104 protein-coding genes and 3 tRNA genes (1 of these 107 running past the window's edge) are annotated in these 112,266 nt (G+C 65.8%); 25 read left to right on the top strand and 82 right to left on the bottom strand.

Annotated features, from left to right (window positions below):
• On the bottom strand, positions 1-1,759 hold the 5' portion of the coding sequence (locus BM031_RS05270; RefSeq protein ID WP_229408616.1) for an FdhF/YdeP family oxidoreductase. 545 nt of this gene lie to the left of the window's left edge; only the first 1,759 of its 2,304 coding nucleotides appear in the window; it begins with the start codon at positions 1,757-1,759; the stop codon falls past the left edge of the window.
• 269 nt (positions 1,760-2,028) lie between these two features.
• Here BM031_RS05270 and BM031_RS05275 point away from each other — a divergent pair, with 269 nt between their 5' ends.
• Positions 2,029-3,351 (top strand): SGNH/GDSL hydrolase family protein, encoded by a 1,323-nt coding sequence (locus BM031_RS05275; RefSeq protein ID WP_091872065.1) that lies wholly within the window; start codon positions 2,029-2,031, stop codon positions 3,349-3,351.
• A gap of 206 nt (positions 3,352-3,557) precedes the next feature.
• Here the strand turns inward: BM031_RS05275 and BM031_RS05280 are convergent, their stop codons facing one another.
• Positions 3,558-4,169 (bottom strand): tetratricopeptide repeat protein, encoded by a 612-nt coding sequence (locus tag BM031_RS05280; protein ID WP_091872068.1) that lies wholly within the window; start codon positions 4,167-4,169, stop codon positions 3,558-3,560.
• A 98-nt stretch (positions 4,170-4,267) separates the two neighbouring features.
• On the bottom strand, positions 4,268-5,053 hold the full coding sequence (locus tag BM031_RS05285; RefSeq protein WP_091872070.1) for a GIN domain-containing protein: 786 nt from the start codon (positions 5,051-5,053) through the stop codon (positions 4,268-4,270).
• 353 nt (positions 5,054-5,406) lie between these two features.
• Between BM031_RS05285 and BM031_RS05290 the strand changes: the two genes are divergently transcribed.
• Complete coding sequence (locus BM031_RS05290; protein WP_091872074.1) at positions 5,407-6,804, top strand: M16 family metallopeptidase; 1,398 nt, start codon at positions 5,407-5,409, stop codon at positions 6,802-6,804.
• A 10-nt stretch (positions 6,805-6,814) separates the two neighbouring features.
• The gene (locus BM031_RS05295; RefSeq protein ID WP_091872077.1) at positions 6,815-8,227 is read left to right on the top strand and encodes a M16 family metallopeptidase; all 1,413 of its coding nucleotides are present in this window, start codon (positions 6,815-6,817) and stop codon (positions 8,225-8,227) included.
• Between the two features lie 203 nt (positions 8,228-8,430).
• Here BM031_RS05295 and BM031_RS05300 read toward each other — a convergent pair whose 3' ends face one another.
• The 11 genes from BM031_RS05300 to BM031_RS05350 all read right to left on the bottom strand — a co-directional run bounded on the left by BM031_RS05300 (position 8,431) and on the right by BM031_RS05350 (position 20,948).
• On the bottom strand, positions 8,431-8,748 hold the full coding sequence (locus BM031_RS05300) for a DMT family transporter (protein WP_091872425.1): 318 nt from the start codon (positions 8,746-8,748) through the stop codon (positions 8,431-8,433).
• Positions 8,749-8,839: 91 nt separating this feature from the next.
• Positions 8,840-10,732: a hybrid sensor histidine kinase/response regulator gene (locus BM031_RS05305; protein ID WP_091872079.1), complete on the bottom strand. Its 1,893-nt coding sequence runs from the start codon at positions 10,730-10,732 to the stop codon at positions 8,840-8,842.
• Positions 10,729-12,108 (bottom strand): ATP-binding protein, encoded by a 1,380-nt coding sequence (locus BM031_RS05310; RefSeq protein ID WP_218147566.1) that lies wholly within the window; start codon positions 12,106-12,108, stop codon positions 10,729-10,731. Before BM031_RS05310 ends, BM031_RS05305 begins: the two co-directional genes overlap by 4 nt.
• The gene (locus tag BM031_RS25755) at positions 12,105-13,142 is read right to left on the bottom strand and encodes an ATP-binding SpoIIE family protein phosphatase (protein WP_091872085.1); all 1,038 of its coding nucleotides are present in this window, start codon (positions 13,140-13,142) and stop codon (positions 12,105-12,107) included. The genes BM031_RS05310 and BM031_RS25755 overlap by 4 nt, the downstream gene beginning before the upstream one ends.
• Positions 13,130-13,597, bottom strand: coding sequence for an ATP-binding protein (locus BM031_RS05320; protein WP_091872087.1), 468 nt, complete (start codon positions 13,595-13,597; stop codon positions 13,130-13,132). Before BM031_RS05320 ends, BM031_RS25755 begins: the two co-directional genes overlap by 13 nt.
• Positions 13,597-13,953, bottom strand: a complete 357-nt coding sequence (locus BM031_RS05325) for an STAS domain-containing protein (RefSeq protein WP_091872090.1) — start codon at positions 13,951-13,953, stop codon at positions 13,597-13,599. The genes BM031_RS05320 and BM031_RS05325 overlap by 1 nt, the downstream gene beginning before the upstream one ends.
• Positions 13,954-13,963: 10 nt before the next feature.
• Positions 13,964-14,827: an STAS domain-containing protein gene (locus BM031_RS05330; protein WP_091872428.1), complete on the bottom strand. Its 864-nt coding sequence runs from the start codon at positions 14,825-14,827 to the stop codon at positions 13,964-13,966.
• 206 nt (positions 14,828-15,033) lie between these two features.
• Positions 15,034-18,162, bottom strand: coding sequence for an efflux RND transporter permease subunit (locus tag BM031_RS05335; RefSeq protein WP_091872093.1), 3,129 nt, complete (start codon positions 18,160-18,162; stop codon positions 15,034-15,036).
• Positions 18,163-18,175: 13 nt separating this feature from the next.
• Positions 18,176-19,345 carry an efflux RND transporter periplasmic adaptor subunit gene (locus BM031_RS05340; RefSeq protein ID WP_091872096.1) on the bottom strand — a complete coding sequence of 390 codons (1,170 nt, stop codon included), beginning with the start codon at positions 19,343-19,345 and terminating at the stop codon, positions 18,176-18,178.
• The gene (locus tag BM031_RS05345) at positions 19,342-20,565 is read right to left on the bottom strand and encodes a TolC family protein (protein ID WP_091872098.1); all 1,224 of its coding nucleotides are present in this window, start codon (positions 20,563-20,565) and stop codon (positions 19,342-19,344) included. Before BM031_RS05345 ends, BM031_RS05340 begins: the two co-directional genes overlap by 4 nt.
• 50 nt (positions 20,566-20,615) lie before the next feature.
• Complete coding sequence (locus tag BM031_RS05350) at positions 20,616-20,948, bottom strand: hypothetical protein (RefSeq protein ID WP_091872101.1); 333 nt, start codon at positions 20,946-20,948, stop codon at positions 20,616-20,618.
• Between the two features lie 90 nt (positions 20,949-21,038).
• On the opposite strand from BM031_RS05350, the gene cadR reads away from it, so the two are divergent.
• A complete protein-coding gene (gene cadR / locus BM031_RS05355) occupies positions 21,039-21,446 on the top strand; it encodes a Cd(II)/Pb(II)-responsive transcriptional regulator (protein WP_091872104.1) in 408 nt (135 codons plus the stop codon).
• 170 nt (positions 21,447-21,616) lie between these two features.
• Here the strand turns inward: cadR and pnp are convergent, their stop codons facing one another.
• Positions 21,617-23,719 carry a polyribonucleotide nucleotidyltransferase gene (gene pnp / locus BM031_RS05360; RefSeq protein WP_091872106.1) on the bottom strand — a complete coding sequence of 701 codons (2,103 nt, stop codon included), beginning with the start codon at positions 23,717-23,719 and terminating at the stop codon, positions 21,617-21,619.
• Between the two features lie 174 nt (positions 23,720-23,893).
• Positions 23,894-24,163: a 30S ribosomal protein S15 gene (gene rpsO / locus BM031_RS05365; protein WP_091872430.1), complete on the bottom strand. Its 270-nt coding sequence runs from the start codon at positions 24,161-24,163 to the stop codon at positions 23,894-23,896.
• A 177-nt stretch (positions 24,164-24,340) separates the two neighbouring features.
• Between rpsO and BM031_RS05370 the strand changes: the two genes are divergently transcribed.
• Complete coding sequence (locus BM031_RS05370; RefSeq protein WP_091872109.1) at positions 24,341-24,841, top strand: hypothetical protein; 501 nt, start codon at positions 24,341-24,343, stop codon at positions 24,839-24,841.
• Here BM031_RS05370 and BM031_RS05375 read toward each other — a convergent pair.
• The 11 genes from BM031_RS05375 to BM031_RS05425 all read right to left on the bottom strand — a co-directional run bounded on the left by BM031_RS05375 (position 24,792) and on the right by BM031_RS05425 (position 36,707).
• Positions 24,792-25,691: an alpha/beta hydrolase gene (locus BM031_RS05375; RefSeq protein WP_091872112.1), complete on the bottom strand. Its 900-nt coding sequence runs from the start codon at positions 25,689-25,691 to the stop codon at positions 24,792-24,794. The two genes, BM031_RS05370 and BM031_RS05375, sit on opposite strands and share 50 nt — an antisense overlap.
• A gap of 132 nt (positions 25,692-25,823) precedes the next feature.
• Positions 25,824-27,383 carry a 2-isopropylmalate synthase gene (locus tag BM031_RS05380; protein ID WP_091872114.1) on the bottom strand — a complete coding sequence of 520 codons (1,560 nt, stop codon included), beginning with the start codon at positions 27,381-27,383 and terminating at the stop codon, positions 25,824-25,826.
• 58 nt (positions 27,384-27,441) lie between these two features.
• A complete protein-coding gene (pssA, locus tag BM031_RS05385; RefSeq protein ID WP_091872117.1) occupies positions 27,442-28,308 on the bottom strand; it encodes a CDP-diacylglycerol--serine O-phosphatidyltransferase in 867 nt (288 codons plus the stop codon).
• Between the two features lie 86 nt (positions 28,309-28,394).
• Positions 28,395-29,165: an SIMPL domain-containing protein gene (locus BM031_RS05390; protein WP_091872119.1), complete on the bottom strand. Its 771-nt coding sequence runs from the start codon at positions 29,163-29,165 to the stop codon at positions 28,395-28,397.
• 268 nt (positions 29,166-29,433) lie between these two features.
• Complete coding sequence (gene ilvC / locus BM031_RS05395; RefSeq protein ID WP_091872122.1) at positions 29,434-30,450, bottom strand: ketol-acid reductoisomerase; 1,017 nt, start codon at positions 30,448-30,450, stop codon at positions 29,434-29,436.
• 83 nt (positions 30,451-30,533) lie between these two features.
• The gene (ilvN, locus tag BM031_RS05400; protein WP_020652989.1) at positions 30,534-31,025 is read right to left on the bottom strand and encodes an acetolactate synthase small subunit; all 492 of its coding nucleotides are present in this window, start codon (positions 31,023-31,025) and stop codon (positions 30,534-30,536) included.
• Positions 31,025-32,752, bottom strand: a complete 1,728-nt coding sequence (locus BM031_RS05405; protein ID WP_091872125.1) for an acetolactate synthase 3 catalytic subunit — start codon at positions 32,750-32,752, stop codon at positions 31,025-31,027. The genes ilvN and BM031_RS05405 overlap by 1 nt, the downstream gene beginning before the upstream one ends.
• A gap of 382 nt (positions 32,753-33,134) precedes the next feature.
• Positions 33,135-33,992: an ABC transporter permease gene (locus BM031_RS05410; RefSeq protein WP_177207657.1), complete on the bottom strand. Its 858-nt coding sequence runs from the start codon at positions 33,990-33,992 to the stop codon at positions 33,135-33,137.
• Complete coding sequence (locus tag BM031_RS05415) at positions 33,985-34,815, bottom strand: ABC transporter ATP-binding protein (protein WP_091872131.1); 831 nt, start codon at positions 34,813-34,815, stop codon at positions 33,985-33,987. The genes BM031_RS05410 and BM031_RS05415 overlap by 8 nt, the downstream gene beginning before the upstream one ends.
• Positions 34,816-34,817: 2 nt before the next feature.
• The gene (locus BM031_RS05420; RefSeq protein WP_091872134.1) at positions 34,818-35,822 is read right to left on the bottom strand and encodes an ABC transporter substrate-binding protein; all 1,005 of its coding nucleotides are present in this window, start codon (positions 35,820-35,822) and stop codon (positions 34,818-34,820) included.
• A gap of 9 nt (positions 35,823-35,831) precedes the next feature.
• Positions 35,832-36,707 carry a TauD/TfdA dioxygenase family protein gene (locus BM031_RS05425; RefSeq protein ID WP_091872136.1) on the bottom strand — a complete coding sequence of 292 codons (876 nt, stop codon included), beginning with the start codon at positions 36,705-36,707 and terminating at the stop codon, positions 35,832-35,834.
• 222 nt (positions 36,708-36,929) lie between these two features.
• Between BM031_RS05425 and BM031_RS05430 the strand changes: the two genes are divergently transcribed.
• From BM031_RS05430 to BM031_RS05445, 4 genes are read left to right on the top strand one after another with little or no spacing between them, the layout of a single operon-like run.
• Positions 36,930-37,499, top strand: coding sequence for an RNA polymerase sigma factor (locus BM031_RS05430; RefSeq protein ID WP_091872139.1), 570 nt, complete (start codon positions 36,930-36,932; stop codon positions 37,497-37,499).
• The gene (locus tag BM031_RS05435; protein WP_091872141.1) at positions 37,496-37,912 is read left to right on the top strand and encodes a DUF3619 family protein; all 417 of its coding nucleotides are present in this window, start codon (positions 37,496-37,498) and stop codon (positions 37,910-37,912) included. Before BM031_RS05430 ends, BM031_RS05435 begins: the two co-directional genes overlap by 4 nt.
• On the top strand, positions 37,909-38,652 hold the full coding sequence (locus tag BM031_RS05440) for a DUF3106 domain-containing protein (protein ID WP_091872144.1): 744 nt from the start codon (positions 37,909-37,911) through the stop codon (positions 38,650-38,652). The genes BM031_RS05435 and BM031_RS05440 overlap by 4 nt, the downstream gene beginning before the upstream one ends.
• Complete coding sequence (locus tag BM031_RS05445; RefSeq protein WP_091872146.1) at positions 38,639-39,166, top strand: RDD family protein; 528 nt, start codon at positions 38,639-38,641, stop codon at positions 39,164-39,166. The genes BM031_RS05440 and BM031_RS05445 overlap by 14 nt, the downstream gene beginning before the upstream one ends.
• Before the next feature lie 153 nt (positions 39,167-39,319).
• Here the strand turns inward: BM031_RS05445 and BM031_RS05450 are convergent, their stop codons facing one another.
• From BM031_RS05450 to BM031_RS05505, 12 genes are all read right to left on the bottom strand, one after another.
• The gene (locus BM031_RS05450; protein WP_091872149.1) at positions 39,320-40,054 is read right to left on the bottom strand and encodes an rRNA pseudouridine synthase; all 735 of its coding nucleotides are present in this window, start codon (positions 40,052-40,054) and stop codon (positions 39,320-39,322) included.
• A complete protein-coding gene (gene ltaE, locus BM031_RS05455) occupies positions 40,054-41,082 on the bottom strand; it encodes a low-specificity L-threonine aldolase (protein WP_091872152.1) in 1,029 nt (342 codons plus the stop codon). The genes BM031_RS05450 and ltaE overlap by 1 nt, the downstream gene beginning before the upstream one ends.
• An 8-nt stretch (positions 41,083-41,090) precedes the next feature.
• On the bottom strand, positions 41,091-41,960 hold the full coding sequence (locus BM031_RS05460; RefSeq protein ID WP_091872155.1) for a class I SAM-dependent methyltransferase: 870 nt from the start codon (positions 41,958-41,960) through the stop codon (positions 41,091-41,093).
• On the bottom strand, positions 41,947-42,141 hold the full coding sequence (gene iscX, locus BM031_RS05465; RefSeq protein ID WP_091872158.1) for a Fe-S cluster assembly protein IscX: 195 nt from the start codon (positions 42,139-42,141) through the stop codon (positions 41,947-41,949). Before iscX ends, BM031_RS05460 begins: the two co-directional genes overlap by 14 nt.
• Positions 42,142-42,153: 12 nt before the next feature.
• The gene (gene fdx / locus BM031_RS05470) at positions 42,154-42,495 is read right to left on the bottom strand and encodes an ISC system 2Fe-2S type ferredoxin (protein WP_091872160.1); all 342 of its coding nucleotides are present in this window, start codon (positions 42,493-42,495) and stop codon (positions 42,154-42,156) included.
• A gap of 182 nt (positions 42,496-42,677) precedes the next feature.
• Positions 42,678-44,567 carry a Fe-S protein assembly chaperone HscA gene (gene hscA / locus BM031_RS05475; RefSeq protein ID WP_091872163.1) on the bottom strand — a complete coding sequence of 630 codons (1,890 nt, stop codon included), beginning with the start codon at positions 44,565-44,567 and terminating at the stop codon, positions 42,678-42,680.
• 122 nt (positions 44,568-44,689) lie between these two features.
• Complete coding sequence (gene hscB / locus BM031_RS05480) at positions 44,690-45,208, bottom strand: Fe-S protein assembly co-chaperone HscB (RefSeq protein WP_091872166.1); 519 nt, start codon at positions 45,206-45,208, stop codon at positions 44,690-44,692.
• 4 nt (positions 45,209-45,212) lie between these two features.
• Positions 45,213-45,536, bottom strand: coding sequence for an iron-sulfur cluster assembly protein IscA (iscA, locus tag BM031_RS05485; RefSeq protein WP_091872168.1), 324 nt, complete (start codon positions 45,534-45,536; stop codon positions 45,213-45,215).
• A 33-nt stretch (positions 45,537-45,569) separates the two neighbouring features.
• Positions 45,570-45,959 (bottom strand): Fe-S cluster assembly scaffold IscU, encoded by a 390-nt coding sequence (gene iscU, locus BM031_RS05490; protein WP_091872171.1) that lies wholly within the window; start codon positions 45,957-45,959, stop codon positions 45,570-45,572.
• 27 nt (positions 45,960-45,986) lie between these two features.
• Complete coding sequence (locus BM031_RS05495) at positions 45,987-47,243, bottom strand: IscS subfamily cysteine desulfurase (protein ID WP_091872173.1); 1,257 nt, start codon at positions 47,241-47,243, stop codon at positions 45,987-45,989.
• A complete protein-coding gene (iscR, locus tag BM031_RS05500) occupies positions 47,243-47,737 on the bottom strand; it encodes a Fe-S cluster assembly transcriptional regulator IscR (RefSeq protein ID WP_091872176.1) in 495 nt (164 codons plus the stop codon). The genes BM031_RS05495 and iscR overlap by 1 nt, the downstream gene beginning before the upstream one ends.
• Before the next feature lie 201 nt (positions 47,738-47,938).
• Entirely contained in the window at positions 47,939-48,709 is a 771-nt protein-coding gene (locus BM031_RS05505; protein ID WP_091872179.1) for a uracil-DNA glycosylase family protein, read from the bottom strand.
• Positions 48,710-48,855: 146 nt separating this feature from the next.
• On the opposite strand from BM031_RS05505, the gene BM031_RS05510 reads away from it, so the two are divergent.
• Positions 48,856-49,293, top strand: coding sequence for a CBS domain-containing protein (locus BM031_RS05510; RefSeq protein WP_177207658.1), 438 nt, complete (start codon positions 48,856-48,858; stop codon positions 49,291-49,293).
• Between the two features lie 43 nt (positions 49,294-49,336).
• On the opposite strand, the gene maiA is transcribed toward BM031_RS05510, so the two are convergent.
• Both maiA and BM031_RS05520 read right to left on the bottom strand, forming a co-directional pair.
• Positions 49,337-49,981, bottom strand: a complete 645-nt coding sequence (gene maiA / locus BM031_RS05515) for a maleylacetoacetate isomerase (protein ID WP_091872182.1) — start codon at positions 49,979-49,981, stop codon at positions 49,337-49,339.
• Positions 49,978-51,018, bottom strand: a complete 1,041-nt coding sequence (locus BM031_RS05520) for a fumarylacetoacetate hydrolase family protein (RefSeq protein ID WP_091872185.1) — start codon at positions 51,016-51,018, stop codon at positions 49,978-49,980. Before BM031_RS05520 ends, maiA begins: the two co-directional genes overlap by 4 nt.
• A 96-nt stretch (positions 51,019-51,114) precedes the next feature.
• On the opposite strand from BM031_RS05520, the gene BM031_RS05525 reads away from it, so the two are divergent.
• The 4 genes from BM031_RS05525 (at position 51,115) to BM031_RS05540 (ending at position 54,192) form a co-directional block, all read left to right on the top strand.
• On the top strand, positions 51,115-52,017 hold the full coding sequence (locus BM031_RS05525) for a LysR family transcriptional regulator (protein WP_091872187.1): 903 nt from the start codon (positions 51,115-51,117) through the stop codon (positions 52,015-52,017).
• A gap of 3 nt (positions 52,018-52,020) precedes the next feature.
• The gene (locus BM031_RS05530) at positions 52,021-52,821 is read left to right on the top strand and encodes a lipid II flippase Amj family protein (RefSeq protein WP_091872190.1); all 801 of its coding nucleotides are present in this window, start codon (positions 52,021-52,023) and stop codon (positions 52,819-52,821) included.
• Between the two features lie 194 nt (positions 52,822-53,015).
• Positions 53,016-53,627 carry a gamma-glutamylcyclotransferase gene (locus BM031_RS05535; protein WP_091872193.1) on the top strand — a complete coding sequence of 204 codons (612 nt, stop codon included), beginning with the start codon at positions 53,016-53,018 and terminating at the stop codon, positions 53,625-53,627.
• Positions 53,628-53,712: 85 nt separating this feature from the next.
• Positions 53,713-54,192, top strand: a complete 480-nt coding sequence (locus BM031_RS05540; RefSeq protein ID WP_218147567.1) for a YciI family protein — start codon at positions 53,713-53,715, stop codon at positions 54,190-54,192.
• Positions 54,193-54,343: 151 nt separating this feature from the next.
• Here BM031_RS05540 and BM031_RS05545 read toward each other — a convergent pair whose 3' ends face one another.
• The 5 genes from BM031_RS05545 to BM031_RS05565 all read right to left on the bottom strand — a co-directional run bounded on the left by BM031_RS05545 (position 54,344) and on the right by BM031_RS05565 (position 60,305).
• Positions 54,344-55,468 (bottom strand): PA0069 family radical SAM protein, encoded by a 1,125-nt coding sequence (locus BM031_RS05545; protein ID WP_091872438.1) that lies wholly within the window; start codon positions 55,466-55,468, stop codon positions 54,344-54,346.
• A gap of 95 nt (positions 55,469-55,563) precedes the next feature.
• The gene (locus tag BM031_RS05550; RefSeq protein WP_229408625.1) at positions 55,564-56,181 is read right to left on the bottom strand and encodes a tRNA-uridine aminocarboxypropyltransferase; all 618 of its coding nucleotides are present in this window, start codon (positions 56,179-56,181) and stop codon (positions 55,564-55,566) included.
• Positions 56,178-57,557, bottom strand: a complete 1,380-nt coding sequence (locus BM031_RS05555; RefSeq protein WP_091872195.1) for an efflux transporter outer membrane subunit — start codon at positions 57,555-57,557, stop codon at positions 56,178-56,180. The genes BM031_RS05550 and BM031_RS05555 overlap by 4 nt, the downstream gene beginning before the upstream one ends.
• The gene (locus BM031_RS05560; RefSeq protein ID WP_091872198.1) at positions 57,554-58,633 is read right to left on the bottom strand and encodes an HlyD family secretion protein; all 1,080 of its coding nucleotides are present in this window, start codon (positions 58,631-58,633) and stop codon (positions 57,554-57,556) included. Before BM031_RS05560 ends, BM031_RS05555 begins: the two co-directional genes overlap by 4 nt.
• A gap of 1 nt (position 58,634) precedes the next feature.
• Positions 58,635-60,305, bottom strand: coding sequence for an MFS transporter (locus BM031_RS05565; protein ID WP_091872200.1), 1,671 nt, complete (start codon positions 60,303-60,305; stop codon positions 58,635-58,637).
• A gap of 224 nt (positions 60,306-60,529) precedes the next feature.
• Between BM031_RS05565 and BM031_RS05570 the strand changes: the two genes are divergently transcribed.
• The gene (locus BM031_RS05570) at positions 60,530-61,783 is read left to right on the top strand and encodes a dienelactone hydrolase family protein (RefSeq protein WP_177207659.1); all 1,254 of its coding nucleotides are present in this window, start codon (positions 60,530-60,532) and stop codon (positions 61,781-61,783) included.
• A gap of 137 nt (positions 61,784-61,920) precedes the next feature.
• A complete protein-coding gene (locus BM031_RS05575) occupies positions 61,921-63,120 on the top strand; it encodes an esterase/lipase family protein (RefSeq protein WP_091872207.1) in 1,200 nt (399 codons plus the stop codon).
• Between the two features lie 22 nt (positions 63,121-63,142).
• On the opposite strand, the gene BM031_RS05580 is transcribed toward BM031_RS05575, so the two are convergent.
• Positions 63,143-65,050 (bottom strand): hybrid sensor histidine kinase/response regulator, encoded by a 1,908-nt coding sequence (locus BM031_RS05580; RefSeq protein ID WP_091872209.1) that lies wholly within the window; start codon positions 65,048-65,050, stop codon positions 63,143-63,145.
• Positions 65,051-65,226: 176 nt separating this feature from the next.
• Here BM031_RS05580 and BM031_RS05585 point away from each other — a divergent pair, with 176 nt between their 5' ends.
• On the top strand, positions 65,227-67,467 hold the full coding sequence (locus tag BM031_RS05585; RefSeq protein WP_091872212.1) for an ATP-binding protein: 2,241 nt from the start codon (positions 65,227-65,229) through the stop codon (positions 67,465-67,467).
• 7 nt (positions 67,468-67,474) lie between these two features.
• Positions 67,475-67,930 (top strand): response regulator, encoded by a 456-nt coding sequence (locus BM031_RS05590; RefSeq protein ID WP_091872215.1) that lies wholly within the window; start codon positions 67,475-67,477, stop codon positions 67,928-67,930.
• Here BM031_RS05590 and BM031_RS05595 read toward each other — a convergent pair.
• Positions 67,912-69,558: a response regulator gene (locus tag BM031_RS05595; protein ID WP_091872218.1), complete on the bottom strand. Its 1,647-nt coding sequence runs from the start codon at positions 69,556-69,558 to the stop codon at positions 67,912-67,914. The genes BM031_RS05590 and BM031_RS05595 overlap by 19 nt on opposite strands.
• A 160-nt stretch (positions 69,559-69,718) precedes the next feature.
• Here BM031_RS05595 and BM031_RS05600 point away from each other — a divergent pair, with 160 nt between their 5' ends.
• Genes BM031_RS05600 through BM031_RS26330 form a run of 3 tightly spaced genes read left to right on the top strand, consistent with a single transcriptional unit; the run spans position 69,719 to position 70,654 of the window.
• The gene (locus BM031_RS05600) at positions 69,719-70,048 is read left to right on the top strand and encodes a hypothetical protein (RefSeq protein WP_229408627.1); all 330 of its coding nucleotides are present in this window, start codon (positions 69,719-69,721) and stop codon (positions 70,046-70,048) included.
• A 25-nt stretch (positions 70,049-70,073) separates the two neighbouring features.
• Positions 70,074-70,334 (top strand): YeeE/YedE family protein, encoded by a 261-nt coding sequence (locus tag BM031_RS05605; RefSeq protein WP_370660037.1) that lies wholly within the window; start codon positions 70,074-70,076, stop codon positions 70,332-70,334.
• Complete coding sequence (locus tag BM031_RS26330; RefSeq protein WP_370660039.1) at positions 70,322-70,654, top strand: YeeE/YedE family protein; 333 nt, start codon at positions 70,322-70,324, stop codon at positions 70,652-70,654. The genes BM031_RS05605 and BM031_RS26330 overlap by 13 nt, the downstream gene beginning before the upstream one ends.
• Before the next feature lie 177 nt (positions 70,655-70,831).
• On the opposite strand, the gene BM031_RS05610 is transcribed toward BM031_RS26330, so the two are convergent.
• A tRNA-Asn gene (locus BM031_RS05610) sits at positions 70,832-70,907 on the bottom strand.
• A 126-nt stretch (positions 70,908-71,033) separates the two neighbouring features.
• Between BM031_RS05610 and purT the strand changes: the two genes are divergently transcribed.
• On the top strand, positions 71,034-72,242 hold the full coding sequence (purT, locus tag BM031_RS05615; RefSeq protein WP_091872220.1) for a formate-dependent phosphoribosylglycinamide formyltransferase: 1,209 nt from the start codon (positions 71,034-71,036) through the stop codon (positions 72,240-72,242).
• Positions 72,243-72,433: 191 nt separating this feature from the next.
• Here the strand turns inward: purT and BM031_RS05620 are convergent.
• From BM031_RS05620 to BM031_RS05635, 4 genes are all read right to left on the bottom strand, one after another.
• Positions 72,434-72,509: transfer RNA gene (locus BM031_RS05620), tRNA-Asn, on the bottom strand.
• A 67-nt stretch (positions 72,510-72,576) separates the two neighbouring features.
• Entirely contained in the window at positions 72,577-73,335 is a 759-nt protein-coding gene (locus BM031_RS05625; protein WP_229408629.1) for an alpha/beta fold hydrolase, read from the bottom strand.
• Between the two features lie 363 nt (positions 73,336-73,698).
• Positions 73,699-73,774: transfer RNA gene (locus BM031_RS05630), tRNA-Asn, on the bottom strand.
• A 114-nt stretch (positions 73,775-73,888) separates the two neighbouring features.
• Positions 73,889-75,100 (bottom strand): amino acid aminotransferase, encoded by a 1,212-nt coding sequence (locus tag BM031_RS05635; RefSeq protein WP_091872223.1) that lies wholly within the window; start codon positions 75,098-75,100, stop codon positions 73,889-73,891.
• 106 nt (positions 75,101-75,206) lie between these two features.
• Between BM031_RS05635 and uvrB the strand changes: the two genes are divergently transcribed.
• Positions 75,207-77,303 (top strand): excinuclease ABC subunit UvrB, encoded by a 2,097-nt coding sequence (gene uvrB, locus BM031_RS05640; RefSeq protein WP_091872225.1) that lies wholly within the window; start codon positions 75,207-75,209, stop codon positions 77,301-77,303.
• Positions 77,304-77,400: 97 nt separating this feature from the next.
• Here the strand turns inward: uvrB and BM031_RS05645 are convergent, their stop codons facing one another.
• From BM031_RS05645 to ndk, 20 genes are all read right to left on the bottom strand, one after another.
• Positions 77,401-78,270 carry a trypsin-like serine protease gene (locus BM031_RS05645; protein ID WP_091872448.1) on the bottom strand — a complete coding sequence of 290 codons (870 nt, stop codon included), beginning with the start codon at positions 78,268-78,270 and terminating at the stop codon, positions 77,401-77,403.
• A 415-nt stretch (positions 78,271-78,685) separates the two neighbouring features.
• Positions 78,686-79,126 (bottom strand): FKBP-type peptidyl-prolyl cis-trans isomerase, encoded by a 441-nt coding sequence (locus BM031_RS05650; RefSeq protein WP_091872228.1) that lies wholly within the window; start codon positions 79,124-79,126, stop codon positions 78,686-78,688.
• 117 nt (positions 79,127-79,243) lie between these two features.
• Entirely contained in the window at positions 79,244-81,259 is a 2,016-nt protein-coding gene (locus BM031_RS05655) for a hybrid sensor histidine kinase/response regulator (RefSeq protein ID WP_091872231.1), read from the bottom strand.
• A gap of 94 nt (positions 81,260-81,353) precedes the next feature.
• Positions 81,354-81,950: a MarC family protein gene (locus BM031_RS05660; RefSeq protein ID WP_091872233.1), complete on the bottom strand. Its 597-nt coding sequence runs from the start codon at positions 81,948-81,950 to the stop codon at positions 81,354-81,356.
• A gap of 390 nt (positions 81,951-82,340) precedes the next feature.
• Entirely contained in the window at positions 82,341-82,880 is a 540-nt protein-coding gene (locus BM031_RS05665; RefSeq protein WP_091872236.1) for a phosphoribosyltransferase, read from the bottom strand.
• A gap of 30 nt (positions 82,881-82,910) precedes the next feature.
• Positions 82,911-84,227, bottom strand: a complete 1,317-nt coding sequence (locus BM031_RS05670) for an adenylosuccinate synthase (protein WP_091872239.1) — start codon at positions 84,225-84,227, stop codon at positions 82,911-82,913.
• Positions 84,228-84,230: 3 nt separating this feature from the next.
• Positions 84,231-85,385, bottom strand: coding sequence for an ATP phosphoribosyltransferase regulatory subunit (locus BM031_RS05675; protein WP_091872242.1), 1,155 nt, complete (start codon positions 85,383-85,385; stop codon positions 84,231-84,233).
• A 351-nt stretch (positions 85,386-85,736) separates the two neighbouring features.
• Complete coding sequence (hflC, locus tag BM031_RS05680) at positions 85,737-86,609, bottom strand: protease modulator HflC (protein ID WP_091872245.1); 873 nt, start codon at positions 86,607-86,609, stop codon at positions 85,737-85,739.
• On the bottom strand, positions 86,609-87,895 hold the full coding sequence (hflK, locus tag BM031_RS05685) for an FtsH protease activity modulator HflK (protein WP_091872248.1): 1,287 nt from the start codon (positions 87,893-87,895) through the stop codon (positions 86,609-86,611). Before hflK ends, hflC begins: the two co-directional genes overlap by 1 nt.
• 3 nt (positions 87,896-87,898) lie before the next feature.
• Positions 87,899-89,101, bottom strand: a complete 1,203-nt coding sequence (hflX, locus tag BM031_RS05690; RefSeq protein WP_091872251.1) for a GTPase HflX — start codon at positions 89,099-89,101, stop codon at positions 87,899-87,901.
• Between the two features lie 32 nt (positions 89,102-89,133).
• The gene (gene hfq / locus BM031_RS05695) at positions 89,134-89,370 is read right to left on the bottom strand and encodes an RNA chaperone Hfq (protein ID WP_026354376.1); all 237 of its coding nucleotides are present in this window, start codon (positions 89,368-89,370) and stop codon (positions 89,134-89,136) included.
• A 141-nt stretch (positions 89,371-89,511) separates the two neighbouring features.
• Entirely contained in the window at positions 89,512-90,855 is a 1,344-nt protein-coding gene (gene der, locus BM031_RS05700; RefSeq protein WP_091872253.1) for a ribosome biogenesis GTPase Der, read from the bottom strand.
• 9 nt (positions 90,856-90,864) lie between these two features.
• A complete protein-coding gene (gene bamB, locus BM031_RS05705; protein WP_091872256.1) occupies positions 90,865-92,037 on the bottom strand; it encodes an outer membrane protein assembly factor BamB in 1,173 nt (390 codons plus the stop codon).
• An 85-nt stretch (positions 92,038-92,122) separates the two neighbouring features.
• Complete coding sequence (locus tag BM031_RS05710; protein ID WP_091872259.1) at positions 92,123-92,797, bottom strand: YfgM family protein; 675 nt, start codon at positions 92,795-92,797, stop codon at positions 92,123-92,125.
• Positions 92,798-92,857: 60 nt separating this feature from the next.
• Positions 92,858-94,213: a histidine--tRNA ligase gene (hisS, locus tag BM031_RS05715; RefSeq protein WP_091872261.1), complete on the bottom strand. Its 1,356-nt coding sequence runs from the start codon at positions 94,211-94,213 to the stop codon at positions 92,858-92,860.
• Between the two features lie 105 nt (positions 94,214-94,318).
• Positions 94,319-95,602 carry a flavodoxin-dependent (E)-4-hydroxy-3-methylbut-2-enyl-diphosphate synthase gene (gene ispG / locus BM031_RS05720; protein WP_229408631.1) on the bottom strand — a complete coding sequence of 428 codons (1,284 nt, stop codon included), beginning with the start codon at positions 95,600-95,602 and terminating at the stop codon, positions 94,319-94,321.
• Between the two features lie 28 nt (positions 95,603-95,630).
• Positions 95,631-96,602, bottom strand: coding sequence for a helix-turn-helix domain-containing protein (locus tag BM031_RS05725; protein WP_091872267.1), 972 nt, complete (start codon positions 96,600-96,602; stop codon positions 95,631-95,633).
• A gap of 24 nt (positions 96,603-96,626) precedes the next feature.
• Positions 96,627-97,430 carry a type IV pilus biogenesis/stability protein PilW gene (gene pilW, locus BM031_RS05730; RefSeq protein WP_091872271.1) on the bottom strand — a complete coding sequence of 268 codons (804 nt, stop codon included), beginning with the start codon at positions 97,428-97,430 and terminating at the stop codon, positions 96,627-96,629.
• Positions 97,430-98,599, bottom strand: coding sequence for a dual-specificity RNA methyltransferase RlmN (gene rlmN / locus BM031_RS05735; RefSeq protein WP_091872273.1), 1,170 nt, complete (start codon positions 98,597-98,599; stop codon positions 97,430-97,432). The genes pilW and rlmN overlap by 1 nt, the downstream gene beginning before the upstream one ends.
• A 104-nt stretch (positions 98,600-98,703) precedes the next feature.
• Positions 98,704-99,117, bottom strand: coding sequence for a nucleoside-diphosphate kinase (gene ndk / locus BM031_RS05740; RefSeq protein ID WP_091872275.1), 414 nt, complete (start codon positions 99,115-99,117; stop codon positions 98,704-98,706).
• A 241-nt stretch (positions 99,118-99,358) separates the two neighbouring features.
• Between ndk and BM031_RS05745 the strand changes: the two genes are divergently transcribed.
• The gene (locus BM031_RS05745; protein ID WP_229408633.1) at positions 99,359-100,060 is read left to right on the top strand and encodes a Bax inhibitor-1/YccA family protein; all 702 of its coding nucleotides are present in this window, start codon (positions 99,359-99,361) and stop codon (positions 100,058-100,060) included.
• 217 nt (positions 100,061-100,277) lie between these two features.
• On the opposite strand, the gene rlmD is transcribed toward BM031_RS05745, so the two are convergent.
• The 7 genes from rlmD to BM031_RS05780 form a co-directional block, all read right to left on the bottom strand.
• A complete protein-coding gene (gene rlmD, locus BM031_RS05750) occupies positions 100,278-101,657 on the bottom strand; it encodes a 23S rRNA (uracil(1939)-C(5))-methyltransferase RlmD (protein ID WP_091872455.1) in 1,380 nt (459 codons plus the stop codon).
• A 311-nt stretch (positions 101,658-101,968) separates the two neighbouring features.
• The gene (gene rpoS / locus BM031_RS05755) at positions 101,969-102,967 is read right to left on the bottom strand and encodes an RNA polymerase sigma factor RpoS (RefSeq protein ID WP_091872278.1); all 999 of its coding nucleotides are present in this window, start codon (positions 102,965-102,967) and stop codon (positions 101,969-101,971) included.
• Positions 102,968-102,973: 6 nt separating this feature from the next.
• Positions 102,974-103,906, bottom strand: a complete 933-nt coding sequence (locus BM031_RS05760; RefSeq protein WP_091872280.1) for a peptidoglycan DD-metalloendopeptidase family protein — start codon at positions 103,904-103,906, stop codon at positions 102,974-102,976.
• Positions 103,907-104,060: 154 nt separating this feature from the next.
• Complete coding sequence (locus BM031_RS05765) at positions 104,061-104,945, bottom strand: protein-L-isoaspartate(D-aspartate) O-methyltransferase (RefSeq protein ID WP_091872283.1); 885 nt, start codon at positions 104,943-104,945, stop codon at positions 104,061-104,063.
• Positions 104,942-105,676, bottom strand: a complete 735-nt coding sequence (gene surE, locus BM031_RS05770) for a 5'/3'-nucleotidase SurE (RefSeq protein WP_091872285.1) — start codon at positions 105,674-105,676, stop codon at positions 104,942-104,944. The genes BM031_RS05765 and surE overlap by 4 nt, the downstream gene beginning before the upstream one ends.
• Positions 105,677-105,760: 84 nt before the next feature.
• Positions 105,761-107,875 carry a tetratricopeptide repeat protein gene (locus BM031_RS05775; RefSeq protein WP_091872288.1) on the bottom strand — a complete coding sequence of 705 codons (2,115 nt, stop codon included), beginning with the start codon at positions 107,873-107,875 and terminating at the stop codon, positions 105,761-105,763.
• Positions 107,876-107,882: 7 nt separating this feature from the next.
• The gene (locus BM031_RS05780; RefSeq protein ID WP_091872290.1) at positions 107,883-108,491 is read right to left on the bottom strand and encodes a toll/interleukin-1 receptor domain-containing protein; all 609 of its coding nucleotides are present in this window, start codon (positions 108,489-108,491) and stop codon (positions 107,883-107,885) included.
• Positions 108,492-108,671: 180 nt separating this feature from the next.
• Here BM031_RS05780 and BM031_RS05785 point away from each other — a divergent pair, with 180 nt between their 5' ends.
• Positions 108,672-109,646 carry an NADPH:quinone oxidoreductase family protein gene (locus BM031_RS05785; RefSeq protein WP_091872293.1) on the top strand — a complete coding sequence of 325 codons (975 nt, stop codon included), beginning with the start codon at positions 108,672-108,674 and terminating at the stop codon, positions 109,644-109,646.
• Between the two features lie 134 nt (positions 109,647-109,780).
• Here the strand turns inward: BM031_RS05785 and yoaA are convergent, their stop codons facing one another.
• Both yoaA and BM031_RS05795 read right to left on the bottom strand, forming a co-directional pair.
• The gene (yoaA, locus tag BM031_RS05790; protein ID WP_370660038.1) at positions 109,781-111,868 is read right to left on the bottom strand and encodes a DNA repair helicase YoaA; all 2,088 of its coding nucleotides are present in this window, start codon (positions 111,866-111,868) and stop codon (positions 109,781-109,783) included.
• A 32-nt stretch (positions 111,869-111,900) separates the two neighbouring features.
• On the bottom strand, positions 111,901-112,101 hold the full coding sequence (locus BM031_RS05795; protein ID WP_091872299.1) for a YdcH family protein: 201 nt from the start codon (positions 112,099-112,101) through the stop codon (positions 111,901-111,903).
• Between the last annotated feature and the right edge of the window lie 165 nt (positions 112,102-112,266).

The following is a 112,266-nucleotide window of genomic DNA, read 5'->3' on the forward strand; positions in this document are numbered from 1 at the left end:
CGCGCACGGTGCCGTAGTCCCCCACCCAGCGGTCCCAGTCGACCCGCGGGTTGGGGTCGAGCGTGGCCTTGGCGATGCCGGCCACGATGGCCGGCTCCGACAACAGGGTCGGCGCCGCCGGTTCGGCCATCCCGCGCGAGCCGTGCATGCAGGCGGTGCTGTCCTCCACCGTGACGTCCTGCGCCCCGCCGGCCTGGCGGTCGATTTCGATGCGGCCCAGGCACGGCAGGATGTACGACGCCTTGCCGTGCACCAGGTGGTTGCGATTGAGCTTGGTGGAGATTTGCACCGTGAGCGGCAGCTCGCGCCAGGCCGCTTCCATCAGGCCGCGCTCCGGCACCGCGCGCACGAAGTTCCCGCCCAGGCCAATGAAGGCTTGCACCTTGCGCGCCAGGATGCCTTCGCAGGCTTCCACGGTGTTCATGCCCTGCTTGCGCGGAGGCTCGAAGCCGTACAGCTCCTTGAGCTTGTCGAGCGGGGCGAGTTCCGGCTTTTCGGTAATGCCCACCGTGCGCTGGCCCTGCACGTTGGAGTGGCCGCGCACCGGGCACACGCCGGCGCCCGCCTTGCCGATGTTCCCGCGCAGGAGCAGCAGGTTGACCACCATCGCCACGTTCTGCACGCCGTTGCGGTGCTGGGTCAGGCCCATGCCGTAGACGGCCATCACGGCGGAAGACTTGCAATAGACGCCGGCCGCGCTTTCCAGGTCGGGCCGCCACAGGCCGGATTCGCGCTCGATATCGGCCCATTCGCAGGCGCGCACCGCCGCTTCGAAATCAGCGAAGCCCTCGGTGTGTTCCTGGATGAAGGCGGTGTCGAGCACCCGCTGCCTGCCGCTGGCCAGGGCCGCATCGTCGAGGTCGAAGATCGCCTTGCACAGCCCCATGATGGCGGCCGTATCGCCGCCCGGCTTGACCTGGTGGTACTGGGTGCTGATGGCCGTCTCGTGCCCGGTCAGCATCTCGGCCGGCGACTGCGGATTGGTGAAGCTCACCAGCCCGCGCTCGCGCAGCGGATTGAAGGTGATGATCGGCACATCGCGCTTGCGCACCGCCTGCAGCTGGTGCAGCATGCGCGGGCTGTTCACGCCCACGTTCTGGCCGAAGAAGAAGATGCAGTCGGTCTGCTCGAAGTCTTCCAGCACCACGGTGCCGACCGCGACCCCGATGGTCTTCTGCAGGCCGACCGAGGTGCTTTCGTGGCACATGTTCGAGCTGTCGGGCAGGTTGTTATTGCCGTACATGCGCGCCAGCAGCGCGTACATGTAGGAGGTTTCGAGCGAGGCGCGCCCGGAACTGTAGAACACCACCTGCTCGCGGTCCATGCCGCGCAGCGCCGCGCCGATTTCGGCAAATGCGGCGTCCCAGGAAAGTTCGCGGTAGGTGTCGGTGCCGGGGTCGTAGCGCATCGGCACCGTGAGGCGGCCCTGGTCTTCCAGGCGGTGGTCGTCCCAGGTCGCCAGTTCGGTCACCGTGTGCCGCGCGAAGAAATCGGCGCCGATGGCCTTGCTGGTGGTCTCCCAGGCCGTGGCCTTGGCCCCGCTTTCGCAGAATTCGAAAGGGTGCGGATTGGCCGGCTTGGCCCAGGCGCAGCTGACGCAGGCGTAGCCGTCCGGCTTGTTCTGCTTGAGCAGCAGAGCGCTGTCCTTCAGCGCCACCCGCTGGTCGAACAGGATGTGCGTGACCTCGCCCACTGAACCCCAGCCGCCGGCCGGCATGGTCGGGTCTTCGATGCGGACATCGCCTGAATGCTTGCTCATTGCAACTCCTCGCGCTTGGATGAGCCACGCTAGCCCGGTTTGCCTCCTGGCTCGGTGCGCCTGCGAACAGTGGGACGGAAAGTCCGGGGACAAATCCCGGACGGTCGACCCTTGAACCCTGAAAAATTCTTGCGGGAATGACAATCATGGCTTGTTTCGATCCGGCGCAAGGGAGCGGCCTGTTGCCATCTTGTTCATGCCGGCGGCCATTGATAAATTGATCACACGAGTCCATGCGTCGCATGGGCACTTGCCCCCCGGAGCGCACGATGAACCGACTCCTGACCGTCCTGCCCGCCTTGTTCGCGGTCGCGCGCCGTTTCGCGGCCGGCGTCGCCCACTCCGCGCGCCGGCTGAACCCGCCACGGCGGCGCCTGCTGCTGGGCAGCGCCATGCTGGCCGCGGCGATCGCCCTCACCAGCCAGCCGGTGGGCGCGCAGCCGTGGCTGGGCGAACCGTGGACCGGCACCTGGGGCGCGGCGCCCGCCGGTCCGGCGCCGGACGCCGGGCTGCCGGCCTTCAACAACCACACGCTGCGCCTGATCGTCCACACCAGCATCGGCGGCAACCGGGTGCGCATCCGCGTGTCCAACGAAATGGGGGTGCTGGCGCTGCGCGTCGGCGCGGCCCACATCGGCCTGCGCGCCGGCGGCTCCGACATCGCCGCCGGCAGCGGCCGCGTGCTCACCTTCGGCGGTCGCCCATCGGTCACCATCCCGCCCGGCGCCCCGGTGCTGTCCGACCCGGTGGAACTGAACATCCCGCCGCTGTCCGACCTCGCCGTGAGCCTCTACCTGCCCGGCACCGTGCAGGCGAGCACGCTGCACGCCAACGCTTCCCAGACCAGCTACGTGTCGCTGCCGGGCGACTTCAGCGCCGCGCCGACCTTGCCGGTGCAGCGCACGCTGTCGGCCTGGCCCTTCCTGACGGCGGTGGAAGTGGACGCGCAGGGCCCGGCCATCGTCGCGCTGGGCGACTCGATCACCGACGGCACGCGCAGCACGCCGGACGCCAACAAGCGCTGGCCCGACTGGCTGGCGCGCCGCCTGCAGGCGCTGCGCGGACCGGCCGCGCGCCTGGCCGTGGTCAACCGCAGCATCAACGGCAGTCGCCTGCTGTCCACCGCCCCCGGCAACCTGTTCGGCCGCAGCGCGCTGGAGCGCTTCGACCGCGACGTCCTGTCGACCGCCGGCGTGCGCTACCTGACCGTACTCATCGGTATCAACGACATCGGCAACAGCTCGGCTACCAGCCCGGTGACTCTGCAAGATCTGGTGGCCGGCTACCGCCAGCTGATCGCCCGCGCCCGCGCCAAGCGCATCGCAGTCATCGGCGGCACCCTGCTCCCCTTCGAGGGCGCGGGCGCGTATACGCCCGAAAACGACAGCCTGCGCCAGGCCGTCAACGAATGGATCCGCAACCACGACGAATTCGACGCCATCATCGACTTCGACCGCGCCACCCGCGACCCGTCCCGCCCCGCGCGCCTCCTGCCCGCCTACGACAGCGGCGACCACCTGCACCCCAACGACCTCGGCTACCAGGCCATGGCCGACGCCATCCCCCTCGAACAATTCCGCCGCTCCCCCTAACTTCCACTTCGGCACTTCGGGGTCAGGTCTGACATTTGGACACGGCCTCGACAGTACAGGAGGGGAACCAAGCAAAAACAGGCGAAATAAGGCAGAGCTCGTGTCTGAATGTCAGACCTGACCCCGAAGGTACGAAGGTAGAATAATTGGGCGCAAAGCCGGCGGTGACAGCGCTAAAAAAACCGCCGGGGGGGCCGGCGGTGTCGTCAGGAGTTGCTGCCCGTGCGGGAGGCGGTCGGGAGGGGGCGGCCGGGACGCCACAGGCGCGACAGCGATTGCGCTTCCTCGATCTGCTCCTGGGTCATCTGGCGCGAGATGGCGGCGCGCTGCTCGACGGCGTTGTGGTTGCCGCTGGCGGCGGCGAGGTTCCACAGCATGTAGGCCAGCACCATGTCCTGCGGCATGCCGGCCTGGTGGTAGCGGTACATGAGGCCGAGCGCGTGCTGGGCCTCGGCGTGGCCCTGCTCGGCGGCGCGGCGGAACCAGGTGACCGCGTGGCGCTGGTCTTGCGGGACCGCGTTGCCCGTGTAGTACATGGCGCCGACGACGTACTGCGCGTCGGCCTTGCCCTGCTGGGCAGCCTTCTGGTGCCAGGTGAAGGCCTGCTTGTAGTCGCGCGTGACGCCGCGGCCCATGTAATACATCAGGCCCAGCAAATGCTGGGCGTCCGCGTGGCCGGACTTGGCGAGCGGGAGGATCTCTTTCAGTGCTGCCGCGTAGTTGCGCGCGTTGTAAGCGCTGGCGCCCTCCGCGAAGCCCGCCTGCGCGCCGCCTTGCAGGCCGAGCGCGAGTGCGATCGCTATCAATAGTTTTTTCATGTCTCGTGCATGGAGTCAGGATCTCTGCGGTCCCTTGGTCCCCGCGGGGACTCATTTTGTTCTTGTAATGTGCGTCGTTTGTGTCGTTCCGGCCCTGCTTACTTCCAGCTCACCTTGCCCAGGCCGTCGACGCTGGCCTTGCGGTTGAGCGGCTTGCCGTGCACCGTCACCGAGCCCAGGCCCGACAGCGTCAGGTTGGCGCTCTCCTTGGCGGTCACGGTGGCGTTGCCCAGGCCGGACAGTTCGAGTGTGACGTTCTCGGCCGTGAAGCCCTGCGCGTCCAGCCCGCCCAGGCCGCCCAGCTCCGCCTTGAGCAGGCGGCTGCGGCCGGACAGGGTCACGTAGCCGGCGCCGCTCAGGTTCAGCTCGACGCTGTCGCTGTTGATGCCATGGATCTTCATGCTGCCGACCCCGCCCAGGTTCGCGGTCAGCACCTTGTAATTACATGATACATTCATTGAGCCGGCCCCATCGAGCCTGAGCTCGAGTTCGTCGCCCGAGAAACCGCTGATGACCGTGCCGCCCACGCTCTCGGAGCTCACTTCGCGCAGGTTCGGCAGGGTCAGTTCGGCGTGCAGGCCCATGCTGCGGCCGAGGTTGATGCTCACGCCACGGGTCTCGGTGCCGATGTTCAGGGTGTCGCCGCTTTGCAAGGTGGTGGTCTTGCCGAGCAGGCGCGGGTCGCCGGTGAGCACCAGCAGCGGTGTGGCGCCCTGGCGCAGCTTGAGGTTCACCACCCCGTCCAGCTTCACACGCACCACGCGCGCGTCGACCGGGCGCGTTTCGGTGACGGTTTCCTGGCCTGCGGCGGCGCTTTCCATGCAGGCCAGCAGCGAGGCGCACAGGGCCACGAAGGCCACGCCATGCTTGATAAGATGATTCATTCAATTCTCCAGATACATGTTCTTGATCGAGTGCTGCCGGGCTCGATCGCACCGGGTAGGTGCGCCTGGCCCGCAACATGACCGGCAATCTGCTGGTCTTAGCATGGTGCAACTATATCCACTTCCCGTCCGCTGTCCTATTGCGCTGCGATGAACTGCATAAAACGCACGCCAGAGCGGCATATGGCGGGATGGATGCACTGTCGCCACGGAGTGACATAGCGCAAACTTTCGCCTAAAAAAAGATTACTTGCTGACATGTCATTGCGCTAATATGCAGCGCATGACGGCCGTGGCTGTCAGTAAAAACAACGAGTAAAGCACCCTTCCCGAGTTCATTGTCGAGGTCACCCATGCGCATGCGCCACTACCCAGTTTTGCTGGCCGGGCTCACTTTTTCGCTGTCGGCGTTTGCCGCCACCGCGGACCAGTGGACCCTGCCCGTCAACGTCAAGAAGCTTGACAACGGCCTGACGGTCATCGTCACCGAAGACCACAGTTCGCCCACCGTCGGCGTGTCGGTCGTCTACCACGTGGGCATGCGCCTGGAACCGAAGAACCGCACCGGCTTCGCCCACCTGTTCGAGCACCTGATGTTCCAGGGCACGCCGAATGCCAAGAAGGGGGTGTTCGACACCACCATCACCGGTGGCGGCGGCCGCAACAACGGGTCGACCCGTCCCGACTTCACCAACTACATCGAGACCGCCCCTAGGTCGGCGCTGGAACCGATCCTGTGGCTGGAAGCGGACCGCATGAAGACCCTCGACTTCAGCCCTGCCACGCTGAAGAACCAGCAGGACGTGGTCAAGGAAGAGATCCGCGTGAACGTGAAAAACCAGCCTTACGGCGGCTTCATGTGGATCGACATCAGCCAGCAGGCCTTCCAGAAATGGGAGAACAACCACGACGGCTACGGCAGCTTCGAAGACCTCGAGAACGCCAGCCTGGACGACGTGCGCGCCTTCCACCGCGACTACTACGGCCCGAACAACGCCGTGATCGCGATCGCCGGCGACATCACCCCGGCCCAGGGCTTCGCGCTGGCGCAAAAATACTTCGGCGGCATCCCGGCCCGCCCGACCCCGAAGCCGACCGATTTCAGCGAAGGCCTGAACACGGTCGAGAAGCGCATCGTGCAGAGCGACGCGCTGGCCCAGGTGCCGGCCGTGGCGGCAGCGTGGAAGATCCCGCCGCGCGGCCACAAGGACCAGGCGGCCGTGGCCGTGCTGGCCGAAGTGCTGGCCGGCGGCGACGCCTCGCTGTTCTACCAGGGCCTGGTCAAGGGCCGCGAGATCGCGCTCAACGTCGATACCCTGTTCGGCCTGACCGGCCCGTTCGAATACGACGGCCCGACCCTGCTGACCGTATTCGCCCTGTACAAGCCCAATAGCAGCGCCGACGCCCTGCTCAAGGCGATGGACGAGGAAATCGCCAAGGTCGCCAAGGACGGCGTCAGTCCCGCCACCCTCAAGCGCGTGAAAACCCGCATGCTGGCCGACTGGAACAACCAGATGGAAAGCTTCATCAACCGCGCCGACATGATGGCCAAGATGCAGGTGCTGTGGGGCGACGCCAACGTGGTCAACAAGATCCCGGGCTGGATCGAAGGCGTGACTTCCGAAGACATCCAGCGCGCGGTGCGCACCTACCTGGTGCCGACCAACCGTACCGTCATCGACCGCAAGCCGGCCGCCATGATCGCGGCATCCAGCAACGCTAGCCCGGCCCCTGCCGGCACGACCAAATAAGGAGCGCATCGTGAAAAAACTGATGCTTGCAATGGCTGTCACCCTGGCGTTCGCGCCCGCAGCCTACGCCGCGCCTGCGGCGGCCAAAGAACTGGCCATGCCGGCCTACGGCAAGGACAAGCCGATCCCGGTGCCGAAGATCGCCAAGAAGACGCTGCCGAACGGGCTCACGGTGTGGGTCGTGCCGCGCAAGGGATTGCCGCGCGTGGACTTCGTGCTGGCCGTACGCGGCGCCGGTTTCGCGGCCGACTCGCCGCAGACCCCGGCCTTTGCCAACATGATGGCCGGCCTGCTGGCCGAAGGCACGGCCAAGCGCGACTCGCGCGCGGTCGCCGAAGCCGCGCAGGGCATGGGCGGCGAGATCGGCGCCAGCGCCACCTCGGACGGCATCATCGTCTCGGGTAACGCATTGAGTTCGCAGGCCGGCCAGATGGCCCAGCTGCTGGCCGAAGTCGCCCGTACCCCGGCCTTCCCGGAAAACGAGGTGACCCTGGCCAAGACCAATGCGCTGCAGGCCCTGCGCGTGTCCGAGACCCAGCCGACCTTCCGCGCCGAACGTGCGATCAGCAAGGCGGTCTACGGCGATCACCCGTACAGCCGCACCACCCCGACCGTGGAAGCGATCAACGCGGTGACCCAGGACATGCTGCGCGCGGAGCACGCCAAGCGCGTACGCCCGGACCGGGCCCTGCTGGTGATCACCGGCCGCATCACCGAAGCCGAGGGCATGAAGCTGGCCCAGCAAGCCTTCGGCGACTGGAAGGCCAGCGGCCCGGCCCCGGTCGATACGGCGGCGGCGCCGGCGTCGGCCAAGCCGGCGCGCATCCTGCTGCAGCGCGACAAGAGCGTGCAGTCGACCCTGCGCCTGGGCGCGCCCGGCATCGCCGCCAGCGCCGACGACCAGATCCCGCTGCGCCTGGCCAGCACCATCCTCGGCGGCGGCTTCTCGAGCCGCGTGAACATCAAGCTGCGCGAGGAAAAGGGCTACACCTACGGCGCCTCGGCCGGCGCCCGCATGAACCGCGCGGGCGGCGCCATCGTCGGCGGCGCCGACGTGCGCAACGAGGTCACCGGCGCGGCGCTGGACGAATACTTCAGCGAGTACAAGCGCATCGGCGCCGACCTGGTGCAGCCGAAGGAAATGGAGATGAACAAGCGCTACGTGGCCGGCGGCTACATGATCAGCAACCAGCTCCAGCGCGCCGTCGCCGGCACCCTGGCGCAAAACTGGCTGGTCGGCCTGCCGCCCGAGTTCCTGGGCGAGTACGTGCCGCGCATCCAGAAGGTCACGCCCGAACAGGTGCGCGAGGTGTCGAAGAAGTACTTCGCGCCGGAGAACCAGTCGATCGTGGTGGTGGGCGATCCGAAGGCGGTGGGGGAGCAGCTGAAGGCGTTTGGGGAGTTTACGGTGGTGGAGAAGTAAACCGGCGTTGGATTAGCTGAAACGGAAAGCCCCGCGGTGCGGGGCTTTTTTACGTTCGCGGTGTGCTGGCAAAATTGGGTTCCGGCCTGCGCCGGAACGACGTGCCAAGGGCGCGGGCCGCAGATGCATTCGTAGCTATTGGCCGCAAAACCGTCGTCCCGGCGCAGGCCGGGACCCAATTTTGCACGAACAAAGTTAGCGCCCTAATTAGCCGACAACTTCATCATCACCAACCCACAAACAATCAGCACCGCCGCCACCACGCGCATCGCATTGAGCTGCTCGCCCAGCACGACCACGCCGACGACAAACGCCCCGACCGCCCCGATCCCGGTCCAGATCGTGTACGCCGTCCCAAGCGGGATGGTGCGCATTGCAGCGGCCAGCAGCACGAAGCTGACCACCATCCCGACGAGCGTCACCAGCGAGGGCACGAGCCGCGTGAAGCCTGCCGACTGCTTCATCGCTACCGCCCATACCACTTCGAACACACCAGCTACCAGCAACATGATCCAGGCCATGACGGCTCTCCTTGCGAAAAGCCGGGCCGTCCCGGTCATTGAGTCCCATCGTGGGGGAGGCCGTTCCTCCTGAACCCGTATTGTAGCCGCGCTAGCCTTTGAGTGCCCGCTCCAGGTCCGGCAGCTCGGCCGGCTTCACGAGGTGGGCGTCGAAGCCGGCGTCCATGGCGCGCTTGCGGTCCTCCGGCGAGCCGTAGCCGGTATGGGCCACCAGCCGGATGCCGGCCAGCGCCGGGTTCTTCTTGATGCGGCGCGCCACTTGGTAGCCGTCCATGCCGGGCAGGCCGATGTCGAGCACGATCACCTGCGGCCGGTGGTGCAGCGCCAGCGTTTCGATCTGCGCGGCGTCGGCCGTGGTCCAGGTCTCGTAGCCCATTTCGGCCAGCAGGAAGCCCATCATTTCCATGGCGTCGATATTGTCGTCCACCAGCAGCACGCGCATGCCGCTGCCGCCGGCGTCCGCGGCAGGGATGCATTCCAGCGCCGCCTCGGCCGGCGCCACGCGCAGCAGCGGCAGCTCCACGGTGAAGGTGCTGCCCAGGCCGATGCCTGGGCTCTCGGCCATCAGGCGCCCGCCGTGCAGCTCGAGCAGGTGCGACACCAGCGACAGGCCGATGCCCAGCCCTTCCGGCGCGCGGTCCGGCGGCACGTCGACCTGGGCGAACATGGCGAACACGCGCGGCAGGTTTTCCTCGGCGATGCCGATGCCGTTGTCGTGCACCGAGATGCGCACGTGCTGCTCGTCGGCCAGGCTGGCGCTGACGGTGATGTCGCCGCCCTTGGGCGTGAACTTGGCCGCATTGTGCAGCAGGTTGCCGATCGACTGGGCCAGACGCACCGGGTCGCCGGCGACCCATACCTGCTGCTCCGGCAGGCGCACGTCGAGCCGGTGGCCGCGCGCGGTAATCAGGGGGCCGGCGGTCTCGATGGCCTGGGCGATCACGGCGCCCAGGTCCACGTCCTCGGTGCGCAGCACGATCTTGCCTTCCGAGATGCGGGCCACGTCGAGCAGGTCGTCCACCAGGTGGGCCAGGTGGTCGACCTGGCGCGTGATGACTTCGCGCGCGCGGGCCTGGCGCTCGCCGCCGCCGTCGTCGGTGGCGCCGAGCAGCGCGGCCGCGTTGCGGATCGGGCTGAGCGGGTTGCGCAGCTCATGCGCCAGGGTGGCGAGGAACTGGTTCTTGTTGCGGTCGGCCGCGCGCAGCAGCGCTTCCATTTCCTTGCGCGCGGTGATGTCGCTGGTCACGCGCGCCACGCGGTAGACGTCGCCGCGCTGGCCGCGCACCGGGAACAGGCGGTCGCGCACCCAGCGCGTCTTGCCATCCGGGCCGGCGAAGCGGAATTCCTCGTCGTAGTGCGGCTCGGCGGCCAGCTGTTCCCAGCACTGCGCCATGCGCGCGCGGTCGTCCGGGTGCACCGCGTCGAGCCAGGCGTTCGGCTGCGCGCGCAGCGCCTCGACGCTGCGGCCCCACAGTGCCGGGTAGGCCGGGCTGACGTAGACCAGCGCCCCATCGGGCACGCTGAACATCCAGAACACGTCGTCGATGTTGTCGGTGATCTGGCGGAAGCGCTCTTCGCTGTCGCGCAGCTCGGCCTGGGTAAGGCGCATGCGCACCAGCGCGTTGACGTTGGCAATGAGTTCATCGGCCTCGATCGGCGCGGCCAGGTAGTTGTCGGCGCCGCCTTCCAGGCCGCGGATCTTGTCGGCGCGCCCGGTCAGCGCGGCCGAGGTCTGGAGCACCAGCACCATGCTGCTGTCCGGATTGGACTTGATGCGCCGGCACACCTCGATGCCGTTAATGTCGGGCAGCTTCACGTCGAGCAGCACCAGCGCCGGATGGTGCTCGGCCACCAGTTCCAGGGCATCGGTGCCGTTGGCCGCTTCGATGACGTCGAAGCCCGCGCTTTGCAGGATGCGGGTCTTGGCGTAGCGCGCGCCGTCGTTGTCGTCGACGTTGAGGATCTTGGTCGTGTGTAGATTCATTCGTTCATTCCATCTGCGCCATCCTGGAATGGATGACGGCGCGGCAGTTCCAGGGAAAAGGTCGAGCCGACGCCCTCGGTGCTGGCGACCAGGACCCGCCCGCCGAGCAGTTCGGCGAGCTTACGGCACAGCGGCAAGCCCAGGCCGGTCCCCTTGCTGCGCCGCTGCAGCGGGTGCTCGATCTGGCTGAACTCTTCGAAAATCAGTTGCTGGTTGTCGGCGCTGATGCCGATCCCGGTGTCGACCACGTCGAAGCGGATCGTGTCGGCGACGTGGTCGAGCGTAGCCGAAACCCGCACCGAGCCCGACTCGGTAAACTTGAGCGCATTCGAGATGAAATTGCGCAGTACCTGGGAGATCATGCCCTCGTCCGAGTCGAAGGGCTCGGCAATGTCGTCGGGCTCGAACACCAGTTCCACCCGCGCTTCGTCGACCAGCGGGCGCAGCATGCCCTTCAGGGCGCGGAACAGGTTGTCCACCACCACCGGGGCCGGATGCACCTCGACCTTGCCGGCCTCGATCTTGGCCAGGTCGAGCAGGTCGTTGACCAGCTCCGACAGGTCGCTGGCGGCGCTGGCGATGAATTGCACCTGGCGTTCCTGTTCGATGGTCAGGTCGCCGTCCATGCGGTTGAGCAGCAGCTGGGCCAGCGCGCGGATCGACGACAGCGGCGTGCGCAGCTCGTGGCTGGTATTGGACAGGAAGCGCGACTTCATTTCGTCCGCCTTGCGCAGGCGCTCGGCCTTGTCCTCGATCTCGGCATACAGCGCCACGATGCCGCGGTTGGTGTCTTCCAGCTCGCGCGTGAGCGAGAGCAGGTCTTCCTGGCGCTCGCGCAGTTCGGACAAGGTGGCCACCAGCTCCTGGTTCTGCAGCTGCAGTTCCTGCACCGGGTTCGATATCGGGGTGTCGGCCAGGCGCGCGCTGATCTGGGCCAGGCTGGCCCGGTTGGCCGCCACGCCGCGCGGCAGGTACTTGCGCATCGTGACCCGGCCAATGGCGCCGCCACCGGCGGGGGCTTCGGCCTCGCACTCGTCCATCAGGCGGTGCGCCGTCACCAGCGCAGCCTCCGGCCCGGCCAGCTGGCCGGCCTCGGGCGGCAGCAGCTGGAGCGCCGCTTCGCGCACGCCGGCGCCGGCGACGATGGTCACTTCCAGGTGCTCGCGCCGGTCGGCATCGTCGAATGCGAAGATGGCGCGCCCGCCGGAGCCCTGGTGGCAGGCGCTGCGCGCCACTTCGGACACCGCGGTGCCGATGCGCACCTGGTCCTGCTGCGAAAAACCCAGCAGGGCCGAGAGCTGGCGCGCGCGCTGGCGCACCTGCACCACGTCCTCGTCATTGTCGAGGGCGACGTTGAGGATGCGCTGCAGGCTCACGCCGGCGTCCCCGGGAAGCCCGCGGTGCGGCGCACCACCAGCACCATCGCGTCGTCGCGGCGGCGGATGAAGTCGCGCATCAGCACCGCCGCTACCAGCGCCGGGCTGTGGCCGAGCAGGCCCGGATACTTGTCCAGGTCCCACTGGGTCTGGATGCCGTCCGAATGCAGGATGCAGGTCGCGCCCGGCCCGAAGGGGACGCTGAATTCCTGCACCTTGCGCATATTGTGGCCGACGATGCCGTTGTGCGACACCAGCGCGCGCCGGCTGTCGTCGAACACATAGCCGGCGATGTTGCCGATGCCGGCGAACCGCAGTTCGTCGCCGGCGTAATCGATGCGGGCCACGGCCAGCGCCGCGCCGCGGGTGCCGCGCAGCGCGTCGTGCGCCGCCTGCACCACATCGCTGGCGCTGGCGGCCGGCTTGGCCAGCACGCCGATGGCCGCCGCCGAGGCGCGCGCTGCATGCGGCCCGTGGCCAAGGCCGTCGGCCGCCAGCAAAGTGGCGCCGCCGGCTTCGGAGCGCACGCCCCAGCCGTCGCCGCATTCGTCTTCGCCCGCCAGGGGCGTGAGCAGTGCGCCGACCTCCAGGCCGCAAGGGTCGGGCGGAGGCAGGTCGCGCCACAGGCGCATGAAGAAGGCCGTGCCCTTGCCGGGCTGCGAATACACATCGAATTCGTCGGCCTGGCGCCGCATCGCGCCCAGGCCGGTGCCGGCGGTGCCGGCGGTGGACATGCCGTCGACCAGGCTGGCCGACAGGTCGGTAATGCCGGGGCCCTCATCCAGCACCAGCACATCGATGCCGACGCCGGCGCCGGACTGTACCGGCCCGATGTGAATCACGCCGCGGTCCGCATGCTTGAGGACGTTGGTGGCCGCCTCGGTAACGACCAGGGCCAGCATGCCGGCCCGGGTTTCACTGAAACCCAGGCTGTCGGCCAGCTTCTGCCCTTCCCTGCGCGCCGCCGCCACGTCGCTGGCGTGTTCGATCGAACACACCAGCTGGGTGGCCAGCGAGCTGATTATCGTTTCCATTTGACTACCAATACCGCTGTTCCTTCGCCTGGGCGGCTGTCTACTTCGAACTCGTCGACCAGGCGCCTGGAGCCGCCAAAGCCCAGTCCCAGTCCGCCACCGGTGGTAAAGCCGTCGCGCAGCGCGCACTCGATGTCGGGGATGCCGGGACCGGCGTCGACGAAGATCAGGCAGATCCCGTTGCGCACCCCGTCATTGAGCGAATCGACGTGGGCTTCGCCACCGCCTCCGTATTTGATGGTATTGCGCGCCAGTTCGCTGGCAGCGGTCACCAGCTTGGTTTGGTCCACCAGCGACAAGGCAATGGCCACCGCGCGTTCGCGCACCTGTTTGCGCAGTCCCACCACATCCTCGTCCGATCGCAGGCGCAGGGTCAAGCGCGCACTGCGCTGCTGGCGGTGGAGCTCCAGCAGGTCGGTGTCGAACGGGACTGCATTGGTTTGCGCGTCGCCCATTAGCTGAAGCTCTTTCCTAGCAGCGCCATGCCCTTTTCGACGTTCAGCGCAGTCTTGACGCCGTGCAGCGTCAGGCCCAGTTCGACCAGGGTGATGGCCACCGCCGGCTGCATGCCGACCACCACGGTCCGGGCATCGAGCACACGCGCCATCGCCGCGGTGTTGCTGATCATGCGGCCGATGAAGGAATCGACCAGGTCGAGCGCCGAAATGTCGATCAGCACGCCCTTGGCGGCATCGCGCACGATCCGCTCGGTCAGGTCGTCCTGCAGAGTCATGGCGAGGCGGTCATGCATGTCGACCTGAATCGTTACCAGCAACAGGTCGCCCATGCGGAGGATAGGAATCCGTTCCATGTCGTTCCGCTCACGCCTTGTTGGTGAGGATGGTGGCGCCGGTGCGCTCCAGCGCGACCATGAAGGCATCGGCCAGGGTCGCCTTGGTGACCACGTCTTCCAGGTTCACGCCCAGGTGCACGATGGTTTGCGCGATCTGCGGGCGGATGCCGCTGATGATGCAGTCGGCGCCCATCAGGCGCGCGGCCGCGATGGTTTTCATCAAATGCTGCGCCACCAGGGTGTCGACGGTCGGCACGCCGGTGATGTCGATGATGGCGATCACGGCGCCGGTGTCGACGATCTTCTGCAGGATGTTTTCCATCACCACCTGGGTGCGGGCGGAATCGAGGGTGCCGATCAGCGGCAGCGCCAGGATGCCGTTCCACAGCTTCACGACCGGGGTCGACAGCTCCAGCAATTCCTGCTGCTGGCGCACGATGATCTGGTCCTTGGTTTTCTGGAATACTTCGATGGTGAACAGGCCCAGCTGGTCGAGCAGGGTGCTGATCAGCCACGAGGCGCGCGCCAGGCCCTGCTGGTCGTCGGCGAAGCCGTCGCGCAGGCGTGCGAACACCGGCTGCTTGAACGAGAACACGAAGGTGGCGGTGTCGCTCGGGGTCGAGCCCGACTTGGCGCGCGACGAAGAAATATCGGACAGCAGGTCACGGACTTCATCCCACGAGCGGTGCTCGATGTTTTCCAGCTCGCCGCCACGGGTGGCGGCGATGAACGCGGCCAGGAATTGCTGAGTGTGGCTGCGCAGCTGCTCGCGCGACGCGGTCGTGCCGCGCACCGTCAGCGCTTCGAGTTGCGCCAGCCATTCGGCGCCAATGGCGGCCTGGTCCTGCTGGAGCTGTTGGCTGATCTGGTTCGCGAGATCCGTGGTCGTCATCTTCATTATCCTTAGTCGATTATGGATTTGTTGACGCTCGGCCGGGAGACGGCGCGGCGTCATTGGAATTCTGTCAAACGGCCAACTATACCATTTGGACTGTTGGGTAGAGGGCACTATTGAATTGATTACAGGACAAATTTGCTTCCAATAAATAAGTTGCATCATTGTCAATCAATAACGCACCAAATCGGTGCATCTGCGGTTCAGTGCCGGATGCGGCGGTGCGCCATTTCATAGAGCAACGGTAACAAAAGCAAGGTCAGGATGGTCGACGACACCACGCCGCCGATCACCACGGTCGCCAGCGGCCGCTGTACTTCCGCACCCGTGCCGGTCGCCAGCGCCATCGGCAGGAAGCCGAGCGAGGCCACCAGCGCCGTCATCAGGACCGGACGCAAGCGCGCCAGCGCGCCTTCGTGGATGGCCTCCAGCAGCGCCATGCCGTCCTCGCGCAGGCCGCGGATGAAGGACACCAGCACCAGGCCGTTGAGCACCGCGACACCCGACAGCGCAATGAAGCCGACCGCCGCCGAGATCGACATCGGGATCCCACGCAGCCACAGCGCCGCGATGCCGCCTGTCAAGGCAAACGGCACGCCGGAAAACACCAGCAAGCCATCGCGCAAATTAGTGAACACCAGGTAGAGCAGCACCAGCACCAGCGCCAGCGCGGCCGGCACCACCACCTGCAGGCGCGCCGCGGCCGACTGCAGGTGCTCGAACTGCCCGCCCCAGGCGGTCCAGTAGCCGGTCGGGATGGCCACTTCCGCCCTCACCCGCCGGCTGGCCTCGGCCACGAAGGAGCCGATGTCGCGCCCGCTCACGCTGGCGCTCACGACCACGCGGCGCTTGCCCTGCTCGCGGCTGAGCTGGTTGGGACCGGGCGCCAGGTCGAAATCGGCGATCTCGCCCAGGGTCACGAAGCGGCGCGCCGCCCCTTGCGCCGCCGGCAGCGGCACCGGCAGCCGCCGCAGCGCGTCGATGTCGGCCCGCGCCGCTTCCGGCAGGCGCACCACGATGTCGAAGCGGCGGTCGCCATCGAACAGGGTGCCGGCTTCGCGCCCGGCGGTGGCGGTGGCCACCAGCGCCTGCACCTCGCTGATGTTCAGCCCCATGCGCGCGGCCCGCTCGCGGTCCACCCGCACCTGCAGCATCGGCAGGCCGGTGAGCTGCTCGACATTGACGTCGCCGGCGCCCGGCACGCTGCGCAGCACGGCGGCGATGCGCGCGGCAGTGGCGCCCAACAGCGCCAGGTCGTCGCCGAATACCTTCACCGCGACGTCGCTGCGCACGCCGGAAATGAGCTCGTTCACGCGCAGCTGGATCGGCTGGCTGAATTCGTAGCTGTTGCCGGGCAGCCCGGCCAGGGACTGCTGGATGGCTGCCAGCAGCTGTTCCCGGCTTTTCTTCGGCGCCGGCCAGGCGCGCTCCGGCTTGAGCATGATGATGCCGTCCGCCACGTTGGGCGGCATCGGGTCGGACGCGATGTCGGCCGTGCCGATGCGGGCGAACACCCGCTCGATCTCGGGAAAGCTGCGCATCAGGGTCGTTTCGATCTGCTGCTGCATTTTCACTGATTGCGTGAGGCTGGTGCCGGGCAGGCGCACCGTCAGCACCGCCAGGTCGCCCTCGTCGAGTTCCGGCACGAACTCCGTGCCCAGGCGCGTGGCCAGCAGCACCGACAGCCCCAGCACGATGGCGGCGAAGGCCAGCGCCACCGGGCGGTTGGCCATCGCATAGCGCAGGCAGGGTTCATAGGCGCGGCGCGCCGCGTGCATTACGCGGCTTTCCTTTTCGGTGACCGAGTCGCCGATGAACAGGGCCAGCGCCGCCGGCACGAAGCTGATCGACAGCAGCATGGCGCCGAGCAGCGCGATGACCACCGTCGTGGCCATCGGATGGAACATCTTGCCCTCGATCCCGGTGAGCGCGAAAATCGGCAGGTAGACCACCATGATGATCAGCTGGCCGTAGATGAGCGGGCGGCGGGCTTCGCGCGCGGCCAGGAACACTTCCTCGAAGCGCTCCTTGCGGGTGAGCACCCGCCCGAGCCGCGTTTGCGCGCCGGCCAGGCGGCGCACGCAGTTCTCGACGATGACCACCGCGCCATCGACGATGATGCCGAAATCGAGGGCGCCAAGGCTCAGCAGGTTGGCGCTCACGCTAGTAGCCACCATGCCGGAAAACGTGAACAGCATGGCCAGCGGGATCACCAGCGCCGTCAGCAGGGCCGCACGCAAATTCCCAAGGAAGAAGAACAGCACCGCCACCACCAGCACCGCACCCTCCAGCAAGTTGTTGCGCACCGTGACGATGGCGCGCTCGACCAGGGCCGAGCGGTCGTACACCGTCACCGCCTTCACGCCCTTGGGCAGGCTGCGGTTGATCTCGTCCATCTTGCGGTCGACCGCGTTCGACACCGCGCGGCTGTTCTCGCCGATCAGCATGAACACGGTGCCCAGCACCACCTCCTGCCCGTTCTCGGTGGCGGCCCCGGTGCGCAGCTCGCGCCCGATCGAGACCTCGGCCACGTCGCGCACCCGCACCGGCGAGCCGCGGATGGTGGACACCACGATGTAGCCGATGTCGGCGATCGAGCCCACCTGCCCCGGCGCGCGCACCAGGTATTGTTCGCCCTCGCGCTCGATGTAGCCGGCGCCGACGTTGGCGTTGTTCTTTTCCAGCGCCTCTACCACGTCGGCCAAGGTGAGTCCGTAGGACGACAGCAGCGCCATGTCCGGCGCCACCAGGTATTCCTTGTTGAAGCCGCCGATGGAGTTGATCTCGGTGACGCCGGGCACGTTGCGCAGCTGCGGCTTGATGATCCAGTCCTGGATCTCGCGCAGGTCGGTCGGCGTGTAGGGCGTGCCGTCCGGCTTGGTCGCCCCCGGCACCGACTCCACCGTCCACAGGTAGATTTCGCTCAGGCCGGTGGCGATCGGTCCCATCGCCGGCACCACGCCGGCCGGCAGCTGCTCGCGCGCGTCCTGGATGCGCTGGCTCACCAGCTGGCGCGCGAAGTGCAGGTCGGTGCCCTCCTTGAACACCACCGTGATCTGCGACAGGCCGTAGCGCGACAGCGAGCGGTAGCCCTCCAGCTGCGGCAGGCCGGCCAGCAGCGACTCGATCGGGTAGGTAATGCGCTGCTCGGTCTCGAGCGGCGAGTAGCCCGGCGCCGCCGTGTTGACCTGCACCTGCACGTTGGTCACGTCGGGCACGGCGTCGATCGGCAGGCGCCCGTAATTGTAGATGCCGGCCAGCGCCATCGCGAGCACGGCCGCCATGACGAGCCAGCGCTGCGCGATCGCGCCCTGGATGATTCGGTTGAACATGGTGTCGTTTCTCTCAGTCGTGGTGGGCGGCGGCGCCCTTGCCCTGCTCGGCCTTGACGGCGAAGCTGCCGGCCGCGGCGTAGCGCTCGCCCGCGGCCAGGCCCGAAACAATGTCGACATGGCGCCCGTCCGAGCGCCCCGCTTCAACCGGCTGCGCGACGAAGCCCTGCGCCACGCGCTTGTACACCACCTGTTGCCCGTCCACCGTCTGCAGCGCCGAGCGCGCCACCGCCACCTTCGCCTGCGCCGTGCCGGTCACGATGTCGACGTTCACCGCCAGGCCGGGCCGCCATGCTCCCTGCGGGTTGGCCAGCACCACGCGCGCACGCGCCGAGCGCGACTCTTCGCCGATCAGGCTGCTCACGAAGCTGACCTTGCCGGGTGCGGTTGTGGAAGAAGCGATGGAGCGGATGACCGCATCCGTGCCGACCCGCACGATGTCGAGATCCTTGCTCGGCACCACCACGTCGGCCCACACGGTGGACAGGTCGGTGATGGTGAAGATGCGGGTGTCGGCGTTGACGATTTCGCCCATGGCGATGTGCTTTTCCACCACCACGCCGTCAAAGGGTGCGCGCACCTGCAGGCGGTTCGAGCTTGCGCCTGATCCGGCGCCGAGCGCGGCGAGTTTCTGGCCGCTTGCGCGCACGGCGATTTCCGCTTCGCGCAGTTCCTGCGTGGCTTTCAGGTAGTCCTGCCTGGCCGAGATCTTCTCTTCCCACAAGCTCTTCTCGGCGGCGTGCTGGGTGCCGGCCCAGGCGAGCCGCTGCTGCGCCGCGGCCAGCGCCGCGCGTTCCTGCGCCACGTCGGCGCTGGCGACGACGGCCAGCACCTCGCCCCTGCGCACCAGCTGCCCCAGGTTGGCCGGCACCGCTTCCACGGCGCCGGACGCGCGCGGCGTCACGTGGGCGGTGCGGTCTTCGTTGAGCGCGATCTGGCCCGGCATGCGGATGAAGGTGTCGAGCCGCAGCGGGCCGGCGGTCTCCAGCGTGATGCCGGCGCTAGCTACCTGCGCGTCGCTGAAGCGGATCACGCCGTCATCGAGGTGGGAGGCTTGCTCTCCGTGGGCTTCGGTTTCTACCTGGCCGGCAGGTTCCGCGCGATCCTTCAGCAGCACGAAGGCGCCGAAGGCGATGGCCAGCGCCAGCATGATGGCGACGATCCTGGTTTGCTGCTTGTTCATGGGTTCTCCTGGGGTGCGGGGCCGAGCAGCCGCTCGATATCGGCGGCGGCGCGGTGGGCGTCGGCGACCGCTTTATTGTGTTGGTGCCTGGCCTGGGCATAGGCGCGCTGGGCGTCGAGCACGTCCAGCAAGCCGAACCTGCCCAGCTCGTAGCCGCGGCTGGCCAGCTGGAAGGCTTCGCGCGCGCCGGGGACGATGTCGGAGCCGATCATCGCGGCTTCCTGCACTGCCGCCGCCAGGCGCGCATGCGCCTGGGCCAGTTCGGCCTGCAGGCGCACGCGTTCCGCTTCGAGCTCGTCGTGCGCCTTGTCGACCCGCCGCAGCGATGCCAGCAGTGCGCCTCCGTTGCGGTCGAACAGCGGCAATGGCAGCGACACGCCAAGCACAGCCTGGCGTTGCTGCTCCGGGGTTTCGCGGCGGGTGCCGAGGATGAGGGTCACGTCCGGGGTGCGCCGGGCTTGCTCGACACGCACCAGAGACTGCCGGTGCGCCAGTTCGGCTTGAGCGCGCCGGGAGGTGGGCGACAGCACGATCCGGGCCACCAGCTGGTCGAGCGGCGCGGCGGCCGGAATTTCGGGCGTGGCAGGCGCCGAGACCTCGATGTCGGCGGAATTCCCGCCCCACAACGCGGCCAGCCGGATGCGCGCGCTCTCCAGCTCGCGCGCGGCCTGCAGCGCCTCGATGCGGGCATTGGCCTGCGCGACCCTGGCGCGGGTGGCTTCCAATGGCGGCGCCTTGCCGGCATCGACCCGGCGCGCGGCGGCGTCGGCCGCCTGCCCCGCCAGCGCCGCCAGTTCCTGCGCCAGCCGCCCCTGCTCGCTGGTGGCGACGGCGTCATGGAAGGCGGCGATCGTGTCGGCACGCACGCGCGCCCGCAAAGCGTCGCGCTCGGCCACGGCGAGGTCCTGCTCGCGCCGCGCCGCATCGACGCGCGCGCCGCGCTTGCCGCCCAGTTCGATGGGAATGCCCAGCTGGGCGGTGGTGGTGCGATTGGCGCGGTCCTGCCCTTCGCGCACGAATTCCAGCGTGGGATTGGGCAGCGCCCGCGCCTGCGCGATGCTGCCTTCTTGCGCTGCCACTTCATGGCCCGCCGCGCGCAAGGCGGGGTTGGCCTGCAGCGCGCGCGCCACGGCGGCGTCGAGCGTGAGCGGTGCTGCGGCGCACGCGGGCGCGCAGGCGAATCCCGCCGCCAGGGCAAGGACAATACAAAGGTTTTTCATGGTCCGGTTCCGAGTGAGCGATGTCATCGGCGGGACGCGTGTCCCGCCGCCTAGCTGCGCACGGGCCGGTCGGGCGGAGGAACGAGGTCGGGGATGTGGGAGAGGTAGTGCGGGGGGATGAAGCGCAGTTGCGGCAAGCGCGCCGGGGTCGAGACGGCCGGCGCCATCGCCATCAGGGGACTGCCCGAAAAGTGGTGGCAGCAATCGCAGCCCCCGTCGTCGTCGGCCGCGCCACTGTCGTCGTCATCGCATTGCTGCTGCCACTGGTGGCACACGTGCTGCACAGTGCTACCCTCGTCCGGACTGCAGCAGGCGCCCGTGGCCGCCCACACCAGCTGGAGCGGCATCAGGACCAGCAGTAGCAGGATGAACAAACGCTTCATGGAGCGGCGGCGCAATGGTTGATATATGATCGACATTAGAAACCCTGTAGCGGCTACAGAGTCAAGCACGATCAAACGAAGCAAGGACATATGCTGAAAATAGGCGAACTGGCGGCGCGCACCGGCTGCCCGGTGGAGACGATCCGCTACTACGAGCGCATCGGCATCTTGAATCCGCCCCAGCGCCACGCCAACAATTATCGCAGCTACGGCGAACGCCACGTGGAACGCCTGCAGTTCGTGCGCCACTGCCGCGCGCTCGACATGGGGCTGGATGAAATCCGGGTGCTGCTGGAGGTGCGCGACCGGCCGGAGCAGGAATGTACGGACGTGAACGAACTGCTTGACCGGCACATCTCGCGCGTGGCCGCCAAGATCGCCGAGCTCGCCTCGCTCGAACGCCAGCTGACCCAGCTGCGCGGCTGTTGTGTGGCGACCCGGGCATCGCATGCCTGCGGCATCCTGCATGCGCTGTCGGAGCACGACAAGGTGCACTAAGCGAGACCGTCGTACCGGCGAAGGCCGGTACGCAGTCTTGCCCGTATATCGATTGCTCATATAACTTGGGCACCGGCCTTCGCCGGTGCGACGGCAATAAAAAAACCGCCAGGCTCACGCACTGGCGGTTTTTTCATGAAGCGGCGAACCGCTTCGGGCTTAACGCAAGATTACTGCGCCGCGCCTTCGACCGGATCGGCAGCCTTCATCGACAGCTTCAGGCGCCCGCGCTCGTCGGTCTCGAGGACCTTCACGCGCACTTGCTGGCCTTCTTTCAGGTAGTCGGCGACGGCGTTCACACGCTCGTTGGCGATCTGCGAGATGTGCAGCAGGCCGTCCTTGCCAGGCATGACTTGCACGATGGCGCCGAAGTCCAGGAGTTTCAGCACGGTGCCGTCGTAGGTCTTGCCCACTTCGACCGATGCGGTCAGCTCTTCGATGCGGCGCTTGGCTTCCTGGCCGGCGGCGGCGTCGACCGATGCGATGGTCACGATGCCTTCGTCGGTGATGTCGATCTGGGTGCCGGTTTCTTCGGTCAGCGCGCGGATGACGGCGCCGCCCTTGCCGATCACGTCACGGATCTTTTCCGGGTTGATGCGGATGGTGATCAGGCGCGGTGCGAAGTCCGACAGCTCGGTCTTCACGGTCGGCATGGCCTTCTGCATTTCACCCAGGATGTGGTGACGGGCTTCCTTGGCTTGCGCCAGTGCCACCTGCATGATTTCCTTGGTGATGCCCTGGATCTTGATGTCCATCTGCAGCGCGGTGATACCGGCCGGGGTACCAGCGACCTTGAAGTCCATGTCGCCCAGGTGGTCTTCGTCGCCCAGGATGTCGGTCAGGACGGCGAACTTGCCGCCTTCCTTGATCAGGCCCATGGCGATGCCGGCGACGTGCGCCTTCATCGGCACGCCGGCGTCCATCAGTGCCAGGCAGCCGCCGCAGACCGAGGCCATCGACGAGGAGCCGTTGGACTCGGTGATTTCCGAAACCAAGCGCACCGAGTAGCTGAAATCTTCCGGGTTAGGCAGCGCTGCGACCAGCGCGCGCTTGGCCAGGCGGCCGTGGCCGACTTCGCGGCGCTTCGGGGTGCCCACGCGGCCGGTTTCGCCGGTGGCGAACGGAGGCATGTTGTAGTGCATCATGAACGAGTCGGTGTACTCGCCCATCAGCGCGTCGATCTTCTGGCTGTCGCGGGCGGTGCCCAGCGTGGCCACGACCAGCGCCTGGGTTTCGCCGCGGGTGAACAGGGCCGAACCGTGGGTACGCGGCAGCACGCTGCTGCGGATCGCGATTGGACGCACGGTGCGGGTGTCGCGGCCGTCGATGCGTGGCTCGCCGTCCAGGATCTGCGAACGCACGACCTTGGCTTCCATGTCGAACAGGATGTTGCCGACTTCGCCTGCATCGGCGCTGACGCCCTGGGTTGCCAGGGCCGCCATGACTTCGGACGAGAGCGACTTCAGCTTCTGCTGGCGCGCCGATTTTTCGCGGGTCTGGTAAGCGTCGCGGACCCTCTCTGCCGCCAGGTCGGAGACGCGGGCGATCAGTTCTTCGTTCTTCGGCGCCGGCGACCATTCGACTTCCGGCTTGCCGCCTTCGGCCACCAGGTCGTGGATCGCGTCGATGACGGCGCGCATCTGCTCGTGGCCGAACACGACCGCGCCGAGCATGACTTCTTCCGACAGTTGCTGGGCTTCCGATTCCACCATCAGGACGGCGGTTTCGGTGCCTGCCACGACCAGGTCCATCAGCGAGGTCTTCAGCTCGGTGGTGGTCGGGTTCAGGATGTACTGGCCGTTCGCGTAGCCGACGCGCGCTGCGCCGATCGGGCCGCTGAACGGGATGCCGGCGATGCACAGGGCAGCCGAGGCGCCGATCATCGCAGGGATGTCCGGATCGATTTCAGGATTGACCGACAGGACGTGGATGATGACCTGGACTTCGTTCAGGTAGCCTTCCGGGAACAGCGGACGGATCGGACGGTCGATCAGGCGCGAGGTCAGGGTTTCTTTTTCCGAAGGACGGCCTTCGCGCTTGAAGAAGCCGCCCGGGATCTTACCGGCTGCGTACGTTTTCTCCATGTAGTCGACGGTCAGCGGGAAGAAGTCCTGGCCCGGCTTGGCGTCCTTGCGGGCAACCACGGTTGCCAGGATGACGGTATCTTCGACCGACACGACAACGGCGCCGCTTGCCTGGCGCGCGATTTCACCCGTCTCCAGGGTGACCGTGTGTTGACCGTACTGGAAGGTTTTCGTAACTTTATTAAACATTGGGAAGTCCCTTTCTATTTGCCGACAGATTTTCAGGTGCTGTCGTTCACCTCACCACGGGGCGGAATGGTTGTTCCGCCATTACTGCAAAAACGACAAACATCAAAAACAAAAAATGCCCGCGTCAGGTAACTGGCGCAGGCATTTCGTGACTAAACGTCAAGACTCAAGCGATTACTTACGCAGGCCGAGTTTGGCGATCAGGTCGCGGTAACGGGTTGCGTCCTTGTTTTTCAGGTAGGACAGCAGGCTCTTACGGCGGTTAACCATCATGATCAGGCCACGACGCGAGTGGTGATCCTTCTTGTGTTCCTTGAAGTGACCATTGAGCTCGTTGATGCGTGCGGTCAGCAGTGCGACCTGGACTTCCGGCGAGCCGGTGTCGTTCTGGCCACGTGCGTTGTCCGCGATGATCGCGGCTTTGTTGATGTGTTCTACGGACATGATGTTACCTTTCACATGCGGTGCAAGAGTCGAAACCCCGGCGCACCGTGATTAACAAAATACCTGCCCAAAACGGACAGACCCGCCAGTATAGGGGAAAACCGAACGTGCGGCCAGTGTTTGCGTCGACCGATTGGTGCATCATGGGGTTTTCGGGGCAAATCGATGGGGGCAGCCATGAAAAATTTAGTCATCTTTACAACAGCTGCCGGGCTGCTCGCCCTGGGCGGCTGCGGCACCGTGTTCCGCCAGGCGCCCAGTCCCGGCGACCCGCTGGCGGTGGTCCAGCACAAGATGGGGATGCCCACGGCCGTGTACCGCGACGGCGCCGACGAGCTGCTGGAATACGCCACCGGGCCGATGGGCCAGCAGACCTTCATGGCGCACATCGGGACCGACGGGCGGCTGACCCGCTACGAGCAGGTGCTCACCAGCGAGAAGTTCGCCACCGTCAAGATCGATACGGCGACCAAGGACGAGGTGCTGCGCACCTTCGGCCGCCCGGCCGAGATGTCGCGCGTGGCGATGCGCGACTACGAGGTCTGGTCCTACCGCTACAAGGAAGCCGGCGTGTGGAATTCGATGATGCACGTGCACTTCGACCAGCAGGGCATCGTGCGGCAGATGCTCAACGGGCCCGATCCACTGTTCGACCCGAAGGACCGCCAGGGCCCTTAGCGCCGCCGCTACTGCGCACGAAGGCCTCCACCGCGTCGAGCGTCGGCGCCAGCCTGCGCAGGGAGGTCGAGAGCGAGGCCACCAGCGAGGTGTGGCTGACGCCGTCGTAGTACAGCTCCTGCACCGGCACGTCCGCGGCCCGCAGCTTCGCCGCCAGGGCGCCGGTGTTGCGCGCCGGGTCGACCACCTTGTCGGACCTGGCGGCGATCAGGAGTGCGGGCGGCGAGGAAGCGCTCACGTGGCTGGCGGGCTGCGAATCGGCAGGCGTGTCCGGATAGTTGAACACCGGGCGGGTCGTGGGGTTCTGCACCGGCAGGAAATCGTAGGGACCGGCCAGGCCGATGAGGCCGCGCACCGCGCTGGTTTCCAGCCCCTGCTGGCCAAGCCAGCGCGCATCCAGCGCCAGCATGGCCGCGTTGTAGGCGCCGGCACTATGCCCCATCAGGTAGATCCGTCCCGGGTCGCCGCCATGCCGTGCGATCTCGCGCCGGGTCCAGGCCACGGCCTGGGCGGCATCGACGAGGAAGTCGGGGTAGCGGACCTGCGGATACAGCCGGTAATCGGGGATCACCACCACGAAGCCGCGCGCCGCGAGAGCTTGGCCGACGAAGGCGTAGTCGGTTCGGCTGCCGCTGACCCAGTTGCCGCCGTAGAAGAAGACGATGACGGGGGCGTTGTTGGCGCCGCTTGCGGGGCGGTAGATGTCGAGCTGGTGGCGCTCGCCGGGGGCGTAGGGCTGGTCTTTCGTGGCGCGGGTTTCGCCGGCGGGGGAGACGGCGTTGAGGATGGAGAGGGGGGTGCAGGCTGTGAGAAGTAAGGCAGCGGCGATCAGGAGGGCGGATTTTTTCATCGGGCGGCCAGGTGGTGGGGTCGCCTTGAGTATAGGGGGGACGTTCCTGCAGTTGCGCACGGTTGGGGTTGTGCGACGAACTTGGGGGGGCACAATGCCAGTGGCATTGTGCCCCCCAATTTTGCGTGAAACCTACACCCCCTGCGGATTCACCCTCTCCACCTTCGAATGCAGCTTGTTCAACCCCGACAAATATGCCTTGGCCGACGCCACGATAATGTCCGGATCCGCCCCAACGCCGTTGACGATCCGCCCCGAGTGCGACAGGCGGATGGTCACCTCTCCCTGCGACTGCGGCCCATTGCTGATCGCGTTAATCGAAAACAGCACCTGCTCCGCCCCGCTCTTGACCACGCTCTCGATCGCCCCCACCACCGCATCCACCGGCCCGTCGCCCGAGGCTTCGGCCGACACTTCCCTGCCTTCGACCGAGAACACGATGCGCGCATGCGGCAGTTCGCCGGTTTCGGAGCGCTGCGACAGCGACACCAGCTTGTAGGTCTCGCCACCCTGCGCGTGGTCTTCGGCCGACACCAGCGCCATGATGTCTTCGTCAAAAATCTCGGCCTTGCGGTCGGCCAGCTCCTTGAAACGCGCAAACGCAGCATTCACCTCAAGCTCCGAGGCCAGCTCGATCCCCAGTTCCTGCAGGCGCGATTTAAAAGCGTTGCGGCCGGAGAGCTTGCCCAGCACGATCTTGTTGGCGGTCCAGCCCACGTCTTCGGCGCGCATGATCTCGTAGGTCTCGCGCGCCTTCAAAATGCCGTCCTGGTGGATGCCCGAGGCATGGGCGAACGCGTTCGCGCCCACCACCGCCTTGTTCGGCTGCACCGCGAAGCCGGTGATCTGCGAGACCATTTTCGAGGCCGGCACGATCTGGGTGGTGTCGATGCCCACCGTCAGGTTGAAGTAATCTGCGCGGGTGCGCAGCGCCATCACCACTTCTTCCAGCGAGGTGTTCCCTGCCCGCTCGCCCAGGCCGTTGATCGTGCATTCGATCTGGCGCGCGCCGCCGATGGTCACGCCGGCCAGCGAGTTCGCCACGGCGAGACCCAGGTCGTTATGGCAGTGCACCGACCACACGGCCTTGTCGGAATTGGGCACGCGCTCGCGCAGGCGGCGGATGCGCGCGCCGAATTCTTCGGGCACCGCGTAGCCCACGGTATCGGGGAAATTGATGGTGGTGGCGCCTTCCGCGATGACGGCTTCCAGCACGCGGCACAGGAAGTCTTCTTCCGAGCGGCTGCCGTCTTCGGGCGAGAACTCGATGTCGTCGGTATGCTGGCGCGCGTAACGGATGGCGAGCTTGGCCTGCTCCAGTACCTGTTCGGGCTCCATGCGCAGCTTCATCTGCATGTGCAGCGGTGACGTGGCGATGAAGGTGTGGATGCGCTTGCGCGCGGCGGGCGCCAGCGCTTCGGCGGCGCGGGCGATGTCGCGCTCGTTGGCGCGCGACAGCGAGCAGATGGTGGAGTCGCGCACCGCAGCCGAGATGGCGCGGATGGCCTCGAAGTCGCCCGGGGAGGCGGCGGCGAAGCCGGCTTCGATGACGTCCACCCGCAGGCGCTCGAGCTGGCGCGCGATGCGCACCTTCTCGTCCTTCGTCATCGAGGCGCCGGGCGATTGCTCGCCGTCGCGCAGGGTGGTGTCGAAAATGATGAGGCGTGAGGTATCAGGGATCAGGTCGGGCATGCTGGGCTCCATGGCTAAACAGGTTTAGCGGGCGCCCCCTGCCCGGCCCAAAGGCCCGCTAGCGGCGCACGCTGTCGTCCGGCTCGTCGTCGCTCGGGATGATGCTCACCTTCTTGCCCTTGGCAAGGCGCCAGGCAAACACGGCATACCCCGACAAGCCGTAAATCACAAAAATCGGCCACAGGACTTTCGGTGGGTCGATCGCCACCAGCGCGAACGCGAGGGCAATCAGGAACACCACGATGAACGGCACCGACTTGCGGAAGTTCACGTCCTTGAAGCTGTAAAACGGTACGTTCGACACCATCGTCAGGCCCGCGAACACCGCGATGCCCCAGCTCACCCAGTCCACCTGGCGCGAGCTCACGTTGATGTCCGGGTCGGTCATCATCATGATGAAGCCGACCACCAGTGCTGCAGCCGCGGGGCTGGGCAAGCCCTGGAAGAAGCGCTTGTCCACCACCTCGATGTTGGTGTTGAAGCGCGCCAGGCGCAGGGCGGCGCCGGCGCAGTAGATGAACGCCGCGATCCAGCCCAGCTTGCCCAGGCCGCGCAGCGACCATTCGTAGATCACCAGCGCCGGCGCGGCGCCGAAGGACACCATGTCGCTCAGCGAGTCGTACTGCGCGCCGAACTCGGACTGGGTATTGGTCAGGCGCGCGATGCGCCCGTCCAGCCCGTCCAGGATCATCGCGATGAACACCGCCCAGCAGGCGTGCTCGAAGCGCTGGTTCATCGCCATGACGATGGCGTAGAAACCGCAGAACAGCGCGCCGGTGGTGAACGCATTGGGCAGCAGATAGATGCCGCGGCCGCGTTCGCCCTGGGCGCGGTCTTCCGCGCGCCGCCCGAAGCGTTTCAATCGGGAAAATCGTGGCGCCTTGGGCCCTGCCCCAGGTGGTCGACGTCGTGGAAAGCTTGGCATATGGATCCGTATTCAAGTGATGCTGTTCCCAGCATTATAGAGGCGGGAACAGCATGTTAGCGAACGGCTATTATTGCCCGTATCGCTTACTTGAAACGCACCTTACCAACGAGACGCATCTGGAGGGTCGTTTCTCCGGGTTCAAAACTTGGTTCCGGCATCTCATCGGCCATTTCCCGCTTGGCGCTCATGCGCATCATGGCCGGCGCCGCCTGCCCTTGGGCGTCCCCGGCGTAATTGCCCGAGCCTTCGAAATCGACTGTGTCCAGCACCGCTTCCGACGGCTGGCGGCCCATGGCGCTGGCGATCGACGCAATGCGCTCGTTCAGGTTGCGGTAGGTGGCGGCAATGCGCTGGTCGTCCAGGCGCTTGGTCAGTTCCGGGCTCAGCCCGAAGTTCACGCCATTGATTTGCAGAACTTTCTGCGCAGCGGCGGCGGTCTTCGGCAGGTCTTGCAGGTTCTTCGTCGTCACTTCCAGGTACTGGCCGACGCGCCAGGCGACCGGCACCGGTTTGACCGGCGTACGCGACACCGGTTGAGGCATCGGCGGCACTTCCGGGTAAACCGGGTAAGTGTAGTAGCCCATCGTCTTGAGCTCGGCCTTCGGATCGGCGCGGCGGACGATGTCGGTGCCCTCCTTCATCTTGCGGTTCACGCGCGCGGCGGCGGCGTTCTTGTCCTTGTCGTGCTCCTCGACGGCGAAGGTCATGACGGCCTGGTCGTTGGCGTGCTTGACTTCGCCGTAGGCCGGCACCACGACCAGCGTGCCGCTGGTGGCCGGGGCGGCGATGGTCTGCGCCTGCGCCTGGAACGCCAGCACGAGGGCGGCGGCGACGATGGATTTGGAAATCTTCATTGATTGTTCTCCATAAAGTTGCGACGGATGTCCGCGTCACTTATACGATACCGTCACTGTCGCACTCGTCGTGATTTTGTAATGGATCGTTGCAACTCTGTAGATGGAGTAACAGCTGTCTTTAATTGTAGGGTGGTCGGCTTGCCGACCGCGCGTTCACATCACGGATGCCCGACACGCACCGGCGTTTCATCTTACGTTTGAACGCGCGGGCGGGAAACCCGCCCACCCTGCGGTAGTACATTACCGCCGATTTTTCGATGCCAGCTTAGTTCTTCGACTGGTCCACCAGCTTGTTCTTCGCGATCCACGGCATCATCGCGCGCAGCTTGGCGCCGACTTCTTCGATCGGGTGCTCGGCGGTCAAGCGGCGGCGCGAGATCAGGGTCGGGGCGCCGGCCTTGTTCTCGAGGATGAAGCTCTTCGCGTATTCGCCGGTCTGGATGTCCTTCAGGCACTGCTTCATCGCTTCCTTGGTCGCCGAGGTGACGACTTTCGGGCCGGTGACGTACTCGCCGTATTCCGCGTTGTTCGAGATCGAGTAGTTCATGTTGGCGATGCCGCCTTCGTAGATCAGGTCGACGATCAGCTTGAGTTCGTGCAGGCACTCGAAGTAGGCCATTTCCGGCGCGTAGCCCGCTTCGGTCAGGGTTTCGAAGCCGGCCTTGATCAGCTCGACCGCGCCGCCGCACAGGACAGCCTGTTCGCCGAACAGGTCGGTCTCGGTCTCTTCGCGGAAGTTGGTCTCGATGATGCCGGCGCGGCCGCCGCCATTGGCCATCGAGTAGGACAGCGCGATGTCGCGGGCCGAGCCCGATTTGTCCTGGTAGACGGCGATCAGGTGCGGCACGCCGCCGCCCTGGGTGTAGGTGCCGCGCACGGTGTGACCCGGCGCCTTTGGCGCGACCATGATCACATCGAGGTCGGCGCGTGGCACGACCTGGCCGTAGTGCACGTTGAAGCCGTGGGCGAAGGCCAGCACGGCGCCCTGCTTGGCGTTCGGCTCGACGTTTTCCTTGTAGACCTGGGCGATGTTTTCATCCGGCAGCAGGATCATGATGACGTCGGCGGCCTTGACCGCTTCATCGACCTCGGCGACCTTCAGGCCGGCCGCTTCGACCTTGTTCCACGACGCGCCGCCGCGGCGCAGGCCGACGGTGACGTTGACGCCCGATTCGCTCAGGTTCTGTGCGTGGGCGTGGCCCTGCGAGCCGTAGCCGATGATGGCGACGTTCTTGCCCTTGATGAGGGAGAGGTCGCAGTCTTTGTCGTAGAAAACTTTCATGGTCATTCCTTAAATTTTAGATAGTTGGAGCAGGCATGCGTTGGTTGGACGCGCGGTCGGCGGAGCCGACCACCCTACGGTTTTTATACTTTGAGGATGCGTTCGCCGCGGCCGATGCCGGAGCCGCCGGTGCGTACCGTCTCCAGGATGGAGGTGCGGTCGATGGCGTCGATGAAGGCATCGAGCTTGCTCTTGGCGCCGGTCAGCTCGATCGTGTAGGTCTTCTCGGTCACGTCGATGACGCGGCCGCGGAAGATGTCGGCGGTGCGCTTCATTTCTTCGCGCTCCTTGCCGACCGCCCGCACCTTGATGAGCATGAGTTCGCGCTCGATGTGCTGGCCTTCGGTCAGGTCGACCACCTTCACCACCTCGATCAGGCGGTTCAGGTGCTTGGTGATCTGCTCGATGATGTCGTCCGAGCCGCTGGTGACGATGGTCATGCGCGACAGGGTCGCGTCTTCGGTCGGCGCCACGGTCAGGGTTTCGATGTTGTAGCCGCGGGCCGAGAACAACCCGACCACGCGCGACAGCGCGCCGGCTTCGTTCTCCAGCAGGACAGAAATAATATGGCGCATTACAGGTCCTCCGAGCCGAGCAGCATTTCGTTCAGGCCGGCGCCCGCCTTGACCATCGGCCAGACGTTTTCGCTCTGGTCGGTGATGAAGTTCATGAACACCAGGCGGTCCTTCATGGCGAAGGCTTCACGCAGCGAGCCCTCCACGTCGCCCGGCTTCTCGATGCGCATGCCCACGTGGCCGTAGGCCTCGGCCAGCTTTTCGAAGTCCGGCAGCGAATCCATATACGACTCGGAATAGCGCGAACCGTAGTCGATCTGCTGCCACTGGCGGACCATGCCCAGGAAACGGTTGTTCAGCAAAATGATCTTCGGAGTCAGGTGGTACTGCTTGCAGGTCGCGAGCTCCTGGATGCACATCTGGATCGAGCCTTCGCCGGTCACGCAGGCAACCGTCGCGCCAGGATTCGCCATCTGCACGCCCATCGCGTACGGCAGGCCGACGCCCATGGTGCCCAGGCCACCGGAATTGATCCAGCGGCGCGGCTTGTCGAAGCCGTAGTACTGCGCGGCCCACATCTGGTGCTGGCCGACGTCCGAGGTGATGAAGGCGTCGCCATCGGTCACGCGGTGCAGCTGCTCGATCACCGACTGCGGCTTGATCAGCGTATCGGACGACGCATAGGCCAGGCAGTCCTTGCCGCGCCATTCGGCGATCTGCTTCCACCACGACTGCAGCGCGTTCGTGTTCGGCTGCGCGCTGCTGGCGTCGAGCTGCGACAGCAGTTCCACCAGCACGTCCTTGACGTTGCCGACGATCGGGATGTCCACCTTCACGCGCTTGGAGATCGACGACGGGTCGATGTCGATGTGGATGATCTTGCGCGGATTCGAGGCGAAGTGCTTCGGGTTGCCGATGACGCGGTCGTCGAAACGGGCGCCGATGGCGATCAGGACGTCGCAGTTCTGCATCGCCATGTTCGCTTCGTAGGTGCCGTGCATGCCCGGCATGCCGACGTAGTGCGGGCTGGTCGAGCGCGAAGCGCCCAGGCCCATCAGCGTGTTCGTCACCGGGAAGCCGAGCTTGTCGACCATGCGGTTCAGCTCATTCGAGGCGTTAGCCAGGATGACGCCGCCGCCCGCATAGATCATCGGGCGTTCGGCCTGCTGCAGCAGCTGCACGGCCTTGCGGATCTGGCCCGCGTGGCCCTTGTCCACCGGCTTGTACGAACGCATCTCGATCTCGCGAGGGTAGTCGTATACCGCCTTGTGCATGCTGATGTCCTTCGGGATATCGACCAGCACGGGACCGGGACGGCCGGTGCGGGCAATATAGAAGGCTTTCTTGATGGTGTTCGCCAGGTCCTTGACGTCCTTGACCAGGAAGTTGTGCTTGACCACCGGGCGGGTGATGCCGACCGTGTCGCATTCCTGGAAGGCGTCCTGGCCGATCGCATGGCTCGGCACCTGGCCGGTAATGACGACCATCGGGATCGAGTCCATGTAGGCGGTGGACAGGCCGGTGACGGCATTGGTCACGCCCGGACCGGAGGTCACGAGGGCGACGCCGACGGTATTGGAGCTGCGCGAATAGGCGTCTGCGGCGTGGACCGCGGCCTGTTCGTGGCGGACGAGGACGTGCTGGAATTTGTCCTGCTTGAAGATGGCGTCGTAGATGTAGAGGACTGCCCCGCCCGGATAACCGAAGACGTGCTTGACGCCCTCTTCCGCGAGACAACGCACCACAATCTCAGCGCCCGTGATGGGGACACTTGAATCGTTACTCATGACCATTCCTTTCAATACCCAATGGGAGTTTGATCGGATGCCCGTTCCTAACGAGGTGCAAAATGCGCGACAACCCTCATGCGTCCCTTCTCTCTGCGGTCACGTCTGTGCTTCGGGATGCCGTAGGATCCTTACGCACGGGCGCTGGGCGCAACTCGTTCGGCTTGAGTGTTTGTGGCGTTTTTGTGCATCTCTCGCGCTTTTGGCGCGGGTCGGAGCAAACTGCCTACAAATGAAAGCGAGTCATTCCGGAAAGGGCTGGTAGGCCTAGACCGGGTGACCAGAGAGCTTCGGGGGTGCAAAGCGTTTAGCCACATTACTGCGTTGCACCATTTTGGTCAAGACTTCAAGAAAAATATTTGTCGTGGTCCAAAACGGTGCATCAGCGCTGCATGCCCCAGCGGCGGATCGTGAGTCGTTCAAGGGTCTGGAACACGATGTGTTCGACAGCCAGCCCGATGAGGATGACGGCGGCCAGGCCGGCGAAGACCTTGTCCGTAAACAGTTCGTTGCGGCTCTGGAAGATGTACCAGCCCAGGCCGCCCTGCCCCGAGGTGCTGCCAAAAACCAACTCAGCCGCGATCAGCGTGCGCCAGGCGAAGGCCCAGCCGATCTTCAGGCCCGACAGGATGGACGGTAGCGCCGCCGGGATCAGGATCTGCAACACCATGCGCAGGCCGCCCAGGCCATAGTTGCGGCCCGCCATGCGCAGCGTGTCCGGCACCGAGCGAAAGCCCGCGGTGGCGTTGAGCGTCAGCGGCCAGATCACCGAATGCACCAGCACCATCAGCAGGCTGCCCTTGCCCAGCCCGAACCACAGCAACGCCAGCGGCAGCAGGGCGATGGCCGGGAGCGGGTTGAACATCGAGGCCAGCGTATCGATCAGTTCGCGCCCCACCTTGCCCGAGACCGCCAGCCAGGTCAGCAGGAAGGCTCCCGCCACGCCCAGCGAAAAGCCCTGCACCAGCACGCCCAGCGAGACGCTGATGTAACCCCACAGTTCACCTGAGGCGACGCCGGCGCCGAAGGCCTTGGCGGTCTGGATCGCACCGGGCAGCAGCAGGTCGTTGTCGAACCAGTGGGCCAGCCCTTCCCACACCACCGAGATGGCAATCAGCAGGCCCAGTTTGCGCAGCCAGGCGAGGTCCGGCAGCGTGTATGCAGCCGGCGTGCTGGCCTGCACTGGCGCCGCCAGCCTCGGTTCCAGAATATATTCAGCGCGAATCGGCGGATTATTCATTGATGGCTTTCGTAGGGTGGCCGGCTCCGCCGGCCGCGCGTTCAAGCTCCCCAAACAACAGCCCATGAATCCGCTGCGTCGCCGCCTGGAACTCGCTGCTGCCCGCACTTGCCAAACTGAACTGGTGACTATTCAACTCCGCCCTCACCCGCCCCGGATGCGGCGACAACAACAAAATCCGGTTCCCCACCACCAGCGCCTCTTCGATCGAATGCGTCACGAACAGCATGGTGAACCCGATCTCTTCCCACAGCACCTGCAGCTCCTCCTGCATGGTGCGGCGCGTGAGCGCATCGAGCGCCGCGAACGGCTCGTCCATCAGCAGCACCGCCGGCTGCATCGCCAGCGCCCGTGCAATCGCCACCCTGGCCTTCATCCCGCCCGACAGCGTGTGCGGATAGGCGTCGGCAAAGCGCGCCAGCCCGACCTTGCCCAGCCAGTGGCGCGCCCGCTGGTCCGCCTCCTTGCGCCTGACGCCCCCGGCCAGCATCGGGAACATCACGTTCTCCCGCACCGTCTTCCAGGGCGGCAGCTGGTCGAATTCCTGGAACACGACGATGCGGTCCGGCCCGGGGCGGGTGATTGCCTTGCCCGCCAGCGTGAGGCTGCCGGCCTGCGGCGCAATGAAGCCGCCCACGGCCTTCAAAAGGGTCGACTTGCCGCAACCCGAAGGCCCCAGCAGCACGAAGCGGTCGCGCTCGTACACGTCGAAACTCACATCCTCGGTGGCGCGCACGATGCCGCGCTCGCCCCGGTATTCCAACGTGACGTGCGCGGCCCGCAGCAGCGGTTCAGGTGGCGGCACCAGGTTCAGCGGGCTCATGCTCAGCTCCCGGCGTCGAGCGCCGGATGGGCGAAGAAGTAATCGCGCCAGCTCACCGGCTTGGTTTTAATGGCGCCGACTTCGTGCAGGAACTGCGCCAGGCCCAGCGTATTTTGCGGCGCCACCTTGAACTGCACCTGCGGGTTCTTGATCACCTTGATCAAGAGCGCGCGGTCGATATTGCCCTTGTTGACGCGCAGGTAAGCGTCGGCCGCCGCTTCCGGATTGTTCGTGGCCAGCTGGGCCGCCTCACTCAGGGCATCGATGAAGGCGCGGTAGGTCTTGGGGTTCTCCTTCACATACTTCTCGGTGGCGTACAGTACGGTGGCCGAGCTTGGGCCGCCCAGCACGTCATAGGAATTGAGCACGATCTTCGCGTTCGGATTGCCGGCCAGTTCCTGTTCCTGGAAAGGCGGGTTGCCGAAGTGGCCGTTCAGTTCGGTCTTGCCGGCGATGATGGCGGCCGCCGCGTCCGGGTGCGGCACGGTCTGGGTGATCGGGTCGAGTTTCTTGAATTCCGCCTTGCCCCACTGCTTGGCCGCGGCCATTTGCAAGATGCGCGCCTGCACCGACACGGTGACGGCCGGCAGCGCGATGCGGTCTTTCTGGCTGAAGTCGGCGATGGTTTTTACGGCCGGGTTGGTGCTGACCAGGTAATACGGGAAGTTGCCGAGCGAGGCGACGGCGCGCACGTTCTGGCGGCCGTTGGTGCGGTCCCAAATCGTAAACAGCGGGCCCAGGCCGGCGCCGGCCACGTCGATCGAATTCGACAGCAGCGCATCGTTGACGGCCGCGCCGCCCGACAGCTTGACCCAGTCGACGTCGAGCTCGACGCCCTGCTTCTTGCCGTGCTTTTCAATCAGCTTCTGGTCCTGCGCCACATTGAGCAGCAGGTAGACGATGCCGAACTGCTCGGCGATGCGGAGCTTGCCTTCGGCCTGGGCGGTGGAGGACAGGCCGAGCGCCAGCGCGGCGGCTGCGGCCACGCACTTCATTTTCGTATTCATCATTTTCTTTCAGAACGGGACGTCGCCCTCGATGGTGGTGCGGTACAGCTTGCGGCGCTGCTCTTGCGGGAAGGCGGTGGCCAGGTGCATCAGCGAGCGGTTATCCCAGAACACCATGTCGTTCGGCTGCCACTGGTGGCGGTAGACGAATTCAGGGCGGGTACTGTGCGCGAACAACTGGTCCAGGAGCTCGCGGCTGCGCGCTTCCGGCACGCCCAGCAGGCGGGTGGTGAAATGCTCGCTGACGAACAGCGCTCGGCGCCCGGTTTCCGGATGGGTGCGCACCACCGGGTGCACGGCCGGCACCACCTCGTCGATCTGCTCCTGGGTGAGCTTGGGGCGCCACGGGTTGCGGGCGCGCAGTTCCTCGTACTTGGCCAGGTAGCTGTGCTCGGCGCGCAGCCCGGCGATCTCGCGCTTGAGCTTGCCCGGCAGCGCGTCGTAGGCTGCGTGCTGGTTGGCAAACAGCGTGTCGCCGCCCTCGCTCGGCAGTTCCTGCGCGTGCAGCATCGAGCCCAGGCTCGGCACCGCCTTGTACGACAGGTCGGAATGCCAGAAGTGGCCGGCGTCGCCCAGGCCGATCGGCTGCTCGTTTTCGCGGATGTTGGAAATCACCAGCACTTCCGGGTGACCGGCCAACTGGAACTGGCGCAGCACGTGGATCTGCAGGCGGCCGAAGCGGCGGCTGAAGTCCACCTGCTGCCGGGGCGTGAAGGTCTGGTCGCGGAACACCAGCACGTGGTGCTCGAGGTGGGCGCGGTGAAGGCGGTCGACATCGTCGTCGCTCAGCGGCAGGGCAAGGTCGAGGCCGAGGATCTCGGCGCCGAGCGGCTGCTTGAGCAGGGGGCGGATATCGAAATCCTGGCGGGAAGAATCGAGCGGCATGATGGCAAGGATGAGTGAACTTCAGTCCAGAATAGCGACGCACTCCAGGCGCGACAACGAAGCATTTCGACTAACTTCATGCACTTTTTGACAGCACCAGGGGCGCCCGCCGGGCGTGTTTCGGTGCGCGCTGTGCGATTTCGATGCAGCGGCCTTGGTTTTTTGCTAGGATTCGTGGGTTTTCCTCACGGCATCCGCTTTACCCGCCCCTCACCACAACGCATGGCCACAGACAAAGAACTCAACGACTTCCTCGAGAATGTCGAACGGCGCGCGTTCAAGCAGGCGGTGTATGCGGTTCGCAAGGACGAGTCGGCGCTCGACATCGTGCAGGATGCGATGATCAAGCTCGCCGAGAAATACGGCGACAAGCCGGCGGCCGAGCTGCCGATGCTGTTCCAGCGCATCCTGCAGACGACCATCCTCGACTACTTCCGCCGCGAGAAGGTCCGCAATACCTGGATCAGCCTGTTTGGAGGCTTCAGCCGGCCGGATGGGGAGGATGAGGAATTTGATATACTTTCCTCGTATGAAGCAGAAGCAGGGACGGCTGCCGCAGAGTCCAGCGCCGATCAATACGAGCGCGCACAAACCTTGCGCATCATCGAACAGGAAGTAGAAAAGCTCCCGACGCGTCAACGGGAAGCCTTCCTCATGCGTTACTGGCAGGATATGGACGTGGCCGAGACGGCCGAAGCGATGGGTTGCTCCGAGGGAAGCGTCAAGACGCACTGCTCCCGCGCCACCCACGCCCTCGCCGCCGCCCTCAAGGCCAAGGGAATCAAGCTATGAACACCGATGACATCAACCTGGCGTACAAGGTACGCCAGGCCCTGAACGAGAACCTCGACGCGCTGCCGGCCTCCACGACCGACCGCCTCGCCGCCGCACGCGCCCGCGCGCTGGCGCGCAAGAAGGCCGATGCGCCGGGCCTCGCTACGCCGCGCCAGGCAACCCGCGCGAAGCGCCCGCTGTTCGACCTCCAGGCCCTGTTCAGCGCCCCGGCGCTGGCGCGCTTTGCCGTCGTGGCGCCGATGCTGGCGCTGGTGATCGGCATGGGCGGCGTGTACCAGGTCGAACAACAGCAGCGCATCGCGGCGATGGCCGAGATCGACGCGGCCGTGCTGGCCGATGAACTGCCGCTGACCGCGTACCTCGACCATGGCTTCAATGCCTACGTGGAGTCGCAACAGCGCCAGCAATGACGAAATCCGCGCCGAAGCCCCGCATTGCCGTCGTGGCAGCCGCGGCGGCGGTCTTGATCGCCGGGGCCGCGACCTGGGCGGTGGTCAACCGTTCCGAATCCACCGCGCCGGCCGCCCGTGGCGCCGGCAACCCCGCCACTACCGCCGCCGGCGCCAAGCCGCCCGCCAAGACCCTCGACAAGCCGCTCTGGCGCGACCTCACCCGCGCCCAGCAGGCCGCCTTGACCCCGCTGCAGCCCGAATGGGACCAGATGGACGGCATGCGCAAGCGCCGCTGGCTGGAACTGTCGCACCGCTTCGCCTCGATGAACCCGGCCGAGCAGCAGCGCGTGCACGAGCGCATGCGCCAGTGGATGCGGCTGACGCCGGCCCAGCGCAACCTGGCCCGCGAAAACTACTCCAAGACCCGCAAGCTGGCCCCCGGCGAGAAGGCCGCCACCTGGGAAAGCTACAAGCAGCTGTCCGAGGAAGAAAAGCGCAAGCTGGCACGCTCGGGCGCCGCCCGTCCAGCGGGCCCGCCGGCGATGCCGCATTCGCCCATCATCGACACGCCCACCAGTTGCCCGCCAGGCGCCATGCGCCGCGGCACCTCGTGCATCCTGCCGACCGCCCCGGCGCCCGGCGTCGTGCCGGCGCCCGCCACCGTACCGACCACGATCACCTCCACGCCGCCGGCCGCCGCACCGGCGCCTCCAGCACCTCCTCCCGCCGCCCAGGCCGCACCGAATGCAAGCAACTAACACCGTTCCTGTCGCCACCCCGACCGTCCGCCGCCGTTTGATGGCGATGCTGTATGAAGTGTTCCTGCTGTTCGCAGTGGAGATGCTGGCCATCGCCCTCTACATGCTGGTCACGCTGAACAGCCAGCACCCGCTGGCGAAGATGGGAATGAACGTATGGCTGGTGCTGGCGGCCGGCGCGTATTTTGTTTTCTGCTGGGTCGACAGCGGCCACACCCTGGCCATGAAGACCTGGCGCATCAAGGTCGTCAAGCTGGGCTACAGGCAGGTGCCGTTCAAGGCCGCTGTCGCGCGCTTCTTGCTGTCGTGGGGCTGGATCCTGCCTGCGCTGCTGGTGCGCGAGATGCTAGGGATGCATGGCAAAGGGGAGACGGCGGTGCTGGTGACGGTCGGGATCGTGGCGTGGACCTTGACGGCGTTTTTGGACAAGGACCGGCAGTTCCTGCATGACCGGGTGGCGGGGACGCGGTTGGTGGAGCTGCCGAAGCGGGTGAAGGGTCAAAAATTAGCGTGACGCGGCGAACTTGGGTTCCGGCCTTCGCCGGAACGACGGGCAACTGCTAGCGCTTGTAGCACCGCCTACCTATGATCCGTCATACGCGCCACTGGCGCCTACGACTCCCGGCGAAGGCCGGGATCCAATTTTGCATGCACCCCGCGAGCGTTTTTAGAACCGCTCGAAGTCCAACAAATACCTCCACTGCCCCACCCCCAACCCCGCCATCGACACGCGCCCGATCCTGATCCGGCGCATCTCGACAATCTCCAGCCCCACCTCGCCACACATGTGGTTGATGAGCCCCGGCCGTACATCCTTTAATGCGAAGCGCAGCCGGTGTTCGTTCTGCCAGCTCACCTTCATCGGTGCGATCGGCTTGCCGTTGAACGTCAAACCGTGGTTGAGCCGCTTGAGCCCATGCTCGGCGATGGTGCCCGCCACCTCCACAATGTATTCCTGCTCCACCCGCGACGCCTCGTCGACCAGCTTGCGCGCCACGCGGAAGTCTTGTGTGAACACCACCAGCCCGCTTGCATCGGTCTCCAGCGGCGAGGTCAAGGCCAGCTTGGTCAAATGGCGCTTGAGGAAGCGCTGCTGGCCGTGGCCCTGGGCATCGTGCGCCTGCGGCGTCACGCAGCCCAGCGCCGGCTCGCCGCGCACGCCCACGCCCGAATTGAAGCCGGCAGGTTTGTGCAGCAGGATGGTGACTGGCGTGGGCTCCTCGGCCGTCGCACCCGGCAGCAGGCGCACGTCCTGTCCCGGCGCCACGCGCGAGGCCGGGTCGTCCGTCACGTTGCCGTCGACGCTGACCCAGCCGCCGGCGATATAGCGTTCGGCATCAGCGCGCGAACAAGCCAGTTGTGCGGCGACCCGTTTGGCCAGCCTGATTCCATCGTCGGTCATTATTCGCGCCAATCAGCAAAGAAGTTCGTAAAGACGTCGACCGTGCGCGCCACGTCGGCGCGGGAGACGTCCAGGTGGGTCACCAGGCGCATGCGCGGGCCAACGGTAGCGCGGATGCGCTCGCGCGCCAGCGCGCGGCGCAGCGGCTCGCAGGCCGCCGCCGGCACGTCCAGCCAGAAGATGTTGGTCTGCGGCGCGCTCACCGTGAGCTGCGCCACCTGCGCCAGGCCATGGGCCAGCGCCGCGGCGTTATCGTGGTCTTCAAGCAGGCGCTGCACGTTGTGCTCCAGCGCGTATTGGCCCGCTGCGGCGATCACGCCGGCCTGGCGCATGCCGCCGCCCAGCATCTTGCGCCAGCGCTTGCCCTGCTCGATGAAAGCCTTTGGTCCCAGCAGCACCGAACCGACCGGTGCGCCCAAACCCTTGGACAGGCACACCGACACGGTATCGAAACCGGCCACGGCGTCGGCCAGGCTGATGCCCTGCTTGACGGCCGCGTTGCAGATGCGCGCGCCGTCGAGGTGGGTGGCCAGGCCCTTGGCGTGCGCCAGCTGCGTGGCAGCGGCCAGGTAGTCGCGCGGCAGCACACGCCCGCCGATGGTGTTTTCCAGCGCCAGCAGGCGGGTGCGCGCAAAATGCATGTCGTCGGGCTTGATGTAGGCCTCGATGTCGCCCAGGGCGATGCTGCCGTCCGGCTGGTTGGCGATCGGCTGCGGCTGGATACTGCCCAGCACCGCGGCGCCGCCGCCTTCGTACTTGTAGGTGTGCGCTTCCTGGCCGACCAGGTACTCGTCGCCGCGGCCGCAGTGGGTCATCAGGGCGATCAGGTTGGTCTGGGTGCCGGAGGGCGCGAACATGCCGGCCTCATAGCCGAACAGCTCGGCGGCATAGTCCTGCAGGCGGTTCACCGCGGGGTCGTCGCCGTACACGTCGTCGCCGACTTCCGCCGCCGCCATCGCGGCGAGCATCTCGCTGGAAGGATGGGTCACGGTGTCGCTGCGCAGGTCGATCCAGTCGTTCTTGCTCATGTTCGTTCTCAGTCCGTGCTCAAGGGTGAATAGAAACGCTGCTTCATTTCATCGAGGCCCAGTTCGGCCATCACTTCCTGCAGGCGTTCGGTCGGGCGGCGGCGCGGCAGGTTCTTGTAGGTAGCCACGATCAGTTCGTTCTTCATCGAGTGCTCCCAGCCCACCAGTTCCGTCACCGTGACCTGGTAGCCGTGGCTTTCCAACTGCAGGCAGCGCAGCACGTTGGTGATCTGGCTGCCGAACTCGCGGGTGTGGATCGGGTGGCGCCAGATCTCGGTCAGCGCGCTGCGGCCAAGATCCTTGCCCTTGTTCTTGCGCAGCAGGGTCGCGACTTCGGCCTGGCAGCACGGCACCAGCACCATGTGCTTCGCCTTCTTCTTGAGCGCGAAATCGATGGCGTCGTCGGTGGCCGTGTTACAGGCGTGCAGCGCGGTGACGATGTCGATGGTGTCGGGCAGCTGGCTTGAGGTGGTGGATTCGGCCACCGACAGCGGCAGGAAGGACATGCCGCCGCCAAAGCCCAGGCGCGCGGCCAGCTCGGTCGATTTCTGCACCAGCTCTTCGCGGGTCTCGATGCCGTACACGTGGGCGCCCTCGCCATGGCCCTTGAAGAACAGGTCGTAGAGGATGAAGCCGAGATAGGACTTGCCGGCGCCGTGGTCCACCAGCGAGACGCCCGGCTTGGTCGCCTGCACGTCCTTGAGCAGCGGCTCGATGAAGTTGTACAGGTGGTAGACCTGTTTGAGCTTGCGGCGGCTGTCCTGGTTCAGCTTGCCGTCGCGCGTGAGGATGTGCAGCTCCTTCAGCAGCTCGATCGACTGGCCGGGGCGCACTTCCGGTGGAAGCTCGGGGGTGTTCGTGTGTTTAGCGTGCTTCATCGATCCATGCTGCCTGAATGGCTTCCAGTACCCGCTCGCCGCCGCGCGTGCGGTCATCGTTAAAGCCGTCGAGCGCGACGACCCAGTTGTGGAGGTCGACGAAACGCACGGTGGCGGGGTCGACATCCGGATAGTGTTCGTACAAGGCCTCGGCGATGGCCGCGACATCCGTCCACTTCATGGCAAGCTCCGGTCAGTGATTCTTCTCGGCTGCGTGGTTGATGGTGTATTTCGGGATCTCGACCACCAGGTCTTCCGTGGACACGATGGCCTGGCACGACAGGCGCGAATTCGGCTCCAGGCCCCAGGCCTTGTCGAGCATGTCTTCTTCTTTTTCTTCCAGCTCACCCAGCGACTCGAAACCTTCGCGCACGATCACGTGGCAGGTGGTGCAGGCGCAGACGCGGTCGCAGGCGTGTTCGAGCTCGATGTCGTTTTCCAGCAGGACGTCGCAGACGGATTTACCGGGCGGCGCGTCGAGCACGGCGCCTTCAGGGCACAGGACTGGGTGGGGAAGGATGACGATTTGTGGCACTTGGGTTACCTCGTTAATGTATTGATATTGCTGCCCTTGCCCATCGCGTCAGCCTCAAGACCGTCGTTCCGGCGAAGGCCGGAACCCAAGTTTTCATGCACTGCGTGGACGCGGGCAGAAATTGGGTCCCGGCCTGCGCCGGGACGACGTGCCCAGGGTGCGGGGCGGGTATTACCTGACTATCAGATCTCGTCCAGCGACTTGCCCGCCAGCGCCTTGCGCACGCTCTTGTCCATGCGCCTTGCGGCGAAATCTTCGGTGCCCTTGGCCAGCGCCTGCACGGCTGCGTGCAGCGCGTCCTGGCGTGCGCCTGCTTCAAGCGACGTGTCGTTGGAGCGGTGAATCGCATCGCGCACGCCGATCACCAGCTTCGCCAGCGCGTCCTGTTCGGCGTCATCCAGCAAATCGGCATCGGTATCCAGCGCCGATTGTGTCGCCAGCAAGATGCGCTCCGCCTCGACCTGCTCTTCACGCAGCGCGCGCATCTGCATGTCGCCCTGGGCCGACGAGTAGGAATCCTGCAGCATGCGCGCCACCTCGTCGTCGCCCAGCCCGTACGAAGGCTTGACGGTGATCGAGGCTTCCACGCCCGAACGCGTTTCGCGCGCCGACACGGCCAGCAGCCCGTCCGCGTCGACCTGGTAGGTGACGCGGATGCGCGCCGCACCGGCCGCCATCGGCGGGATGCCGCGCAGTTCGAAACGGGCCAGCGAGCGGCAGTCGGACACCAGCTCGCGCTCGCCCTGCACCACGTGCACGGCAAGGGCGGTCTGGCCGTCCTTGAAGGTGGTGAATTCCTGCGCGCGTGCGCAGGGAATGGTCGAATTGCGCGGGATGATCTTTTCCACCAGGCCGCCCATGGTCTCGATGCCGAGCGACAGTGGCGTCACGTCCAGCAGCAGCCAGTCGTCGCCCTCGGCGCGGTTACCGGCCAGCAGGTTGGCCTGGATCGCGGCGCCCAGCGCCACCACTTTATCCGGGTCGATGTTCGCGTGCGGGATGGTGTGGAAGAACTCCGACACCGCGCGCCGCACGTGCGGCATGCGGGTGGCGCCGCCGACCATCACGACGCCGTCCACGTCTTCGACGCTGACATCGGCGTCGCGCATCGCTTTACGAATGGCGTTCATGGTCTTGCCGACCAGGTGCCTGGTGATCTCGGCAAACGTGTGCGCGGTGATGGTCACCTGGACGATTTCGCCGGATTTCAGGATGGCGTCGATCGTGGTCTCGTCGTTGGTCGACAGCAGTTCCTTGGCCTGGCGCGCCTTGACCATCAGGGTGGCGGTGTCGTGCTCGGACAGCGGCGCCAGCCTGGCCTGCTCGTTGATCCAGCAGAACAGGCGGTGGTCGAAGTCGTCGCCGCCCAGGGCCGAATCGCCGCCGGTGGACAGTACTTCGAACACGCCCTTGGACAGCTTGAGGATCGAGATATCGAAGGTGCCGCCGCCCAGGTCATACACGGCATAGACGCCTTCCTTGGCGTGGTCGAGGCCATACGCGATGGCGGCGGCGGTCGGCTCCGACAGCAGGCGCAGCACGTTGATGCCGGCCAGCTGGGCGGCGTCCTTGGTGGCCTGGCGCTGGGCGTCGTCGAAATAGGCCGGCACCGTGATGACGGCGCCCACCAGGTCGTCGCCGAGCGAATCTTCGGCGCGCTGGCGCAAGGTGGCCAGGATCTGGGCCGAGGTCTCGACCGGGCTTTTTACGCCGGCGACGGTATTGATCTGCACCATGCCGGGAGCATCGACGAAATCATACGGCAGGTTCTCGGCGTGGGCGATGTCCTTGAGGCCGCGGCCCATGAAGCGCTTGACCGAGACGATCGTGTTCTTGGGGTCGGTGGTCTGGTGGGCTTGCGCCTTGTGGCCGATGTTGGCGTTGCCGTTGGCCAGGTAGCGCACGACCGATGGCAGCAGCTGGCGGCCGTCCTCGTCGCTCAGCACTTCCGGGATGCCGCTGCGGATGGTGGCAACGAGCGAATTGGTGGTGCCCAGGTCGATGCCGACCGCCAGGCGGTGCTGGTGCGGGGCGGTGGACATGCCGGGTTCGGCGATTTGGAGTAGTGCCATGTGTGTCGTAATACCTGTTATTTTTGTAGGGTGGTCGGCTTCGCCGACCGCGCGTTCAAGCGTGGCATGTAGCGCGATGAGGCCGATGATGGTCGGACGCGCGGCCGGCAAAGCCGGCCACCCTACGAGTCCAGTGCCTCGAACGCGTACTGTACCTCGTCCCCGAATTTATCGAGGAACATCATCGAGCGCACGCCCTGCGCCGCGGCCGGGTAGTCGCCGGCGTCGAGCTGCCGGCCGACCTGCTCGAGCATGCCCTTGCGCTCGCGCCGCACCTGCGCGTCGAGTTCGTCCAGGGCCGAAGCGTCGTTCGATGCACGCGCATCGTCCAGCGCCTCGCGCCATTCCATCTGCTGCATCAGGAAGGCGGCCGGCATCGCCGTGTTCGATTCGACCTGCAAATCGACGCCGTTGATCTCGCAGAGGTATTGGGCGCGCTTTTGCGGGTTGCGCAGCGTTGCATAGGCTTCGTTGGCGCGGGTCGCCCACTGCATCGCCACGCGCTTCTCGGCGTCGGTGGCGCCCACGAAGCGGTCCGGGTGCACGCGGCCCTGGATTTCGCGGTAGGCCGCGTCGAGCGCGTCCTGGTCGACGGTGAATTGGGCCGGCAGCTGGAACAGCTCGAAGTGGTTCTGCTTCATCCCGTTAAATGCGGAAGCTTTCGCCGCAGCCGCAGTTGTCCTTGACGTTCGGATTGTTGAAGCGGAAGCCTTCGTTCAGGCCTTCGCGGGCGAAATCGAGCTCGGTGCCGTCGATGTAGGCCAGGCTTTTCGGGTCGACGAAGACCTTGACGCCATGCGACTCGAAGACTTGGTCTTCCGCCGTCATTTCGTCGACGTATTCGAGCTTGTAGGCCAGGCCGGAGCAGCCGGTGGTGCGCACACCAAAGCGCAAGCCGATGCCCTTGCCCCGGCGTTCGAGGTAACGGTTGACGTGCTTCGCGGCTTTTTCGGTCAGGGTGATTGCCATAACGGTGTGCTCCAGTTACTGGTTACTTACTGCTTACGCCTTGACGGCGTGCTTGCTCTTGTAGTCGGCCACGGCGGCCTTGATCGCGTCTTCCGCCAGGATCGAGCAGTGGATCTTCACCGGCGGCAGCGCCAGTTCTTCGGCGATCTGGGTGTTCTTGATGGCCAGCGCTTCATCCAGCGACTTGCCCTTGACCCATTCGGTCACGAGCGAGCTCGATGCGATGGCCGAACCGCAGCCATAGGTCTTGAACTTCGCGTCTTCGATCAGGCCCTGGTCGTTGACCTTGATCTGCAGCTTCATCACGTCGCCGCAGGCCGGCGCGCCGACCATGCCGGTGCCGATCGCATCGTCGCCCTTGTCGAAGGCGCCGACGTTGCGTGGATTCTCGTAGTGGTCCAGTACTTTGTCCGAATATGCCATGGTAGTGCTCCTAGAATTCCGTAGTAATTAGTGGGCTGCCCATTGGATCGAGTTCAGGTCGATCCCTTCCTTGAACATGTCCCACAGCGGCGACAGTTCGCGCAGTTTGCCGACCTTCGACTTCAGCAGGTTGATGGTGAAGTCGATGTCTTCTTCGGTCGTGAAGCGGCCGATGGTGAAACGGATCGAGCTGTGCGCCAGCTCGTCGCTGCGGCCCAGGGCGCGCAGCACGTAGGACGGTTCCAGCGAGGCCGAGGTGCAGGCCGAACCGGACGACACGGCGATGTCCTTGATCGCCATGATCAGGGATTCGCCTTCGACGTAGTTGAACGAGACGTTCAGGTTGTGCGGCACGCGGTGCGCCATGTCGCCGTTGATGTAGGCTTCCTCGATCTCCATCAGGCCCTTGGCCAGGCGGTCGCGCAGGGCCGTGACGCGCACGATTTCCGTGTCCATCTCTTCCTTGGCGATGCGGAAGGCTTCGCCCATGCCGGCGATCTGGTGGGTCGGCAGCGTGCCCGAACGCAGGCCGCGCTCGTGGCCGCCGCCGTGCATCTGCGCTTCGAGGCGCACGCGCGGCTTGCGGCGCACGTACAGGGCGCCGATGCCCTTCGGACCGTAGGTCTTGTGCGCGGTGAAGGTCATCAGGTCGCACTTGGTCTTGCTCAGGTCGATGGCGAGCTTGCCGGTGGCTTGCGCGGCGTCGCAGTGGAAGATGATGCCCTTGCTGCGGCACAGCTCGCCGATCTCGTCGATCGGCTGGATCACGCCGATCTCGTTATTGACCAGCATGACCGAGACCAGGATGGTGTCCGGGCGAATCGCCGCAGCCAGCTGCTCGATGGTGATCAGGCCGTTGTCCTGCGGCTCGAGGTAGGTCGCTTCGAAGCCGACGCGTTCCAGCTCGCGCACGGTGTCCAGCACGGCCTTGTGCTCGGTTTTCACCGTGATGATGTGCTTGCCCTTGGTCTTGTAGAACTGGGCCGCACCCTTGATCGCCAGGTTGTTCGATTCGGTCGCGCCGGAGGTCCAGATGATCTCGCGCGGATCGGCGCCCACCAGGGCCGCCACGTGGCCGCGCGCTTCCTCGACCGCCGCTTCCGCGCTCCAGCCGTACATGTGGCTGCGCGATGCCGGATTGCCGAACTGCTCGCGCAGGAAGGGAATCATCTTGTCGGCTACGCGCGGATCGACCGGCGTGGTGGCCGAGTAGTCCATGTAGATCGGGAAATGCGGCGCAGTCACGAAGCTCTGCTCGGTTTTTTTGTCCAAAGGCGCGTTCATCAGTTCACTCCGGTTTCAATTTTCGAATTTTGTACTGCTGCGGGGCGGTGCATCACCACGACGTTCTGCTCTTTCTGCTTCTGCTGGTCGACCAGGTCTTGCAGCGAGACCGAATCGAGGTAATCGACCATCTTGGCGTTGAGCGTGGTCCACAGTTCGTGGGTCATGCAGCGGGTGCCGGAAGCAGCATCGGCGCCGTGACAGTTTTCCTTGCCGCCACACTGGGTGGCGTCGAGCGGTTCGTCGACCGCGATGATGATGTCGGCCACCGTCACCTTGTCGGCGGTACGGGCCAGGCTGTAGCCGCCGCCGGGACCGCGGATGGATTCGACGATCTCGTGGCGGCGCAGCTTGCCAAACAGTTGTTCCAGGTACGACAGCGAAATGGCCTGGCGCTGGCTGATGCCCGACAGCGTGACTGGACCATTACCCTGGCGCAGGGCGAGATCGATCATCGCGGTAACAGCAAAACGGCCTTTGGTGGTCAGACGCATCCACAACCCCGGTTAATGTTAAAATATTGCTCTTTTCCAACTAATCGGTGCGGCGCAACAATTCATTCTGTTGTTGGCCCTTTCCACATCACCCGATTAGTTGAATGATTTAGTCAAGTATAGCAAATCTGGACCTGCTTGTCTTGGGACCCCTCCAAATCGCAGGGTGGCCGGCTCGGCCGGCCGCGCGTCCTGGCACAGTTAGCGCAAGCGCAACAATTCCATCGGCCCGAACAGTTCCTGCATGCCCCTGTGCTGGATGAAGGACAGGTTGTAGGGATGCTCTGCCACGACCTGCGGCAAATGTTGAGTTTCCGGCAGTTTCTGCAGCTGCTCCGCGATTTTTCCCCACAACACCAGCGTCGGCGGCTGCGCCTGGCTTGCCAATGCAGCCAGCACCGTCTGCAGGAACGGCAGCCATGCGCGCGCATCGATCGCCGGCGCCACATGCTTGCGAAACACCAGCGCCGCGTTCAGCAGCAGGAAGCCGTGGCCGCTCAAGTTGTCCTGCAACTGGGCCAGGGTCTGGATCGAACCGTCGGTGCGCGCGCTGGCCGCGACCGGGGCCATGGCACTGCCGCCGGTGTCGTCCGCCTGCAGCCGGCCGCCGGCGACCAGCAGCATCTTCATGAAGTTGCGCAGCGAGGTGGCGCGGTTGACCGGCTTGGACAGGCCGGCGTCCGACCACAGCTCTCCTACCGCCCCATCCATGAAACAGACGCCGGTGGCGCTCTCGGCGCGCGGGTACGGGCCTTCTCCCACCAGCACGTGGCGCACTTTGTCGAGAGGCTGGGCGAAGGCGGCGAAGATGCGGCCCTGGGTTGGCAGGTAGTCGTCGACGGCCAGCGCCGGCAGGTAGCCGGGATTGGCGGCGGCCACCGCCTGCAGGCCGGCTTCGAGGATCGGGCGCCAGGAGGCATCGGCAAGGGCGAACGCGTCGAGGAGCGGCTGGGGAATAGCGTGGGTGGGCATGGTGCAAGCGGCAAGTCGCGGGGAGGCGCGATTGTAGCGTAGCCAGGTTCCATTCGCAGCGGGCAATCTTGCGTCGGCCTTCCAGGAATCCGGGCATGATGTTGTCAAGACTTCAATTGGGGTCAACACACAACAAGGAGAACGATATGCAAACCATTCGCGAAGTGATGACCACCGACGTCAAGACGGTGGCGCCGGCCGAGACTGTGCAGCGCGCGGCCCAGATGATGAAGGAGTTGAACGTTGGCGCGATCCCGGTCTGCGAAGGCGATCAGCTGCTGGGCATGGTGACTGACCGCGACATCGCGGTGCGCTCGGTCGCCGCCGGACAGGCGCCCGGCCAGGCCACCGTGGGCGAGATCATGAGCAAGGATGTGCGCACCTGCTCCAGCGAGCAGACCGTGGCCGACGTGCTGAGCCAGATGGGCGACGCGCAGATCCGGCGCGTGCCGGTGGTCGACGGGCAGTCGGGGAAGCTGGTGGGCATCGTGTCGCTCGGCGACCTCGCGACCAAGGCCAGCGCGCCCGCGGAACAGGCGCTGGACCGGATTTCCTCGCCGTCGGCCCCAGGGCACGCCGGCTGACACCCGCAGGCCCGCCCACCCTGGGCGGGCCTGACGCCGGCGCCTATTCGGCGTCGGCCTGATGCGCCGGATGCGCCGCCTTGAACGCCGGCAGCTCCACACACAAATCATTAATGCGCGCAATGGTCGGATACGCCTCCACCGCGATATCGAAGCGCTTCGCATTGAACACTTGCGGCACCAGGTAGCAGTCGGCGATGGTCGGCGTATCGCCATGGCAGAACGTGCCCGTACCAGGATTGCGCGCCAGGTGCGCTTCGAGCGAGCGGAAGCCCTCGATGATCCAGTGCCGGTACCAGTCGGTCTTGGCCTGCTCGTCGTGCCCCAGCTGCTTGACCAGGTACTTCAGCACGCGCAGGTTGTTGATGGGATGGATGTCGCAGCCGATGATCTGCGCCAGCTCGCGCACGCGGGCGCGGCCGATGGCGTCCCTCGGCAGCAGCGGCACCATGGGGTGCACCTCATCGAGGTACTCGATGATGGCCATCGACTGCGTGAGCGTGATGCCGTCGTCTTCCAGCGCCGGCACCAGCCCGCTGGGGTTGACCGCGAGGTAGGCGTCCGACAGGTGCTGGCCGCCGTCGCGCACCAGGTGCACCGGCACCGCATCGTAGGCCAGGCCTTTCAGGTTGAGCGCGATGCGGACCCGGTACGCGGCCGAGCTGCGGAAATAGGTGTAGAGCTTCATGCCTGCCTCCTGTGCATGTCCTTGCGGTGATAAGGCGTGACTTCCTGGTCGATGGCGCCAAAGATGCTGGCGCCGCTGTCATCCATCATTTCGATGCGCACGGTGTCACCATACGCCAGGTAGGGCGTCTGCGGCTTGCCCCCTTCGATCGTCTCGTACATGCGCACCTCGGCCAGGCAGCAGTAGCCGACGCCGCCGTTGCCGATGCTCGAGCCGTGCAGGCCGCCCTGCTTGTTCGACACCGTGCCCGAGCCGATGATGGTGCCGGCGCCAAGTTCGCGCGTCCTGGCGGCGTGCGCGACCAGCTGGGCGAAGCTGAAGGTCATGTCTTCGCCGGCGTTCGGGCGGCCGAAGGGGCTGTCGTTGAGGGTGACCAGCAGTGGCAGGCGCAGCTTGGAGTCGACCCAGGCATCGCCCAGCTCGTCCGGCGTGACGGCCACCGGCGAAAACGCGCTGGCCGGCTTGGACTGGTAGAAACCGAAGCCCTTGGCCAGTTCGTGCGGGATCAGGTTGCGCAGCGACACGTCGTTGACCAGCATCACCAGGCGGATCGCGCCGGCCGCTTCTTCCGCGGAAGCACCCATCGGCACGTCGCCCGTCACCACCGCCACCTCGGCTTCCAGGTCGACACCCCACTCTTCCGACAGCACGGCGATCGGGTCGCACGGGCCGACGAAGGAATCGGAGCCGCCCTGGTACATCAGCGGGTCGCTGTAGAAGGATTCCGGCACCTCGGCATTGCGCGCCTTGCGCACCAGCTCGACGTGATTGATGTAGGCCGAGCCGTCGCACCACTGGTAGGCGCGCGGCAGCGGCGAGTGGCATGCTTCTTCGATGAAGGACTCGGCCTTGTCGGCGGTGCCGGCATTGAGGCGCTCGTAGACTCTTTGCAGCTCGGGCGCGGCGCGTTCCCAGTCGTCCAGCGCGGCCTGCAGCGTGCGGGCGATCTTCGGGACGGCCTGGCAGGTGACCAGGTCGCGGCTGACGACGACCAGCGTACCGTCGCGGCCGCCATTCTTGAGGGAGGCGAGTTTCATGGCGTTTCCTTTGGAGAGTGTTTGCTTTTCGCCATTAGAGAGCAAAACGTACTATCATTCAAACAGTATTTTTCACTCGATTTATTAGATTATCTTATGAATCCAAGCCTGCGCCAGATGCGCGCGTTCGTGGCCCTGGCCAAGACAGGTAACTTTACGCTCGCTGCGCAGGCATTGCACGTCACGCAATCGGCGCTATCGGGTTTGATCAAGGAACTCGAACAAACCCTGGGCGCCAAGGTGGTCGACCGCAGTACGCGCAAGGCCCTGCTGACCGACATCGGCAAGGAACTGTACCCGCTGTTCAGCCAGATGATCGACGACCTCGACGGCGCCCTGGCCAACGTGGCCGACCACACGCGCCTGAAGAAAGGCATCGTGCGCATCGCCGCGCCGCAACTGCTCGCGTGCACCCTGATGCCGGAAGCCATCGCCGCCTACCGCGCGCAGTATCCCGACATCGACGTGCGCCTTGGCGACACGGGAGTGGAAAGCGTGATCACGCGGGTGCTGTCGGGCGAAGCCGATTTCGGCATCGGACCGCAGCGCGAACCCGCGCCGCCGCTGGACGCGCGCCTGCTGTTCGAGATGCCCTTCGCGCTCGTCTTCCCCAAGGGGCACGCGCTGGAAACGCAGCCGCAGGTGGGCTGGAAAGATCTCACGCGTTACCCGTTCATTTCGCTGCAAGGCCAGTTCACCGAGCGCCTGCTCGACGACGTGCATGCCGCGCTGCGCGAGATCCCGGTCAAGCCCGCCAACGAAGTGACCTTCATGACGACCGCCCTCGCGATGGTGAGCGCCGGGCTCGGCGTGACCGTCTGCCTGCCATACGCGGCGCCGCTGGCGACGCTCTACGGCCTGGTGCTGCGTCCCTTGGTGGACCCGGTGCTCAGCCGCCGCTTCTTCATCTACACGCGGCCGGGCCGCTCGCTGTCGCCGGCGGCGGAACGCTTTATTGCCTTCCTCGATGGCTACGTGCGCCAGGTCGGGGCGAGCTGACCTGTGGACATTCAACTGCTCCTGATCTGCTTCCTCACCTTCGTCATCCACATCATCGGCACGCTGGCCTATTCGGTCCGCATTGCCGGCGTGCGCACGCGCCGGATCGCGGTGTCGTTCGCGCTGTTCAGCATCCTGGTGCTGGTCTCGCGCACCTCGAATTCCTTCCTCGGCCCTTTCCTGGCCAAGCGGGTGGAGACCAATCTCGATAGCGTGGGCGATGCGCTGCTGGGCGATTTCCGCTGGCTGCTGGTTTCCGCGAGCATCGCGACGGTGGCGGGCGCCTTCCTGATCCCGACCTTCCAGCGCGTGTTCTGCCGCGCGGTCGTACATTTCCAGGTGCACCGGTCGGTGCCCAAGCTGATCCTGCACGGCTTCTTCAAGGGCGGCATTTCCTACGTCAAGGATGTGGCCAGCATCCCGGCCGCGAAGAACATGACCGATATCCGTTCGGGCCACGGCGTATCGATGCGCATCACCCTGCTCAACGTGTTCGCCACGGCGCTGTGGACCGTGGGCGTGTTCGCCTCGCTGTATGCAGGCGTGCTGGACCCGTCGGTGCGGGTGACCTCCAGCACCCTGTCCTCGATCATCAACGGCGGCGCCACGATCATGATGGCGATCTTCATCGACCCCCATATGTCCGGCATGACGGACGACGTGGTCGAAGGCAAGGTCAGCGAATCCCAGTTCCGCAAGGCCATCGTGTGGCTGGTCGGCAGCCGCCTCGCTGGTACGCTGCTGGCGCAGGCATTGCTGGTGCCGTCCGCCATGCTGATCGCCTGGGTCGCCCGCGCCATCTAAAAAAATCACTTCGGGGTCAGGTCTGACATTTGGACACGAGCTCAGCCTTATTGCCTGATTTTGATGTCGGTGAGAAAACGAAAGCGGCGGCGCCATGCGTGTAACGATGAGCCCGTGTCCGATTGTCAGACCTGACCCCGAAGGTGCGAAGGTGCAGCTACAATCGAGGGAGTCCCTATTCCCGCTCTCAACCGATGTCCCTCAATACCGTTGCCATCAACCAGCAGATGAAGCACTTCGACAGCCACGACAGCGTCTGGCTGTTCGGTTATGGCTCGCTGATCTTCAAGGCGGATTTTCCCTACATCGAGCGGCGGGCGGCCAGCATCCAGGGCTGGAGCCGGCGTTTCTGGCAGGGCTCGCACGATCACCGCGGTACCGAGGCTGCGCCGGGGCGCGTCGTGACGCTGGTGCCGGAAGATGGGGCGACCTGCCATGGGATGGCTTACCTGGTCACGCCAGAAGAATTCGCCCACTTGGATCATCGCGAGAAGAATGGCTACCTGCGCCTGGCGACGGAGATCGCTTTCGAAGATGGGGGTGTGGCCGAAGGCATTGTCTACATTGCGACGCACGAGAATGCGGCCTTCCTCGGGCCGGCCAGCGAACGCGATATCGCGCGGCAGATTGCGGCGGCACGTGGGCCGAGTGGGCCCAATAGCGAGTACCTGCTGGAGCTGGCGCGGGCGCTGCGTGGATTGGGCAAGCACGATGCGCATGTGCATGCGATCGAGCGCCACTTGGTGGAGATGGGCGCCGACGGCGTACCGGGTCACGCGCAGCCCCGCAGCCCTGAACTCCGTTAGAATCGCCGGACGATGCAGGCTGCGTCGCGCGGGCTGCCGATAACAAGCGCGTCCATGTGACGCCGCCATGACAGGAGAGACGGGAATGTCGATGAAGATGAAGATGATGATGGTGCTGGGGACTTCGCTGCTGCTGGCGATGGGGCCGGCCCTGGCCCAGACGAAGGCCGCGCAACCGGCGCCGCAGTACGATGCCGAACTGGCCAAGTCGCTGGGCGGCGACGAGCGCGGCATGCGCAGCTATGTGCTGGTGATCCTCAAGACCGGACCGAAGAAGGTCGAGGACAAGGCCGAGCGCGAGAAGATTTTTGCAGGCCACTTCGCCAACATGGAGCGCCTCGCTGGCGAGAAGAAGCTGGCCGTGGCCGGGCCGCTGGACGGCAAGGAAGGCCGCCGCGGCATCTTCGTGATCGCGACGCCGGACATCGAGCAGGCGAAAACCTATGTGGAGACGGACCCGGTGATCATCAGCGGCGTGATGGTGGCGGAGTACCACAAGTTCTATGGCTCAGCCGCGCTGATGATGGTGAACGACGTGCACAACAAGATCCAGAAGAAGCAGTAGGCGCCTGGCGGTATCAAGCATCGTAGGGTGTTCGGCTTCGCCGAACGCGCGTCCAGCTGAGGCAAGCGCCTTGACAACGCTAACCGAAGTTGAACGCGCGGTCGGCGGAGCCGACCACCCTACCCCAGCCGCCATTGCGTCATGGCGCGCGCTAGAACAAATCCAGCTGCCCCGCCCCACTCCCACCCTGCTTGACCACCCGCGGCGGCACCACCACCGGCTTGCGGAATTGCGAGCCATCCAGCCGGCCGAACCGCCCGCGAAACTCCCCCATCCCCAGCCGGTCGACCGCCTTCGAAAACCGCTGGCGGATCAGGTCTGCCCACACGCCTTCTCCATGCATGCGCTTGGAAAAATCGCTGTCGTAATCCTTGCCGCCGCGCAGGTCGCGCACGCGGTTCATCACGCGTTGCGCCCGGTCGGGGAAATGGGCTTGCAGCCATTCCTGGAACAGCGGGTTGACTTCCCACGGCAGCCGCAGCACAACGTAATGCGCCCCGCAGGCGCCGGCGTCGCGCGCCGCTTCCAGGATTTTTTCGATCTCCGGCTCGGTGACGAAGGGAATGATGGGCGCCACGCTCACGCTGACCGGAATACCGGCTTGCGCCAGCGTGCGGATGGTGCGCAGGCGGCGCGCCGGCGCCGCCGCGCGTGGTTCCAGCGTGCGCGCGATGTCCGGGTCGAGCGTGGTGAGCGTGATGGCGGCGCAGGCCTGCCCTTTGTGCGCCATGGCGGCGATGAGGTCGATGTCGCGCTCGATGAGCGAGGACTTGGTGATGAGGCCGACCGGGTGCTGGCATTCGTGCAGCACCTCGAGCACCTGGCGCGTGAGGCGCAGCTCGCGCTCGCAGGGCTGGTAGGCGTCGGTGTTGACGCCCAGGGCGATATGCTCGGGCACGTAGCCCGGCTTGGCCAGCTCGCGCCGCAGCACCTCGGCCGCGTTGACCTTGGCGAACAGGCGGCTTTCGAAGTCGAGCCCCGGCGACAGGCCGAGGTAGCTGTGGGTGGGCCGCGCAAAACAATAGATGCAACCGTGCTCGCAGCCCCGGTAGGGATTCAGTGAGACATTGAACGGGATATCCGGCGACGCATTGCGCGACAGGATGGTTTTTGCGAACTCGTCGGTGACCACGGTCTTGACCACCGGTGCGTCGCCATCCTCATCGCGCTCCCAGCCGTCGTCGAATTCTTCCCGGCCATTGACCTCATACCGGCCCTGCAGGTTCGACACCGCTCCTCGTCCCTTGCGCGCAGCCAGCGGGCGCGGGCCGAGCATTGGCTGCTCGTGCACGGGTTCGCGGTGCTGCGTGTCAACGGGATTGGCCACGTCGGGCTCCATACTGTATGTTTATACAGTATCTTACGCCTCGCTCAGCCGGAATTCAAGTGCGGCGTGTACGCGGCCTGTTGCTCCACAAAGCCGTCGAAAGCGTCCAGCAGCGGCTGGATAAGTACGCCATCCCCCTCCAGCTGCGCCAGTGCCAGCGCCGCCGCCTCCAGCGACGACAGCTGGTGCGGCGCGTGCGCCTTGCGGATCCGGTAGTTCGACGGCGCCACGTCGCGCAGCGCCAGCCGCGCCAAAGCTTGCAGGGCCGGGTTCAGGTACAGCATCTTGCGGCTTTTACGCCACGTCGCATCCAGCACCACCAGCCGCACCTGCTCCGGCGCAGGAGATAAAAACGGCGGCGGCGCCGGCAGCAGGCTGTCGCCCGCCGTGTCGGGATACAGCAGCACCGGCACCCGGCCATCGGCGTGCAGCAAGGCGTCCAGTTCATCCACATCGAAGCGTTCGCCCACCGCCAGCACGCTGCCCGCCACGCTCAGGTGCAGCAGGCGCGCGCTGTTCTTGGCGTTCGCCACTTCCAGCGGATGCTGCAGCACCAGCAGCGCCGCGCGTGGCGCTACCTGCGTGATCCAGCGGCAGATGCAGGCCGACTGCGCGCGCAGGCAGGTCGCGCAGCGCGCGCGTTTCGCAACGCCCTCGTTCACGGCGCCGGCGTCCAGCCGCCACCCAGCGCGCGGTACAGGTCCACGTGCGCGCCCAGCAGGCTGGCGCGCAGCTGCAGCACCGTGTTGTCGGCGCTGAAGGCGTTGCGCTGGGCGTCCAGCTCTTCGAGGTAGGACGCGTAGCCGTTGGCGTAGCGGTTGTGCGCCACGCGCAGCACTTCCTTGGCCGCCGTGCGGCGCGCCTCGGCCTCCAGCAGCTGGCGCCGCAACCCGTCGATGCCGGCCAGTGCGTTCTCGGTTTCCGCAAAGGCGCCGCGCACCACGTTCTCGTAAGTGTAGATTGCGCGGTCGCGCACGGTGCCCGCGATCTCGGCCTGCGCGCGCAGGCGGCCGGCGTCGAACAGCGGCGCCAGCACGCTGCCGCCGACGCTCCACAATTGCACCGGTGAGCGCAGCAGGCGCGCCACGCTGGCGCCTTCCAGGCCAAGGGACGCGGTCAAGCGGATCGACGGCAGCAGCTGGTCGCGCGCCGCGGCCAGGCTGGCGTCCGACGCCGCCACCGCGCGCTCGGCCTGCGCAATATCTGGACGGCGGCGCAGCAGTGCGGACGGCAGCCCGGGCGCCGGCGCGGGCACGCGCAGCGCCAGCAGGGCCGCGCCACGCGCCACCGGTCCGGGCGAAGCGCCTACCAGCACATTGAGTGCCTGCTCCTGCTGCGCAATCGCGCGTTCCAGCTGCGGTACCACGCCGGCGGTGGCGTGCAGTTCGGCCTCGGCCTGCGACATCTCCAGGCGCGAGCTGTAGCCCACCTCGAACTGGTGCCGCGCCAGCGCCAGCGAACGCTCGCGCGAGGCCAGCGTGGCGCGCGCCAGCGCCAGTTGCGCATCCAGCCCGAGCAGGTTCAGGTAGCCCGATGCCGTATTCGCCGCCACCGACAGCGCCGCCGCATCGAGCGCGGCTTCCTGCGACAGCGCCTCGAAGCGCGCCGCGTCGACCGTGCTGGCCACGCGCCCGGACAGGTCGACTTCATAGGCCGCCTGCACCGCGCCGACGATGGAAGTGACCTCCACCGGCTGGCCCAATGGGCCGATGGCGCGCGCCCGCGCCGGCGCGAACGACAGGTTCAGCGCAGGCTGCTGCGCGCTGGCGGCAATGCGCTGGCGCGCCCCGTATTCCTGCAGGCGCGCGCGGGCGATGCGCAGCTCGCCGTTGTTGTCGAGCGCGCGCCGCACCAGTGCGTCCAGCTGCGGGTCGCCGAAGGTTTTCCACCAGTCGCGCTCCACCACGCTGCTGCCTGGCGCCGCGCTGCGCCACGCGCCTGGCACCTGCAGCGTCGATTCGGGCGCCGGCTGCGGCGCCATCGCACAGGCGGCCAGCAGCACCGGCAGCAGCAGGATGCAGGAACGCCCCGCCCTCATCGCGCTTCCTTGCGCGCCGGGGCGGTATCGATTGTCGCCACCACCGACATGCCCGGCCGCAGGCGCTGGGCAAGCGGCTGGTTGGGGTCGATGCTGATCCGCACCGGGATGCGCTGGGCGATCTTGACGAAGTTGCCGGTGGCGTTATCCGGCGTGATGACCGAGAACTCCGAGCCGGTGGCCGGTGCGATGCGTTCCACGTGGCCGCGCAGGCTGGCCTGGTCGAGCGCATCCACCGTGAAGCGGACCGGCTGGCCAAGGCGCACGCCAGCCATTTGCGTTTCCTTCAGGTTGGCGATGATCCAGAACTGGTTCGGCACCAGCGCGGTGAGCTGGGCGCCGGCATTGACGAACGCGCCCTGGCGTACCGTCACCTGGCCCAGCTGGCCGTCGCGCGGCGCGTGGACCTGCGTGTTCGACAGGTCGATCCCGGCCAGCTTCACTGCCGCTTCCGCGTTGGCCACCGCGGCCTCGAGCGAGGCGCGGCTCACGCCCACCGAGCGCAGGTTCTGGCGCGCGATTTCCAGCGCGGCCCTGGCCCCCTCGCGCGTGGCCACTGCCTGTGCCTGCGCCGCCCGCGCGGCGTCGCGTTCGCGCGCCGACAGCGAACCGTCGGCCGCCAGTTCTTCCACCCGCTTCAGGTCGGCCTGGGCGCGGCGCGCCTGCGCTTCGCCGGAGGCCAGCACGGCCTGGTTCTGCGCGATGCTGGCCTGGGCGCTGCGATCGCTCTGCGCGTAGTTCTGGAGCGCCGCGCGCCTGGTCGCCAGTTCGGCCCTGGCCTGTTCCAGGCGCTGGGTCGGGATGCGGTCGTCGATGCGCACCAGGAGCTGGCCCTGCTTCACCTCCTGGAAGTCCTGCACGAGCACCTCGACCACGTAACCGCTCAGCTGCGGGCTGATGATGGTCACCTGCCCCGCCACCTTGGCGTTCTCGGTGGCCTGCAGGCTGCTCTGGAATGGCGGCAGGCGCCAGGCGTAGAGCACCAGCAGCACGCCGGCCAGGGCGATGGCGCCAAAGGCGAGTGCGCTGAGCAGGATGCGGCGCGAGCGGGTGGGAGCGGTGGATGGTTCTGGCATATCAGTCGGTGACGGGTTCGGGTGGAGGCGGCGCCCCGGGCGGCGGCGGCGCCGGCACGGCCTTCGGGGCGGGGAAGACATGCAGCCACACGGCGTGCACGAAGATCCATGCGGCGCTGGTTGCGGCAAGTATGGCAAGGACCAGGAAGACGTCGTTGTAGGCGAGGATGTTGGCTTCGCGCGTGGCGCTGGCGGCCAGCGAGGCCACGCCCTGGCGGGTGCGCGCGGCGGGGTCGGCCACCAGCTGGCCCACCGCGGCGGCGCCGGCCTGGATGCGGCTGGCCACCAGCGGGTCCAGGCTGCTCAGGTGTTCGGCGATGATCGACGAATGGAACTTCTCGCGCACGACCTGGAAGCTGCCCACCAGCGCGGAGCCGAGCAGGCTGCCCAGGTTCTGGGTGAGGCCGAACAGCACCGAAAAGCTGATCAGGTTGGCCGGGTTGGCGATCACGGTGCCGATCAGCGAAATCACCAGCGGGCCGAGGAACAGCGTGCCGCCGAAGGCCAGCAGGCTCTGGCTCAGGTACATCTGCTCGGGACGGATCTGGTTGGTGGCATGCGCATCGATCCAGGCGCCCAGCGCCATGATCAGCAGCGAGATCACCTGCGGCGCCATCAGGTGGTTGACGTTGACCGTGAGCGCCGAGACGACGATGCCGGCCACGGTGGCGCACAGCACGATCAGGTACAGGGTCTGCAGCTGGTCGTTGTCCAGGCCGACCGCACGCAGGAAGCCAACCGCGCCCACGCTTTGCTCGGACAGCACGATGCGCACCAGCAGCATCGACAGCGCCAGGCGCAGGATGTTACTGCTGGCGAACCAGCGCACGTTCAGCAGCGGGTTGGCGCGATTGTGCTCGACGCAGAATGCCGCCGCCAGCAGGAAGATCGCGCCGGCCAGCGCCACCCCGATCCAGGGCTGCTCGAACCACCACAGCACGCGCCCGAAGCTGATGGCCGCGCACAGCAGCGCCATGCCCGGCGCAAACAGGGCGAAGGTGACGAAATCCATCGGCCGGAAGGCCTGGAAGCGGTCGCCCGGCGGCAGCTTGAGCAGCAGCACGGCGCCGAGCGAGACCAGCGCCAGTCCCAGCTCGAAGATATACAGGCCGCGCCACTCGGCGATCTGCAGCAGGTCGTTGGAAAAGATGTAGGCCAGCGGCAGCGCCAGCTGCGCGCAGCCCAGCGCCAGCGCCACGCCGCGCAGTCGCCACTCCTTCTTGAAGGCCTGCAGCACGTAGTACAGGCCGAGCGGCGACACGGCCGCCGCCAGCATGCCGTGCGCGGCGCGTACCGCAATCGCCGACCCGAGGTCGTTGACGAACAGGTGGGCGAAGGTCACCAGTGCATACAGCACCAGGAAGATTTCGGTGAACAGGCGCAGCCCGAACTGCTGGCGGAACTTCACCAGCAGCAGGTTCATCGAGGCGTTCGCCATCACGTAGGCGGCCGGCAGCCACGCGGTTTCGGTGGAATACGCGCCGAGCACGCCCTGCAGGTTGATGAGGTTGACGGACACCAGCGCGTTGCCGAGGCCGCCCGTAATCGTGATCAGGATGCCGACGAACAGATAGGCGAAACGCAGCGGGGTGGGATGGGCGGGGGTCGACGGCGAGCCCGGGAGCATCGGCTTCTCGTCCGGCGCCCACTCGCGCGGCGCGTACTTGCTCATCCGATCATTCCTCTCTGCCGTTGCCACCTTCACATGATAACCGTTCACAAAAAACCACGTCGGACACCGAAGCGGCGCGTGGGCCGTTGTCATTCGTCTACGCCTCGTAAATTTACCAGCTGGAATTGACTAAACGGATATTGCTCTGGCTTTTCTGCGTACCTAGAATCAACTTATGCCATCGGGAAATTGTTCCGGATCGCAAGCAGTCGAGACAGAGTCACATGTATCCACGCCTCACGCTTCGCAACCTGTGCGCCGCCTTTCTTGCGGCCTGCGCCATGCTCCCTGGCATCGCCGTGCAACAGGAGTTGCAACTTGATCACCGCATGAACGAACACATCGAGCAGGTGCCCGCCGGCCCGCAAGGCCGCGCCATGCTCGAGACCACCGTGTTCCAGCCAAACGGCCCCGGCCCCTTCCCGCTGATCATCATCAACCACGGCAAGGATCCGGGCCGTCCCAGCATGCAGCCGCGCGACCGCTTCTATTTCATGGCCGCGGCCTTCGTCAAGCGCGGCTACGCCGTGATGGTGCCGATGCGCCAGGGCTTCGCCAATTCCACCGGCCACTATCGGGAGTACGGCTGCAACATGACGGCCAACGGCTATGCCCAGGCCGAAGACATCGCCGCCACCCTCGCCTATGCGCGCCAGCAGAAGTGGGTCGACACGGACCGCATCGTCGTCGCCGGCCAGTCCTACGGCGGCCTGGCGACCATCGCGCTGGGCACCCGCGACCTGCCGGGCGTGCGCGGCCTGATCAACTTCGCCGGCGGCCTGCGCGACGACAGCGACCGCTGCGCCTGGCGCTCGGCGCTGGTGTCGGCATTCTCGGAGTACGGCGCGAAATCGAAGCTCCCTTCGCTGTGGATGTACGGCCAGAACGATTCGCTGTTCGGCCCCGAGCTGGCCGGCCGCATGCACGCGGCCTACGAGGGCGCCGGCGGGCGCGGCCGCCTGGTCGAATTCGCCGCGTTCAAGCGCGATTCGCACGGCATGCTGGCCAGCCGCGATGGCGAAAAGGTGTGGGCGGACGACACCATGCGCTTCCTGGCGCAGATCGGCATGCCGACCAAGGTACTCCACGAGATCCCCGCGCCCCCGAGCCCGGCGCGTACCGACTTCGCCGAGGTGGACAACGTCGACGCGGTGCCCTTCCTGTCCGAAAACGGCCGCCGCGCCTACCAGGAATACCTGACCAAGATGACGCCGCGCGCCTTCGCCGTCTCGCCAAGCGGCGCCTGGACCTGGGCCGAAGAAGGCGAAGACCCGGACGGCCGCGCGCTGGCAACCTGCACCGCCAAGAGCACCGAGCCGTGCCGCCTGTACTCGGTGGACGACTACGTCGTGTGGAATGGCGACATCGACCAGGCCGAGGAAGCCGCCGTGACCGCATCGGTCACCCCGGCGCCGAAACTGGACGCGGCTAGCTCCGCCCCGTCGACCTCCATCGGCAGCAATAAAGCCACCAACTGAACTTCGGGGTCAGGTCTGACATTTGGACACGAGCTCGGCCATAGCTCGCCAGCATCGGCGCCAGGCTTGCGATTTCGCAGATGATTCGGTCATCGCCTAAGGCCATAATCTGCTTCTATCGTTGAGTCCGTGTCCAAATGTCAGACCTGACCCCGAAGTGCATCGTTCACGCGTTGCTCGCAGTTTGCGCGCTGGGCGCGAGCGTGCCGGCGGCTTCGGCCAACAATGACCCGGTGATCCTGGTGCACGGTTTTCTCGGCTTCGGGCCGGAGACTTTCGAGCACAGCGGCTTCAATTACTGGGGCGGCTATGGCGACATCGCTTCGCACATGCAGGTCTACCGTGGGCCGCGCACCGTGTTCGCGGCGGTGGTGGGGCCGGTCAGTTCCAACTGGGACCGGGCGGCAGACCTGTATGCCCAGATCAAGGGCGGCTGCGTGGATTATGGCGCGGCCCACGTGCGCAAATATGGCCTGCCGGGCCAGCAGCAGAAGCCTTCCGGCAAATGCTGGGCCGCCGATCCCGGGAACAACCCGAACAACTATCCGCTCGCCCTATACCCGGCCTGGGACGCGCAGCACCCGCTCCACTTCATTGGCCACAGCCAGGGCGGCACCACCATCCGCGCGCTGGTGCGGCTGCTGGAACAGGGATCAAGCGACGACGAAGGCGGCCACGAGCTCTACCTGGGCGGCAAGGTGGGCTGGGTGCGCAGCGTGACGACCATCTCGGCCCCGCACAACGGCACCACCTTCGCCGACGCCGTGCTGAACGTCACGCCGCCCTTCCAGACTCCGCTCGGCGAGGTGTTGAAGCATCGCTGGGCCCAGTGGGAACTGTCGCCGGACGGCGCGCGCGAATTCAACGCCTGGGCGCGCACTTCTCCCCATATCTATTACTACTCGGTGGGAACGGTGGCGACCGAGGCCGGCAGCTGGTGCTGCAACGGCACCGACCGCATCCTCGCCCCGATCCAGACCACCTTCCACCAGTACCCGCGGCTCGACATGATCCCGGCCTTCAAGGCCACGGCCGGCGAATGGATCGTGCCCTCGCCGCTGCAGCACGGCCTGGGCGGCTACACGCAGGCGGGGGCGGGACGGGTGGGCGTGGACAGCGACTGGTTCGCCAACGACGGGGTGGTCAATACCGCGAGCATGCGCGCGCCGGCCGGGCACCCGGTGCGCGATTTCGACGGGCGCTCGGTGAAGGGGACGTGGAACTTCCTGGGGAACTACAAGGGATACGACCACTTCGATATCCTGAACTGGCCGAATCCGGGGCCGTCCGCGAATGCCTTGTACGAGCGGGTCAGCGATATCGTGTTCGGGTTGTAGCCGGCTGCAGCAAGCGCCGTCCTCAATTCACATTGCGCAAACCCCGCGCCAGGTCCGACAAGCGGTACGGCTTGCTCACGAACGTATACTCCCCCAAGCGGTACTGGTCCAGCTTGAGCGCCGGTTGCGGATAGCCCGAGGCCAGCATCACCTTGATATTCGGGTAGTTCTCGCGCGTGTACTGCGCCAGCTCGAGCCCGTTCACGCCGTTCGGCATCACGATGTCGGTGAACAGGATGTCCACGTCGCGACTGGCCAGGAGGTTCATGGCTTCCTGGCCATTGGACGCCATGGCCACCTCGTAGCCCATGCTGATGAACAGTGCCGAGGCCACGTCCAGCAGGTCCGGTTCGTCCTCGACGATCAGGACCGTCTCCGAATCGCTGCACGCCACCTCGCCTTCCTGCGGCGCCACGGCCGGCAGGTAGATCGTGATGGTGGTGCCATCGCCAGGCGCGCTATGGATCACCACGTCGCCGCCCGACTGCTTGATGAAGCCGTAGACCTGCGACAGCCCGAGGCCCGTGCCCTTGCCGGTTTCCTTGGTCGTATAAAAGGGCTCGAACGCGCGCTGCACCGTTTCCGGTTCCATGCCGGTGCCGGTGTCGGTCACCGCGATGCACACGTACGGTCCCGGCGCCAGCCCTGCCACCTCGTTTTCGCGCAGGGTGACCGGCGCGGTATCGACCTCCAGGCGGCCGCCGTCGGGCATCGCGTCGCGCGCATTCACCACCAGGTTGAGCAGCGCCGATTCGAAGCGGGCCGCATCCACCACCGCGTTGCCGGCCTGCGGGTCGAGCCTGAATTCGAACTCCATGCTGGAATGCCCGGCGCGCCGCAGCACCGACTCGAAGCCGGAGATCAGGCGGTTGATGCTGCGGGTTTCCGGCTGCAGCGGCTGCTGGCGTGCGAAGGCAAGCAGCTGCTGGGTGAGCGTGGCGCCGCGGTCGATCGCGCGCCGCATGCTGTCGAGGGTCTTGGCGTCGGCGCCGCCCTGGCGCGTCATGGTCAGCACTTCCAGGCCGCTGGCCAGCACCGACAGCAGGTTATTGAAGTCATGCGCGACGCCGCCGGTGAGCTGGCCGATCGATTCCATCTTCTGCGACTGGAACAGGGCAAGCTGCGCCTGCTCGAGCGCTTCGGCGGCCTGCTTCTTTTCGGTGAGGTCGCGCGTGATCTTGGCGAAGCCGATCAGGCCGCCCTCGTCGCCATGGATCGCATCGATGATCACGTGGGCCCAGAAACGGGTGCCGTCCTTGCGCACCCTCCAGCCCTCGGACTCGTAGCGCCCCACCCTGGCCGCCGTGCCCAGGGCATGTGCGGGCAGGCCGCGTTCGCGGTCTTCGTCCGTATAGAAGCGCGAGAAATGGCTGCCGACGATTTCGGCGTAGGCATAGCCCTTGATGCGCTCGGCCCCGACATTCCAGTTCGAGACCACGCCTTCGGGCGAGAGCATGTAGATCGCGTAGTCGGTCACGCCCTGCACCAGCAGGCGGAAACGCTGCTCGCTGTCGCGCAGGGCGTCCTCGGCCAGCTTGCGCTGGGTGACGTCGCGGGTAATCTTGGCATAGCCCAGCAGGTGGCGCTCTTCGTCGTAGATCGGGTCGATCACCACGTGGGCCCAGAAGCGGGTGCCGTCCTTGCGCACGCGCCAGCCTTCGGCTTCGTACTTGCCGTGCTCGAAGGCGTGCGCCAGCGCCCGCGCCGGCAGGCCGTCCTCGCGGTCTTCCGGGGTATAGAAGCGCGAAAAGTGCGAATTCAGGATCTCATGCGCCACATAGCCTTTGAAGCGCTGCGCACCCGCGTTCCAGCTGGCCACGTGGCCGGCCGGGTCGAGCATGTAGATCGCGTAGTCGCTGATGCCGGCGATCAGGTACTGGAACCGTTGTTCGTCAGTCAGCGGCGGTTTGCTGGAGTGTTGCGGAGTCATGAGCCGGTGCTTCCGTAGGTGCGGCAAAGTCCTATCATATCGCTATTGGGCAATATTTGACGCGCGGCTCGCTTGTATAGGCAAGGAAAACCTGCTATTTCTGCCAGCCTGAGAACGGATCTGCCGGAATTGACGCTACAATGCCGGATTGAATTATCGCGCTCCCGTTTGCCCCCATGACCCAGGCTCCGACCAAGCTCCTCGACCTCAGCCGTTGTGCGGATGAGCCGATCCGCACCCCCGGCAGCATCCAGCCGCACGGTTTCATGTTGACCTTGTCGCCGGAGCTGGGCGTGCTGCAGGCCAGCGCCAACCTGGCCCACTGGACCGGCGTGCCGCTGGAGGCCGCGATCGGCCAGCCGCTGGCGCAGTCGGTCGGCGAAGCCGCCGCGGCGCGCATCGCCGCCGAACTGGGCGCCGGCGCCCTGCCTTCGCGTCCGACCTACATCGGCACGGTCACCACGGGCAACGGTGGGCATTTCGACGTACTGGCCCATGCCTGGGACGGCCTGGTCATCCTGGAATTCGAGGGCGTGGACCGCGCGGAGGCGGCCGACTTCCGCCACCTGTATCCCCTCATCGGCGACTTCCTGCTCAACGTCAACCGCTCGGCCGCGATCCCGGCGCTGTCCGAACTGGCCGCGCGCCGCATGCGCGACGTCACCGGCTACGGCCGCGTGATGGTCTACCAGTTCGACCCCGACGGCCATGGCCGCGTGCTGGCCGAATCGAAGGAAGAGGGCTACGAATCCTATCTCGGCCAGTACTTCCCGGCCAGCGACGTGCCGGCGCAGGCGCGCGCGCTCTATACGCTCTCGCCGATCCGCGTGATCCAGGACGCCAACTACGTGCCGGCGACGCTGGTGCCGGAACTCAATCCGGCTACCGGGGCCCGCAACGACCTGTCGTTCGCGGCGCTGCGCAGTGTCTCGCCGGTGCACCTGCAATACATGCGCAACATGGGTACGCTGGCCTCGATGTCGGTGTCGATCATCGTCAAGGGCAAGCTGTGGGGCCTGATCTCCTGCCATAACGCGGCGCCCTGCCCGGTATCGGTCGAAAAGCGCACCGCCTGCGAGCAGCTGGGCCAGATCCTGGCGCTGTGCATCGAGTCGCGCGAGGACGCCACCGAACTGCAATTCCGGCTCGACGTGCGCCGCATCATGGTCGAAATGCTGGGGCGCCTCACCAAGGGCGCCGACTTCCTCGACAACATGAGCGCGGTGTTCCCCGAGCTGCTGCGCTTCGCGCGCGCGGGCGGCGTCGCCATCGTCGTGGACGACCGTGTGCTGGCCTACGGCGACACACCGGACGAACCGGAGATCCGCGCGCTGGCCGGCTGGCTCTCGCTGCACGGGCACACCGAGATCTTCCATACCGACCACCTCAAGGACGTGTACCCGGCCGGCGCCGGCTTGATCCGCAACGCCAGCGGCCTGCTGGCGCTGCCGATCTCGCGCATCCACCAGCACTACCTGCTGTGGTTCCGCCCGGAGGTGGTGCAGACCATCGAATGGGCCGGCAACCCGCACGCCAAGGACGCCGCGCCTGGCAGCCCGGCCCAGCTCACGCCGCGCCTGAGCTTCCAGTCCTGGCGCGAGACCATCCATGGCCGCAGCCTGCCGTGGCACAGCGCCGAAATCGAACTGACCGTCGAGTTCCGCACCGCCTTGCTGGGCATCGCGCTGGAACGCGCCGAGCAGATGGCCGAACTGGCCGAGGAGCTGGGCCGCGCCAACAAGGAGCTCGAGGCCTTTTCGTATTCGGTCTCGCACGACCTGCGCGCGCCGCTGCGCCACATCGTCGGCTTTTCCGACCTCTTGATCGAATCGGCCGGCGCCGAAGACCCGCAGCAGCGCCAGCGCTTCCTCAAGAACATCAAGGAATCGGCGCGCCTGGCCGGCAAGCTGGTGGACGACCTGCTGTCGTTCTCGCAGATGGGCCGCGCCGCGCTGCGCCCGGCCAGGGTCGACATGAACGAGCTGGTGGCGGGCTGCATCGACAAGCTCGGGATGGAAATGCACGGCCGTAACGTGGAGTGGCATATCGAGCCGCTGCCGGTGGTCGAGGCCGACCCGACCTTCCTGCACCTGGCCGTGTTCAACCTGCTGTCCAACGCCGTCAAGTTCACCGGCCAGCGCGATCCGGCCGTGATCACCATCAGCTCGGAAGACGGCCACGGCGAAACGGTGTTCCACATCGCCGATAACGGCGCCGGCTTCAACATGGACTATGTCCACAAACTGTTCGGCGTGTTCCAGCGCCTGCACCGCATGGAAGACTTCCAGGGCACCGGCATCGGCCTGGCCAACGTGCGCCGCATCATCGAGCGCCACAACGGCCGCACCTGGGCCCATTCCGTGCAGGGAGAAGGCGCGACCTTCTCGTTCAGCCTCCCGAAACACCCATCCCCTTAAGGCCACGATGCTCAAGCCCATTCTTCTTGTCGAAGACAACCCGCATGACCTCGAACTGACGCTGATCGCGTTGTCGAAGAGCCAGCTTGCCAACGAGGTGGTCGTCATGCGCGACGGCGCGGACGCGCTGGACTACCTGCGCCGCGAAGGCGAATTCTCCGGGCGCCCGGTCGGCAACCCGGCCGTCATCCTGCTCGACCTGAAGCTGCCGAAGGTGGACGGGCTCGAAGTGCTCAAGGAAATCCGCGACACCGAAACATTGCGCAGCGTGCCGGTAGTGATGCTGACCTCGTCCAAGGAAGAGCAGGACGTGGTGCGCAGCTATTCGCTGGGCGTGAACGCCTACGTGGTCAAGCCGGTGGATTTTACCGAGTTCCTGCGCGCGATCGCCGACCTGGGCATCTTCTGGGCGGTCCTGAACGAACCGCCGCCGGGCTCGCGCCGCTACGTCAAGCCCAAGTGAGACTGTTGGCCTGAGCCGGCTGCATGCCGGTGGCGCTGCCCACGGCGCAGCAGGTGGCGGATGCGCGCACTGAGCGCGTCCGGGTGGTAGGGTTTCTGCAGCAGGTGCACCGACGCGTCCAGCTTGCCCTCGTGGGCCAGCACGCCTTCGGCATAGCCCGAGGTGTACAGCAGCTGCGCATGCGGCAGGCGCTCGCGCACGATCTCGCCCAGCTGCAGGCTGCTGACGGGCCCCGGCATGATCACGTCCGAGAACACCAGGTCGATGTGGCGCCCGCTCTCGATCACTTCCACCGCTTCCAGCGCGTCGGCCGCCTCCAGCACCTCGTAGCCCAGCGCCGACAAGATGCCGCAGGTCGAATCGCGCACGTGGGCTTCGTCCTCGACCACCAGGATGGTTTCCAGGCCGCCGGCCAGCGGCGCGCTGTGCACGGGCTCGGCTTCGCTTGGGGCCGCATCGCTGCGCGGCAGGTAGATGCGCACGCTGGTGCCGCGCCCGATCTCGCTGCGCAGCACGATCTCGCCCCCGGACTGCTTCACGAAGCCATAGGCCATCGACAGGCCCAGGCCGGTGCCCTGCCCGGTCGACTTGGTGGTGAAGAAAGGTTCGAAGGCGCGCTGCAGCACGTCCTGCGGCATGCCCTTGCCGGTATCGGCCACTTCGAGCATGACGTAGTCGCCCGGCGCCACTTCAGGCGGCAGGGCGGCCCCAAGGCCGGCGTTGCAGGCGCGGATGGTCAGGGTGCCGCTGCCGGCCATGGCGTCGCGCGCATTGATGGCCAGGTTCAGCAGCACGTTATTGAGCTGGTTGGGGTCGACCAGGGTGCTGCCCAGCCCCGGCTCGATCTCGGTGACGATGCGCGCGCTCGGGCCCAGCACACGGCGCATCATGTCGTCCATGTCGCGCAGCAGGTGGGCCGGATCGACCACCACCGACTGCAGCGGCTGGCGCCGCGCGAAGGCCAGCAGGTGGGCCGCCAGCTTGGCGCCGCGCTCCACGCCCGACAGCGCCATGTCGACGCGGCCCTTGGCGCTGTCGTTCAGGTTCCCCACCAGCTTGAGCAGCTGCAGGTTGCCGCCGATGATCTGCAACACATTGTTGAAGTCGTGCGCAACGCCGCCGGTGAGCTGGCCGATCGCTTCCATCTTCTGGGCCTGGTGCAGGGCCAGTTGGCTGGCCGCGAGCTGCTCCTGGCTCACCCGCAGCGACGCGAACGCGGCGTCGCGCTGGCGCCGGGCGATGCAGGCGCCGCTGTGGTAACGCACGCGCGCCACCAGCTCGCGCGGGTCGGGCCATTTCACCAGATAATCGTTGGCGCCGACGGCAAAGGCCCGGGCCTTGACCTCCGGGTCGTCCTCGGACGACAGCACGATGATGGGGACGTCTTCGGTATCGGGATGGGCGCGCAGGCGGGCGGTGACCTCGAAGCCGTCGAGGTCGGGCATGCGCAGGTCGACCAGCACCACGGTGGCGCGCAGTTCGCGCGCCAGCTCGACCGCGCGTGCGGGGCTCGATTCGTAGCAGAGTGTATGGCCGACACAGCCCTTCAGGCCATGCGTAATGATGTCCTGTGCAAAGGGCTCATCATCGATGAGGAGAATGGAGCAGTCAGGACGATCGTCAATCATTGCGTAAGGGTCACAGATGCGACACGATCTTGCAAAATGGTAAGCGTTAATTCTACATCACTCACTTCAGTTCCGATACATTTGACGATTTTGAGGCGTGCGCACGTATTTACAGCACATCCTCCTTGCAAGCGGGGGATGGCGGCGCCATCTACGCCGCATGCCCAAGCGCCGCTCCGAACCGGTTGAGTCCTCGCCCCTGCCTGACGCCCTGTGCCCGCTGTGCGGCCGCGCACTGGGATCCGTCAATATCGACCGCCACCACCTGGTGCCCAAGACCTTCAAGGGCAAGGAACAGTTCCCGATCCACAAGATCTGCCACCGCAAGATCCACTCGGCATTTACAGAGCGCGAGCTGCTGCAGGCCTACCACACCTGGGAGGCCCTGCGCGGGCACGACGCGATCCGCGCCTTCATCGACTGGGTGGCGAAGAAGCCGCCCGGCTTCTATACTCGTACCGATACATCGAACAAGAAGAAGTTCCGCTAGCTTGTTCGGCTGCGGTGAGACCGGCATGCAAATCGACTGGATCCACTCCACACCCTGGACCTCGCTCGCCGGCGGCCTCCTGATCGGCGCCGGCATCGCGCTGTTCATCCTGCTGGTCGGCCGCGTCGCCGGCATCAGCGGCATCGTCGGCGGGCTGCTCAGGCCCAGGCCCGGTGAGACCGGCTGGCGGATTGCCTTCCTGGCCGGCCTGCTTGGCGCGCCGCTGGTCTGGGGCTGTTCGCAGCGCTGCCCGAGGCCCGGGTCGACGCCAGCCTGCCGCTGCTAGCCGGGCTGCTGGTAGGCGTGGGCACCCGCTATGGGTCCGGCTTCACCAGCGGCCATGGCATCTGCGGGCTGTCACACGGCTCGCCGCGCGCGTTCGCCGCCACCGTCGCCTTCATGGCGGCCGGCTTCGTCACCGACCGGCGGCTGGTCCTTGGCAGCCTGGTGTTCGGCCTGGGCTGGGGGCTGGCGGGCTACTGCCCCGGACCGGCGCTGGTGTCGCTGGTGTGGGGTGGGGTAAAGCCGCTGGTGTTTGTCGGTGCGATGGTGGCGGGGATGGGGGTGTATGAGGTGGTTGGGAGGATGCGGGCGTCGGGTCGTTAGGGCTTCCGAAGTCGCTGCCCCCACCCCACCACAAACCTCAAACAACGTCGTCCCGGCGAAGGCCGGGACGACGGGAGGAGTTTGCGGCTATTCAATCTTCGGGGCCGCATTCTGAAAACGCCTTCATTCATCGACCAATACAAAAAGGGCCGCATTCACATGCGGCCCTTCGAATTCTGGCTCCCCGACCTGGACTCGAACCAGGGACCTGCGGATTAACAGTCCGTCGCTCTACCAACTGAGCTATCAGGGAAAAGAGGCCGCATTATAGCGAGCCAAAATGGATTTGACCAGTGCCTCGCGTAAATGGACCTCGGGAAGCAAGGTGCGGGGGGCTTTGCTATAGTCGCCACTCCTTTGTTTTCGCCCCAACATTCCCATGACAACGTCCCGCCTCTTCGGTACCCCACTCTCCCCTTCCGCCACCAAGGTCATGCTGCTCGGCTCCGGTGAACTCGGCAAGGAAGTCATCATTTCCCTGCAGCGCCTGGGTGTCGAAGTGATCGCGGTCGACCGCTATCCGAATGCGCCCGGCCACCAGGTCGCGCACCGCGCCCACGTCATCGACATGACCGACGGCGCCGCACTGTCCGCGCTGATCGCGCTGGAGAAGCCCGACCTCGTGGTGCCGGAAATCGAGGCCATCGCCACCGAGACCCTGCTGGCGCTGGAGCAAGCGGGCCAGATCACCTGCATCCCGACCGCGCGCGCGGCGATGCTGACCATGAACCGCGAAGGCATCCGGCGCCTGGCGGCCGAGGAGCTCGGGCTGCCCACCTCGCCCTACCGTTTCGCCAGCAGCCTCGAAGAACTGCAGCAGGCCTGCGCGCATGTCGGTTTCCCCTGCGTGGTGAAACCGGTCATGTCCTCATCCGGCAAGGGACAGTCGAAGCTCGACAGCGCCGCAGACGTGGCGGCCGCGTGGGACTACGCGGCCAGCGGCAGCCGGGTCGACGCCGGCCGCGTGATCGCGGAAGGCTTCATCGACTTCGACTACGAGATCACGCTGCTGACGGTGCGCTCGGTGGGCGCGGACGGCCAGGTCGAGACCGGTTTTTGCGAGCCGATCGGCCACAAGCAGGTGCAGGGCGACTACGTGGAATCGTGGCAGCCGCACCCGATGGACCCGGTGGCGCTGGACCGTGCGCGCGACATCGCAGCGAAGGTGACGGCGGACCTGGGCGGCTGCGGCGTGTTCGGCGTGGAGCTGTTCGTGAAAGGCGAAATGGTGTGGTTCTCGGAAGTGAGCCCGCGTCCGCACGACACCGGCATGGTGACCATGGCCAGCCAGGTGCAGAGCGAGTTCGAACTGCATGCAAAAGCCATCCTGGGCCTGCCCGTGAACGTGGCGCTGCGCGCGCCGGGCGCATCGGCCGTCATCTACGGCCAGCATGACGCCACCGGCATCGCCTTCGAGGGCGTGGCCGATGCGCTGCGCGTGCCGGGCACGGACCTGCGCCTGTTCGGCAAGCCGGAATCCTTCGAACGCCGCCGCATGGGCGTGGCGCTGGCGACCGCCGGCGACGTCGATACCGCGCGCCAGCGGGCGCTGGAAGCGGCCTCGCGCGTCAAACCAGTGGTCCGCTAGGCGCTGACGGGATGGGAATGGCGCTGCGGCGCCAGTGGTTCCGAAGTCCGCACCACCTGATCACTCCCCGCCCTCACCACCGTCGTCCCGGCGGAAGGTGGTGAATCATCGGTCCGGGCCGCATTCAGACTGCAGCGTATTCCTCAGCCCAAAACAAAAAGGGCCGCATTCACATGCGGCCCTTCAAATTCTGGCTCCCCGACCTGGACTCGAACCAGGGACCTGCGGATTAACAGTCCGTCGCTCTACCAACTGAGCTATCAGGGATTAGAGGCCGTATTATAGCAGCGGTTTACGATTTCGCGAAGCGCGAGCTATCGAAAGGCAATATTTCTTACTGCGATGCGCGCTTGACCAGTTTCGCCAACTCGTCCAGCACGAGCTGCGGTTCCGACATCTGTGGAAAATGCGCGCTGCCGGTTGCAATCACCCGTTCTCCCAGCGGCGACAGGCGCGCCAGCGCTTCCTGGTTGCGTTCGCGCTCGCGCAGCGCATCGCTTGACACCATCCAGCGCGGCAGCCGCTTGCCGCCGGACAGCACGGTGACGGGGATCGGCGGGAAGGCGGCCACTTCCGCGATCTCGGCGACCGTTTCCAGTTCGTTGCTGATCTCGTCATGCGGATCGAGCGGCGAGAAGCGCTCCAGCAGGCCGGCCATTGCGCGCTGCAGGCCGGAGCGATAGCGCTTCATGTTGACGACATCGTCGGGCGCCGTGGCGTCCAGGAACAGCACGCCGCCGGTCTCTTCCGGATAGACCCGCGCGAACAGGTTGGCATGCAGCCCGCCGAACGAATGCCCGACCAGCACGAAGGGCGGCCTCGCGCCGATCTCGCGCAGCAGTGCGCGCAGCTGCAGCACGACCGTGGTGCCCAGCTGCGGCTCGCGGGGATGCGTGCTGCCGCCCACACCGGGCCGGTCATAGCTCACCACCGTGCCAAGCTGCTGGATATCGGGAAACAGCCGGTGCCATCCTTCGAGCGGGCCGCCGGCGCCGTTGAGCATGACGATGGTGGGGCTGCCCTGCCCTGACATGGAAAAGCGCAGCACCTGGTTGGCGACGGCGATGCTTCTGCTTTTTGGAAGTTGCTTCACTGTGTGCCCTGAGGAGGATGGTGGGGGCAGCGTACGCTGTGTGTATGTGGGATGGCAACTTAATGCGACGATCCCAACGTCGATCAACCCTCATCATCCCGCAACTAACCAACGTCGTCCCGGCGCAGGCCGGGACCCAATTTCGTCGCGTTATGTTGTCGCTTCGCGGATGCTTACGTGGGATGCGCGGAACTTGGGCGAAATGATGCCAATGGCATCATTTCGGCCTTCGCCGGTAGTCGTAGCTGCCAGAAGAAAGTGGCGACTCATCGTTCATGGCCGCACGCCTACTCATCCGTGCAGCACACCCAAACCCCACCAAAAACAAAAAGGCCACATCTCACGATGTGGCCTTTCACATTCTGGCTCCCCGACCTGGACTCGAACCAGGGACCTGCGGATTAACAGTCCGTCGCTCTACCAACTGAGCTATCAGGGAATTGAGACAGCATTTTATCTTTGCAATGACTCGCTGTCAAACTGGCGGCGTGTCATGCAGAAACTTCTGCTGCTCTTCGGAACCAGCTTGCGCCAGGTCCGAAGAGCCGAGATTTTAAAGAACTTTCGCGACGGCGTCAACGACGCGGTCGAGGTTGGTCGAGTTCAGGGCGGCGACGCAGATGCGGCCGGTGTCGACCGCATAGATCGACTGCTCGCGCAGCTTGCCGACCTGCTCCTTGGTCAGGCCCGAGTACGAGAACATGCCCACCTGCTGGCGCACGAATTCGAAGTCGTGGCCGGGGGCCTTTTCCTTGAGCTTCTCGACCATGGCGCTGCGCATTTCGCGGATGCGCACGCGCATGCCAGCCAGCTCTTCTTCCCACAGCTTGCGCAGTTCGGGCGTGGACAGCACCATCGCGACGGCCTTGGCGGCGTGGCTTGGCGGGTTCGAGTAGTTGGTGCGGATCACGCGCTTGAGCTGCGAGAGTACGCGTGCCGATTCTTCGGCGCTGGTCGAGACGATCGACAGCGCGCCGACGCGCTCGCCGTACAGCGAGAACGACTTCGAGAACGAGTTCGACACCAGGAAGGGCATGCCGGTGTCGGCGAAGCGGCGCACCACGGCGCCGTCTTCGTCGATGCCCGCGCCGAAGCCCTGGTAGGCCATGTCGAGGAAGGGCACCAGGCCGCCTTCGAGCACGGCGGCGATGACCTGGGTCCACTGGTCCTGGGTCAGGTCGGCGCCGGTCGGGTTGTGGCAGCAGGCGTGCAGCACGACGATCGAGGCGCGCGGCATGGCCTTCAGGGCGGCCAGCATGCCGTCGAAGTTCACGCCGTGGGTGGCGGCGTCGTAGTAGGCGTAGTTGTGGACGGCGAAGCCGGCGCTTTCGAACAGCGCGCGGTGGTTTTCCCAGCTCGGATCGCTGATGTAGACGTCCGAACCCGGCACGAAACGCTTGAGGAAATCGGCGCCCAGCTTGAGCGCGCCGGTGCCGCCGATGGCCTGCACGGTAATCGCTCGCTTGTCTTGAATTACGGCGCTGCCGGCCCCAAATACCAGCTCTTGCACGGCCTTGTCGTACGCCGCCAGGCCTTCGATCGGCAGGTAGGTACGCGGCAAGGGCTGCTCCATCAGCTTCGCTTCCGCCTTCTGCACGCACTGCAGCAAAGGCACCTTGCCCTTGTCGTCATAGTAGACGCCGACCCCCAGGTTGATCTTGGCCGGATTGGTGTCGGCGTTGAATGCTTCGGTAATGCCCAGGATTGGGTCGCGGGGCGCCATTTCAATGGCGCCGAAGAGGCTGGCGGAGGCTGTGGAAGTCATCGTGATAAACTGGGTTTGGTCGGTGGGTTCGCAGCTGTTGTATAGACAGCGACACTCTTGCTGCAGTGCCGCAACGGGATTCTCATTCTAGCAAAGGTCTGAAAGTATGGTTGATTTATCCATCGCAAATGCCCCGGAACCGACCGTCATCACCTACCCCGGCTCGCCGTTCAAGCTGCACCAGCCGTTCGCGCCGGCCGGCGACCAGCCGACCGCGATCGCCGGCCTCATGGAAGGCATCAACGACGGCCTGATGTACCAGACCCTGCTTGGCGTGACCGGCTCGGGCAAGACCTACACGATGGCGAACGTTATCGCGCAGGCCGGCCGCCCGGCGATCGTCTTCGCACCCAACAAAACGCTGGCGGCCCAGCTGTATGCGGAGTTCCGCGAATTCTTCCCGCAGAACGCGGTGGAATATTTCGTGTCCTACTACGATTACTACCAGCCGGAAGCCTACGTGCCGCAGCGCGACCTGTTCATCGAAAAGGACTCGTCGATCAACGAGCATATCGAGCAGATGCGCCTGTCCTGCACCAAGTCGCTGATGGAGCGGCGCGACGTGGTCATCGTGGCCACCGTGTCGGCGATCTACGGCATCGGTAATCCGAACGAATACCACAAGATGATCCTCACCTTGCGCCACAAGGACAAGGTGGCGCAGCGCGACATCATCGCGCGCCTGATCCAGATGCAGTACACCCGCAACGAGATGGATTTCTCGCGCGGCTCCTTCCGCGTGCGCGGCGACACCATCGACATCTTCCCGGCGGAGCACGCCGAACTGGCGATCCGGGTCGAGATGTTCGACGACGAAATCGAATCCTTGCAGCTGTTCGACCCGCTCACCGGCCGCGTGCGCCAGAAGATCCCGCGCTTCACCGTGTATCCGGGCTCGCACTACGTGACGGCGCGCGGCACGGTGCTCAAGGCGGTCGAATCGATCAAGGCCGAACTGCGCGACCGGCTCGAAGAATTCCGCCAGCAGAATAAACTCATCGAAGAGCAGCGCCTCGAGCAGCGCACCCGTTTCGATCTCGAGATGCTGGCCGAAATCGGCTTCACCAAGGGCATCGAGAACTACTCGCGCCACCTGTCCGGCTCGATGCCGGGCGAGCCGCCGCCGACCCTGATCGACTACCTGCCGAAAGACGCGCTGATGTTCATGGACGAGTCCCACGTCATGATCGGCCAGCTCAACGCCATGTACAACGGCGACCGCTCGCGCAAGGTGAACCTGGTCGATTTCGGCTTCCGCCTGCCGTCGGCGCTGGACAACCGGCCGCTCAAGTTCACCGAATTCGAGTCCAAGATGCGCCAGACGATCTTTGTCTCGGCCACGCCGGCCGACTATGAGAACGGCAAGGCCGACAACGTGGTCGAGCAGGTGGTGCGCCCCACCGGCCTGGTCGACCCGCAGATCATCGTGCGCCCTGCCCGTTCGCAGGTCGACGACCTGATGGGCGAGATCAACGACCGCATCGCCAAGGACGAACGGGTGTTGGTCACCACCCTCACCAAGCGCATGGCCGAGCAGCTCACCGAATACCTGGGCGACCACGGCATCAAGGTGCGCTACCTGCACAGCGACATCGAGACCGTGGAACGGGTGGAGATCCTGCGCGATCTGCGCCTGGGCACCTTCGACGTGCTGGTCGGGATCAACCTGCTGCGCGAGGGTCTGGACTTGCCGGAAGTATCGCTGGTGGCGGTGCTGGACGCGGACAAGGAAGGTTTCCTGCGTTCCGAGCGTTCCCTTATCCAGACCATCGGCCGGGCTGCGCGTAACCTCAATGGTGTCGCCATTCTTTACGGTGACCAAATCACCGACTCGATGCGCCGCGCGATCGACGAGACCGAACGCCGCCGCGCCAAGCAGATCGCCTTCAACACGGCCAACGGCATCACCCCGATCGGCGTGAAGAAGAAGATCAAGGACATGATCGACGGCGTCTACAGCAACGCCGCGCAACGTGCCATGGTCGAGGGCGTCCTTGAGGACGCGGCGACGGCAAAAGTCGAGTCGATGAGCGAGAAGCAGATCAGCAAGGAGATCAAACGCCTCGAAAAACTCATGGTGGACCACGCCCGCAACCTCGAGTTCGAAAAGGCGGCGCAGGTGCGCGACCAGCTGCATGTGCTCAAGCAGCAGGCCTTCGGCGCGCCGGGGACGGACAACGTGGTATCGATGCTCGGCAAGTAAGCACTGCACGCAAAAAAAACACCCTGGCTGTGCGAGCAGCCAGGGTGTTTTTTTATCTGGAACAGGCCCGCTCGCGCGGGCCGTTCTTATTGCGGGATTACTTGGCCGAACGACGACGGCGCGAGCCCAGCACGAACAGGCCGCCCAGGCCCAGCAGCGCGATGCTGCCTGGTTCCGGAACGAAGGCGATGCGGCCACCGGTTGCCTGCTGCAGGAAGTCGGTGTACGCGCCCATGATCATGCCGCCGAAGTAGGTGCCGAAGGTGCCTGCAACCTGACCGGTGAAGCGGCCGCTGAAGGTGTTGTTCGCAACCAGCATCAGTTCGCCGTACATCTCGACGAAGGACGGGCCACCGGAGTCGCCGGCGCCAATGCCGGATTCACGGTTGTTTGGCAGAATCGGGGAGCAGACGCCGTAGCGGGTGCAGAAGGTGTCGCGGCCGGCACCATCGAAGTCGGCATAGAACACTTCGGCATTGCCGGCAAAGTTTTGCTCGTCGTCACCATCGAACAGGTCGGCATAGTTTTCGCCGGTGCGCTTGGTGACGAAGCTCGACGAGTTGGCCGCGTAGCCGGTCACGCCGTTACCCGTGGTACCGTAGCCCGCCATGATGATATGCGTACCGCTTAGCAGCGGGTTGACCGCCACCTTGTAGATCTGGGCGGAGGCCGGGGCATCCTGGGCCAGGGTCAGCACCGCCACGTCGTCGTTGACGCAACCGCTGCTGCCATTCGGGCAAACATTGAATCCCTTGTAGTCCGAGTGCACTGCGAACGACGATGCGTTGATCAGTGCGTTCACATTGCCATCGCTGTTGAAGACGACGCGCACGTCATTGCCAGGCTTGGTGAGGTCAACGTAAGCACCGTTCCCGTTGGTATCAACGCAGTGGTCGGCAGAGACCACCTGGCGCTTGCCAACCAGTGCGCCCGAGCAGAGGAACGATTGCTGTACTGCACCAACCATGTAACGGATATTGATACTGACCACACCCGAGAACTTCGACGAACTGGTGTTCGGATCGATGTGGGCATTAGGCTATCTGGCGGCGCGCCGGCGGTAATCAGCGGCGACACAATACCGCCAGGAACAGCTGATGCCTGCGCAAACGACGCGCTGCCCAGCAACAGGCTCACTGCGACAACATCAAGCAAGCTTCTTGAACGACACTTTCCGATTCAGCATTTTCATCCCTTTGTTATGGACATATGTTCTGTGCGATCGCTATAGCGATGCCAGGGAGATAGCAACGTTTATGCCAACAGGAAATTTACCAATTGCATCAATCGCTTAGCTTAAAACTGTGAAGTATCTTTAGGCCTAATGTAAAAATTTCCGACATGAAATCTGCGCGAGCAGAACCCACTCGCGCAGTACCGCGCTACTTCACATCCAGCAGCTCCACATCGAAGATCAGGTTGGCGTTCGGGGGAATCGGGCCCGCGCCGCGTGCGCCATAGCCGAGTTCCCCAGGAATCACCAGCGTGCGCTTGCCGCCGACTTTCATGCCTGCCACACCCTGGTCCCAGCCTGGAATGACCCTGCCGGCGCCCAGCGGGAAGGTGAACGGCTCGCTGCCGACCGAGCTGTCGACCTGCTGGCCATGCCCTTTCGGGGCCTTCGGGCTGTAGAGCCAGCCGGTGTAGTGGACCGTGACGGACTTGCCGGCTTCGGCCAGCTTGCCAGTGCCGACCCTGGTGTCGGTTTTCTTGACAGTGGCAGCCGGCTTGGCGGCGGAGGCAGCAGGCGCTTTTTGGGCGGCGGCGGGGGCGATGGACAGGGAGAAGGCCAGACCAAGGGCCAGGGCGAGGTGTGTTTTCATTGTTGTGCTCTTTGGACGGGTGGATGGGTGTCGGCGTACGGCAAGGAGCCGTGCGGGAGCAGTATTGCTCAGTGGAGAGATCCGCACAAGATGGGGGCAGGCATGCCCCCCAAGCGCCTAAGCCGCCTGTGCGCGAACGTCCGCCAGGATGCGCAGCAGTTCCGACAGGTCGGCCGGCTTGACCAGGTGCTGGTCAAAGCCCGCCTGGTGCGCCCGCTCGCGGTCTTCGCGCTGGCCATAGCCGGTCAGCGCGATCAGGGTGGCGTTGGCGGTACCGGGCGCGGCGCGCAGCCGGCGCGCCAGTTCGTGGCCATCCATGTCGGGCAAGCCGATATCGAGCAGCATGGCGTCGGGCTGCTCGCGCAGGGCGCGCGCCAGGCCACTGTTGCCGTCGTACTCCACGCTGACCAGGTGGCCATGCGCCTCCAGCAGCGTGGCAAGCATCTGCGCCGCGTCGGCATTGTCGTCGACCACCAGCACGCGTACCGGGCCGCTGGCCGCGTGCGCCGCCGGCTCCTGCGCCAAGGGCGCCGGCGCCGCTTCCAGCAGCGGCAGGCGCACGACGAATTCGCTGCCCCGGTCGACGCCTTCGCTGTATGCGGCCACCCGCCCGCCGTGCAGCGCGACCAGGCTCTTGACCAGCGCCAGCCCAATGCCCAGCCCGCCCTGCGAGCGGTCCGGCGTGCGTTCGGCCTGGGTGAACAGGTCGAAGATATAGGGCAGCACCTGCGGCTCGATGCCCTGCCCGTTGTCGCACACGGCAATCACGGCTTCGCCCGCCTCTACCCGCACCTGCAGGACGATCCGCCCCCCCGGCGGCGTGTACTTGGCCGCGTTGTTCAGGATATTCGACACCACCTGCACCAGGCGCGTGCGGTCGCCCGACACATGCAGCGGCTGCGGCGCCACCTGCAGCGCCAGTTCATGGCGCCGCGCATCCAGCAGCGGCCGCACCTGTTCGACGGCGCCGCCCACGATGCCGGCCACGTCGAGTTCTTCCCTCTCGATGTCGGCCAGGCCGCGCGTGACGCGCGAGACGTCGAGCAGGTCGTTCACCAGGTGGGTCATGTGTTCGGCCTGGCGCACGATGATGTCGCTGGCGTGGCGCGCGCGCTGCGGGTCGAGCGCGCCGCGCTGCAGCAGCTGGGCCGCGGTAATGATCGGCGCCAGCGGGTTGCGCAGCTCGTGCGCCAGCATTGCCAGGAATTGGTCCTTCTGCCGGTTCGCCGCCCGCAGTTCGTCTTCCACGCGCTTGCGGATCGTGACGTCGCTGCCCTCGACGAAAATGCCCTCGACATCGCCCTTCGGCCCGCGGATCGGCTGGTACACGAAGTCGATGAAGCGCTCTTCCAGCGGACCGTTGGCGTCGCGCTGGACGCGCAGCGGCACCGCATGGCCGACGAAGGTTTCGCCCGTGGTATAGACCTGGTCGAGCAGCTCGAAGAAGCCCTGCCCCGCCACCTCGGGAATGGCTTCGCGCGCCGGCTTGCCGACCAGCGCGCGGTGCCCGACCAGCTGCAGGTAGGAGCGGTTGGTGAGCTCGAAGACGTGATTCGGGCCGCGCAGCACGGCGATGATGCCGGGCGCCTGCTCGAACAGCGTCATGAGGCGCTGGTTTTCCTCTTCCCGGTAGCGCTCGGCCAGCACCTCGCCGGTCATCTCGACGCAGGCGCAGAACATCCCGGCCACCGTGCCGTCTTCGTCGCGCACCGGCGAGTACGAAAAGCGGAACCAGGTGTCCTCGTCGTAGCCATGGCGGTTCATGCGCAGCGGCAGCCGGTCCAGATAGCTGGCTTCGCCACGCAGCGCGCGCACGATGAGGGGATGGATATCGTCCCAGATCTCGCGCCAGACATCATGGAAGCGCGCGCCCTGCGCCGCAGGGTGCTTCTTGCCCAACACAGGAACGTAGGAATCGTTGTACAGGAAGCCCAGCTCCGGCCCCCAGGCCACGAACATCGGGAACTTCGAGTTGAGCATCAGGCCAACCGTCGTGCGCAGGGCCTGCGGCCACGCGCGCGGGTGGCCCAGGGGCGAAGCCGACCAGTCGTGCGCCCGCATCATGGCTCCCATCTGCCCGCCCCCACTGAGGAAAGGCAGCCATTCGGACGGAGTCTCGTGTTCGGGTTTCATGCTGTGGGTGGTACGGCCGCGGCCGTGCTGGTCGTGTTATCAAAAGTGTGCCAGAAACACGACGTGCGCCCGCGCACCGCAGGCCGCACCGGCATCAGAGGGTCTTTACAAATTCGCGTATGCCGCCGAGCAGCATCTCGACCGACATGGCCGTGAGGATCAGGCCCATCAGGCGCTCGAAGGCCGTCATGACCTGCGGCCCGAGCTTTTGCTGCAGGCGCTCGGCACTGAGGAACACCGCCAGCCACACCACGCCGACCGCGGCCAGCGCCGCCACGTGGACCATGGTTTCGGTCAGGGTGCCCGAGCTGAACAGGAGCACGGTCGCCAGCGCCGACGGCCCGGCCAGCGCGGGAATCGCCAGCGGGACGATAAACGGCTCGCCATGCTCGTTACGGCCCAGGACGCCGTCCGGGTGCGGGAAAATCATGCGGATCGCGATCATCAGGAGGATGACGGCGCCGCCGATGCGCAGTGCTACCGGGCTCAGGTGTAGCGCCTCGAGAAAGTGCTGGCCGAAGAACATGAACACCAGCAGCAGCAGGAAGGCGATCGCGCATTCCCGCACCACGATGCGGGGGCGGCGCTCGACCGGGACTTCCTTGAGGGCGGCGACGAACAGGGGGACGTTACCGAAGGGATCGGTGACGAGGATCAGCAGGATAAAGGTCTGAAAAAAGCTTTGGGTCATGGTTTTTTATTGTTGGCGTACCCGGGGTGCGGATGTTGCGATCTTAACAGAGTTATATTGTCTTGATGCTAGCTGTTCGGAATTGTTTTTTTCGTGTGGGAAAGTGTTGGGTGCGTAGGTGGGGTGCGAGCGGGGGCGTAACCAGCGAACAAAATTAGGCTCCGGCCTCCGCCGGAGCGACGGGGTAAGGGAGCAGGCCAGAGTGTATCGATCACCACTCCCCCACGAACCGTCGTAGGCGCCACTGGCGCCTACGACTTCCGGCGCAGGCCGGAACCCAATTTCGTCAAACACCCGCTCACGCAAGATTTCGAAAGTACAAACAAAAAAGCGGAGAGCGTTCTCACGCTTCCCCGCTTCTCTACGCAGCGCCTTCCGGCCCGCGCTAGCTTACTTCTCGAACTTCTTCATCCACGCCGACAACTGGTGCGGACGCAGGCCGTCGTAGTCCTCGAACGGCTGGTGGATCCACGGGTTATGCGGCAGGTCTTCCAGGTGGTAGTCCGGCTTGAAGGCCGAGGTACCCTTGACCCAGATGACGGCCGAACGCACTTCGCTGACGTCGGCGTAGTTCGCGGTCAGGTGCTCGCGCACTTTTTGCAGGGTGACGCCGGAGTCGGCCAGGTCGTCGACCAGCAGGATGCGGCCGGCCAGCGGGCCCTTGGTCATCGTCATGTACTTGGCGATGTCCAGGTTGCCCTGCTTGGTGCCCGACTCTTCGCGGTAGGAGCTGGTCGACAGGATCGCCAGCGGTACGTCGAAGATGCGCGAGATCACGTCGCCCGGGCGCACGCCGCCGCGCGCCAGGCACAGCACCATGTCGAACTTCCAGTTCGATTCATAGACTTGCAGGGCAAGGCGCTCGACCATGCGGTTGTACTCGTCCCACGAAACCCAGAGGTCCTTGTCGGTCGATGCAGGGGTGTTCATTTCCGGTTATTCCTATTTTTATGAGTGAACTTATGCAGCGAACGGGTGACGCAGCACGATGGTTTCTTCGCGGTCCGGGCCGGTCGACACCATGTCGATCGGCACACCGACCAGCTCTTCGATGCGCTTGATGTAGGCGCGGGCGTTGGCCGGCAGTTCGTCCATCGACTTGGCGCCGACGGTCGAGTCAAGCCAACCCGGCATTTCTTCGTAGATAGGCTCGCACAGGGCGGCTTCTTCGGCGCCGACCGGGAAGATGTCGACATCGACGCCATTGATCTTGTAGCCGGTGCACAGCTTCAGCGATTCGATACCGTCCAGCACGTCAAGCTTGGTCAGGCACATGCCCGACACGCCGTTGATCTGGACCGAGCGGCGCAGCAGCGCGGCGTCGAACCAGCCGCAGCGGCGGGCGCGGCCCGTGACGGTGCCGAACTCGTGGCCCACGCGCGACAGGTGCTCGCCGACCCCTAGGTCGGTCGGCAGTTCGGCCGGGAACGGGCCCGAACCGACGCGGGTGGTGTAGGCCTTGGTGATGCCCATGATGTAGTGCAGCATGCCCGGGCCGACGCCGGCGCCGGCGGCGGCGTTGCCCGCCACGCAGTTCGACGAGGTGACGAACGGATAAGTGCCGTGGTCGACGTCGAGCAGCGAACCCTGCGCGCCTTCGAACAGCAGGCTGCCGCCGGCCTTGTGGGCGGCGTACAGCATCGAGGACACGTCGCCGACCATCGGGCGCAGGCGCTCGACCTGCGCCATCGCGTCGTCGTAGGTCTGCTGGAAGTCCACCGCTTCGGCGCCCAGGTAGTTGGTCAGCACGAAGTTGTGGTAATCCAGGTTTTCCTTGAGCTTCTCGGCGAAGCGTTCGGCGTTGAGCATGTCGGCGATGCGGATCGCGCGGCGGGCCACCTTGTCTTCGTAGGCCGGGCCGATGCCCTTGCCGGTGGTGCCGATCTTGTTCTCGCCGCGCTTGGCTTCACGCGCCTTGTCGATGGCGACGTGGTAAGGCAGGATGACCGGGCAGGCTTCCGAGATCTTCAGGCGCGACGCCACTTCGACGCCAGCCGCGGCCAGCTTGTCGATTTCGCGCAGCACGTCCGGCACCGACACCACCACACCGTTACCGATGTAGCAGGCCACGCCTTCGCGCATGATGCCCGAAGGGATCAGCTGCAGGGCCGTCTTCTGGCCCTTGATCACGAGCGTATGGCCCGCGTTATGGCCGCCCTGGAAACGGACGACGCCGGCCGCATGGTCGGTCAGCCAGTCGACGATCTTGCCCTTGCCTTCATCGCCCCACTGGGTGCCGATGACAACGACGTTCTTTGCCACGTTAGTATTTGACATCACTTAACCTAAGTTTTTGAGAATCCAATTTCCGTTTTCGAGGACGAGCACGCGGTCGCACTCGAACTCGTCCTGAACATTGTCGTGACCCGGCATACTCTGGATCACGACTTCGCCTGCCTTGCGCAGGTCAGCGATTTTTTCGCGCAGCTCCGGGGCATTGCCCCAGGGCGCGCGGATGGAATGCTTGCGTTCGGCCGTCGGCAGCAGCCGCGCCAGTTCGCGCAGGTCGAGCGAGAAGCCCGTCGCCGGGCGCGCGCGTCCGAAGGCTTCGCCCACATGGTCGTAGCGCCCGCCGCGCGCCACCGCGTTCGGCAATCCCGGCACGTACAGCGCGAACATCGCGCCGCTTTCGTACTGGTAGCCGCGCAGGTCGGCCAGGTCGATCGCCACTTCGGCGCGGCCGATGGCGCTCGCCGCAAGCGCGGCCAGTTCGGCCAGCGCACGGGTGATGCCCGGCAGCGCCGGCAAGGCTTCTTTCGCCCGTCCCAGCACGTCGATGCCGCCATACAGCTGCGTCAGGGCCAGCAGGGCCTGGCGCGTAGCGGGCAGGTAATTGTGCGTGAACTCGTCGAGCCCCGGCGCATCCTTGGCGCGCAGGAAACAGGTCAGCTGGGCTTCGTCGCGGCGCGCGGCCGGGTCGTCGGCCAGCAGCGCACGCAGGATGCCGACGTGGCACAGGTCGAGGCGCACGTCGGTGAAGCCGGCCAGCGCAACCGAGCTGAGGGCCAGTTCCTGGATTTCCGCGTCCGCTTCGAGCCCGGCATGGCCGTAGATCTCGGCGCCGATCTGGAGCGGCTCGCGGGTGGCGTGCAGGCCCGATGGACGGGTATGCAGCACGCTGCCGGCGTAGCACAGGCGGGTGACCGAGTCGCGGTTGAGCAGGTGGGCGTCGATACGGGCCACTTGCGTGGTCATGTCGGCGCGCAGCCCGAGCAGGCGGCCGGACAATTGATCGACCACCTTGAAGGTGCGCAGCTCGGTGTCCTGCCCCGCGCCGGCCAGCAGCGAATCGACGTACTCGAGCAGCGGCGGCATGACCAGTTCGTAACCGTACAGGCGGAAGGTGTCGAGCATCTTGCGGCGCAGATCCTCGATCTTGCGCGCCTCGGACGGCAAGACATCGGCGATATTCTCAGGCAGGAGCCAGTTCGGCATGGGCAACAGCTAACGGGTTATGTATTAAGAGCAAGGGCTGGCACGCAGGCGTGCTGACGCACGGTGCGAGCGCCGAATCGGTGATTTTACCCGAAAATGGGGAGGTGCAGGCGGAGGATGTTGATTCGACAGGGGGGGCGGGTTGGCAAAAAGCCACTGCGCGGGGGTTGTCTATACGGATTTGAAGGGTTGGTCCGCATATGAAATTGGGTCCCGGCCTGCGCCGGGACGACGTTGCTTTGGTGTGGTGGGTGAGTGCCGATATCGACTCCTGGCCCGCCACCCTAAAAACCGTCGTCCCGGCGAAGGCCGGGACCCAATCTTGCCAGCATCACGCCGGCGCACGCAGCCTTACTTACTACCCGGCTGCTTGAAATACTTGAAGAACTCCGAATTCGGATCCACCACCATCACGTCCCCACGATTCTTGAACGTGGCGCGGTAAGCTTCGAGCGAGCGGTAGAAACGCGCGAACTCCGGGTTCTTGCCGAACGCGTCGGCATAGATCACCGATGCCTTGGCATCGCCCTCGCCCTTGATCTTCTCGGCCTCGCGGAAGGCTTCGGCGATGATCACGGTGCGCTGGCGGTCGGCGTCGGCGCGGATTTGCTCGGATTCGGCGGCGCCGGTGGAGCGCAGTTCGTTGGCCACGCGCATGCGCTCGGCCTTCATGCGTTCATACACCGAGTTGTTGATCTGCTCGATGTAGTCGACGCGCTTGAGGCGCACGTCCACCACGCCCACGCCGATCTCCTTGGCTTCGGCCACGACCTTCTCTTTCACCGCTTCCATCACGCGGCCACGCTCGCCGGAAATCACTTCGCGCACGGTGCGCTTGGTGATCTCGTCGTTCAGGGCGGCCTTGATGATCTGCGACATCCGGTCGCGGGCGCGGCTTTCGTCGCCGCTGAAGCTGACGTAGTACAGGCGCGGGTCGACGATGCGCCACTTCACGAAGGCATCCACCAGGATGTTCTTCTTCTCGGCCGTGATGAAACGGTCGGCGTCAGGCGTATCGAGCGTGAGGATGCGCTTGTCCAGGTAGATCACGTTCTGGAACGGCGGCGGCAGCTTGAAATGCAGGCCCGGTTCGGTGATCACGCTGCGCACCTGACCCAGGGCGAACACGATGGCGAAGCGGCGCTGGTCCACCACGAAGATGGTGGACGACAGCAGCATCAGGGCAATGAAGCCCGCCACAAATAAAGTTACGAGGCGGTTCATTAACGGCTCTCCCTGTCACGTGAGGAATCGCGGGCCCGTTCGTCGCGCTGACGCACCGAGTCCAAGGCTTGCACGACGTCGGCCGGGGCGCTGCCCGGCGGCACCTGCACCGGGCCCGACTTGCCGCCCACGCCGTCGTGGCCGGCGCCCTGCCCGATCAGTTTATCCAGCGGCAGGTAGATCATCGGGTTGCCCGCGCGCGAATCGACCATCACCTTGCTGGTGCTCGAGAAGATCTGCTGCATGGTGTCGATGTACATGCGGTCGCGGGTCACGGCCGGGGCCTTGGCGTAGGCCGATACCACCTGGTCGAAGCGCGAGGCGTTACCGGTCGCGTTTTCCACCACCATGGAGCGGTAGGCTTCGGCGTCCTGCATCAGGCGGAAGGCCTGGCCACGGGCTTGCGGAATCACCTGGTTGGCGTAGGCTTCGCCTTCGTTCTTGGCGCGCGCGCGGTCCTGGCCGGCTTTCACGGCGTCGTCGAACGCGCTTTGCACCTGCTCCGGCGGCTGCACCGCCTGCATGGTCACGTTCGTGATCAGGGCGCCCAGCGCGTAGCGGTCGACGATCTTCTGCATCATCTGGTGCACGTCGACGGCGACCTTCTCGCGGCCTTCATACAGCACGAAGTCCATCTTGTTGCGGCCGACCACTTCGCGGATGGCGGTTTCGGCGACCTGGCGCACGGTGTCGTCCTGGTCGCGGTTGTTGAACAGCCACTGGACCGGGTCCTTCAGCGTGTACTGGACCGCGAACTGGATGTCGATGATGTTCTCGTCGTCGGTCAGCATCAAGGCTTCCTGCGCCTGCTTGTTGCGGACGTTCGCGCGGTAGCCGATCTCGGCGGTACGGATCTGCGAGACATTGACGGTCTCGTGGGCCTGGATGGGGTACGGCCAGCGCCAGTTGAAGCCGGCGCCGGTGGTGTGGCTGAGCTTGCCGAAGGTGGTGACCACGCCGGTCTGGCCTTCCTGCACGATGAAGGCGCCGCTCGCCAGCCAGATCAGGGCGACGATGACCGCCACCACGCCGGCCGTGACGCTGGCGCCGCGCATGTCGCCGCGGTTGGACGGGCCATTGCCGCCTCCCCCGTCGCCATTGCCGCGCGAACCGAACAGGCGGTTCAGGCGCGCATTGAAGTCGCGCCAGAGTTGATCGAGGTCCGGTGGGCCTTCACCCGGCCGGCGGCCCTCCTGGGCCTTGTGGTCACCGCGGGGCTTGTTGCCCCAGCGCGGGTCGTTCAGCGACAACTTGGCGCCGAAACGTTTAATCAAGGATACGAACATAGGCTAGTGGGGCCCATCATGGGTGGTGGTTGTCATATTATTGTCAGGGCTTCCGACGGAACCGTCCACCGGTGGTTCCTCGTCGTAGAAGCCCGCTTCGAGCTCGTCCTGCACCTCGTTCGAACGCCGCGCGCCCGGGCCGGCCTTGGCCGCCTCGACGACGGCGTCGCGCAGCAGGTCCAGGCCGGCGCCGCTATGGGCGCTGATGAAAACGCGGCTGATCTTATCATACTCATCACGCTCGACCCCAGGCTCGAGCCCGGCGGCATCGATCTTGTTCCACACCAGGATCTGGGGGATATGATCGGCGCCGATCTCGCGCAGGACCTCGTTGACCTGCTCGATCTGTTCCATGCGCACCGGCGAATTGCCGTCGACCACATGCAGCAGCAGGTCGGCGTGGATGGTTTCCTCGAGCGTGGCGCGGAAGGCCGCCACCAGCTGGTGGGGCAGTTCGCGCACGAAGCCGACGGTGTCGGAGATGACGATGCTGCCCACCTCGTCGCCCAGGTACAGGCGGCGGCTGGTGGTGTCGAGCGTGGCGAACAGCTGGTTCGCGACGTAGACGCCGGCCTTGGTGAGCGTGTTGAACAGGGTCGACTTGCCGGCGTTGGTATAGCCGACCAGCGACACCGAGAAGGTCTGGTTGCGCCCGCGAGCGCGGCGCTGGGTCTCGTGCTGCTTGCGCAGCTTGGTCAGGCGCGCGCGCAGCTGCTTGACCCGCTCGCCAATGAGGCGGCGGTCGGTCTCGAGCTGGGTTTCGCCGGGACCGCGCAGGCCAATACCGCCCTTTTGGCGTTCCAGGTGGGTCCAGCCGCGGATCAGGCGCGTGGCCAGGTGCTGCAGCTGGGCCAGTTCGACCTGGAGCTTGCCCTCGTGGCTCTGGGCACGCTGGGCGAAGATGTCGAGGATCAGGCTGGTACGGTCGACCACGCCCACTTCGAGCCGGCGCTCCAGGTTGCGCTGCTGCGCCGGAGAGAGTGCGTGGTTGAAGATGACGAGGTCGATGCCATCGACCTTGCAGGCCATCTTGATTTCATCGGCCTTGCCGCTGCCGATGAAGTAGGCGGCATCGGGACTGCTGCGCTTGGCCGTAATCGTGGTGATCGGGTCGGCGCCGGCGGAGCGCGCCAGCAGGGACAGCTCTTCGAGGCTGGCGGAAAAATCGCCAGCGCCGAAGTCGATGCCGACCAGCGCTGCGCGCATCGAGTTCGTGCCGGGGGCGTCAGCCATCGGCCTTACTCGGCTTCGGAGTCGAGGTTAAGATTGACGGCGCGGGCCGGGACGACGGTGGAAATGGCGTGCTTGTAGACCATCTGGGTCACGGTGTTACGAAGCAGGACGACGTACTGGTCGAAAGACTCGATATGGCCTTGCAGCTTGATGCCATTGACCAGGTAGATGGAGACGGGGACATGCTCCTTGCGCAATGCGTTCAGGAATGGGTCTTGTAACAGTTGCCCTTTGTTGCTCATAACAGCTCCGTAATGTTGTTGTAGTTAAAAGTTTGAGGCGATTTGCCGTTTTTCAAGTGCTTGGGCCACATTCCGCTCTGGCGAATGACAGCCCTTAGGCTACTGTAACCTGTTTTGCCACTTTTTGTCGTACTGCTACGGCTATTTCTGCTCCCTGGCAAATGGGTTCTTGCCGGTCCTGAGCTCGATGCGCACCGGTGTGCCGACGAGGTTGAATGTGTCGCGGAAGTGACGTTCCAGGTAGCGCTTGTACGGGTCGCTGACAGCTTCCAGGGCATTGCCGTGGATGACGATGATCGGCGGATTCTGGCCACCCTGGTGGGCGTAGCGCAGCTTCGGACGGGTCGTGCCCTTGCGCTTCGGTTCCTGCTTTTCCACGGCTTCCTGCAGCGCGCGGGTCAGGCGCGGGGTCGACAGGTTGGCGGTCGCGGCGGCGTAGGCGGCGTCCACCGACTTCATCAGTTGCGACACCCCGGTGCCCTTGAGCGCCGAGATGAAGTGGGTCTTGGCGAAGGACAGGAAGTCGAGCTTGCGGTCGAGGTCGATTTTCACCTCGTCGCGGTCGTCCGACTGCAGGCCGTCCCACTTGTTGACGGCCACCACCAGTGCCCTGCCCGACTCCAAGATGAAGCCGGCAATGTGCGCATCTTGCTCGGAAATATCCTGCTGGGCGTCGAGCAGCAGCACGACCACGTTGGCGTCCGAGATCGACTGCATGGTCTTGACCACCGAGAACTTCTCGATGGCCTCGAAAATCTTGCCGCGGCGGCGGATACCGGCCGTGTCGATCAGCGTGTACTGCTTGCCGTCGCGCTCGAACGGCACTTCGATCGAATCGCGGGTGGTGCCCGGCATGTCGAAGGCAATCACGCGCTGCTCGCCGACCAGGGTGTTGATGAGGGTCGACTTGCCGACATTGGGACGGCCGACGATGGCGATCTTCACGCCATGGTCGACGTGCTCGCCCTCTTGCTCGGCGTCGGGACGGCTGGCGAAGGCGAAGTCGAGCGCCTCGACCACGAGGTCGTTGACGCCGTCGCCGTGGGCGGCCGAAATGACGTAGGGGTCGCCCATGCCGAGTTCGTAGAAGTCGGCCGTGACCGAGGTGTACTTCATGCCCTCGGACTTATTGACCACGAGCATGACCTTGCGGCCCGTCTTGCGCAGGTAATCGGTGATGGTCTTGTCGTGCGGGGTCATGCCCTGGCGGCCGTCGACGATGAACACGACGACGTCGGCTTCCGCCACCGCCTGGCGCGTCTGCAGCGCCATTTCGAACATGATGCCCTCTTTGGCCACCGGCTCGAAACCACCCGTGTCGATGACCAGGAACGGACGTTCGCCGATCCGGCCTTCGCCATAGTGGCGGTCGCGGGTCAGGCCAGGGAGGTCGGCCACCAATGCATCCCGCGAACGGGTGAGGCGGTTAAACAGGGTCGACTTCCCGACGTTCGGGCGACCTACGAGTGCGATTACCGGCTTCATTGTTTTATTCTATTCGACCGCGATAGCGGTCACAGTTCCATTTTGTGTTTGAAAGATCAGGTGCGAACCGGCCACCACGGGGGTGCCGGCCATCGGGCTGCCATCGGTGGCGGCGCGCGCCAGGAAGGAGCCGTCTTCGCGCGACAGGAAGTGCACGATGCCCTGGTAGTCTCCCACCGCGACGGCACGGCCGTACGACAGCGGGGTGGAGAGGCGGCGGAAGGCGAGCTTGTCGTTCTTCCAGGCCGATGCTCCGGTATCACGGTTATAGGCCAGTAGTGCGCCCTTGTCGTCCGGCGCGAACACGAAGCGCTGGTCGACGGCGACGCCGGCTTCCGACGACAGGTCGCGGGTCCATTTGGCCGAACCGGTGGCCACGTCGAAGCAGGCGACCCGGCCCTGGTAGGCCACGGCGCAGACGTCGTTCTCGAACAGCACCGGGGCGGCGGCGATGTCGGTCACGCGCTCCAGTTCGGTAGCGCCGCGCGCCACGCCCACTTCCACGTCCCAGCGCGGCGCGCCGGTCGCGAGGATGAAGGACGACAGCTTGCCGCCCGGCTGGGCGACGATGACGTCGGTGTTATTGATGAGCATGCCCGGCGCGCTGCGCAGGGTCAGCGGCGGCGACACGCGCTGCACGGTCCATTTCTTTTCGCCGGTCTTGGCATCGATGCCGACGATCCGGTTGTCGAGGCTGCGCGCCACCACCACGCCCTGGCCCACGACCGGGGCCGACAGCAGTTCGCTCGACAGCTGCGACTTCCACAGTGGCTTGCCGTCCATGTCGAAGGCCAGCAGGACGCCCTTGGTGCCGCCGACCACGATCAGGTTGCCGTCGGTGCCGACGCCGCTCGAGAGCGGGGTGCCGGCCTTGGCGCGCCACATCAGCTTGCCGGTAGCGGCTTCGACGCGGGCGATGTCGCCATCGCCGCCGGCCACGATCACGGTATTGCCGGCCAGTGCAGGCGAGAACTGGAACGGACCCGATTTGCCGATGTCCAGCTTCCACGCGGTACGCACGGCCATCGATGCCTTGAGCTCGACCAGCGCTGCGGGCTGGTCGGTCTTGGATTTCGACGAGAAGGGATTGAGCGAGCTGAGCGAAGGAAGCGAGGGCATGCTCGAGCAGCCCGTCATCAGGGCCAATACACCAACACCAACAAGTTTGCTGCTAATACGCATATTCTTTAACCTTGTTCCTGGACTGTAGAGGACGCAAAGCCCGCGCACGCTTCAAGAAGCGGGCGCGGGCCTGTGAATCGGTTGATCAAGCGGCGGCCGCCGGCGCTTTCACGTCTTTTGCTTCCGCCGGCGCGGTGCCGCCGATGGCTTCGAGCTTGACCGTCACCAGCTGGCGCGCCGGGTGTTCCTTCGGCATTGCGGCCAGCGCGGCCACGTAGGCCTGGCGTGCTTCGGCCAGCTTGTTCTGCGCCACCAGCACGTCTCCCTTGCGGTCCGACACTTCCACCGCGAACTGCTGCGGGATCCCGTCGCTGAGCATCTTGAGCGCGGCGTCGTAGGCTTTTTCATCGAGCAGCACGCCGGCCAGGCGCAGCTTGGCGATCGCCTTGTACTCGTCGTTGCCATGGTCCACCACCCATTGCAGCTGGGTCTTGGCGGTCTTGAGGTCGTTCGCTTCGAAGGCGGTCTTGGCGGCGCCCAGCGCGGCCATCTGCGCGTAGCTGGTGCTGTCGTATTTCTTCTGCATGTCGGCGGCGACGCGCTGGGCTTTCGCGTTGTCGTTCGCGGTGACCGCGTTGGCCAGCTCGTCGTACAGGGCCGAGGCCTCGACCGACTGGGTACGCTTGTGCGAATTCCAGAAGTTGTAGGCGGCGTAGGAACCCAGCACGGCGATCAGCACCCAGGTGATGAGGTTGCCGAAACGCGACCAAAAGGCCTTGAAGGTCGCTATCTGTTCCTGTTCTTCGAGATCGTATGCCATGTTCTGCTCTGTTCTTGTGGTGGTGGTGGATCGGTGTCGTTCGCCCGGGCTGGCCCCGGCTTAGTGGCGGTGGTGTCCGTGCTCGTTGCAGTTCTCGTCGTCGCAGTCGTGCTCGCCGCCGCCGATGATCTGGTCGACCACGTAATCGACCAGCCCGTCGAAGGGCACGTTCGCCTGCTGCTGCTCGCCGGCGTCGCCACGCATCGCCTTGACGGCGGCCTGGTCGTTCGCCATTTCGTCTTCGCCGATGATCACGGCAAAGGCCGCGCCGCTGCCGTCGGCCTTCTTCATCTGGCTCTTGAAGCTGCCGCTTCCCGCCGGTGTCGCGCAATGTAACACAACATCCAGCCCGGCATCGCGGAGGCGCTCGGCCATGATGAAGGCCTGGGCCTGGGCCGCCTCGCCCTGGTGCACCATGTAGACGTCGCACTGGGACGGCGCCTGGGTTTCGCCCAGGCCTTTCATGAGCTCGATGATGCGCTCGATGCCCATCGCGAATCCCACCGCCGGCGTCGGCTTGCCGCCGAACTGCTCGATCAGCGGATCGTAGCGCCCACCCGCGCAGATGGTGCCCTGCGAGCCCAGCGCGTCGGTGACCCATTCGAACACGGTGCGGTTGTAGTAATCCAGGCCGCGCACCAGGCGCGGATTGACCGTGTACTGCACCGCGTTGCGGTCGAGGATCTTCTTCAGGCCGTCGAGGTGGGCCTGCGATTCCTCGCCCAGGTAGTCCAGCAGCTTGGGCGCGGCGTTGACCATTTCCTGCATCGCCGGGTTTTTCGTATCCAGGATGCGCAGCGGGTTGCTGTGCAGGCGGCGCTTGGCCTCGGCGTCGAGGATGTCCTCGTGCTGTTCCAGGTAGGCGATCAGGTCGGCGCGGTGGCGCAGGCGCTCGTCGGCGTTGCCGATGGAATTGAGCTCCAGGCGCACGTTCTGCAGGCCCAGGTCATCCCACAGGCGGCGGCACAGCATGATCAGCTCGGCGTCGATGTCCGGGCCCGAGAAACCGACCGCTTCCGCGCCGATCTGGAAGAACTGGCGGTAGCGCCCGCGCTGCGGGCGCTCGTGGCGGAACATCGGGCCCTTGTACCACAGGCGCTTGGGGCCCTCGTACACCAGGTTGTGCTCGATGACGGCGCGCACGGCGCCGGCCGTGCCTTCCGGGCGCAGGGTGAGCTTGTCGCCGTTCATCGAGTCTTCGAAGGAATACATCTCCTTTTCGACGATGTCGGTCACGGCGCCGATGGCGCGCGCAAACAGGCTCGTGTCTTCCACGATCGGGGTCACGATCTTCTGGTAGCCGTAGCTTTTCAGGATCGTTTCAGCGGTGTTCTCGAACAGCTCCCACATCGGTGCGTCTTGCGGGAGGATGTCGTTCATGCCTTTGACGGCGACGATTTTTTCTGGTTTGGACATATTGTCAGCTTTCTTTTCATAGGGTGGTCGGCTTCGCCGACCGCTCGTTCACATCACGCATGCAGTGTTTGAACGCGCGGTCGGGAGACCCGACCACCCTACGGGTTACACCGTAGTCGCCTCGCGGCTGTAATTCTTCTTCACGTAGTCCAGCACGATCGCCTGGAACTCGTCCACGATGCGCTCGCCGCGCAAGGTGGCGAATTTCTGGCCATCGACGAACACCGGCGCCGCCGGCGATTCGCCGGTACCGGGCAGGCTGATGCCGATGTTGGCGTGCTTCGATTCGCCCGGGCCGTTGACGATGCAGCCCATCACGGCCACGTTCATCGCTTCCACGCCCGGGTACAGCTGTTTCCACTCCGGCATCGAATCGCGCAGGAAGGTCTGGATGTTGTCGGCCAGTTCCTGGAACACGGTCGAGGTGGTGCGTCCGCAGCCCGGGCAGGCGATCACCATCGGGGTAAACTTACGCAGGCCCATGGTCTGCAGGATTTCCTGGCCGACCACGACTTCGCGGGTGCGGTCGCCGCCCGGCTCGGGCGTGAGCGAAATGCGGATGGTGTCGCCGATGCCTTCCTGCAGCAGCACCGACAGGGCCGCGGTGGAAGCGACGATGCCCTTGCTGCCCATGCCCGCTTCGGTCAGACCCAGGTGCAGCGGGTAGTCGCAGCGGCGCGCCAGTTCGCGGTAGACCGCGATCAGGTCTTGCACGCCCGACACCTTGCACGACAGGATGATCTTGTCGCGCGCCAGGCCCACTTCTTCGGCGCGGATCGCGTTCTCGATGGCCGAGGTGATGAGGGCTTCGTACATCACGGCCTGCGCCGTCCACGGGTTGGCGCGGCTGGCGTTTTCATCCATGATGCGGGCCAGCAGCGACTGGTCGAGGCTGCCCCAGTTGACGCCGATACGCACCGGCTTGTCGTACTTCGCGGCGATCTCGATCATCTGGGCGAACTGGGTGTCGCGCTTGGCGCCCTGCCCCACGTTGCCCGGGTTGATGCGGTATTTCGACAGCGCCTGCGCGCATTCCGGATAGTCGCGCAGCAGCAGGTGGCCGTTGTAGTGGAAGTCGCCCACCAGCGGCGTATCGATTTCCATGCGATCGAGCTGTTCGCGGATGGCCGGCACCGCGGCCGCCGCGGCCGGCGTGTCCACCGTGATGCGCACGATTTCCGAGCCGGCGCGCGCCAGTTCCTTGACCTGGATGGCGGTGCCGATCACGTCGGCGGTGTCGGTGTTGGTCATCGACTGCACCACCACCGGCGCGTCGCCGCCGACCCAGACGGTGCGCGCGCCATGCGACACCGCGACCTTGCGGCGGATGCCGCGCGGTAGCGGGCCCGACGGGATTGGCTCCTGCAGGCAGGCTTGGTTCACGATCATGTTCTGTTCCATCGTTGGCTGGCCCGGCTTATTTCAGTGCGACGCGCGCGATGGTCTTGCCCGGCTGCTGCGGCAAGCTGACGCTGGCGCCGCGCAGCGTGGCGGACACGCCCGCGGGGTTGCCCACCACCACATTGACCGGTTCGGCGACCTCGAAGGTCTCGGTCGAACCGCCCTTGACGAGGCGCGAGATGAGGGCCTTGCCGCCCCTGGCCGGACGCACTTCGATCCATGAATCTTCACGCACCTCCAGCACCAGCGCGTTGGCGCCGGCCGGCGCAGGCACGGCCGTGACGGGCGCGGCCAGCGTGGCGGCCGGGGCGGCGACAGGCGGCGCGGCGACAGGGGCGGCGCCCGTGCCTGGGGCCGGAGCCGGCGTGGTCGACGGGACAGCCGCTGGCGCGGCGGCGCCCTCGCCTGCCGGCGCCGGCACGGAAATCAGCGGCACCGACGGGTTCAGCACGGCATCCTGGCCGGCCGGGACGCCTGGCGCGACCACCGGCGCCTCGAGCACGGCGCCGGTGTCGGCTTCCGGCTGCTGGCCAAGCGGGATCAGGCCGAAGTGCCACAGCGCGGCGCCGGCGGCGACCAGGGCGATGGCGCCGGCGATCAGGCCCACCGGCAGCTTGTTGCGCTTGCCGCCGATCGGGAAGCGGCTTTGCGAGAACGAGGCCGGGCGCTGCTCGCGGCGCGGTACCGAGGCCATTGCGCCGGCCTGGGCTTCCGGCGGCATGTTCATTTCGATCTTGGCCACCAGCGGGGCGGCGTCGATCTTCAGCAGCTTGGCGTAGGCGCGCACGAAGCCGCGCGTGACGGCCGGGCTGGGCAGCGCGGCGTAGTCGCCCGCTTCCAGCGCCACCACCTGGCGCGGCGCGAGTTTGAGCTGGTCGGCCACCTGCTCGACGCTCCAGCCCATCGCTTCGCGCTGGGACTGCAGGGTCTTGCCGGGAATGCCGGCGTCGTTGCCCGGCGTTGCCGGCTGGTCTGCGTGCTCGTTCATTGTACTGGTCTCACTGTGCTAGTTTCAGTCATCAAATGCGCCGCGCTCGAGGGCCGCGTACTCCGGCGAGCCGGGGAAGCGGCGCCGCAGCTGGGCGGCAAAGCTGGCTTCGTGGGTTCGGTCACCCAGCTTGCGCTGGACGCGCATGGCGAGCCACAGCGCATCGGCCGGCAGCGCGTCGAGTTTCGACGTCTCGATCAGTCGGTTAATGAAAAAACCGGCGCGGGTATAGTCGCGCCGCTCGTAATAGATCCGTGCCAGGCCGGCATTCGTGGCCTGCAAGCCTGGGTTGAAACGCACCGCCTCGAGCAGGTAGCGCTCGGCCGCGTCGAACTGGCGGTTGCGGATGCCGCATACGCCGGCATTGACCAGCGCGCTCACCGGGGTCTGGTAGGCGCGGTTGCGCAGCGCGGCGTCGAAATACGGCATGGCCTGGGCCGGCTTGTCGAGCGACTGGCACAGGAAGGACCCGTAGTTGTTCGACAGGTCCGGGTTGCCGGGCTTGAGGCGCAGGGCCGTCTGGTAGTTCTCGTCGGCCAGCTGGAGCTGGCCCATCGCGGTGTAGATCAGGGCGCGCAAGCCGTAGGCCTCGGCATTGCCGGGCTCGACTGCAATCGCCTGCTTGACTTCGTCCAGCGCGATTTCGTACTTGCCGTCCTGGTAGTAGCCGACCGCCAGCTGGATGCGGATCGAGGCACGCTTTTCCGCCGCGGTCTGGTCCGACGCGGTTCTCAGCTCGCCACTGCCGCTGCCGCCGCCGCTGCCCGCGCAGGCGGCCAGCAGGCAGGACAGGATGAGGACAGCGGCGCGGCCGGCGGTACGCAGCATCAGGAAGGAATCTCCACGATACGCCCGAAATCGGCGCCGAACTTTTTCTGGTATTCGGCCATCTTTTCCATGCGCTGGGCCACGCGGGTGCGGTCCTGCACTTCGCCGGCCAGCTGGCCGCAGGCGGCGTCGATGTCGTCGCCGCGCGTCTTGCGCACGGTGGTGACGATGCCGGCATCCATCAGCACCTGGGCAAACGCCTTGATGCGCGGGTTCTTGGAGCGGAACAGGCCCGATTCCGGGAACGGATTGAACGGGATCAGGTTGAACTTGCAGTTGATGCCCACCACCGGGTCGGTCACCAGCTTGATGAGTTCGCGCGCGTGCTCGTCGCTGTCGTTGAAGCCGTCGAGCATGCAGTATTCGAAGGTGATGAAGTCGCGCGGAGCGAATTCAAGATAGCGCTTGCACGCGGCCATCAGCTCGCGCAGCGGGTATTTCTTATTCAGCGGCACCAGGATATCGCGCAGGGCGTCGTTCGACGCGTGCAGCGATACGGCCAGCGCCACCGGCACGTCCTGGGACAGCTTGTCGATGTTCGGCACCACGCCCGAGGTCGACAGGGTGACGCGGCGGCGCGACAGGCCGTAGGCGTTATCGTCGAGCATCAGCTTGAGGGCGGTGACGGTCGGCTCGTAGTTGAGCAGCGGCTCGCCCATGCCCATCATGACCACGTTGGTGATCTGGCGCTCGCCCTTCGGGCCCGGCTCGATGCCCTTGGTACGGCGCAGCTCGAACTCGGCCATCCACAGCTGGCCGATGATCTCGGCCACGGTGAGGTTGCGGTTGAAGCCCTGCTTGCCGGTGGAGCAGAAACGGCAGTTGACGGCGCAGCCGGCCTGGGTGGAAATGCACAGCGTGCCGCGGTTTTCTTCCGGGATGAACACGGTTTCCACGGCATTGCCGTCGCCGACGTCGACCAGCCATTTGCGGGTACCGTCGGTGGAGGTATGGTCGCTGATGACAGCCGGCGCCGTGACGGACGCGCGGGTCTTGAGCTTTTCGCGCAGCGACTTGGCCAGGTCGGTCATGTCGTCGAAGTTCGACGCCCCGAACTGGTGGATCCAGCGCTGCAGTTGCTTGGCACGGAACGGCTTCTCACCCAGCTCGCCGCAATAGGCGACGAGTTGCGCGGGATCGAAGTCCAGCAGGTTAGTGAGAGTCGTCATGATGTTCTGGATACCTAAAATTGATGCAGTAAAACTATTACAGCGCCGCTCGCCGGGCCGGGGCAACGGGCGAGCGGTTCTTGATGCAGGACTGACTACGGCGATTACTTCACTTCTGGGAAGAAGTAAGCGATTTCGACTTGTGCGGCTTCGACAGCGTCCGAACCGTGGACGGCGTTGGCGTCGATCGAATCGGCGAAATCGGCGCGGATGGTGCCTTTTTCAGCTTTCTTCGGATCGGTCGCGCCCATCAGGTCGCGGTGCTTCAGGACGGCGTTTTCGCCTTCCAGGGCCTGGATCATGACTGGGCCCGAGACCATGAAGTCAACCAGGTCCTTGAAGAAGCCGCGCTCCTTGTGGGCGGCGTAGAAGCCTTCAGCCTGCTCGCGCGACAGCTGGGTCATCTTGGCTGCAACGATCTTCAGGCCGGCTTGTTCGAAGCGGGTGTAGATCTGGCCGATCACGTTTTTTGCAACTGCGTCTGGTTTGATGATCGACAGGGTGCGTTCGATTGCCATGTAATAACTCCAATAAAAGAAAGGTTAAAATTGAGAAATTCTTGAGAACGCCGAGAACAAAATTGGGGCTCAATCAACCTTCAATTTTACCATACATCCCCCATATAGCCGATATTGCGGCATTACCAGGCAAAGTGGTAGAGTGATGGGGTAAAACGCCCTGAATTCATTGCCGTTTAAGCTAGCGCTAAGCTTTGCCTTGTATGTTTTCAGTGAAGCTCATCCACTAACCGGAGGCACCATGTTCCCCAATTCGCAACCCCGCAGCACGATCGACCTGACCAAGCGCGGTCGTGCGACCACCGCCACGACCAACAACGTCCTGCGCAACACCTACTGGCTGCTCGCGCTGTCGATGATCCCGACCGTGCTGGGCGCCTTCATCGGCGTGTCGATGGAACTGCCGATGCTCAGCGGCGGCTTCGGCTTCATCATCTTCATGGTTGTCGCCTTCGGCTTCATGTTCGCCATCGAAAAAACCAAGCACTCGGCGCTGGGCGTGGCCTTCCTGCTCGGCTTTACCTTCTTCATGGGCCTGATGCTCACCCCGCTGCTGCGCCACACCCTCGGCTACAGCAACGGCGGCACCCTGATCATGACCGCCTTCGGCGGCACCGCCTGCGTGTTCGCCGTCATGGCCTCGATCGCCACCACCACCAAGCGCGATTTCTCGGGCATGGGCAGCTGGCTGATGGCCGGCGTGGTCGTGATCCTGCTGGCTGCGGTGGCCAACATCTTCCTGCAGATGTCGGTGCTGTCGATCGTGATCTCGGTGCTGGCCATCGGCATCTTCTCGGCCTTCATCCTGTTCGACGTGCAGCGCATCATCAACGGCGGCGAGACCAACTACATCTCGGCGACGCTGGCGATTTACCTGGACGTGTACAACATCTTCACAAGCCTGCTGCACCTGCTGGGGATTGCCGGGGGCGATCGCGATTAAGCGGGTTTAGGGTTAGTGAAAAAGCCGACTGTTAGGTCGGCTTTTTTTTCGTGCATTTGCTATTGCTAACATGGTGCGACGGACTTGGGTTCCGGCCTTCGCCGGAACGACGGTCTTTCGTGTACAGGTACTTTCACCTTCACCGCCTGCCCATGAGCCGTCGTCCCGGCGCAGGCCGGAGCAGAGCCACTGGCACTGCTCCGCCCAATTTTGCGTGCTAGGCCGCTACCGGCTCCGCATCAGCCACCACCGGCCGCTCCCCCAACTCAAACACCGCAATCGACTCCACATGCGACGTATGCGGGAACATATTGCATACCCCCGCCTTCTTGAGCACATACCCCGCCCCATGCACCAGGATGCCCGCGTCGCGCGCCAGCGTCGACGGGCTGCACGACACGTAGACGATCCGCTGCGGCATCAAGGCTTCGTGCGTCTGGCGCAGGTCGGCCAATGCCTGCGACAGCGCCATGGCGCCATCGCGCGGCGGGTCGACCAGCATGCGGTCGAAGCGGCCCAGGGCGACCAGGTCGTCCTTGGTCACTTCGAACAGGTTGCGGGTCGAGAACGAGGTTTTATCGGCCAGGCCGTTGGCCTGCGCATTTTCCAGCGCGCGGGTGGTCAGCGCGGTGCTGCCTTCGATGCCCACCACTTCGCGCGCCCGGGTGGCCAGCGGCAGCGTGAAGTTGCCCAGGCCGCAGAACAGGTCGGCCACGCGGTCGGTTTTCTGCACTTCCAGCAGGCGCAGCGCCTTCGATACCAGCACGCGGTTGATCAGGTGGTTCACCTGGGTGAAATCGGTCGGCTTGAACGGCATGCGGATGCCGAATTCCGGCAGCGTGTAGTACAGCTCCTTGCCGATCGGGTAGAACGGGTAGGCGGTGTCCGGGCCCTTCGGCTGTAGCCACATCTGGACGTTCCATTTGTCGGCGAAGGCCTTCACCAGCACCTCGTCGGCCTGGGTCAGTGGCGCCATGATGCGCAGCACCAGCACCGTGACGTCCTCGCCGATCGCCACTTCGATCTGCGGCAGCTGGTTGTAGAGCGACATCGCGCCGATCAACTCGCGCAGCGGCACCAGCAGCTGGGCCACGTGGTCGGGCAGGATCTCGCAGTACGCGATGTCGGCAACGAACGCCGAGCCGCGCTCGTGGAAGCCGACCAGCACCCCGCCCTTCTTCGGCACATGGCGCACCGACAGGCGGGCGCGGTAGCGGTAGTCCCAGGTCGGGCCGTACATCGGGCGCATGATCATCTCGGACTTCAGCTTGGACAGGTGCCACAGGTTGTCCTCCAGGACGCGCTGCTTCATCGCCACCTGGGCGCTTGGCTCCAGGTGCTGCATCGAGCAGCCGCCGCAGACGCCGAAGTGCACGCATTTCGGCTCGACCCGCATCGACGAGGCGCGCTGCAGCGTGAGCATGCGCCCCGCTTCCCAGTTCTTCTTCTTGCGCGTCGTTTCAAAGCTGACCCGTTCGCCCGGCAGCGCGCCTTCGACGAAGATGACCTTGCCCTGGCTGCCATCTTCGTTGTCGAGGTGGCCTACACCGCGGGCGTCCGCATCCAGGGATTTGATGTCGATGAAAATTTCTTGCATGGTGGTAGAGAAAAAGGAGAAGGGGCGCAGGATTGGCTGCGCGTGGAGTTCGCACATAAAAAACGGGCTTGTTAGCCCGGCGGGGATGATAGCAAGGAAATGGGGTGGGCGCTACGGGGGGGGCTTGAGGTGCGATTGAGTCGCGGCTGCTGAACTTGGGTTCCGGCCTGCGCCGGAAGTCGTAGGCGCCAGTGGCGCGTACGACGGTCTTTAGGGTAGTGGTGAGTAAATCGCCAACACTGGATTACTCGACAAAACAAACCAACGTCGCACCGGCGCAGGCCGGTGCCTGATTTCCCCAAGCCTGGCCGCTACAACAACGAATCCCGCACCACCCCACGCGCCGCCATGGCCCGTTTGAGCTTGACCAGCGCCTCCTGCTGGATCTGCCGCACCCGTTCGCGCGTCACGCCCATTTCCTCGGCCAGGGTTTCCAGCGTCGCAGGATCGTCGTTGTCCAGCCCGAAGCGGCGGGTGACGACCAGGCGCTGCTTGTCCGGCAGGCGCGCCAGCCAGTCGCGCACCAGCACCGTCATCTCGTGGTGCTCGGCCAGCACGTCCGGCATGACCTCTCCTTCGTCGGGCAGCATGTCCATCAGGCTCGACTGGGGGTCGTTGTCGAGCGGCGCGTCGAGCGAGGCGGCGTGCTCGGACAGGGCCAGGATGTCCTGTACTTCTTCCACCGGCCTGCCTACCAGGCTGGCGATGTCCTCGCAGGAGGCGTCCTTGCCGTCGTGCTTCTGGGCTTCGAGGTGATATTTGGCGCGCAGGACGGCGTTAAGTTCGCGCACCATGTGCACCGGCAGGCGCACGGTGCGGGCCTGGTTCATGATGGCGCGCTCGATGCTCTGGCGGATCCACCAGGTGGCGTAGGTCGAGAAACGGAAGCCGCGTTCGGGTTCGAACTTGTCGATCGCGCGCATCAGGCCGATGTTGCCTTCCTCGATGAGGTCGAGCAGCACCACGCCGCGGTTGATGTAGTGCTTGGCGATCGAGACGACCAGGCGCAGGTTATGCTCGATCATCTTCTGGCGCGCGGCGAAGTCGCCGCCCTTGGCCAGGGTGGCGACATGCGACTCTTCGCTCGCCGACAGCAGCGGGCGGGTGCCGATCTGGTTGAGGTAGTGCTGGGTGGTGTCGGTGGCGAGCTCGGCCTGCAGGACCTTGCGCAACTCGTCCACCGTATCGACTTCGTGGCCGCCGCCAGAGGGAACCTCGGCCGCGTCGGCCGCAGCCCCGCCTTCGTTCTCCGGTTCGTCCGGAAACTCGTCGGTGTCCTGCTGGTCCAGCGAGTGCGGCGGCTGCGTCATACCTTCCTAACGGCCGGGCAGGAACCTCGACGGGTCGACGGGTTTGCCCTGTTGGCGTATCTCGAAATGCAACTTGACCGAGTCGGCGTCCGAATCACCCATTTCCGCGATGGCCTGGCCCTTGGTGACGTTCTCACCTTCCTTGACCAGGATCTTGCGGTTGTGTGCGTAGGCCGACAACAGGCTGTTGTTGTGCTTGACGATAACGAGATTACCATAACCGCGGATTCCACTCCCCGCGTACATTACCTTGCCGGAACCTGCCGCCACCACTTGCTGGCCCGGCTTGCCTGCGATATCGATGCCCTTGTTGCGGCCCTCGTCGAAGGTGGCGACGATGCGGCCGTCCGATGGCCACATCCAGCTCAGCTTGTCGTCGTCGTTGGCGGTGACGGTGCTGCCGGCAGCGATAGCCGGGGCCGGCGCCGGGGCCGGCGGGGCAGCGACCACGACGGGCGCGGCTGGCTCGGTGCGTGAACCGGCTTCCTTCTGGGCGTTGGCGACGTTGGTTTCGCTGTACGGCTGCTTGTCGGCGCGCGGCGCGGTCTTGCGCGGCACGGCGGCGGGCGGCGGCACCGGGACCGGCTGGGTCTGCATGCCGGCGGTGCGCTCGCCACGCTCCAGGGCGGCGATGCGCAGGGTCTGGCCGACCTTGATGTCGTCCGGGTCGGCGAGGTTGTTCCAGGCCACGATGTCGCGGTAGTTCTGGCCGTGGTCGAGCGCGATGCGCAGCAGGGTGTCGCCGCGGCGCACGGTGTACATGCCTTTTTCATCGGGTTTGTTGTCGTCGGCCCGGGCCGGGGCCGGGGTCGGGCGGGGACGCTCCGCCTGGGAAGGCGCGGTGCGTTCGACGACCGGCGCCTGGCGGGTGAATGAGCTACAACCGGCCAGCAGGCCGAGGGCGAGGGTGAGCAGTGCTAATCGGGGTGCTTGTTTCATTGTCTTTCTATTTTCTGTTCATGTTCTTGGGCCCGTCGTCCGCACGAGGCGCAGGACGAATCGGGCCGGCAGGCGTCGCAGGACGGCTGTGCCAGCTCATTCAACGCCGGCGGGGCCGGACGGGTTGACCCGGCAGTTCGAAAGGCAGGTCCGGCTAGACCGTGCCGGGACGCAGCGGCACGAAATGGCATGCTTCCAGCGTCTCGCTGGCCCATTCGCTTTTGCCGGTGCGGGTAATGCGTTGCAGGTGCTGGACCTGGGCGCCAACGGGGGCCACCAGGTGCGCGCCGATGGCCAGCTGTTCGAGCAGGGCCCGCGGCACTTCGAGGCCCGCGGCGGCCAGGATGATGCCGTCGAAGGGTGCAACCTGCGGCAAGCCTAGCATACCATCGCCGTATTGCAAGCGCAGGTTCGAAATCCGCAGGGGCCGCAGGTTGTTCTTCGCAAGCTCGTGCAGCGGCTTGATGCGCTCGATGGAGTAGACCTCGCGCGCGACAAACGACAGCACCGCGGCCTGGTAGCCGCAGCCGGTGCCGATCTCGAGCACCCGGCCAAGCTGGCCGCCGGCCGGGATCGAGGCTTTCATGGCCTCGATCATGCGCGCCACGATGTAGGGCTGCGAAATCGTCTGGTTGTGCCCGATGGGGAGCGAGGCGTCGATATACGCCTGGGCCGACAGCGCCGGTTCGATGAACAGGTGGCGCGGCACCGCTTCCATCGCGCCCAGCACCACGCCGTCCTTGACGCCCTGGCGCGCTACCCGCGCCACCATGGCGCGGCGCACCGCTTCCGAGGCCATCATGTCGGAGCGCTGCACGCTCGGCGCGCTCGGGGTGTGGCTCTGGGCATAGCCCGGCGCACGCGGCGACGGCAGCGGCGCCTGCGGCTGCAGGGCGGCGCCGCCCTTGACGGCGGTATGGGCGGCGTTGCGGGTCGCGGTTTGCGGGGTGGCCACCGGCGCCGGCGTGGCCTGCCTGCGTTCGACGCCGCCGGTGACCGAGGACAGCGGCAGCGGGAAGGTGCTGCGGCGGTCGCTCATACGATCCCCCGCAGCAGGTCCAGCTGGCCGCGGTGGGTCAGGTCCACCTGCAGCGGCGTGATCGAGACGCAGCCTTGCGCCGTGGCGTGGAAATCGGTGCCCTCGCCCGCATCGCGGCAGGCGCCGGGCGCGCCGATCCAGTAGATGTCGCGGCCGCGCGGGTCTTGCGCCCGGATCACCGGCTCGGCCTGGTGGCGGCGGCCGAGGCGCGACGGCGTGAGCGGGCCGATCTGGTCGTAGGGCAGGTTCGGGATGTTCACATTGAACAGGAAAGGCAATTCCAGCTTGTCGAAGCGGCGCTCGACGATGTCGCGCGCCACCCGCGCCGCGGAATCCACATGGGCCCAGCCCGACTGCACCTGCGAGAAGGCGATCGCCGGGATGCCGAACAAATAGGCTTCGGTGGCGGCGGCGACAGTGCCGGAATACAGGGTATCGTCGCCCATGTTCTGGCCGTTGTTGATGCCGGAAACGACCAGGTCGGGCAGCGCATCGGCCATCGCGGCCAGGGCGATGTGGACGCAGTCGGTGGGGGTGCCATTGACAAAATGAAAACCATTAGCAGCTTTCTGGACCGACAGCGGCCGGTCCAGCGTCAACGAATTCGACGCGCCCGAGCGGTTGCTGTCGGGCGCAAACACCACGATGTCCGCGATCGCGGACAAGGCGTCGGCCAGCGCGCTGATACCAGGCGCGAGGTAGCCATCGTCGTTACTGATAAGGATTCGCATGTCTGCGATTTTACCTGAAGCAACGCCCAGATCGTTCGTCCTTGGCGCTAATTTGTTTCCGGACGGCGATATTCCTGCGGCCGCTCAGCGCGCCCCGCCCTGTCCCAGCGCGCCCTCCAGCGACGAGAGCAGGTCTTCCTTGAAGGCCAGCACCGCGTCCTTGTCGCCATCCTGCAGGTAGACCTGCTCGATCATTTTGCGGCCGCGCTTGCGTAGCGGATGCGCCACACCGCGCCGCAGGACCGCGTGGCGCAGCCGGTCGGCCAGCGCGCGCGCCTCGACCGGGCTGCGGCGGTCGATCAGGTCCTGCAGCTGCGCCAGCTGGTGCTGCAGGGCGTCGGCGGCCGGCGGAACCAGGGACTCGCGCGGCTGTTGCTCCGGCGGGTGGTGGCGTTCGCGGGTCCACGCGCGTGCTTCCTGGATCCGGCGCACCGCGGCAATATCGCCCTGGGCGTCGAGGATGTCGGCCAGCGCCTCGCGCACTTGTTGGGTGGACGCCGCATCGAGGCCGTCATGGCGCTCGCGGGCGCGCAGTACGGCTTCGAGCAGCCGGCGCGCGTTGCCAAGGTCGCCCGTCTCGCCCAGCACCTGGGCCAGGCGCTGGGCGCAGCGCAGCGTGTCCTCGTGCTCGGTCCCCTGCTGCCGGCGGCGGCCATCGAGCACGCGTTCGTAGACGATGCGCGCGCGGTCGAATTCGCTCTGCCCGCCCAGGGTCACGGCCAGGGCTTCCAGGCTGTCGAGGGTGGCCGCACCGGCCTCGCCCCACAGGCGCTCGCAGGCGGCGACCACCTGTTCGTGCAGCGCCAGCGCGCGCTCGCCCTCGCCCAGCCGGCCCAGCACGCAGGCCAGGCGCGAGCGCGCCGCCAGCGTCTCGGGATGCTCGGCGCCGGCGCTGCGCGCGCAGCCCTGGATTAGCAGCTCGTAGCCATGGCGCGCGTCGAGCAGGCGTCCGCTGGCCGCATGCAGCCCGGCCAGCGCGCGCAGGCCGGCGCGCGACTCGTGGTGGTCTTCGCCCAGCGCGGCGCGGCGCAGCGCCAGGCTTTCATCGAGCAGCTCGCCCGCCTCGCCGCTGCGGCCTTCGTGCTGGCACAGCACTCCCAGCCGTTCCAGGCTGGCCGCCAGGCCGGCCGCGGCGGGCGCGCCGCTTGCGGCGTCCGCGCGGGCGCGTGCGACGGCCCTGCGCAGCTTGATCTCCGCCAGCGAGTGCCAGGGGAAGCTGCCTTGCGTGAACCAGGACAGCAGGCAGGCGGCGGGCCGCGCCAGCGCCCGCCGGTCGGCGCCGGGACCGGCGATGGCGAGGGCCTCGGACAGCGGCAGCTGCAGCTCGTCGAACCAGCTGTCCAGGCGCAGCCGGCCCATGCCGTAGGCGTCGCGCAGCAGGGCCTCGAGGCGCGCCTGGTAGCCCATCTTCCCTTGCGCGCTGTCGCCGCGCCGCCAGCGCTGGCCGGGGTCGCTGCGCGCGCCGTCGGCGGCGCACGCGACCGGATACAGCAGCAGCGGGCGCTGCTCGTCTTCGTGCGTGCAGCGGTAGTCGATGGCGCGCTGGACGACGCCTTCGAGGCCGTCGAGGCTGCCCGGCGCCGGCGTGAACAGGCCGACGATGCGGTCGGGGACGAGCGTGGTGCAGACGCTGACGGCGGGCGACCTTCCGGCGCGGCAGGCCACCAGCACGTGCCGGAAGTGGCGCGCCATGCGGGCGGCGAAGCGGCGCGGCAGCGCAGGGCAGGCATCGAACAGCGCATGCCAGTCGAGGCGCCCGGCGCGCGCCGCGTAGCTGTCGTCGAAACGGCCGGCGCGCATCAGGTAGAGAGGGCGGCGGCCGTCGGCCCGCTGCACGTGCTCGCGCCAGTCGACGGCGTCGAGCGCGGCGTCGGCCAGGGCCTCGGCATCGTCGCTGCGGGTGGCGCACTGGCGCCGCAGTTCGTCGCGCAGGGCGCTGAAGTATTCCACCAGCCCGGGCGCGAGGGCGGGCGCATCGCCGGTATCGGCGCCGTCCTGGTAGTCGGTGTACGCATGCAGGGAGGGAGATTCGAGGTCCCAGTCGATGATGAGGACCGGCGCCTGGGCCGCGTCGCCCGCCAGCTGCAGGGCCATCGCCACCAGCAGCGCGTTGCGCGCCGGCCCGCCCTCGTAGGCATAGAACGTGGTGACTGCGCCGGGAGTCTCCAGCGGTAACGGTGTGACGTGCTTGTTAGTCATGTGCCCCTCATTCTCTTGGGAAGGTCGGTTCCGGCAGTTCGCGCCATTCTGGTGGGACATCGGGAAGGACGAATTGGTTGCAGTCGTGGCCCGGTGGCGTATGCTTTATTTGGTACTGGTAGTGGGTGGCGATGCGCTTGACCATCTTGTCGATGTCGGGCAGGAAGTCGGGGTTCGACTTGAGGTCGGCCGTCGCCATCGTGAAGTGGGAGAAGTCGACGTAGAAGCTGCTCTCGGCGATCTGCGGCGGCAGCGAATCGGGGTGGCGCGTCATGATCACCGGGATGATCAGGCGGCTCGGCAAGGCATACCAGGCCGCGCGCTCGGCCTCCAGCAGGCGCATCGCCGCGTACTCGCGTCGCGTGTAGGCATGCGCTTCGTACTTGGGCGTGTAGATCAGGATCATGCAGACGCTCTCGCACATGGCGCGCGCGATCTTGCGGTCCAGGTCATCGCCGCCGCCGAGCTGCTCGGTATCGATGAACAGCTCGTCTTCGTTGTCGAAGTAAGGCTCGAGGTAGCAGCGCAGCGCATCGGCCAGGGCAGTCTTGAACCGTTTCATCAGCTCGTGCCGGCCGTGTGCGTAGCTGAAGAAACACCCGTAACGGATAGACATTGCCTGCCCTCCATTCCAATTTGCTCAGCAGCGTAGTATCTCGACTCTAGCGCTGCCGACCTCGTCCACTTTGCGGGCGCACAAGCGTGCAAGCGGACTCGGCTGCACGAGTAGTAAATGGTCTTCAGGCATAATTCCGCCGATTAATGAACCGTGAAAACGAACAAGAAGGAGCAGCACATGAAAGCCGTACGATGCAAGGACTGGGGCCCGATCGACAGCCTCCTGATCGAGGACCTGCCCGACCTCGTGCCCGCCGCGGGCGAGGTGGTGGTCGATGTGAAAGCGGCCGGCGTGAATTTCCCGGACGTGCTGACGGTGCAGGGCAAGTACCAGGTGCGTCCGGAACTGCCGTTCACGCCGGGGAACGAATTCGCCGGCACCGTGCGTGCGCTTGGCGAGGGCGTGACCGGCTTCACGGTCGGCCAGCAGGTGATCGGCTTCACCCGCACCGGCGCCTTCGCCGAGCAGGCCATCGCGCCGGTGGCCGCATTGATGCCGATGCCGCCCGGAATGAACTTCGACACCGCCGCCGCCATCACCCTCACCTACGGCACCTCGCACCACGCGGTGGTGGACCGTGGCGCCTTGCAAGCCGGCGAGACGATGCTGGTGCTGGGCGCCGCGGGCGGCGTCGGGCTGGCCGCCATCGAGATCGGCAAGGCGCTCGGCGCGCGCGTGATCGCGGCGGCGTCGAGCGACGACAAGCTGGCGATCTGCCGCGCGCATGGGGCGGACGTGCTGATCAATTATGAGACCGAGGACCTGCGCGAGGCGCTCAAGGCGGCCACCGGCGGACGCGGGCCGGACGTGATCTACGATCCGGTGGGCGGCAAGTACAGCGAACCGGCCATGCGCTCGATCGCGTGGCGCGGACGGCACCTGGTGGTGGGCTTTGCGGCAGGGGAGATTCCGAAGCTGCCCTGGAATTTGATGCTGCTGAAAGGCGCGTCGGTGGTGGGCGTGTTCTGGGGGGATTTCGTACGGCGCGAACCGAAAGCGAACTTGGCGGCGATGCAGCAGATGCTGGGGTGGATGGCGGAGGGGAAGCTCAAGCCGCTGGTGTCGGCGCGGTATGCGTTGGGGGAGACGGCGCGGGCATTGAATGATATGGCGGCGAGGAAGGTGACGGGGAAGGTTGTCATCGTCCCTTGATTGGCCCGTCAGTAGGTTGTATCGCTAACCCCAAGACCGTCGTCCCGGCGAAGGCCGGGACGACGTGCTTATGCAAACAATGACCATAGGCGCTAGCGGTCTGCGAACCAGTTCGCCGACCGGGATTGTGTCCGTCAGGCGTTCAAATCCGCCGCATCCGCATTTGTCCCCGGCTTGAAGAACTCGATCACATCGGCCTGCACCCGCGTGCGCTTGAATGGCGGCAGGCTTTGCCAGATGCGGCGGCCGTAGGGCTTGGTGATCAGGCGCGGGTCGCAGATCATCAGCACGCCCCGGTCATCCACGTCGCGAATCAAACGCCCCGCCCCCTGCTTGAGCGTGATGATCGCCTCCGGCAGCTGGTGGTGCATGAAGCCGTTCATGCCCTGCTTTTCCATCACCTCGATGCGCGCGGCCAGGACCGGGTCGTCGGGCGGAGCAAACGGCAGCTTGTCGATGATGACCAGCGACAGCGCCTCGCCGCGCACGTCCACCCCTTCCCAGAAGCTCTGGCTGCCCACCAGCACGGCGTTGCCGGCGTTGCGGAAGGAGTCGAGCAGCTCGGTGCGGCCGCGCTCGCCCTGGACGAACAGGGGGAAGTCCAGGCCGCGGTCGGCGAATTCCTGGCGCAGGCGTTCGGCGACCTTGTTCACGGCGCGAATCGTCGTGCACAGGAAGAAGGTGCGGCCGCCGGCGGCTTCGATGACCGGCAGCGCGGTGTCGACCACGGCGTCGGTGTAGTGCATCGAGTTCGGTTCCGGCAGGCCGGTCGGCACGTACAGGAGGCCTTGCTCGCCGTAGTTGAACGGGCTCGGCCAGGTCATGGCCGGCTCGCCGGTCAGGCCCATTTGTTCGGAGAAGTGCTTGAAGTCGTTCTTCACGGCCAGCGTGGCCGACGTGAAGATCCAGCTGCGCGGCACGCCTTCGCGCTGGTTCGAGAAAATCGGGGCGATCGACAGCGGGGTCTTGTGCAGTTGCAGGGAGGACGAGAACGCCTCCACCCACAGCACGGCCTGGTCGCCTTCGACCACCTTGCCTTTCTTGGGGTCGGCCTTCCAGGCGTCGAACGAGGCGGCGATTTCCTTGGCGCGCACGCGGACCGCCTCGACGGTTTCGGCGCGGGCGGCGTGCTCCTCGAGCACGACGATCATGCCGGCCAGCTCTTCCTTGAGCTTGTCCAGCGCCGGGAAGAAGGCGGAGGTCGGCAGGATCTGCGGCAGCGACAGGCGGGTGCCGCCTTCCGGGAAGGTCAGGCGCAGGTCGCGCGCGGCCTTCTCGACCACGCTGACGACCTTGCCCCAATCCGGCCCGCGCGCATGCGCCAGGCCTTCGGCCAGCACGTCGCGGCACAGCTCCAGCACCTGCGAGGTCGAAATCGACTGGCCGAAGAACAGCGTGGCGGTATCGGGCAGCTGGTGCGCCTCGTCGAAGATGATGGTGTTGGCCGACGGCAGCAGCTCGGCCACGCCGGTGTCTTTCAGCGCCACGTCGGCGAAGAACAGGTGGTGGTTGACCACGACCACGTCGGCCTGCTGCGCTTCGCGGCGCGCCTTCATGACGAAGCAGTCCTGGTAGTACTGGCACTCGGCGCCCATGCAGGTGTCGCGGGTGGACGTGACCAGGTTCCACACGGTGGCGGTTTCCGGCACCTTGGCCAGTTCGGCCTTGTCGCCGGAGCTGGTCATCTTGATGAAGCGCGAGATTTCGCGCAGGTGGCCGACGTCGTCGCGCGAAGTCAGGCGGCCGTTGTTCAGGGTACGCTCGAGGTGGAAATGGCAGACGTAGTTCGAGCGGCCCTTGAGCAGCGCCACCGAGACCGGCGCGCGCAAGGCGGCGCGGATGGTCGGGATGTCGCGCAGGAACAGCTGGTCCTGCAGGTTCTTGGTACCGGTGGAGATGATGGTCTTGCCGCCCCACAGTAGCGCTGGAACCAGGTAGGCGAAGGTCTTGCCGGTGCCGGTGCCGGCTTCGGCCATCAGCACCTTTTGTTCGGAGATCGAGTGGGCGACCGCCTTGGCCATCTCGGTCTGCGACTGGCGCGGCTTGAAGGTGCCGACGGCGGGCGCGAGCGGGCCTCCCGGACCGAACAGGCGGTCGAGTTCGTCGTCGTATTTACCAGCCGGACGGACGGCGGCCGGCAGCACGTCGCCAGGCGCGGACGGGGTTGCCGGGTCGACCGGATCGGCGGTGACGAGGACGGAAGCGGGAAGGTGGTCGGTCAAAATGCGTGTTTCTCTAAAGCTCTTGGTTAAGTCTAGGCCGGAATATCGGGCACCAGCTGCATCTTCAGCAGCGTAATATGATCCTTGAGCTGCAGCTTACGCTTTTTCAAACGGCGCAGCTGGAGCTGGTCGGCATGGCCGTCCGCGGTCAGCATCGAAATGACGGCGTCGAGGTCGCGGTGCTCGACGTCGAGTTCAATGATGCGGCGCTGGATGTCCTGGACGTCGGTCATGATTGCTGTTCCAAACAGTTCTGTTTTTGCGGGAAAGGTGGCGTCGCGCGCCGGGTCGCACCGGCCTCGGGCGGTGCGGAGCCCCGTCGGTGTGTGTTCGGCTTGCAACACGGAGGCTTCTCAGTGCATAGTTTAATCTACGCTGAGGTTGCCGCCAACAAAGAT

Source organism: Massilia yuzhufengensis (genome assembly GCF_900112225.1).
Classification (GTDB): domain Bacteria; phylum Pseudomonadota; class Gammaproteobacteria; order Burkholderiales; family Burkholderiaceae_D; genus Telluria; species Telluria yuzhufengensis.

Excerpts from the sequence above, each read along its gene's own strand:
- BM031_RS05275 (WP_091872065.1), top strand. The coding sequence starts at position 2,029 with ATGAACCGACTCCTGACCGTCCTGCCCGCCTTGTTCGCGGTCGCGCGC.
- BM031_RS05280 (WP_091872068.1), bottom strand. The coding sequence starts at position 4,169 with ATGAAAAAACTATTGATAGCGATCGCACTCGCGCTCGGCCTGCAAGGC.
- BM031_RS05285 (WP_091872070.1), bottom strand. The coding sequence starts at position 5,053 with ATGAATCATCTTATCAAGCATGGCGTGGCCTTCGTGGCCCTGTGCGCC.
- BM031_RS05290 (WP_091872074.1), top strand. The coding sequence starts at position 5,407 with ATGCGCATGCGCCACTACCCAGTTTTGCTGGCCGGGCTCACTTTTTCG.
- BM031_RS05300 (WP_091872425.1), bottom strand. The coding sequence starts at position 8,748 with ATGGCCTGGATCATGTTGCTGGTAGCTGGTGTGTTCGAAGTGGTATGG.
- BM031_RS05305 (WP_091872079.1), bottom strand. The coding sequence starts at position 10,732 with ATGAATCTACACACGACCAAGATCCTCAACGTCGACGACAACGACGGC.
- BM031_RS25755 (WP_091872085.1), bottom strand. The coding sequence starts at position 13,142 with ATGGAAACGATAATCAGCTCGCTGGCCACCCAGCTGGTGTGTTCGATC.
- BM031_RS05320 (WP_091872087.1), bottom strand. The coding sequence starts at position 13,597 with ATGGGCGACGCGCAAACCAATGCAGTCCCGTTCGACACCGACCTGCTG.
- BM031_RS05325 (WP_091872090.1), bottom strand. The coding sequence starts at position 13,953 with ATGGAACGGATTCCTATCCTCCGCATGGGCGACCTGTTGCTGGTAACG.
- BM031_RS05330 (WP_091872428.1), bottom strand. The coding sequence starts at position 14,827 with ATGACGACCACGGATCTCGCGAACCAGATCAGCCAACAGCTCCAGCAG.
- BM031_RS05335 (WP_091872093.1), bottom strand. The coding sequence starts at position 18,162 with ATGTTCAACCGAATCATCCAGGGCGCGATCGCGCAGCGCTGGCTCGTC.
- BM031_RS05340 (WP_091872096.1), bottom strand. The coding sequence starts at position 19,345 with ATGAACAAGCAGCAAACCAGGATCGTCGCCATCATGCTGGCGCTGGCC.
- BM031_RS05345 (WP_091872098.1), bottom strand. The coding sequence starts at position 20,565 with ATGAAAAACCTTTGTATTGTCCTTGCCCTGGCGGCGGGATTCGCCTGC.
- BM031_RS05350 (WP_091872101.1), bottom strand. The coding sequence starts at position 20,948 with ATGAAGCGTTTGTTCATCCTGCTACTGCTGGTCCTGATGCCGCTCCAG.
- cadR (WP_091872104.1), top strand. The coding sequence starts at position 21,039 with ATGCTGAAAATAGGCGAACTGGCGGCGCGCACCGGCTGCCCGGTGGAG.
- pnp (WP_091872106.1), bottom strand. The coding sequence starts at position 23,719 with ATGTTTAATAAAGTTACGAAAACCTTCCAGTACGGTCAACACACGGTC.
- rpsO (WP_091872430.1), bottom strand. The coding sequence starts at position 24,163 with ATGTCCGTAGAACACATCAACAAAGCCGCGATCATCGCGGACAACGCA.
- BM031_RS05370 (WP_091872109.1), top strand. The coding sequence starts at position 24,341 with ATGAAAAATTTAGTCATCTTTACAACAGCTGCCGGGCTGCTCGCCCTG.
- BM031_RS05375 (WP_091872112.1), bottom strand. The coding sequence starts at position 25,691 with ATGAAAAAATCCGCCCTCCTGATCGCCGCTGCCTTACTTCTCACAGCC.
- BM031_RS05380 (WP_091872114.1), bottom strand. The coding sequence starts at position 27,383 with ATGCCCGACCTGATCCCTGATACCTCACGCCTCATCATTTTCGACACC.
- pssA (WP_091872117.1), bottom strand. The coding sequence starts at position 28,308 with ATGCCAAGCTTTCCACGACGTCGACCACCTGGGGCAGGGCCCAAGGCG.
- BM031_RS05390 (WP_091872119.1), bottom strand. The coding sequence starts at position 29,165 with ATGAAGATTTCCAAATCCATCGTCGCCGCCGCCCTCGTGCTGGCGTTC.
- ilvC (WP_091872122.1), bottom strand. The coding sequence starts at position 30,450 with ATGAAAGTTTTCTACGACAAAGACTGCGACCTCTCCCTCATCAAGGGC.
- ilvN (WP_020652989.1), bottom strand. The coding sequence starts at position 31,025 with ATGCGCCATATTATTTCTGTCCTGCTGGAGAACGAAGCCGGCGCGCTG.
- BM031_RS05405 (WP_091872125.1), bottom strand. The coding sequence starts at position 32,752 with ATGAGTAACGATTCAAGTGTCCCCATCACGGGCGCTGAGATTGTGGTG.
- BM031_RS05410 (WP_177207657.1), bottom strand. The coding sequence starts at position 33,992 with ATGAATAATCCGCCGATTCGCGCTGAATATATTCTGGAACCGAGGCTG.
- BM031_RS05415 (WP_091872131.1), bottom strand. The coding sequence starts at position 34,815 with ATGAGCCCGCTGAACCTGGTGCCGCCACCTGAACCGCTGCTGCGGGCC.
- BM031_RS05420 (WP_091872134.1), bottom strand. The coding sequence starts at position 35,822 with ATGAATACGAAAATGAAGTGCGTGGCCGCAGCCGCCGCGCTGGCGCTC.
- BM031_RS05425 (WP_091872136.1), bottom strand. The coding sequence starts at position 36,707 with ATGCCGCTCGATTCTTCCCGCCAGGATTTCGATATCCGCCCCCTGCTC.
- BM031_RS05430 (WP_091872139.1), top strand. The coding sequence starts at position 36,930 with ATGGCCACAGACAAAGAACTCAACGACTTCCTCGAGAATGTCGAACGG.
- BM031_RS05435 (WP_091872141.1), top strand. The coding sequence starts at position 37,496 with ATGAACACCGATGACATCAACCTGGCGTACAAGGTACGCCAGGCCCTG.
- BM031_RS05440 (WP_091872144.1), top strand. The coding sequence starts at position 37,909 with ATGACGAAATCCGCGCCGAAGCCCCGCATTGCCGTCGTGGCAGCCGCG.
- BM031_RS05445 (WP_091872146.1), top strand. The coding sequence starts at position 38,639 with ATGCAAGCAACTAACACCGTTCCTGTCGCCACCCCGACCGTCCGCCGC.
- BM031_RS05450 (WP_091872149.1), bottom strand. The coding sequence starts at position 40,054 with ATGACCGACGATGGAATCAGGCTGGCCAAACGGGTCGCCGCACAACTG.
- ltaE (WP_091872152.1), bottom strand. The coding sequence starts at position 41,082 with ATGAGCAAGAACGACTGGATCGACCTGCGCAGCGACACCGTGACCCAT.
- BM031_RS05460 (WP_091872155.1), bottom strand. The coding sequence starts at position 41,960 with ATGAAGCACGCTAAACACACGAACACCCCCGAGCTTCCACCGGAAGTG.
- iscX (WP_091872158.1), bottom strand. The coding sequence starts at position 42,141 with ATGAAGTGGACGGATGTCGCGGCCATCGCCGAGGCCTTGTACGAACAC.
- hscA (WP_091872163.1), bottom strand. The coding sequence starts at position 44,567 with ATGGCACTACTCCAAATCGCCGAACCCGGCATGTCCACCGCCCCGCAC.
- hscB (WP_091872166.1), bottom strand. The coding sequence starts at position 45,208 with ATGAAGCAGAACCACTTCGAGCTGTTCCAGCTGCCGGCCCAATTCACC.
- iscA (WP_091872168.1), bottom strand. The coding sequence starts at position 45,536 with ATGGCAATCACCCTGACCGAAAAAGCCGCGAAGCACGTCAACCGTTAC.
- iscU (WP_091872171.1), bottom strand. The coding sequence starts at position 45,959 with ATGGCATATTCGGACAAAGTACTGGACCACTACGAGAATCCACGCAAC.
- BM031_RS05495 (WP_091872173.1), bottom strand. The coding sequence starts at position 47,243 with ATGAACGCGCCTTTGGACAAAAAAACCGAGCAGAGCTTCGTGACTGCG.
- iscR (WP_091872176.1), bottom strand. The coding sequence starts at position 47,737 with ATGCGTCTGACCACCAAAGGCCGTTTTGCTGTTACCGCGATGATCGAT.
- BM031_RS05505 (WP_091872179.1), bottom strand. The coding sequence starts at position 48,709 with ATGCCCACCCACGCTATTCCCCAGCCGCTCCTCGACGCGTTCGCCCTT.
- BM031_RS05510 (WP_177207658.1), top strand. The coding sequence starts at position 48,856 with ATGCAAACCATTCGCGAAGTGATGACCACCGACGTCAAGACGGTGGCG.
- maiA (WP_091872182.1), bottom strand. The coding sequence starts at position 49,981 with ATGAAGCTCTACACCTATTTCCGCAGCTCGGCCGCGTACCGGGTCCGC.
- BM031_RS05520 (WP_091872185.1), bottom strand. The coding sequence starts at position 51,018 with ATGAAACTCGCCTCCCTCAAGAATGGCGGCCGCGACGGTACGCTGGTC.
- BM031_RS05525 (WP_091872187.1), top strand. The coding sequence starts at position 51,115 with ATGAATCCAAGCCTGCGCCAGATGCGCGCGTTCGTGGCCCTGGCCAAG.
- BM031_RS05535 (WP_091872193.1), top strand. The coding sequence starts at position 53,016 with ATGTCCCTCAATACCGTTGCCATCAACCAGCAGATGAAGCACTTCGAC.
- BM031_RS05540 (WP_218147567.1), top strand. The coding sequence starts at position 53,713 with ATGTCGATGAAGATGAAGATGATGATGGTGCTGGGGACTTCGCTGCTG.
- BM031_RS05545 (WP_091872438.1), bottom strand. The coding sequence starts at position 55,468 with ATGCTCGGCCCGCGCCCGCTGGCTGCGCGCAAGGGACGAGGAGCGGTG.
- BM031_RS05555 (WP_091872195.1), bottom strand. The coding sequence starts at position 57,557 with ATGAGGGCGGGGCGTTCCTGCATCCTGCTGCTGCCGGTGCTGCTGGCC.
- BM031_RS05560 (WP_091872198.1), bottom strand. The coding sequence starts at position 58,633 with ATGCCAGAACCATCCACCGCTCCCACCCGCTCGCGCCGCATCCTGCTC.
- BM031_RS05565 (WP_091872200.1), bottom strand. The coding sequence starts at position 60,305 with ATGAGCAAGTACGCGCCGCGCGAGTGGGCGCCGGACGAGAAGCCGATG.
- BM031_RS05570 (WP_177207659.1), top strand. The coding sequence starts at position 60,530 with ATGTATCCACGCCTCACGCTTCGCAACCTGTGCGCCGCCTTTCTTGCG.
- BM031_RS05575 (WP_091872207.1), top strand. The coding sequence starts at position 61,921 with ATGTCAGACCTGACCCCGAAGTGCATCGTTCACGCGTTGCTCGCAGTT.
- BM031_RS05580 (WP_091872209.1), bottom strand. The coding sequence starts at position 65,050 with ATGACTCCGCAACACTCCAGCAAACCGCCGCTGACTGACGAACAACGG.
- BM031_RS05585 (WP_091872212.1), top strand. The coding sequence starts at position 65,227 with ATGACCCAGGCTCCGACCAAGCTCCTCGACCTCAGCCGTTGTGCGGAT.
- BM031_RS05590 (WP_091872215.1), top strand. The coding sequence starts at position 67,475 with ATGCTCAAGCCCATTCTTCTTGTCGAAGACAACCCGCATGACCTCGAA.
- BM031_RS05595 (WP_091872218.1), bottom strand. The coding sequence starts at position 69,558 with ATGATTGACGATCGTCCTGACTGCTCCATTCTCCTCATCGATGATGAG.
- BM031_RS05600 (WP_229408627.1), top strand. The coding sequence starts at position 69,719 with ATGCCCAAGCGCCGCTCCGAACCGGTTGAGTCCTCGCCCCTGCCTGAC.
- BM031_RS05605 (WP_370660037.1), top strand. The coding sequence starts at position 70,074 with ATGCAAATCGACTGGATCCACTCCACACCCTGGACCTCGCTCGCCGGC.
- purT (WP_091872220.1), top strand. The coding sequence starts at position 71,034 with ATGACAACGTCCCGCCTCTTCGGTACCCCACTCTCCCCTTCCGCCACC.
- BM031_RS05635 (WP_091872223.1), bottom strand. The coding sequence starts at position 75,100 with ATGACTTCCACAGCCTCCGCCAGCCTCTTCGGCGCCATTGAAATGGCG.
- uvrB (WP_091872225.1), top strand. The coding sequence starts at position 75,207 with ATGGTTGATTTATCCATCGCAAATGCCCCGGAACCGACCGTCATCACC.
- BM031_RS05645 (WP_091872448.1), bottom strand. The coding sequence starts at position 78,270 with ATGGTTGGTGCAGTACAGCAATCGTTCCTCTGCTCGGGCGCACTGGTT.
- BM031_RS05650 (WP_091872228.1), bottom strand. The coding sequence starts at position 79,126 with ATGAAAACACACCTCGCCCTGGCCCTTGGTCTGGCCTTCTCCCTGTCC.
- BM031_RS05655 (WP_091872231.1), bottom strand. The coding sequence starts at position 81,259 with ATGAAACCCGAACACGAGACTCCGTCCGAATGGCTGCCTTTCCTCAGT.
- BM031_RS05660 (WP_091872233.1), bottom strand. The coding sequence starts at position 81,950 with ATGACCCAAAGCTTTTTTCAGACCTTTATCCTGCTGATCCTCGTCACC.
- BM031_RS05665 (WP_091872236.1), bottom strand. The coding sequence starts at position 82,880 with ATGAACACCCCTGCATCGACCGACAAGGACCTCTGGGTTTCGTGGGAC.
- BM031_RS05670 (WP_091872239.1), bottom strand. The coding sequence starts at position 84,227 with ATGTCAAATACTAACGTGGCAAAGAACGTCGTTGTCATCGGCACCCAG.
- BM031_RS05675 (WP_091872242.1), bottom strand. The coding sequence starts at position 85,385 with ATGCCGAACTGGCTCCTGCCTGAGAATATCGCCGATGTCTTGCCGTCC.
- hflC (WP_091872245.1), bottom strand. The coding sequence starts at position 86,609 with ATGAACCGCCTCGTAACTTTATTTGTGGCGGGCTTCATTGCCCTGATG.
- hflK (WP_091872248.1), bottom strand. The coding sequence starts at position 87,895 with ATGTTCGTATCCTTGATTAAACGTTTCGGCGCCAAGTTGTCGCTGAAC.
- hflX (WP_091872251.1), bottom strand. The coding sequence starts at position 89,101 with ATGCGCGCAGCGCTGGTCGGCATCGACTTCGGCGCTGGCGATTTTTCC.
- hfq (WP_026354376.1), bottom strand. The coding sequence starts at position 89,370 with ATGAGCAACAAAGGGCAACTGTTACAAGACCCATTCCTGAACGCATTG.
- der (WP_091872253.1), bottom strand. The coding sequence starts at position 90,855 with ATGAAGCCGGTAATCGCACTCGTAGGTCGCCCGAACGTCGGGAAGTCG.
- bamB (WP_091872256.1), bottom strand. The coding sequence starts at position 92,037 with ATGCGTATTAGCAGCAAACTTGTTGGTGTTGGTGTATTGGCCCTGATG.
- BM031_RS05710 (WP_091872259.1), bottom strand. The coding sequence starts at position 92,797 with ATGGCATACGATCTCGAAGAACAGGAACAGATAGCGACCTTCAAGGCC.
- hisS (WP_091872261.1), bottom strand. The coding sequence starts at position 94,213 with ATGTCCAAACCAGAAAAAATCGTCGCCGTCAAAGGCATGAACGACATC.
- ispG (WP_229408631.1), bottom strand. The coding sequence starts at position 95,602 with ATGATCGTGAACCAAGCCTGCCTGCAGGAGCCAATCCCGTCGGGCCCG.
- BM031_RS05725 (WP_091872267.1), bottom strand. The coding sequence starts at position 96,602 with ATGAACGAGCACGCAGACCAGCCGGCAACGCCGGGCAACGACGCCGGC.
- pilW (WP_091872271.1), bottom strand. The coding sequence starts at position 97,430 with ATGCTGCGTACCGCCGGCCGCGCCGCTGTCCTCATCCTGTCCTGCCTG.
- rlmN (WP_091872273.1), bottom strand. The coding sequence starts at position 98,599 with ATGACGACTCTCACTAACCTGCTGGACTTCGATCCCGCGCAACTCGTC.
- ndk (WP_091872275.1), bottom strand. The coding sequence starts at position 99,117 with ATGGCAATCGAACGCACCCTGTCGATCATCAAACCAGACGCAGTTGCA.
- BM031_RS05745 (WP_229408633.1), top strand. The coding sequence starts at position 99,359 with ATGTTCCCCAATTCGCAACCCCGCAGCACGATCGACCTGACCAAGCGC.
- rlmD (WP_091872455.1), bottom strand. The coding sequence starts at position 101,657 with ATGCAAGAAATTTTCATCGACATCAAATCCCTGGATGCGGACGCCCGC.
- rpoS (WP_091872278.1), bottom strand. The coding sequence starts at position 102,967 with ATGACGCAGCCGCCGCACTCGCTGGACCAGCAGGACACCGACGAGTTT.
- BM031_RS05760 (WP_091872280.1), bottom strand. The coding sequence starts at position 103,906 with ATGAAACAAGCACCCCGATTAGCACTGCTCACCCTCGCCCTCGGCCTG.
- BM031_RS05765 (WP_091872283.1), bottom strand. The coding sequence starts at position 104,945 with ATGAGCGACCGCCGCAGCACCTTCCCGCTGCCGCTGTCCTCGGTCACC.
- surE (WP_091872285.1), bottom strand. The coding sequence starts at position 105,676 with ATGCGAATCCTTATCAGTAACGACGATGGCTACCTCGCGCCTGGTATC.
- BM031_RS05775 (WP_091872288.1), bottom strand. The coding sequence starts at position 107,875 with ATGACTAACAAGCACGTCACACCGTTACCGCTGGAGACTCCCGGCGCA.
- BM031_RS05780 (WP_091872290.1), bottom strand. The coding sequence starts at position 108,491 with ATGTCTATCCGTTACGGGTGTTTCTTCAGCTACGCACACGGCCGGCAC.
- BM031_RS05785 (WP_091872293.1), top strand. The coding sequence starts at position 108,672 with ATGAAAGCCGTACGATGCAAGGACTGGGGCCCGATCGACAGCCTCCTG.
- BM031_RS05795 (WP_091872299.1), bottom strand. The coding sequence starts at position 112,101 with ATGACCGACGTCCAGGACATCCAGCGCCGCATCATTGAACTCGACGTC.